Raw genomic sequence first — 115343 nt, forward strand, 5'->3', positions numbered from 1 at the left:
TCCTGCTTGAACCAGTGTAATGAACTGTTCCCACTGCTCCGTAGTATCCCACTCACCATCCACCTTGCCTTCATTCCATAACATGCCTGGAGTAATCTCATTACCGATCTGCACCATGTCGGGCATAGTGCCTTGAGATTGCAAAAGCTCAAGAACCTCACGAGTATACTCATACACGGCTGATGTTAAACCCGTAAAATCAAGGTTCTCCCAAGCTTTTGGCTTCGATTGATTAGCAGGATCTGCCCATTTATCCGAATAATGAAAATCCAGCAGAAAGTTAAGTCCTGCTTCTTTAATTCGCTTAGCCATAATCAGCGTACGTTCTAGATTGCAGAAGCCGCCCGGAGGATCATTCCAAATCCGCAGCCGGATGGCATTCACGCCATTGTCTTTCAGAATGTAGAGCAAATCCTCAGCGTTCTCAACGGACTCTTCAGCACCGCTGTAATACGCTCCTCCACCCTGCTCAATTTCATCCAGAAACGAGATATCCATTCCATTGATAAATGTGGTTGTCATCATTGCTACTCCTTTACAGAACCAAGTGTCATCCCTTTAACAAAATATTTTTGCAGGAAAGGATATACGATCAAAATTGGAGCGGCTCCGATAAATATTTGCGCGGCTCTCACCGTCGTCTGCGAGATCAGCTCCATTTCCTTTGGATTGATGCTCATGGAGCTCATATCCCGTTGAATGATAACCGTCTGCAGGAATGTCGCCAGTGGAAATTGCTTGGAATTATTCAAATACAATAGTCCATCGAACCAGGAGTTCCAATGGAATACCATGCTGAACAAGGCAATCGTAGCGATCGACGGCAGAGAAATCGGCAAGTAAATACTGAACAACGTACGGAAATGTCCGGCTCCGTCTATTAGCGAGGCCTCCTCCAGATCTTTTGGAATACCACGGAAGAAGTTCAGCATCAGAATCACCAAGAACGTATTTACCGCACCTGGCAGAACAAGTACCCAGAAGGAATCCATCAAACCAATCTTTTGAATCACAATGTAAAATGGAATCAATCCACCGTTGAACACCATACTGAAAACGAACAACCAAGAGTAAACATTACGGCCCTTGAAGGCTGAGTTTTCTTTGGATAACGGATAGGCTGCCAAAAAAGTAATTAAAAGTGTAAGTCCAGTCCCGAGTATGGTTCTTTGAACAGATACCCAGATGGAGTGTAGAAAGATTGGATTGTTTATTGTCTTTTTATAAGCTTCCAGAGAGAACTGCTTTGGCCATAATCCTACCAAATTGGCATCCGCTGCCGACTTCGCGCTAAAGGATACAGCCAGCACGTGAATCAAAGGTACAATACACATCAGTGCGAGCAGGATTAGAAAGCAAGTATTAAACACGTTGAATATACGATAACCTCTTGTTTTGTAATACATAAGTTGTCTCCCTCTTCCTTTGGTAGATTAGAAAATGCGATATCCTGCCCACTTCTTAGCCAAACTGTACGAGACGAGAATTAGGATCATACTAATGGCCGACTTAAACAGTCCGATTGCCGTACCAAAGCCCATCTCACCATTCAGAATAGCCGTGCGGTACACGAAGGTATCAATAATATCGCCTTTCTGATAGACCAGTGGATTGTAGAGGTTAAAAATCTGGTCAAACCCTGCGTTCAATACATTTCCGAGAGCCAAGGTACCTACCACTACAACCATTGGCAATAGAGATGGCATTGTGATAAAACGTGTCTGCTTCCAGCGGTTAGCGCCGTCTATTTCAGCAGCTTCATATAATGATGGATTGATTCCTGCTAGAGCAGCTAAGAAAACGATCGTATTATAACCAAATTCCTTCCACACATCTGTGAGAATAACTGTGAACCGGAACCAGTTGTTATCGCCTAAGAAAAAGATTGGTTTGAAGCCCATGCTGCCTAAGATCTGATTGACAAAACCATCTGTAGCAAGCAAATCCAGCAAGATCCCGCCGAGAATAACCCAAGATAAAAAGTGAGGCAAGTATACCAGTGTCTGAATAGTACGCTGTATGTATACCTTGCGAATCTCATTTAACAAAATGGCGAATACAAACGGTACAGCCAGATTGAAAATCATTTTTAGAACAGCAATAATCAATGTATTCCAAATGACCTGCATACTGTCATTACGTTCAAATAGATAACGGAAATTGTCCAATCCAACCCATGCCGAGCCTGAAATTTTAAGCCATGGCTTATAATCCTGAAATGCCATCACAATTCCGCCCATTGGAATAAAGCTGAAGATGATCAGGAATATCATCGCCGGCAATAACATCAAGTGAAAAGGCCATGTTTTTTTTAGTGTTCTCATCCTTGGTCCCCCATATCGTGTCAAGTTCTTCTGTAACCATACTCAAATTATAGCAACGCCCGAATTCCTCAAATAGCGGGCAAAACCAATATATATGGTACAAAAGCAATCTCTTTATCACATTGAAAAAAGAAGACTTCAAACGCAAACAGGGACCCTCCCTAAAGCCTAATGCTACGGCTGAAGAGACGGTCCCGTTTACTGCTTTTTACCTAGTCAAACTAAATCCAAACCTTATTTTACGCTGTCATACCATTCGTTAACTTCTTTAGTGATTTGATCGCCACCACCTGATTTCCAGGTTGCTACAAAGGAATCAAATGCATCCAGCGGTTTGTTGCCATAGATAATTTCATTAAACGTTTGGTTCTCAATTTTGTTCAGATAGTCCATCTTCGATTTCATAGTTTCGGTCGTAGGACCTGTGAACATATTCTTAAAGGATTTATCCTCTTGCGCCAGCAGAACTTTGGCAGCCGCAGGGGTATCTTTACCATAATTCACAGCTACGTCCTTCTCCAGACGGGTTGTTGGCTCTGCGCCATCTGCCAGGTTAAGGAGTGCTTTCATTTGGGCATCCGGGATCCGGGCACCGTCACGAACCAGCATATAACGAACACTATTCACATAACCGCCAGCAATTTTATCATTTTCGATCATCTTGCCGTTCGCGTCTAGCTCATAGTCATATCCTGCAAAAAGACCGTTATCCAGTTCACTGCCTGGCGTTGGATTAGCAAAGTTATCGAACAGATAGTTTTGATAAGTAAAGAAGGCTTCTGGATTTTTCATTTTCGTGCTGATCAAAGTTACACCGTTAGTGAATTGTGTGCCATGACGCATAACCTTTCCATCTGGACCCGCTGGAATTTCAATTGGAGCCCATACTGCATCTGGAGAGTTCTTCACGGTATCCTGAAGCGGCCAGCCGCTCATCCAGTAAGGACCCGGGAGAATCCCTGCTGTACCTGCAACTGCTGGTTCGGCAGTTTTGTTCTCATCCCAAAGAGCTGCTTCCTGAGGAATATAACCTTTCGCCAACCATTCCTTCAGTTTTTCAAGCCCTTGCTTCATGCCAGCATTTACTGAGCCGTATTCTAGTTTACCATCAGCATCTAGATTCCATTGCTGTGGCAAGGTTCCGTAAGCACCAAAGATCCAAGATGGATCGCCCATCCAAGTGTTCATCGTTGTTTTGAAGCCGATACTAAGTGGAGTTACCTTGTCTGGTGCCAAACCATCAGGGTTCTGATTCTTGAACGCATCCATCACTTTTTCCAGCTCATCGATCGTCTTAGGGGCTTGCATATTCAGCTTATCCAGCCAATCTTGGCGGATCCACAGAATGTAATCATGGTTATATGCATAATCGAGAACAGGCAGGCCCATTCTTTTGCCATCACGGCTGTATTGGTTCCAAACGTTAGGATCCTGTGCCATCGCTTCTTTCCAAGTATCTGAAGCATATTTATCAAACAAAGTTCCTACATCTGCATACATGCCGGAATCGATCAAATCCTGTGCAATCGTGTTGTCGGCTGTACCGATGGTTACCACATCAGGCATGTCCTGACCTGAAGACATGGATAAACGCAGCTTCGTACCAAATGCGCCGTTCGTATCTGTGATGGACCAAAGGGACTTAATGTTGATGCCGAATTTTTCTTTAGCCCATTTTGTAGCCACGTTATTCTCAATGCTTTCACCGTTTTTGAATTTAAGCTCAGGGTCCACGCCCCATGCGGTTGTAAATGTCACCTCAGGATCGTATTTATCCTTGTAGGCGTTTTCAGAATTGGAAGCTGTATTTGCAGTCGCTTCACCAGCTGCTTTATCTCCAGCAGTGTCTTTACTGTTAGCAGCGTTATTGCCTGAACAGCCCGCAAGGCTACCCGCCAAAAGCATGCTCATGCACAGGAGCGGCAGCCATCTTTTTCTCTTCATCGCGCTCATTTTGTTCCCCCTTGGATTCCATAAGTGTTGGTTACATTTTAATTATAGGGAACGACGCTGAGCCCGAATACGTCATTTAAACAAGGTTTCTGCACCTTTCTCAACCTCTATCCGTCCCGGAATTCATTTGGTGTCATATTGTAGTGTTTTTTGAACATCTTACTGAAATATTGCGGATTCTGATATCCAAGCTCAGAGGTAATTTCATAGATTTTTTTATTCGTATTTTTAAGCAGATAAAGTGCCCGTTCCATCCGCATCCGAATAATATAGTCCCCTAGTCCTTCCCCAGTCTCAGCTTTATAAATCTTGGACAAGTAGACTGGATGCAAATATACATGATCGGCAATGGTTTTGACGGACAGCTCATGCCCCGAATGGTTTCCTACCAGCTCATGCACCTGCTTGATAATATAACTTTTCGTATTCTGATCGCTTTCGGATAGCTCCTTCTGAAGCTTATCGAGCATATCAAACGCCCAATCTTTAAGCTTATCAAAAGAAACAATAATACTCTGCGTCAACAACGGATCTAAAGCGTATTGGTCGATCTTGGAGATGAACTGACCACTCTTATGCGCTATATACATAAATGCATTCGTTATCGATAGAAAGACCTCGTACAGATGTTCACTGGAAAACCGTGCATTCTCCATATCCCGGAACACGTCAGCAATTTTTTGCCTTGCTGTATCCCATTGTTTGGATTCCAGCAGATGAATGAGTGTAGGTGGACGATAAAGACATTCGAGCGATTTGATGCTGATCGTCTCCTGATGCTGGCGGTCATCCAAAAACAGCACGGAGCTGGATTCATCATGTGCTGCCAAATACATCGAGCTAAGGCCGCTTCGATAGGCAGCCGTCATCCCCTCTGGAAAGGTGAACCACTCCGTTACAATCAGTGAAATCTCACCCTTGAGGTAATTGCTTACACTAATTCGGAAATTCGCGATCACCGCTTTTAGGATTTGCTGCCTTGCAGCTTCATAGTTAGCCATTTGCTCCAATTCCTGCTGTACTGCCGGCTTTAATTCAACAAGCAGAATCAAGCAATCATGCGGCGCTTTGCAGAACCAGACATGGAACTGTTCCTTAAAAAGCTCCTCGGCAATGTTGCCGATCGCATATTCCATGAGAGAGACCGAATGGTGATCCATTGCGGCATAATGTTTACCCAGCTGAATCAGCAGCATCGCCGCTTCAGCATCCGGCTGGAAGGAGATTTCATATTCCTTCAGCTTAATGGCTAGCGTCCGCTCAGACAGCACCCTGCCAAGAAGCAATTCGTGCATCAGATTAGCCCGCAAAACACTGTAATCGGCTTTGCGATTATACAGCAGCAAATGATATCTATCATGAGCTTCCCATTCGTCTTTCAAAGATTCAATCGCACTGGATACGCTTTTGATAAACTCATCATCACTTACCGGCTTCAAAATATAATCAAATGCCTGCAGTTGAATAGCTTTTTTCGCATATTGAAAATCGGAATAACCTGTCAATAAAATGGACCGAATATTTGGCCATTTCTCGCTCACGGCTTCAATTAATTGCAGGCCAGTCATTCCTGGCATTGAAATATCCGTAACCATAATATCTATAGCCTGCTGTTCCATAATTTGCAGAGCTTCAGCACCCGATGCCGCTTGATGCACCTGCTTTACCCCGATTTCAGCCCATGGAATAGTACGGGCTAAACTTTCCGTAACATAGGGCTCATCATCAACTAACAACAGCTCTATCATTCTTTCCCCTCCTAGATGTCATTCCATTTCATTGTCTGTGTAGGGCAGCAACCACTGCAGTGTCACCTGTAATCCTCCAAGCGGAGAAGGCGAGATGCGCAAGCCAGACGTCTCCCCAAAACGCAGCCGCATTCTCTGATGCACATTCCATAAACCGCAGCCCATTTCTTCATCCATCGCCCTGCTTAGTTTATTTTCCAGTTCTATAATTTCCTCTGGCGTCATGCCCTGACCATCATCTTCAACCGTAAGCGTCATTTCTCTGCCTGCACAGGAACCCGTAATCCGCACCAGTCCCTCTTTGGCGACGGGCTCAATTCCATGTATAACCGCATTCTCCACCAAAGGCTGCAGCACGAGCGGCGGAAGCTCTCTTTTGCGCATTTGCGGTGGGATATTGATCTCATAACGAAGTCTGCTCATCCTCATCTTCTGGATCTCCAGATAATGATTCACAAATTCCACCTCTTCAGACAGCGCAACCAAATCACGTTCCTGACGAGTGGTGTATCTGTAATATCGGGACAAATTATGCGACATCCCAACGACTGCCCCCATATTATCGAGCTTCGCCATACTTGTAATAAAGGAGAAGCAATTATAGAAAAAATGTGGATTTATCTGTGATTGAAGCTGCTTTAAGCGGGCTTCGCGAACATGGATTTTCTCCATCAGCACATTCTCGATCAGCATCTGAATCTGTTCTACCATACTGTTAAACCGGCCGGACAGGAAGCTGAATTCATTCTTCCCTTTAATCTCCACTCGCGCAGAATAATCCCCTTGCTTCAACCGTTGAAAGCCTCCAACCAATAACCTTATAGGCACCTGCACTTGAACATATAATAGATAGGCTACGAGACAGCTCATTAACAACAAAGCACTGATCGCAAAATAAAATAAACGATTAGAGGTCAGGATCGGATGTAGGATTTCAGTCAGCGGCATATAGTCGATCAAATACCAGCCCATTTTGTCCGAATAGACGATATTTACACTGTAGGATTCACCTTCTATTTTGACCGTGCGATTCTCACTAGGCTTCAGCTGGGTCTCTTCCAGCCTGTCTACCAATTCTTTAGCTAACACCTTGTCGGCACTGCGGTTAAAAATAAGTCCTGTTCCCTGCTTATAATAAAAAGGATCTCTTCTGCCATCACTTTTGAATTTATCCAGCATATCCTCTATGTTCCGGCTGTCGAACTCTACCTTCATAACCGTTTTGACTTTTTCCGGAGCGAATTCTGACATAAAAGGTGTAAAAGAAAACCATGAGAATACGAAGCGGTCACCCTCCTGCCCTTCAATCTTATCCACATGCCAGCCCGACTTCACTTCCCGCTTCAGATCCTCATCTTCGTATAACTTCGCATCATTTTCAGACACCATACGATGAATGGACGGGGAGTATAAATATAGCTTACTCTTCCAATTGGAGGAGCTTTCTTGAATGCTGATTTTGGTCTGAATCCGTTTGATCAGGTTTATCGTATCCAGATTCAAACGCCCTTTTTCCAGATAAGTATCCTTAAGGCTGAGGATATCAGGATCATGGATCAGCAGAATCGGCCACGAGGACAATAACTCCATATTACTTTCTACCTGATTCTGAAAAAAACTAAGCTGATTATTATTCGAAGTATTTAACTCCGTACGCAGCACATCCGTGGTCGTTTTATTGGAATAGAAGTAAAGGATGGTTATCGGGATCAGCATAATGACCATGATACTCACGATTTTGGTAAATAAATTATATCTATACACGTTCCTTCACTCTCCGGCTCAAATGTCATAGCCCCTATTGTACAAACAATCCCTACTTGCGAAAAGATAAATATCTAAAAAATGTGGTAAAGACAGGCCCTAACTGCCTTTTCGAGCACAGTTATTGCCTGTCTGCCTATTATTGCTGCAAAAGATTGAGTATGATGTAAGCCGCTTCAGCGCGTGTTGTATGGGCTTGCGGGCGGAAATTGCCATCTTCGAATCCATTGATAATCCCAGCCTGCGCAAGCGCTGTTATCCCTTCACTGGCATACAACGAGATCAGGTCTTTATCTTTAAAAGAAATAACGTTCACATCTTTCTGACCGTTCACTTTCTCCGCCAACTTAAGTGCACGGTATGAAATAGCTGCCATTTCTTCACGGGACAATTTATCATTCGGGCCAAAAGTGCCATCCGCATGTCCTTGTACAACACCCAATCTCCCAGCAGTATTCACAGCAGAGCTATACCACGCATCAAGGTTCACATCTTTAAAACTACCTGTCCCTCTTTCTGCATTTAGCTCCAGCGCGGGCAGCAGCATGCTGACAAATTCAGCACGTGTAACCTCCCCTTGCGGATTAAAGATCCCGTTTCCTATTCCTTGCACGATCCCTTTAGCCGTCAAGGATTCAATCGCTAACGTGGCCCAATCTGCTGCTTTTAAATCTGTGTACCCCACCTCTGCGTACCCCGCAGCATAAATGCTGAAATGACTTGGATTAAACACAATCTGTTCCGCGGTTGGGTTGTACCGCACAGCTTTGATAACTTCGAGTTTTCCATCAGCAAGTATCGAATAAACAGCAATCCGCTGGCTCTGCTCCCCGAGCTTCAGCTTGTAGTGGAAGGCTACCGATATTGCTCCTTTTTTGAAAACATCGATAGAAGTCCCGTCTACTGACACATGGATGTTATAGGCCGGGTAGTCTTTTGCTCCAGTTGCCAATGGTGAAGGCAAGGTTGGCGTAGCTACCTGAACCAGTGAGAGCGTTAGTTCCTTAGCTCCCGTCTTTATAATTCCTGCACTTGCTTCCGTAGAAACCGTAACAGAGGCCGTCCCATATACAATTACTATTTGAGGATGTTTGCCCTGCTCTAGTATAGAACTCAACGGAAGATGAACGACTGCTCCCTTAAGCTCTCCCGTCGATGGCAGAACAGAAATAACCAGTTTTCCATCCGCCGGAAGCGTCGACAACGCCTTATTGATATCCTCTATACTTAGCGTGATATCAGCTATGCCGGAAATTCCTGCTTGTGCCTTCACCTGAAGTTGTCCTGCCGTTGTATGTTCGACCACTGCTTTATTTGCTGAATTTACAACGCTTGAATCTCTGACGGTGATGATAGGATCAGGATTAACCCCTGTTCCGGGTTCCTCACCAGTGCCGGGATTCCCTCCCGTTCCGGGTTCCTCACCAGTGCCGGGATTTCCTCCCGTTCCGGGTTCTTCACCAGTGCCAGGATTTCCTCCCGTTCCGGGTTCCTCGCCAGTGCCGGGATTCCCTCCCGTTCCGGGTTCCTCGCCAGTGCCAGGATTTCCTCCCGTTCCGGGTTCCCCGCCAGTGCCAGGATTTCCTCCCGTTCCGGGTTCCTCTTCGCCCCCCTCACCGGCCACCGGGGTTTTGAAGACATTTAATGAAGAGAGTGCATTCCCTGCAAAATCGAACATTGCCTGATTCTCCCAAGCATTTCCTTCGCCTACCTTCCAGCCTACACCTTGCACTGGAATCCAAGCTGGTTCCCAATAGAACAAGCCTGTTCCTTTACCATCGGGTACTTTGGACAATACATTCATTACTGTTTTGACCTCAGCCATTTGACCTGCAACCGTAGCTGGGAAGCCACTGCCGTCTAGCTGATCTTGGCGAGCGATGTTATTCTCAAAATTGTCGCCGTCCTCCAGCGTGTAAGGATACGCGGTTTCCGTCACAATCACTTCTTTACCATATCGTTTAGAGATATCGTCCAAGTTAAACTGCAGGCTATCCATCGTTCCGCTCCAATACGGATAAAAGGACGCGCCGATCACATCATAATCAAGATTCCGCTTCGTTAATTCGTCAAAGAACCAACGAAACATATCATTTTTGCCACCTTCAGCAAGATGAATCATAATTTTGATATCCTGACCTGCACCCTCGCTGTCTCTAACTCCCTTCACTCCGCTCTCCAGAAGCGGAACAACCTTCTCAAAAGCATTCTCTTGATCATAGGATTTGCCATCAGGCCATAACAAGCCCCCATTAATCTCATTTCCGATTTGGACCATATCGGGTGAAGCTCCTTTTTCTTTTAGCTCATCCATAACATCTTTGGTATAGTCATATACCGCTTGCTTCAATTCATCATAGGAGTAATCCGCCCATGCTCCCGGCTTGTTTTGCTTTCCGGGATCAGCCCAGAAATCAGAGTAGTGGAAATCAAGCAACAGCTTAAAGCCTTTGGCTTTGACACGCTGCGCCATTTCCACAACATGCTCACGGTCATTATAGCCACCAGCTTCCTGAGGATCATTCCATAAACGTAGCCGAATGTAATTTACACCCCGGCTTTTAAGAATATCCAGCAAATCCTTTTCTACTCCATTGTCGTAATACTTTCCACCGGCATCCTCAATCGCTTCCAGTGTGGAAATGTCCGCACCTTTTATGAACCCGGATTGCAGCACAAGCGGAGTAACCTGAATATCAGCTGTGGGTTGTAGGTCTGTCCCTGCAACTTTCCCCATTACGCTGTAAGTTCCTTCAACCGCGTACTCCGCTTCAGTAAGGTCATCCCAGGTTACAGGCAGCTGTTTGCTTGACCCATCTTCGTATATAGCCGTTACCGCTGATGGCAATAAAGCAGGCACATCCGTAATTGTGCTGACATTTATACTCTCAAATCCAACAATAGGCGTGCTGCTGTCACCTACTACTGTTACCTTCGCCACTGCCTTCTGCACAGTACCTGAGATAGAACCGCTTACTGTAAAGGTTCCGGGACGGGAATACTCTGCTGGTGGGATCACATCCCAAGCAACCTGAGCATCCTCCGTGTCAGAATTGCTATATACCACAGTTACAACACTTGGAAGCTCAGGGGCTTGCCCAATTTCCGTGTCCAACCGTACTGGCAGAACAGTTTGTATTTCACCCTGTGCCGGCTCATGCGGCGCGCTGGCTGCGGGAACACCCCAGACCTTCAGATCATTAATGGCTGCCCATTTTCCGCCGTTGATGCCGGTCAGGTTGACCCTTACATAAGAAACATTCCGCAGCTTAAAAGCATTGTACTGAGTTTGCTCTACACTGCTGCTCTGACTTTTGTCCACAACTGTTGTCCATACCTTATGATCACGTGATACTTCAATCGTATATTGATTAATGTAACTCCATGCATTCCAGATGACGGTTGCACCTGACAAATCATATGCACCTTGCAGATCTACTTCCAGCCAATGAGGAAAGCTCCCGTCATTCGCCGTCCAATGTGTGTTCCATTCATCGGAATCTACTGCGTTACCCGCTTCATATCCTGCAAGCTCACTATCGGATATAGCAGGCTTTCCTAGGGCAATATTCTCATCTCCTGCCGCTTGAGCAGACTGCCCAAACGTAAAAGGGGAAATAAGAAAGGTCAGAATCATAAATAATACAAATGATTTCTTCAATGTCTGCTTCCTCCTAAATAATTTAATCATGGATTATGTACTCAGCAGCACAGTCATTTTGTGCACTTCCTAATTGTAAACGCTTTATTAACTCTGCTATATGTTACGTTAGAAACATTTCAGCAGTTTTTGCAGTCGATTTGATCTAAGCAAGGAGTAAAATCACATACAAAAAAAAGATGATCCGAAAGCCATACGGCTTCGAATCATCTTTATATAGGTAGAACCATTCCACTTCAATCTGCTCAGAGCGTTTGTGGTTTGGACTGTTGATTAGATAAAAAGAATAAAGCGACCCAGATCAAGGCAAATCCGAGAATCTGCGGGATAGTGACCAGCTGTTGGAACACAATCCAGTTGATGATTACTCCCGTCATAGGAAAGCTGAGTTCAGCCAATGTGGCGAAGGAAGCTTTGGTCGTGCTAAGTCCTTTGTAATACAACAACATACTAAGAAGTCCTGGCAGCAAAGCTTGCAGCAATAGATTAACCGCAATAGCTGCCGATGCACCAAACCCGCCATGAATCTGCCACGGGGCACCTTCTAGCGTAGTGATAACGAAAAGTAAAGGAAGCGCAAGGATAAACCGCAGCGAAGTCACTGTCTCATATTTCATAGAACCGAGCAGATAACGTCCCATGACTGTCGATCCCCCCCACAGTGCAGCTGCTCCCAAGGCCATCAGACTGCTAACCCCAATAAAGTTATTCACATGTCCGAAAGGGATACTCCAGCCAAAGGTCAGCAGATAGGTTCCTACCAGCGCCAACACAATGAGTGGTCCGAAATTTTTTGGCAAACGTTCTTTAAGAATTAAAGCAGCGAGACCGATAGCGAATATTGGCTGAAGCTTTTGCAGTAACAGCACCGCATTCAAATCCCCACTGGAAAGTGCCATCGTAAATAGGATCGTCGCCCCGGCAGAGCCTCCCCATGAAACAATCAATAAAGCACCAATCTGGCGAAATCCAATTCCTTTAAGCTCCGCCCGGTGACGCCAAAGAACAGGTGAAGCAGCCAAGAAAAGCACCACATGCTCCAGAAGAACAATTTGCGAGGAGGTTAAGGATTTTAACAGGATGATACGAAAGAGCGGATCAACGCCCCATAATGCTGCACCAATCACAACGAGCCAAAATCCACTGCGTAGCGCTGATGTACTGCCAACCTTAGTTGATGATGAAGCTGTAACATTACTCATAATTTCCTTCTCCTTGTCGATACAAACCCTCGATAAGAGACCAAAAACCCCCGAATTACCAAATAGGTAAACTCGGGGGCATTATCAATAAAGACGTACAAGGATAGACTCCTAGCGTCTTTATCTTATGATCCTCTCCCATCCGGACTTTACCGTCGGCTCTGGATTTACACCAGATCAGTCACTTCTCTGCAAGCAGAACAAGTGAGTCGCGGGCTCAGTTCGCTTTGAACATTACCGCCGGTCGGGAATTTCACCCTACCCCGAGAATCTTGTATTCCGTTGTTTTTTTCACAATCTCAGAATAAACCTCTTCTTGCCATTCGTCCAGTACTTTATGAAAATGTACACATTACTTTCATGTTTCGCAGCATTTTATTACATGTTTGTTCGTAATTGTTCTACTGCTTCATCCAAAAAACTTCTGTATAATGAAATTATGTTGATTTTTCCATAGTTTAGTAATCATGTCGAGGAGGTTGTTATGAAAGAAGCATTCTGGACGAAATTATTGTTCTCCATTTTTGCCGTTGGAGGAATAGCTTTTTTAGGATTCATAGGTGCTATAATTACTGCGCTTTACGGAGGACTGCTGTTTTATACCCCACTTGTGGCGATCTTAGCGATCGTATTAGCCATCTATGTTGTACTCATCATATTTAATGTATTATCCCGAAGAACAAGCAATATTGTATTGTTATCTATCCTCGGACTTAGTCTGCTCGCGACCGCAGGATATGAGATCAAGCAAGCGTACGTCAACAGAATTGCCATGGTCGATGATCGGGAGGTTAATCTGCTACAGTATGAACCCTTTGCTGAGAAGACCAAAGCAGTGAATCTGGACGAACCTTCTTCCTATCATATCGATAGCGATCTCCCAAGATTGGACGGCGCAACCGCACTTTATCCACTCTATTCAGCTTTCGTTCAATCTACTTATCCTGAGGGTTATTATAATCCGTATGATTTTCAAACAAGTCAAGTAATTTGCAGCAGCACGCCTGAAGCTTACAAGAGATTAATTGAAGGAGAAACCGATATTATATTTGTAGCGGCTCCGTCAATTGCACAACAAAAAGAAGCTAAAAGAAAAGGTGTCGAACTGAAGCTTACGCCGATCGGCCGCGAGGCCTTCGTATTTTTTGTAAACAAACGAAACGACGTAACCGGACTTTCCACCGCTCAACTTAAAGATATTTACGCAGGCAAGATCACAAATTGGAAAGATGTAGGCGGAGCTAATAACCGAATCCGTGCTTTTCAACGACCTGAAGATAGCGGAAGCCAGACGATGTTGCAAAAGTTTATGAAGGACACTCCACTCATGAAGCCGCCTCAAGAAGACGTAGCGGATATTATGAGCGGTATCATTCAACAAACCTCCAGCTATCGCAACTATAAAAATGCACTGGGCTACAGCTTCTTATTTTATGCCTCAGAAATGAATCAAAACGGGGAAATAGCCCTGCTGGCCATCGATGGTATCCAACCAGACAAGGAAAGTATTCGTAGTGGACAGTACCCTTTGGCAACAGAATTTTATGCAGTGACCGCGGGAAGCGACAACCCTAATATTCAGTCCTTTCTGGATTGGATTCAATCTGCTCAAGGTCAGAAATTGGTAGAGAAAACAGGTTATACATCGTTAAAATAAAATCTCTCTAGCAAATGAGAGCTATCCCAAATGTTTGGGAAGGCTCTTTTTCTATTTTTATACCGAAAATTTTCCTTTTTATCTGTTGTAGAGCGCAACTTTTGGAAACTATTGTCGTTTATACTTTATACGAGCCTTAAACGGCATCAAAGGAAGAAAAAGTAAGAATTGCTAGAGACCAATAAACGGGGATGGTAGGGATTGCAGATGAAAAAGTTTGGTTTTTTGGCGTTACTGCTGCTTTTGTTGGTGCTGGTTCATCCAGGAACTGGTTATGCCGGCTCTGCGGAAACACACATCAACCTAGACGGCAACGATCTTAAGATTTCAAAAGAAGCACAGGTACAAATTGTAAATGGCAGTGTAATGGTTCCTCTTCGTGTTGTTGCGGAACAGCTTGGTTATACCGTGAAATGGGATAATGTGACCAAGACGGCGATCATTGAGCAAAAGGGAACTACTTTAAAGCTGATCGTGGATAATACGATGGCAGAAGCTTCAGGGAAACAAGTCAAACTGGACAATCCTCCGTTTCTCAGTGGCAGCACAACCCTTGTTCCTTTAAGATTTGTTGGGGAACAGACAGGAACTACTGTCGGTTGGGACAATGTAACCAAAACCGTATATTTAACCTCTCCAGTACCTGAGATTGGGGGAAGCGATCCGGAAATTACGGTTCCACAACCCACTCCAACAGCACCTTCAGACAACGGATCAAACGGGAATACAGCAAATGAAGGGAATAGCTCAGTAGCTACAGTCACCAATCTAAGCTTCATCGATAACCAGCTGGTTATTGCAGTGAACGGCAGTATAAAACCTACCGTGTTCACTATGACAGACAAAGACCGAATTGTCGTGGATTTACCGAATACTGGCTTTGGAACCGACTTCCATCAGAATCTGTCCGTAGGAAAGAACCAAAGCGGACAGTTAACGGTTACTGACTATCCTAATGTCTCTGCCGTTCGCTATTCATTATTCAGCAGTTCCCCATCTACCATTCGGATCGTAATTGATCTAAACAGCGCTAATAGCTACAGTCTGATAAATGCTAATGATGGACTTATTATTGTGGATCTTAATGGGACTAGCGTTACGCTTCCTGAAACCACCTTACCAGAAGTACCGGTTATAACTCCTCCACCTTCTACCGGCAACACAGACAAGAAGATAATCGTCATCGATGCAGGACATGGTGGGAAAGATCCAGGGAGTTCAAGTGTTAACAAGCTTAAAGAGAAAGATTTCACCTTACCGACAGCACTGAAAATTGCAGAATTACTAAAGAAAGAACCAAATATCGAGGTTATACTCACGCGCAGTGGCGATACATACCCAACTCTACAGGACAGATCTAACCTCGCCAACAATGTAAAAGCCGATCTATTTATCTCTGTTCATGCCAATAGTATTCCGGCGGGCAGTAAAAGTAACCCTAGTGGCACAGAGACCTATTACACACGTAATGATAGCTTATTATTCGCTCAAACCGTTCACAAATATCTCGCAGTTGCTACAGGACTACAGGACCGAGGGGTTCGTCAAGCAAACTATCATGTAACAAGAGAAACCAAAATGCCCGCAATATTATTAGAATGTGGTTACTTAAGCAATACCAAGGATGAAGCATTGCTGTTTACCCCGGACATCCAAAATAAAATAGCCGAAGCAGTAGTTTTAGGAATCAAAGAATATTTAGGTCGTTAAAAAAATGGGTGTCCCATTAGCCGTTTAGGCTGATAGGACACCCATCTTTATTCGGTAGCAGTGTTCCAAACACTCATTCGTTCCCGCAGATTCGAGGTATGCAGCTCTAGCTGTATACCATCTGGATCTAGAAAATTGACCGTCCAGCCTATTCCCCGTTTGATTGGCCCTCTAATTATGGGCACATTCTGGGTTTGCAATCCTTGGACGGCTTCCTCAAAATGTTCCTCTGCAATACTAAAAGCGATGTGATCTACCCCGACCCCTTTATCTGCAATCGCCATATAATCAGGCTTTTCAAGAAGACATATCCAGGCACTTCCCCATTCCAGATAAGCATCAGTTTTACCTCTATGAACTAGCTGAAGGCCCAGAATTCCTGTGTAGAAATTCAGGGAATTTGCTAAATTACTGACATTTACGGTCACATGGTTAAAACCTTCTACCTGCATCTTTATTCAGCCTCTCAAACTTCTTAAGCCAGCATAGTGACAATTCTTTTGCGTTTCTCTGACTCAGGATCATAAGCTACATGCGTATCTTCATCAAAGATCAAGGTAGCCCGTTCCTCCAGATTGTATTTCGGCCATACCCTCTCTGCTGTAGCCGGATTTCCTTGATGAGCGAAAGCAATCCAAGCGTCATGCATAACTTCAGCCAACTTCTGCATCGTTGGATTAATTTCTGCCCTAAGATGGGTTAGATGAGATAGATTATTAAAGGCATAAACGATTTCTGCACTATGCACAGCTTTATTTAACAAAGGATGACCTGGGATCGTGCCGTCAAAACGGTACATCCAGACTGGTGCATAATTCAATTGGTTTTCCGCCAGAGACACCGAGGTTGCCCAGAAGTAAAGATCCGTTAGAATTTCAGCTTGTCCCTCCCAGGTGGAAGAATAATGGTTAGCAATTTCCTTCAGACTCCCAGTACCCATCATCTGCTCCAGCGCCTTGAGTGATTCGTCAAAGTCTGCCTCAGGTGATTCTTCTCTGAAGAACAAGTTGCCCTCATCACGATTGGTTCCGATCAATAGCGGAATACCATGTGCCGATCCTTCTGCCACAGCCTGTGCAGGTTCTACAGGAAGTATATCCCCATCAATGACAGGCTGAAATAACATGCCAATTGAGCCACCCGTTAACTTTTTAGTCATTCTTGCGGCTGCATCGATAATTTGTTCAGAAGAAAATGTTTGCAGAAGACTGGCATCTCCATCTGGGGCAATCCCTAATTCAGCTAGCAGTGCAGCTGCAATGTACTTTCCTTGCTCGTTAGGCAGCGTCTGAGCAGCCCCACTTTGCATAATCGCGCCAGCGAACAACCCCTTCGCTGCTGGCATAGCCAAAAGGGCTGCGATACTCATACTCCCTGCTGACTCTCCGAATACAGTTACCCGCTGCGGGTCCCCGCCAAAAGCAGCAATATTCAGTTTTACCCATTCCAGCGCAGCAATTTGATCCAATAATCCTTGATTAGAAGCAAGCCCATGGCCAAATGGAGACAAATTTAGGAATCCAAATGGACCCAGCCGATAGTTAATGGTCACTAAAATTACTTTGCCGCGCTCAGCGAAGCTTGTGCCGTCAAACTGCGGCTGACTTCCAGCCCCGGTCACAAACGTCCCCCCGTGAATCCAGAACATAACAGGCAGGGGCTCATCATGAACTGCTGGCGCCCAAATATTTAAATACAGACAATCCTCGGAATGAAGCGGCGTCTTGCCACCGAACCGAGTACCTCTCGTATCCGCTGGCTGATGACTAACTGGACCAAATTCAGAAGCATCTCTAATCCCATCCCAGGCCTCTGGTGGCTGTGGTGCACGAAACCGAAGTTCTCCAACAGGTGGGGCTGCAAAAGGGATCCCGCGCCAAATGTTCACGTCCCCCTCCTGTATTCCTTGAAGCTTACCGTAAGAGGTTACTGCTATTGGTCCTCCCATTACATTTCACCCTTTCACATTATTCCTTATTCTCTTCAATCTGTTTATATAAGCCGGATCGAAACCGGAACCATTCAAAAAGATGTGTAAATACCACCTTAAGTACCGCATAACCCGGAACTGCAAGGATAATCCCCAGAATCCCAAACATTTTACCTGCGAATATAATTACAAAAATAATGGTTATCGGATGAATCTTCAACGTCTTGCCCATGATCTGTGGTGAGATGAATTTTCCTTCAATCAGCTGAACAGCCGTCCACACGATAATCATCTTCAGCAGCATAAATGGAGAAGTGACCATCGCCACAATTAGGGCAGGTGTAATCGCGATTGCCGGGCCCAGATAAGGAACAACTGCTGTACAAGCAGCAGCAATAGCCAGAACGAGAGAGTACTCCAAACCAATGATTAAATAGCCAATATAGAGCAGCAGACCAATACAGCAGCTGACAATAATTTGCCCGCGTATGTAAGAGGATACCTGACTGTTCATCTCCGACATGACCATACGAGTCTGCGGCTGCAGAGAAGTAGGTACAAACTTCAGAATATAATCCGGCAATTTTTTCCCATCGCGAAGCAAGTAGAACAAAATAAATGGCGTCGTTACAACCGCCAAGACAATCTCTGTAAGGGCTCCTACAAAGCTGCCAACACCCGTCAAGGCATTATTCAGAAAAGAACTGCCCCACGCTGTTATCTTAGATGTTATCTCACTAAGGTTCGTTCCGATACTGTCTTGAACTTGCCCAAAGAACTCCGTTCCGGTCAGATCCATAAACCGTTCTTGAATTAATTCACTATACCTTGGAAAATTGTCGATCAATCCTGATAGCTGAGTCCGTATAATTGGAATGACCATAAACAAAACCAGCGTGATGATACCAGCAATCAACAAATATAGGATGATTATTGCATATACACGTTTTATTCGGGATCTTTTCTCCATCCGATCTACCAACGGATTCAGCAAATAATAAGCTATACCTGCCAGTAATAATGGTGCGGCCACGGTGTGCAGCAATACTGATATCGGCTTAAAAATAAACGGTATTTTGGAGAATACCAGAATATTAATTCCAACCAGCAGCATAATGAGCAGCACTACTACAAATTTATTATTCAGAAAAAATTTTTTGAACTTCTCTGGCCACACCTGCAGCCTCTCCATCGTACCCTCTCCCCTATAAACCATCATATATACTGTGTTATTTCATTCACTTTTTAATAGCATAGTCAACGTTAGCCCTGCAAGTCAAATTTGATGTCCTTAATTAAGCACACAGTCCTATTACGAGTCTGGTCATGATCCGATTCAATCATAATCCTCCCCTGTTTATAAATAAATAACCCTGCACGAGATATTCCTCTGTACAGGGTTAGAACCGCAACTAAAAGGTACTCCCAAGCCTTGCTATTTTTTCTTTTTCCCTTTAGCGTCCTTTTCATTTGAAGCAATCAATTGTCCATCATAGGTGTATAACACGTGATCTTCAAGCTTCTCCCCCTGCAAATGTTTCCGCACTAATGATTTCGCCAGCTTAGGTGTAATCTCTTTGTACCACACACCTTCGGGATAAGCGATCACCACACAAGCATCTGAACATCTTCCATTACAACGGGTCACAGTCGTATGTATAAGACTTTGTGCGCCCTGCTTCTCAATCTCATCTTCTATCGCTTCAGCTACCTCTTCACCTTTGTGTTTCTTGCAGCTGCTACCGGTACATATTAATAAGTGACTTACAGTTCCTTGTAAATTCCAGGTCGTCATGGATGACTTCAACCCCTTCTTATCAGCTAACCCTATTCCGTTCGTGGATTATTTTAAACACTATCATAAGCATCATTATAGTCAATAGTAAGAAAGACTGTTATACTATAAATGAGAATGATTATCAATGAAAAGAAGGGGATTACTACATGCAGATCCAATCCGACGGGATGCCTTATTCATCCCATCCTTTTTATATGCCCCTTCGGGTCATCAGCTTATCGGGAATAACCAACTACACAGCCTCAAACATTTCTTCTACTAATTCCAGCCTTATGATGATCTGGGATGGGAAAGGTTTTCTTGAAATAGACGGTAAGCTACACAAGGTCATGGCCGGAAGCTTAATAGCCCTTAGTAGTTCTTCTTTATTGAAGATGGAACCTGAATTACAGTTAAAGGGGATATGGATGGAGTATTCCTGTATACCCCAGAGTAAAGATGAGGACATTTTTATAAATGACAACTCCCCTGTCCACCATGCCTCTACACGTTTGACAGCCTTGGCAGGTGAGCTTTACAGTGCTTGGATAGACGCTGATAAGCAAAAGCCGTTTAGGGTCCAGCAGCTATTCACCCAGTTCCTAGTGGAGCTTCATAGTGAACTGACATCCCGTAAAGAAAGATCAAGCAGTTGGATGGAGCAAGTGACGGAGTATATAGAAGCTCATTACAATGAAGATATCACACGGGATCAAATGGCTGCTTTAGCTGAAGTGAGCCCTGAGCACTTTTCGCGAGCCTTTCGCAAATCAATAGGTCTATCCTTCAGTGCTTATATTACACTATTAAGAATCCGAAAAGCCCAGCAACGAATTCTCACCAGTTCCCCCAATCTGACTACTTTGGCACATGAGGTTGGTTACGAAGAGGGAACTTATTTGAGCCGAAAATTCAAGCAGCTTGTTGGCGTTTCACCTAAAGCCTACCAGAATAAGAATAAACGGGTCGTTGCCTTGAACTATAATCACACCGCTAGCCTGCGAGTACTGGAAATCATGCCTCAACTCGGGGTTTATTCCGAATGGCAGCATAGCTTGGAACAAGTTCCCGCTTCCAAGCAGCTTCAAATGAGCGAAGGTAAATTTTCATTACTCTATGACTCAGTAGCTGCGGTAAAACCAGACGTCATTATCGGCTACAGTCTACCCGACAATAAGATTCTGACTCCTGTTGCTCCGGTTATTGAGCTGCCCTTTATGCAAATGAGTTGGCGAGAGCAATTTGCTCTGATTGCCGAGGTTGTGAATCGACGACAGCGTGCTGAACAATGGTTAAGTCATTATGACAGACTTTGTCTTACCGCCAACGGGTTATTAAACCATGCAATAGGAATGGAGAGAGGTACGGCTATCGTGTGGGAGGTTAGCTCCCGATCCGCCTACTGTTTCAGTAGCAGCTTCGGCAGAGGTTGCCAAATTCTATACGGTGATCTTGGCTTCAAGCCCCCCTCCGTAATTATTGAAAAAGGGATCACAGATTCCGGGTACTTAGAGGCATCCATTGAGGATATCGTATCGTTCCCTGCTGACCATATTATTATCACCAGCATCCCTTCATCATCTGAGGGAAGACAACGTTTTACTCGCCTACTACATTCTAAAGCCTGGAAGCAATTAGATGCAGTACGTAACGGACGGGTATATATTCTGAACCAAGGTGATATGTTCTACGGATTTGACCCACTGTCCTCACAGGCACAGCTTCAAGAATTGCTACGGGTAATGACATCATAAATTTGCATAAGCTGAGATCATATCCGTCCATAGTAAATACCCGGTGAAGCTTGTAAAGTTCTTATTGAGAATGATAATCAATATACATAGGAGGAACAACAAATTGCATAATCCAGGAAAAAATAGCACCAAACAATCCCATTGGCTTCTTTTTCCCCTCATGCTGGCATTAATTCTAGTCGTATCAGCTTGCGGGAATTCCAATAATTCTGTGGGGAATACTGGCAGTAACACCAGCAACACATCATCGGCTACTACAGCACCTACCGAAACTAGTCAACCAACAGAAACTACGGAAACAGCTGCTCTAAAAAAGGTCACTACTATAAATGGTGATATTGAAATTCCTGTTCAACCTAAAAGGATTGTCGCTGAGGAATATCTGGGCAGTCTGATTGCGCTAGATACCATCCCTGTTGGTGCTCCCGGATTAACACTGGAGAATATGTATTTTAAGGAGGCACTTACTGGAGTTGCAGACACTGGAACTTACGGCAAAATGTCACCTGAAAAAATCATCGCACTTAATCCTGATTTGATTATTTCTGGACAAGCTGAAAGCTATGAAGCACTAAGCAAAATTGCTCCAACCATCGTTGTGCCATATGGTGATCTGAAAGATGCTCATGCCGAATTAACCTATTTCGGAGAACTCCTTGGTAAAGAAGAGGAAGCCAAAAGCTGGCTTGCAGATTACGACAAACGGATAGCTGAAGCTAAAGCCAAAGTAGACAAAGTACTCCCTGCAGATGCAACGTTTTCCATCATGGAAGACGGCGGCAAATCCATTTGGGCCTATGGCGATAACTTTGGCCGAGGCGGACAGCCTGTCTATCAGGCGCTGGGTCGCAAGCCCCCTACAGCTGTGGCCGCAGAAATTATGGAGAAGCAATGGGCGGAAATCTCTACAGAGGCACTCGCTAAATACGCAGGAGATTATATTATCTTAACTTCCAATAACCGTACAGAAGCTGATTACAAAGCTGATCCAATCTGGAGTAGCCTACCCGCTGTCAAAAATGGCCATCTCTATGTATGGAAAGAAGAACGGTCCTGGTACTATGATCCAATTGCCGTGTTATCCCAGACCGAAGAGCTGGCTGCTTGGCTTACACAATAAAATGCGCTTAAATTAGAATCCCCTACTGCTTCCAACAACGTTGGAGCTGTAGGGGATTTGTTATTTCTTTTGACTACAAAAACACTCAAGAGGTAATAATACATTTAGCCTAAGATTAATCTAGCAAATGGAGTTGATCATTATGAAATTACTATCACTATATTTCATGCTTGCTTTTATGGGGTTGCTGATGGCAGTAATCATCGACCTTTTATCAGGAGAAACCCTCACCACTTCAATGCGGACGATCTATGACTCCTTTGCAGCTACAAGCATACAGGAATCAATAACTATGCTCGTTTTTATCTCCTTACCTTTTGTTAATACAATTACATCCTCTATCCGAAATAGGAGCAATAAATCCATCAAATAAAATAAACTAACCTATGCTTCCTAATTTTCTGCGGATGTAATGAACGATACACAAGAGAATAGGTACAGCGGCACAGAAATACGGCAAAATATATTTCAGAAATATCCTTCCTTCGTCCATATGTATCGGATAATTCGCTGAACTAATAAAAGCCCCGAACAAAACAACAATACCAACGGGAACAGCGAGCTTCCTGCTGTCTTGCACCTTGAATAGATCTGCAGTGACTACCATTGCAGCATAGCAATATACTGACATTTTAAAAAATACTCCAATGATTAAGGTTAAGAGCACAAGCGCGTCCAAACGTTGAATGAAATTGGCCAGGTTTACTAACGTTATCGTAGTGAACATCGGAAAATTGGCTCTACTGTAGATTTCTGTTCCTAGAACGGATATTTCGATGGCATGGGTAAAACTGAGTAATAATCCGCATAAAGTCATTGCGATGATTCCGGTTCTTTTTGCTACCTTGGTTTTTTTGATATGAGGTAAAATCGTAGTGAAACATACCATCTCCCCGAACGGAAATAGCCATATATTCAGATAGGCTGATTTTAATGCATTCTTCCAATCCGAGGCCTGTAACGGAAACAAGTTATCTAGTTTTACAAGTCCGGCGGCAATAACCAAAAAGCAACTGGTCAAGCCCAACAATATTATAATCAGCATATAAATCTCAGCCGCCCGCGCAAACACCTCAATCCCCTTATTTAAGATGTAAATTACCGCAACAACCATCATTGCATAAATGATGAACACGGGTGTTCTGTCGTAAGAAGCAGCTATTAACAACTCACCTGATTCATGCAGATTTCGGGAGCCATTGAAGAGAAGGATTGGAATGTATGTTAAGCTTAACGGCCAGCCTATAACATTGCCCAGTATCTTTCTTGTATACCCGCTAATAATCATGCCCGGATATTGCCGGTATAAATAAACATAAATTAAATACAAAAGAAGTCCACCGGGCAAAGCTAACAGAATAGCAATCCAGACAGCATGGCCACTTTCAAGTCCAATCGGTACCACAAGGGCCGTTCCCAATTCAAACAAAAAAATCAAAGCAAATAATTGACTCGCGCTGATGGTTTCTTTTTTCATAAAGTGGCCTTCTCCCACCTTTCTCACTGAACCCTGTCATTTTTCCTTTAACAATTTTGGCTCTAACCTCATTCCTACACTGCGAATATATGCTTCCACAGAAACGTCTACTTCCGCTTCGGCGAACACTGACTCCCAATTGTCCTTAACGGTCTCCCACGCTTTTGGGTTTATACGCTTCAGTTCATTCCCGAAATTGAAAATATCGCATTTCATAGTTTGAGCAGCCTGTAAGGCTTGGGTTATTTCCTGTTTAGTTTTAAGAGCCACTTGTTGTTCCAATTGAACGATTACCTCTCTATTACTTAGCTCAATATAACTCTGAGCCTCACTAAGTGTCCCCTCTTCCACAACATTTACATGAATGACGGGTACTTTATTGCGGAGTTCAATCTTAATTTTTGTTTTTGAATGATTAATATTCACGGCTATCGAATCCTTAACCTCATCTGAATCTACATTAATACTGGTTTCATTAATCTCGTTCTGTACCCACAGTGCCCCCCGGGCAAGAGGTCCATCCAGCCATCCCTGAAGAACCCCTTTTTTCAATACGCTAAGCCCGCTCATTGTGACAAGTGCTTTTACTTTAGTTTGCTCCATCCCGGATTTTTTAGCTCCTTCTTCAGCGTCTCCAAGAATTCTGGCTCCGGATATCACTACTGACCCTTCTCCACTGAGACCATTAATTAGCTCAAAAACATTGATATCCCGGCTTTCTCCATATATTCTAGCGGTATTTTTACTCTTTTTAATAATCCCTATTGCAGGCAGGCTTTCTACTGGAAGTAATAGTTTCAGAATAGAGGATGCTTCCGTATCTCTGGCTACAATAACATTCGTGTTGAGCCGCAGCTCATGGGACCTTTCAAAGATGTCAAAAATCCCATCAATACCGCTCTTCACTGTAGATTCGCCTAAAACTAATAGCTGCGTGTGTGCAAAAAACATCTGTCTTGCCGCCTTTTTTGAAGTCTTGCGAAAAGCGCCAAAGATCGTACGGTCCGTAGAAGAATAAATAGTGACCGTGGGTTGTCCGGTGCTAGCTCCTGCACTTGTAGCTGTTGAGGATGGATTCACAATCTGAAAAGTAACATGATATTCCTCTTTATTCGGTACTTTATCCACGCCTATACCAGTCACAATGCCTAAATTGTTTAATTCCCTACTGTTCCAGCAGCTTGTCAGCAACATTAAGCAGCATATACAAATAAATGAACGCATCATCCATCCGATCTTCATTTGCCACTACCCGGCTTTCCATCATTCACCTTAAGTCGAGTATTATTCTTTTGGCTAACAAGACGCGGCCGAGTTCTCATATATTTCAAAGGCACGCGCAGGATGGAATCCTTCTGATTCTCAGCGATAAAAGGGCCAAACGGAGACATATAGGGAAATCCCAACGATTTCAAGCTACACATATGAGCAACCATAATAAAAGTAAAGATCGTTATTCCATAAAGCCCCATAAAGGCTGCAATAAACATAATGATGAAACGCAAGATGCGTATGGAAAGAGCCATATTAAAAGCAGGAGTAGCAAAGCTGGATATTCCTGTAAGTGAAACTACAATAACCATTGCAGGTGAGACAATACCCGCTTGCACCGCTGCCTGACCCAACACTAAGCCGCCGATAATCGATACAGTTTGACCTATAGGGGATGGCATACGAATTCCTGCTTCACGTATAATCTCAAAGGTAAATTCCATCAGCATAGCCTCAATAAAGGCCGGAAATGGAACCCCCTCCCTTTGCGAAGCGAAATTAATAAGTAGGGCTGTTGGGATCATTTCTTGATGAAAATTCAGAATCGCAATAAAGAGTGCTGGGCCAAATAACGAAATAATAAGGCAAATAAATCTCAATACTCGAATCAAAGTCGTAATATCATAACGCTGGTAGTAATCTTCAACTGCATGTAAAAACATAAAAAAGGTAGTGGGTGCAATCAGCACAAACGGGGTTCCATCCACAAAAATAGCAACTCGTCCTTCTAAAAGATTTCCAGCCACACTGTCAGGACGTTCAGTATTGTATAGTGTTGGGAATGGGGAAAAGGGAGTGTCTTCTAAAAATTGCTCAATGTATCCAGATTCCAGAATCCCGTCTATATCAATACTTTGCAGCTTAGTTCTAAGCTCATGTAAGGTATTATCATTGACGATCCCATGGATATACATAATAGATACATTCGTTTGGGTTACGTCACCTATCTTCATCGACTCCACCCAGAGATTAGGGCTTTTTATTTTCCTGCGTACCAGAGAGATATTCGTCCCAATAGATTCCGTGAAGCCTTCCTTGGAGCCACGAATGGCTACTTGAGTTGTAGCGTCCGATACCGTTCTAACCTCACCGCCGCTTGTATTCCCTCTGATTGCTTCCCTTATCCCGTCTATCCAAAGAATGGTATCTCCAGAGAATAAAGCCTCAAAAAGCACATCCCAATCTCTAACTGTCTGTTCTTCTCCGATTCCTCTCGCCACTTCTTTCATATACAAAAAGATGTCCTCAGCCGATGTGATCACTGGGTTTTCTTCACTTAGCTTATCGAACGACATCGCATGCTCCACGAACTCATTGACCATCAATTTTTCGATTAATCCCTCAATATATACGGCAGCTACCTCAACCTGTGTGGTGGTGGATTTAATTCTACGAATAACAATATCAGGGCTATGGCCAAGTCTTTCTTGAAGCCCTTTAAGATTATCGTCCAAAATAGTAGAGTTCAAGGGTTCCATAATCAACACCTCCTGCCCATACTATTTGTTCTTGATTGCTTTTTTATGCAACTAATGGAATTTGTAATCTGCCTTAGCTTGGAAAATGAATACGCAAAAGGGATGTCCTTGAGCTACTATAGCTCCGCGAACATCCCCTTATACTCTTTTGAAATTAACTTATTGAAGAGACTTCAGCAACGTAACTATCTCATCCAGCTGCTTATCCAGCGCATAAGCATCGGAGAGATAATACGTTTTAAGATCGTAGGTGAATACATGACCCGCCTTAACAGCAGGTAGGCTTTGCCAGAAGACACTGTCCAGAATGTCCAGCTTATCCTGCTCCACACCACGGCTGAAGCCTTGGAAGATATAATCAGCTTCTCCTAAGTACTCGGGCAACGCTTCGAGTGAGAGGGAAGCCCAGCCTTCTTTAAAGGCTGCCTCTTGGACAAGATCAGGTGCATGCAGCCCCAATCCGTTATATATAATCTCTCCACCACGCCCATATGACGAACCATATAAATACAGCTCTTTACCGGCAATTTCAAAGATCGCCACCTTTTTGTCAGCTGCGATCAGATCAGACAATTCCGCTTTCTTCGCTTCCAGCTTCTGATTGAAATCCGCCACCCACTTTACAGCCTGCTGCTCCTTGTTCAAGATTTTCCCGATCTCGATCAATCGTTCCTTATAGTCGTATTTGCCCCAAGGAATAAAGACCGTTGGAGCAATCTTGGAGATTTGCTCATAGGTATCTTCCTGATAAGTGATAATCAAGTCCGGTTCGAGGCTCGTTATTTTCTCCAGGGACACCGTCATGTCATCGCCTACTACTTCAACACCGGTCAGTGCCTCTTTGAAATATGGATGGTTCAAGATGTCATTCCCGGCAACGGCAATGGGCGTCACGCCAAGCGTCAGAAGATCGCCAATAAAGTCTTGTACCGGGATCACAACTCTTTGTGGATTGCGTGGAATCTGCACCGGGCCTTTATCGCTTTCGTATGTCCAGTACTCTGCATCAGCAGCCGGCTCCGAGCTGGCAACTACAGAATCATTAGTGCTTTTAGCCACTTCGGCCGACGTGCTAGCTGGAGCATTCCCCTGATTAGCTGCTTGTCCGCATGCGCTCAACAGCAGCACCAGCGTAAGCATAACGGCTATCATGCTTGTTTTTCCTAACGATATTATTTTGTACAATGTAAATCCCCCTTGAGACTTTATATTATTATGATATTGATAATCAATATCATTTAGATCTTTGTTTAATATACCGTCTCCGCAGGAAAACATATATACACGCTAATACATCAATTTTGCTATGGACGATTGTCAGCTTAAATTATGGCCGGTTAACAAATCTGTCTGTATCTCCAATTGGCGTTCGAGCGCAAGCCCTTCGCTGCCCCAAAATTCCTCAAGCTTCAGGTAATATATGCGTTCATTCCTGAATGCTGGAAGATTGCGCCAAACCGCACTTTTACTAATCCGTTTACGTGTCCTCGACATCCAGTCCTCTTGTCCTGATACAACCACAAACATATGGTCAGCCGCGTATATTGGCAATTCCGACAGTGAGATGCATAAATGATCATTCCGCTCCAGAACATCTGACCTTACCTTGTCCGGTGGAGTTAACCCCAGCATTGGGTACAGATTGTACACCCCGCGGGCTGTATGATTCCAGATATAAATACTGTTATCTTGCCTGATCTCATACACCGCTACCGTTTCACCAGATTCAATTAGTGAGGACAAGCGCTGCTTGGCCAAATCTATTTTCAAATGATAGTGCCTTATCCATGCCTCTGCCCGCTCCTCTTCTCCCAGCAGTCTGCCGAATAAACGAATCTGTTCCAGGCGGTCCATTTTATCACACTCTACCGTAACTAGTGGACCCAACTTCTCCATGCATTTAAGCTGACGGGGGCTCAGATAGGTTGGCGCAATAACTAAATCGGCTTCCAGCCCAGACCATTCTGCTTCCTCCGGACATCCCTGCAACTCAAATGATCGTACACCCGCCAGTTCCGGCAGCAAAAGCAAGGAGTAATTCATCACATCTTCTTCAACCGCGACAGGCTTCACACCCAGCGCAAGTAAATCCCCTAAAAATTGCAACGCTACTATCTGCTTTGGTTTGGGACGCAAACGGAACTCTGTTGGGGTCATCCCGGTGACTTGCTTGAATTTGCGGCTCAGATATAGTCCATCTGTATAGCCTACTTTTTGCGAAATTTCCTGTATGGTTGCTTTGCTGGACATCAAGTGTTTTTTCGCTTTATTTACTCTTAAATGCGCTACATATTCGGTGAAGCTCCAACCCGTCTGCTTGCGGAACCATACTGAGAAATAACGAGGATTGAAGCCCATCATTCGAGACATCATCTCCCGCGTAATCTCCCTTTGCAAATTCTGGTGGATAAAAGAGAGCATTCTGAAATATGAACTATCCGTAATGTCTGCTTCAGCATCAGCCTCTACGACCAATTGATGTAGCTGATGCAGCAAGGATTGAATTCTATCTGCCTGTGTTTCTAAATTATTGGCAGCAACGTCTTCCAATTCGCTGAATAAGCGGGTTATTTTATTCGTCGTACGTATAGGTAAAATCCCATTGACCGGAAAAATTTCACGGCAAAGTCCATAGACCAATTCTTGCTCCGTGCTATTACTTAGCCCATATACCTCATAGGAGATTGCTAGAACAGAGATAACGGTCTCTAATGGAGCATTAATTTGATAAGTCGCACCTGCGCTTAGAAAAAGAATTTCACCATTTTTAAGAGCTACTGTCTCTCCTTCTATGGTTATTTGAACGATAGCTTCTATTGGTGTCAGGAAGAGTGGGGACTGGGCAATCTGGGGTTTACTAATGTGACCGCCGCCGCATTGGCGTTTTCCTGCCTCTTTTAACAGATAAATTCTATGAACCGGGTTATTATTAGATAGCTTCATTCCTGCTCCCTTCCAGACTTCTAGACTTAATAACTCATAAAATATAAAGCAAGCGTATAAGGTTCCTCTCCGCTCGAAATGGATAAGATCCCCTATACGCCTTATATAAAACTTCAGATTTTATGGTTTGAAAAGCCTCTATCCTTAGTGGTCGTCAACGACTCCAAGCGCTTTATTCTTCTCTTTGAACCGTTCATTGTGAGAAGATACGTAAGCGACTTTGGCCGCGGTTGGGTCTATGTACAGCTTAGCGCTATTAAGCGCCAGAGCCGCATCAGTGAAAGTACCTGCGATCAAACGAACCTTGCTTGCATAATCCACAAAGTCACCTGCTGCGAATATACCCGGAAGATTAGTCTCTAGCTTATCAGTTACATTCGCACACCATTCGCCCATATCAAGGCCCCATTCTTTTAACGGACCAAAATCGCTTTTCAGACCATGATTCACAATGACAGCATCCACTTCAAACTGCTCTGTTTCACCTGTCTCTATATGACTGATCGTAACCTGATCTATCGTTTCACCATTACTGCTGTGTAATTGGCTTACTGCATATGGCGCACGGACATTGACTGAGGATTCCTTCATCCGTACAATGTTTTTCTCATGCCCGCCAAACTGTTCACGGCGATGTGCAATCGTCACACTTGCAGCGATAGGCTCCAATTCATTCGCCCAATCTACTGCGGAGTTGCCTCCACCGGAGATTAGCACTCTTTTACCGCGGAACGGCTCCAGCTCTTGAACGGTATAATGAAGATTTGTCACCTCATAACGATCTGCACCTTCAATTTCAAGCTTTGCCATCTGCAGAATTCCGTAACCAATGGCCAAAATGACTGTGCGGGTCCAATGTTGTTCCCCAGTAGAAGAGGTCAGGATGTACGTTCCATCCTCTTGTCTCTCTTGATTCATAATTTGCTGACCCAGCACAATAGTCGGATCGAAGGTTTGAGCCTGCTCCTTGAGCTGACCGATTAGTTGATGACAAAGAGTTGGGGTTACGCCTCCTACATCCCAGATCATTTTTTCGGGATAGATAAGCATTCTTCCTCCGAGCTCATCCTTCGCTTCAATTAGCTTTGTCTTCAAGTCTCTCATTCCGCTATAAAAAGCTGTATACATCCCAGCAGGTCCGCCACCAATAATGGTTACATCGTATAATTCCAGTTGTTTATTCATTGTGTCCCTCCAAAATTATATTCTAGTGATCCCTTCAGCTACTTAAGCTCCAAACTGCGCTTCATGCAATCGGCTGTAAATTCCGGCAGTCTGCAGCAGTTCCTCATGCTTACCTTGTTCTGCGATGCCACCTTCCGCAACGACAACAATCCGGTCCGCATTTCTGATCGTTGCAAGGCGATGAGCAATAACAAGTGTTGTGCGTCCCTCAGACAACTCTGCGAGCGCCTCTTGTATAGCGGACTCCGTTTCAGTATCCAGTGCAGATGTAGCTTCGTCCAGAATGAGAATCGTCGGATTCTTCAAGAACATCCGGGCGATGGACAACCTCTGCTTCTGGCCGCCAGAAAGCTTGACGCCTCTCTCTCCGATCATTGTATCCAGCCCGGCGGGCTGAGATTTAATCAGTTCTTCCAGCTGAGCGCGCCCAGCAGCCTCCCAGATTTCTTCATCGGAAGCTCCCAATCTGCCGTAAGCAATGTTCTCACGGATAGTTCCGTCAAACAGGAATACATCTTGTTGTACAATCCCGATATGGGAACGAAGTGATTCTAACGTCATGGAGCGAATATCTATTCCATCAATAGAGATGTTGCCTTCGCTTACATCGTAAAAGCGTGGCAGCAAGCTGCAAAGTGTTGTCTTACCAGCACCGGATGGACCCACAAGCGCAACGGTCTCTCCTGCTGAAATCGATAAGTTCACATTGGTTAGCACCTTTTCCTTATCACTATAAGCAAAAGCTACATCCTGGAAGGTTATATTCCCTGACAGATGAGACACTGGCTTAGCGTCTTTTGCGTCATCAACATCTGGCTCCGTCTCCAGCAGTTCAAGATAACGTTTGAAACCAGCGATCCCTTTAGGATAGGTCTCAATGACCGAATTAATCTGTTGCAAAGGTCCTAAGAAGACATTAGACAACATCACAAAGGCAATAAATTCACCGTAGGTCATCTGCTTCTGGATTACAAAATAGGTTCCGCACACAAGAACGAATAACGAGACCAGCTTCATGAGCACAAAGCTAAAGGATGAATTCCAAGCCATAATTCGGTAGGTCATTAGCTTCGTAATACGGAAGCGTTCGTTATTAACCGCAAAGCGGGAAATTTCATGATTCTCATTAGCAAAAGCTTGCACAACACGGATCCCGCTTACATTGTTCTCTACGCGTGCGTTATAGTCAGCAATGTCCGCGAACATAATGTGGAACGCTTTGGACATTTTGCGACTGAAGTACATGGATAAATAAATCATCAGCGGGACAATTACAAAGGTCAGAATCGCTAATTTCCAATTAATGCTAAGCATGATACCGAATACACCCAGCAGCGTCATCACTGCTATGAATAAATCTTCAGGACCATGGTGGGCAATCTCACCGATGTCCATCAGATCATTTGTCATCCGTGAGACCAAATGGCCTGTTTTATTATTATCGAAGAAGTTGAAAGAGAGCTTCTGTACACGATCAAACAGCTTTTTTCTCATATCCGACTCGATATTAATCCCCAGCTTATGCCCCCAATAAGTGACGACAAAATGCATAAAGGCGCTGACGATATAGATCCCCAGCAAACCGAGGCAAGAATAGAGAATCCATTTCCAATTCCCACTTGGCAGCATATCATCCACTACCCGGTTAACGGCCAACGGGAAGACTAGTTCCAGCAGTGCAGCAGCAATAGCACAGGAGAAGTCAAGAATAAACAATCCCTTATAGGGTCTATAGTAAGCAAAAAAACGACGCAACATTGTAAAAATTCGCTCCTTCCGGTGAGTGACCATCTTCTTTCATCAAGATTTAGTACGGGCTAGCAAATACAAAAAGTATGGCGCTCCAATTACAGCAACAACGATTCCAGTGGGGATCTCAGATGGCTGTAAGATCCAGCGTCCAATGGTATCCGCTATAATGACTAGCAGTGAGCCGAGCAGCGCTGAGGTTGGCAGCATGAGCTGATGTTTGGGTCCAACTAGCCGTCGCGCCAAATGGGGGCCGACAAGGCCGACAAAGCCAATCCCGCCACTCACAGCAACACTTGCCGCAGCTAGACCAACCGCAGCCGCAAGAAGCCGGAATTGTTCTTTGGTTACAGCAGCCCCAAGTCCTACGGCTGTCTGTTCACCCAAATTAAGGACGTTCATTACCCTTGCTTTATAGATGACATACGGCACGAGAATTACGATCCACGGAAGTAAAGAAAGTACAAACTTCCAGCTTGTGCCCCAAATACTCCCGGCAAGCCAAGTAGCCACAAACTGATACTTCTCCGGATCCAGCCGAAGAGTCAGCACGATCATCGCTGCACTCATTCCAGCTGCAACCGCTACACCAGTCAGCAACAGGCGCATGGGTTTTATTCCTTCATGCCGTTTATAAGCTAAGACATAAATCAAGGCAGCAGTAATTGCCGCACCAACAAACGCTACCATAGGCAGCAGATACACCGGAGCCGCGGTTGCCGTTGGGTAAAAAGAAATTAACAGCATAACCATAATTCCTGCGCCAGCGTTAATCCCTAAGATGCCGGGGTCGGCCAAAGCATTACGAAAGACGCCCTGCATCACAGCTCCGGATACAGCCAAACCTGCGCCTATCAGAACGGAGATCACAATACGCGGTAACCGAAATTGAAACAAGATTAACTCTTGCTTATCCGTCCCTTTACCGAATAACGTATTAAGCAGCTCCATAGGTGTCAAACGTATGTATCCTGTATTCATACTAATAATAAAAGCAATAACAATCAGTACAGCTAAAATAATCATTATAACTAAGCCACGTTTATTTTTGGCGGCTTGGAAGGAATCGAATGAAGTTTTCTCTATCATTACAGTTCCCTCCTTTCTTTACGTGCAAGATAAAGGAAGAACGGTACACCGATCAGTGCAATAATGGCTCCCAGCGGCGTTTCATTAGGGGGATTAATCATCCGCGCTGTTAAATCTGCAAATACTGCAAGCAGACTGCCTAGAATAGCTGAACATGGAATGATCCATCTGTAATCCACACCTACAAAAAAACGGGTCAAATGGGGAATAATTAGTCCAATGAACCCAACGGCTCCTACTACGGCAACTGATGATCCAGCCAGAATCAATACAATTAAAGTCCCTGCCAGCTTAACAAGCCCTGTGCGCTGGCCAAGCCCTTTAGCAACATCGTCACCTAGGCTGAGCATTGTGATCGACCGGGATAATACCATAGCCCCAATTAACGCCGCTCCTATCCAAGGGAACATGACTTTAAGCTGAATCCATTTCGTCCCAGCCACGCCTCCCGCATACCAGAAAGCCAAATCTTGCCCAATATGAAAATATAAAGCTACCCCTTCACTCAGCGCTGACAGCAGTGCACTAAAAGCAGCACCCGCCAGCACCAGACGAGCAGGAGTCAGCCCTCCCTTGGCCAATGATCCGACCCCATACACAACCCCAGCCCCTACTCCGGCACCAACGAAGGAATATAGGATCAAATACATAAACGATAAATTCGGGAAAAATGCAAAACAAAGCGCCAGCGCAAATCCTGCGCCTGAGTTAATGCCCATCAAACCTGAATCTGCGAGTGGATTTCGGGTCATCCCCTGCATAATGGCACCCGCAACTGCAAAGCTTGCCCCTATCATGGCCCCGCCAAGTACACGGGGTAATCGTAATTCTCTAATAATCTGATGATCCATGATCTCCGGATTAAAGTGAAACACGGCTGCCCACACCACAGAAAGCTTAATATCAGCCGCTCCGAAGGAGACTGAAACAGCGATACCTAGTGCTAATAGTACCAGACCGCCAACCAAGATTAACGTGGCAGCCCAAGGACGTGAACGGAACTCTTGTATGGCTGACCCTTTATTAGGTCTAATCTTGGAAGATATCTGTTGATTCATGAATGCCACCCTATTTCTATGAAATTGATTCTCATTATCACTATGCTATTGTAAATGAGCCTTCCTAGGTTTGGCAATAGATAGATTTAATAGGAGGCATTTATTTTATTGCATTGACAGGAATTCTAGGATTTGATAAAGTTCAAATTGAAAATAATAGTGATAATGATTCTCATTATTATTTGTTGGTACATATATATAGGGAGGTTTATCATGCTAAAAAGAAAGACCCTCTTCCCCATCCTGGCACTCATAATGTTATTGTCTGTATTTGTGACAGCTTGCGGGGGAACGAACAACGCTTCATCTAATAAGACAACAGAAGCAACTAAAGCACCAAGCACTGAGCCAACGGCTGCTCCTGAGGCTTCAGCAGCTGAAATGCGTAGCTATGAAACCACTAAAGGTACTGTACAGATACCTGTAAAACCACAGCGGATTATTACAGATTATTATGGTGGGGAGTTGCTCTCCGTAGGAGCAAATGTTGTAGGTGTCGAACCTAGTACCTTTGATAATCCCTTCTTGAAAGACCTGCTCACAAACACACAAGATGTCGGTGCTCCGGTTAACGCCGAGAAAGCTCTGGAACTTACACCTGACCTGATCGTCGTTATGTACGATGATAACTACGATGCTTTATCCAAAATTGCTCCAACCATTCATATTCCATACGGAACCGCTACAAATATCTATGAAACTGTTAAACTGTTCGGTGACATTGTAGGTGTGCCTGACAAAGCTGAACAATTTATTGCTGACTTTGAGAAAAAGGCTGCTGAAGGCCGCGAGAAGCTTAAAGGTGTCGTAAATGAAAATGATACTTTTGGAATCTATGAGCTGACTGATAAAGGGGAGCTATGGACCTTCGGAAATAATGCTGGCCGGGGTGGACAAGCCCTTTATAACGCACTTAAGCTAAAAATGCCTACTAAGAACAGCAACGACAACCAAACGTTGCAGCTGTCCATGGAGCTATTGCCCGAATATGCTGCTGACTACATGTTCCTCACCACTTATGATCCTGACAAAAAAGGGGATAAGCTGAAAGAACTGAAGGAATCTCCAGTTTGGAACGGACTTGATGCTGCGAAGAACGATCATCTATTTTACAATGATTTTGATACCTACTACCGCTATGATCCGATTGCGATTACCGCACAGATTGATCTGTTCGTAGATATGATTCTTGAACGCAACGGTAAGAAATAAACATAGGCACATACAAAAACACCCCTCTTTAGGCACTGTCTAAAGTGGGGTGTTTGGCTATACATAAGAAGTTTCTGTTAAATTTATATCATCTAGTATATTCATTATACTCATCGGTGTTATTTAGTTTTTTGTACATATACTCATCATTTTTAAGCTTATAGAGCTGCCCCATCCCCGCAAATACGAAAAACAGCACCAAAATTAATCCATACGCATAGGTGAATTCACCAATATAAAAGCAAGTGACTATCGCAACAAGGGTCAAGATCATTAATGCGACTGCAATTCTGGAAAAAATCTTTTTCAAATGGAATCCCCCCACGTTTTGTGCACCAATATTATCATATTTGGGATTAAATTGAAATCTCTTTTTGGTCTATTAAGGGAATATCGAGTAGCTGAATATGTGCCAGCATATTGCGAGTGTATATTTTGGTGTATATACGATAAAAGAGGACTTGAAATAAAAGATACGCTCCGCCTACTAACAAACAAAACCACATCGGCTCCAGAGCTGCAGACATTTCAACCCTGGAAGAACTAACAACATAAAAAGAAGACAATGCAATACCTAATGCATACGGGAGAAAAAACAGCACTTTTAAAGGGCCGCCTATAATGCGGGCCACGTCCTTAGAAGTAATTCCAATCTTGTTCAGCTTCCTGAATTTGATCCGCTCACGCTCTAAATCGGTCTGAATACTGAAATGCAGCACTATCCCGGAGGCGCCGAAAAATATTAAACCAACAAATGAAATTACGAAGATTCCAAATCGGCCAGACTCCTGTAACTGTAGATAGTCACTTATTCTAGACTTCGTAGAGAATACGAGGGCCTCTTGCCGTTCATTGCCATACCAGGACTCTGTATTGTCTTTGTTATATTTGGCTAAAGCGGCATTTAACTTAGCATCTATATCCGCAGTTTTTTTCCAATCCTTAAAATTCAGGAGCTGAAGATTACCGATCGCTTTTTTATTTTCCGCTTTCAGCGCCATATAATCCTCTTCGTTTACAATGATATGAAGACCATTCATTAGATTCGGCACAGGGTTAAATACCATGTCAAATAGGATACCTTGTGAATACAGCGTATGCTTCCCGGAAGCAAGCATCAGATCAAAGGTGGGCATTTCCGGTCTTTGATTCTTCCACTCTTCTCCTTGTGCAACTATGGCCAGATTTAGAAAGTGATCTTTCTCCACATGATAATCAGTGCCGATTAATGCGTTTATATTCTGGTCCAGAAATATTTTGAAATTAAACAAGTCGATATACTCCAGCTTTTGGTGTGAAAGCAGCGGCGTGGCGCCATGATCCGTGATCTCGCTTAGTATTTTTGGTGAGATGCTATTTTTTCCGAATACTTCTGAATAGGCAATATCATATGGATTGTTTGCAACCGGAATATCCTCAGCATTCCAGGTCAAATAAAAAATAATTCCGCTTAGAGAAATCGTGATGAAGACGAGGAAGGTGATAAGAGAAAGCACTATTTTGGAGCGACCAAGGGTATAGATCAAATTGGAACTAAACAGCAGGTGCTTGTGATATGCTCTGCTTGATCGCGATATAAAAAGTTTCAACCAGTCCCCAAGTCCTGACAGCAGCAAATAAACGCCTAACATACTAATTCCCAGATTTATTAACATCATGCGAGCATCGGAAGGGTTGTAATGAGTGAGCATATTATAAACGGAGATTCCCAAGAGCAAAACTCCGATGACCCCGGTGATTTTCCCATGAATCAGGTTGCGTTCTGCGGTTCTGGACTCTTTTAAAAGACGTAAAATACTGTATCGCAAAGTTAGTAGCAAATTGACTGCAATCACAACTATGTAAATCACCGCGAAGAATTTAATGGTATACAGATAACTATCGGGCGTCAGTATAAAAGCACTGTCCCCAATATTTACAAACAGCGAAACAATCAAGAAAAAAATACCGGAGAAAACTGTCCCTGTACCTAAACCAGTGAGAATCGAGGCTAAAGCGATCATGCTATTCTCGAACAAAATGATTTTGCGGATATTGTGGCTTGTCATTCCAAGTACCATTAATAGCCCAAAGTCGCTTTTTCTGAATTTTAAAAAGGCCATTTGAGCATATACAATAAACAGAACAGCAAACACCCTTATCACCAAAAAAGGAGCATATAAATTACCTGACACCATCCCATTCACTTGATAAGGGTCATTAAAATCAGGATTACTGTACAGCGAATAAAATGTAAAAAAGATCATGACCGTAAAGCTGCTGCATAGGAAAAATAACAAATATCTTCTAAGATTCGCCTTAAATATCTGAAATGCCATTCTCCTAAAGGTCATCTTCTCCCCCTCCAATAAAGGCCAGGTTCTCCAGAATCAGATCCAAAAATGCTCTGCGCTCTTTATTCTCTCTAGCAATCTCTAGTAGAGCCTTCCCATCTTTGATAAAAAGCACCCGATTACAATAGCTGGCCGCAAAAGGATCATGTGTGACCATCACTATCGTTGCTCCTTTTAGAGTGTTGAGCTTGGCGAAGGTCTTCATCACCGTACTCGAAGATTTGGAATCCAAATTCCCCGTCGGCTCGTCCGCAAAAATCACATCTGGATGATTTATAATCGCCCTGCTGATCGCCGCCCGCTGCTGTTGCCCCCCTGAAACCATATAAGGATATTTGTCCTTCACCTCATCCAGATCGAATAGCGATAACGTCTCATCTGTCTTGGCATTGATATCTTCTACCTCTTGATCATCCAGCACCATGGGCACCATGATATTTTCCCGTAGGGTCAGACTATCCAGCAGATTGTAATCCTGAAAAACGAATCCCATACGCTGCCGGCGAAAAATCGCAAGCTCGTTCTTGGACATCTCACTTATACTAGTATCTGCAATTCTTACAACCCCACTATACTCCGTGTCGATTCCGCTTAGTATATTTAAAAGTGTTGTTTTCCCGCTCCCCGAGGGTCCCATAATCGCCACAAACTCGCCGCTATCCACACTAAGACTAATCCCGTTCAGCGCTCGAAACCGATTCGTTTTGCCTTTGCCTTTATATTCTTTCGAGAGATTCTCTACTTGCAGTATGGACATCCTGGCACCTTCTCATTGATAGGTTTGGAGTGAGTTACATTAAATGGAATTCAATCACTCGGTATTACTATAAAGCTAAGAAGGGCGTTCGTTTGTTAGATTGCTCACAGCGCAAAAAAAGCAGGATACCTCCTCTACAATTTCCGCTCCCGCAAAAAACAAAGGCAAAGAAAACCAGTAAAAGCAAGTCCTCCGATTGCTGCTAATGAGAAGGAAAACGCCCTTACATAATCCGCTAGATCTGCTTCCAAAAGAGAATGCTTTAGCGAAGCGGAGAATAAAATACCGATTAACGCCACTCCTAACGAATTCGCAAAATACATAAAGGTAGTGATCAAGCCTGAACCCGTGCCCGTGATCTTTGTGGGTACTGAACTAAGCGTGACGTTAACTAGGGGCGTAGTAGCCATTCCAAGACCGAAACCATATATCAATAATAGTAGGATATTACGAGGGTCTAGCAGCTGCGTAACGTCCACATTTAGCTCTAACATAAGCAGCAGACTACAGCTCCCCATCATCAGCGCTCCTATCTTAAGTACACTCATCCCCCATCTTTTGACCATTCGAGAAGAGATTAGGGAAGTCATAAAAAAGCCTATCCCTATAGGCAAGAAAACCATACTCGTATCTTGAACACTATAGTGCAAACCAAATTGCATATAATAGCTCAAAATAAAAAAGAAAGAGAACATACTTAGATAAAGGACAAGAACGGTTGCCAGACCAGCGCTAAATGTTCGATCTCTGAAAATAGACAGATCGACTAACGGTAACGTCCCCTGCTTTCCCTTTCGATTTTCAACCCAGATAAAAGTAAACAACACGAAAAGAGCTAACATTAGACAGCCAAAAATCCACAACGGCCACCCTTGTTTTTGTCCCTCTGACAACGGATAGATCAACAGGAACAAACCGATCAGCAGAAGGAAGCTTCCAGTCCAATCAATACTGTGCGCCTGCTCAGCCCGTGTTGCAGGTACAATCGGCATTAACAGCAGGACGAGAAGTCCAAATGGCACATTGAAAAAAAATACTGTCCGCCAACCGAGATCGAACGGATTCCAATTCACAATAGTACCTCCGAGGATGAATCCGAATGCAAATCCAATGCCAATCATTGCGCCGTAAATGCCGAAAACAAGCCCTTTTTCCTTTGGCAGAAAGCTGACCTGCAGCGTAGATAGAACCTGAGGTTGAATAAGCGCCGCAGCCAATCCCTGCACAATCCGAATAACAATCAGAAGTGCCGGATCTGAGGTCAGTCCGCCTAACACTGCCATGACCGTAAACCCGCTCACCCCGATCATCAACATCCGTTTTCTGCCGTATATATCCCCAAGCTTTCCGCTAATAATCAACGCCACAGCTAATCCTAGCGAAAATCCGGTAACGATAAGCTGTGCTTCCGAAAAGCTTGCGTTCAAGCTATATTGCATAGATGGAAGCGCAACTTGAATCATATAAGTATTTAATGAAATAAGTAATGTTGGCAGTAAAATAACCCCCAGCGCATACCACCTGCGTGAATCTACTTGTTGTTGTCCCATTGTATGACCACCTTTTTATCTGCAATCTATGAAATTATTATCATTTAGAGTGGTCTTTTTCTCTACCTGTTAAGGGAGGTTCACTCCTTGATAAGGGAGCAAACACAAAAAAACCTCAAGCATGCAGAAGATAACGTTCGATTCCGAACCCTATGTTCTAACACTTGAAGCTTTAAGCTGTCTGCATTTACAAATCTTCCTACAGCCTGTTTCGTTCCAAACTCTGTTGTTCGATACGTTTTAAGTATTCGCTTGGATTGCAGCCATAATGCTTACGGAAGGTCGTCGTGAAATTGCTGACATTGCTATATCCGACCGAAACAGCTGTTTTCCCTATATTCAAACCTTCAACCTCCATATACCAGAGCGCTTTCTCCATCCTTTTTATACGTACAAGCTCGAAGATCGTCATGCCAAATAATTCGCGGAAGCCTTTTTTCAGCTTGAATTCGTTGATACCTACCCGCTTAGCCAACTCACGTATAGATAACGGTTGTTCGAAATGGATTTGCACCAATTCATGTACCCGCTTCAGATTAGTAATATCATCATGCCGCAGCGTCATACTATCGCTAATAGAACCGTAACCATCAGACTCACCAAACAAAGCAATAAATTCAAGGGCTTTGCTCTCCATATATAAACGTCTCAATGTTCCATGATAGGTACAGTGGATCATTTCGGAGACACATTTTCGGATTGCCGCAGTATCTGGATAACGATCAATATTTCCACGATGATGTCTAAGCCAGGTTTCCATTTGCTGTGTCTCCGATAAATCTCCGGCGTAATTCAGCAGTTCACTAGGAGCAAACCGTATTTCCAGCAATTGATTGGGGACACCTGCTTTTTTCTCTTCATACACCTGAACATCCTCTAGAAAAAGGACATTGCCCATTTGTTTATCCGTGTAACTTTCCTTGCCGTTCCATTCGCAATAGATTTCTCCGCTTAGATTATAGCTTAGTTCAAACAACGGACAAGCTTCTTGAATGTGGAGCTTCATATCCTGTTCGTAAGTTATGTCCGTATACATAATCTCCATACCTGGACGAATCCGTGTACGGGTGACGCTTCCCTTACCAATATGTGAAGGAATAGTAAGCCGTTGTTCCCATTGGTTATGTTCAACATGCCCCTCTATCCGTTCTGTAAATTGATCAAAAAGATCATGAATTTCCATATTCAATATATTTAAAGTCATCGCAAAACTCTCCTTCTTCGCTCCTTGTATACGATGAGTTACATAATCTCTACTCTTGCTCCGTAAATGATAATTGTTATCACTTGAAAGTGTCAACATGAAACACAAAAAAGCATTGGCGGATTTTATCCTGCCAACGCTTTTTTAGTAGTAAAATAAGACCGTTCAAACCGATGGAAATGCATCCCTCCGGTATCTCAGCTCCCCCGTAATCTCCATAATCTTCGAGGCTAACAAATGCGAGGGCAGCTCGTAATCCACACAACCCAGCTTAGCGGCTGCTTCAGGCATTTCACTTTCAATAGAAGTTTCTTGCGATTCTACTAGCGTTGATTGGGCGCCAGCGTGTTTGGCAGCCAGCATCCCTTTAGCGCCATCATTTCCCATTCCGGTCATTAGGATTAAATGCTGCTGTAGACCAGTTAGTGCAGATATAGACTCAAACAAGATATCTACCGAAGGACAGTGTCCATTCACTGCAGGCTTTTTCATAAGTTTTATTCTGAGATCCTGCCCCTCCTGAATAATGGTCATATGAGAATTACCTGGAGCGATATAGACGGTTCCCCCGAGCACCGATTGCTTGTCCTTGGCTTCCACCACCCGTACACTTGAGAACCGATTCAGTCGTTCCGCCAATGCTTTTGTGTACTTAGGTGGCATATGTTGAACAACCAGCAGGGGATACGGGAAGCTCGCCGGGAGCGAGGAAATTAAGATTTCTAATGCCTTCGGCCCCCCTACTCCGCATCCAATTCCCACGATCTGCTCAATAACTTCTGTACATCCACTCTTAACGTTGTTTTGTTTCTCTTGTCGAGCTTTCACTTTAGAGATGTTTATATTGTTAAGAATAAGAGTTCTTAAAGGAATTTCAGCGGCTTTCTTAATTTTGAATAATAACTCATCTTTTATGCTGTATAGACCAGGTCCATAAGATTGAGCCGGCTTAGATATGAAATCCACTGCACCATTTTGTAGAGCAGTAATGGTTGCTGTTATTCCATCCTTTGTAGCGGAGCTCAAGATAAGTATAGGTGTTGGCCGCTGAGACATTATGCTTGTGAGTGCTACCAAACCGTTCAATTCCGGCATTTCTATATCTATAGCCACGACATCGGGCCTGAGTTTTTGAACCATGCTGATCGCTTCGGATGCATTTCGAGCTACTCCAATGACCTCGAGGCTTGAATCCTCCGAAATTAGGTTCGAGATCTGTTTACGCATGGTTACTGAAGCAGCTACAACGAGCACCTTTATTTTTTGCACTACTTCTCCTCTCCTATCAATGATAATACCCCTGACACTGTTTATTTAACTTTAAAAATAGATACCAGACTATTTAACTCTTCTGCTAGCTGAGCCAAAGCATTGGCGGTCGTTGCCGTTTCACTGCTGCTTGCCGCCATTTCTTCAGTTGCGGCGGATATGCTCTCAATTGAGAACATCACCTCAGACGATTGTGCGGCTTGTTCTTCACTGGCAGCTGCAATTTCTGTTACTTTATGAGCGGTATCGTTCACCATCGTAAGGATATGTTCAAAGGCTTCTCCATTTTTTTGTGAAAAAGCTACTCCTTCTACTACGGCATTTACACTGTGCTGCGTATTCTTCTGCATTTCTTTGATAATGCCCGTGATTTGTTTCGTAGCCCCACTGCTCCGCTCAGCTAACTTTCTTACTTCATTCGCAACAACGGCAAAACCTCGACCTTGTTCACCTGCGCGGGCCGCTTCTATCGCTGCGTTTAGGGCAAGCAGATTTGTTTGTTGGGCAATATCTTCAATCACCGCGATAATCTCACCAATCTTATCGGAGTCTTCCGCAAGTCTAGACATTTGTGTATCCAGTACTGACATTCCTTGTACGGAGTTCTTAACCACGATCCCTCCATCTTGAGCGATACGCATCGTTTGATCTGAAAGCTCAGAAGCCTGTTCAGCACTCTGGGCTACTGAATTAATCGCCGCAGATAATTCTCGGAACAACTCATTCATCGTTTGTGCTGCACTAGCTTGACTCATACTTCCACTAGCTACTTCCTCTGTACTAGCTGAGATTTGCTGTGCAGCAGCTGAGACACTTTCCGCAGAAGACGAAATGCCGCTCACAGTGCGTCTTAGGTTCAGAACCATTTCATTAACAGAATAAGCTAGCATTCCAATCTCATCCTTAGATTCCAGATTCGACGTTTCGCTTAAATCACCATTAGCCACTTTACCTAGCAGGCGCATTACTTGATTTAGAGGCCGTGCTATGATCTGCGATATTAGTAGACCCAGACCAATACTGATGAGCAGCGCAACAATAGTAACGCTAAACGTAATCAAACGAGAGGACTGATAAAGGTCATTGGCATTAACAATCGAACCTTGAGCCTGCTTCATATTGATGTCTATTAATTTTTTCAGAAAGTTAGTCAGCTCTGTTGTGGCTGTTTGCAAATCACTTTCGCGCAAATAATTTGTATATTTCTCATTACTAATATTTGTTTTATCAATTTCAATAGTATCATCAAGACTTGTGATATAACGTTGCCAGATCTCAGGATAATCTTTCATTATCGCCAATTCTTCTTCCCTCAACGCAGTCTTGCTATATTTACCCATGATCTCTTCAATACTTTGAACGTTTTTATGTATTTTATCTTCGTATTCTTTCTTTTCTGCCGCTGTTTTAGCCATCGTGTTTATATCACGGATATTGATTCTATTTGTTAAAAATAGTTCATTCGCTTCTCCCAGATAAGCTATAGGTGTTAAGCGATTTTCGTACATGTCCACGATAGAGCGGTCCATCTTACTCAAATTCGTAATTCCATAGAATCCTACAAAGCACAATATTGCGGATACTAACAGAAATGCGGAGATTAACTTCACTGCTGTCCTTAAATTATAAAACCACTTCATTTTCCTCAGCCCCTCATTGGCGTTAGTCATTTTTTAGTAATTCTTAGGAACTATTTCATCATATACGGTAAGCAGATTAAGGTAACCGAAAAAAAATAGCGCGACCACGCAAAAATATTGCGTCGTCCCGCAAAAAAAGCGCAGACCAAAAAATCCCGCCTCACAGCACCGTGAACGGGATTTTGATCTATTTGTTTGTTACGAATTTTCATAGTGAATTGTTGAAATCGGACTCCTTCAATATGCCCAGTCGTTTAGCTTTTATTGCCGCTTCAATTCTTGATTTCACATTTAGTTTTTGGAACAGACTCGTTAAACTGTATTCCAGCGATCGTTGACTCATAAGTACAATCTCTGCTATTTCCTTGTTGCTTTTTCCTTTTGCAATCTCTGTCAGCATTTCATGCTCTTTTTTGCTTATCTTCGGGTTTGCTTGGTCAATATTAATCTCCATTCCTTTAGGTGATACTTTTCTTAACTGTTTAACTAGGGTATGAGGCAAAATGACATCTCCCCTTAAAGCACAACGCACTGCTGCAACCAACTGCTCTCTATTGGTCGTTTTTGAAATAAATCCAAACAAACCCGATTCGATCATCAAGTTGAATTTGTTTGTAATTTCGTATCCGGTGTAGATTAAGATAATCGCGTCTGCGTTTATTTTTAAGACTTCCTTCGCCAAATCAATCCCATTCCCATCAGCGATATGAAGATCAAACAGCATCACGTCAAACGTATGGCTACCCACCATGTTAAGCGCCTCATGGGCTGAATTGGCTAGGGTAACCTCCATATCTCCCTCTTGTTCCAGTATCATCTTAGTCCCTTCCATGACAGAGGGATGGTCGTCCACTAACAAAATTCGAATCATGCCTAATACACCCCTATCCCCTTATTATGCCCCATGATTAATCTGCAGGTATGGATATAAAGACAGCTAATCCCTTATTCTCTGGCGAAAGAAATCGTATGGTCCCATCCATACTGCGAACCCTTTCTTTCATCCCATAAATCCCCATGCTCTTAAGAGAATCCTCTCCTAAAAGGCTCGTTCCAATTCCGTTATCTTCATAATCCAAAAGCACCTGTTGCCCTTCGCTAGCTAAGGAGATACGTACTTCTGTGGCACAAGAATGTTTAGCTGCGTTAGCCAAAAGTTCCTGCACAATACGGTACAGACCTATTAGAATCTCGTCTTTTAACTTATGCTTGAAAGCTGTTGACTCAAAATAAATCTGATAGTCGTTCCGCAGCTGAGCAAATTCAAACAACGTCTCAAGTGAGGAAGCAAGCCCCTCATTGATTAATGCTGGTGGCCTAAGCTCATTGCAGATCATCCGCAGTTCATAGATAACATCGAGTAAACCTTCTGTGATCTGTTCTAGCTGCTCCTTTAGTTCCCCCGTAACGGATTTATCACTTAAAAAATTATCAAGCTTACGATACCAGATGATCTGTTCTTGAAGGGCTGAATCATGTAGATCTTGAGCAAGCCGTTTGCGTTCATTCTCGGATAAATTAAACATAAAGCGCAGCAACCATGTCGGAGCTTGCTCGGAAGCCGCTAACTCAAGGTCCTTAGTTAGATCTTCTATGAGCAAAAAATTATCAAATAACACACTAACATAACGGGTAATCGTCTTCAGCCACACTCGAACAGAACTTATTTCTAATAAAATAGACTTCTCATTAATGGATAGAATATAGCTTTTTCTTCGGAACTCTCCGATCTTAAGTGAATAGCCCCGCTCGGTCTCAATAATCTCGCATATTTTATCATGGTTATCTTCAACTTCAACCATACAAATATTGGTAACCCGCAAGACCTCTCTAACTTCTTTCAGTAATCGTTGTTCCATGTGACTGATCTTCATCGCACCAAACAAATCTTGCGAGAATTGATCAAGACTCATCTGTAAGTTGAAATACCTTTCCTCGCTGTTCCGAATGATCTGCTCTGTAAGCTGTCTTTCCACCTCAATTTTTTTTCGATCACTGATATCCCTAAAGATAGAGATACATGCAACCTTACCCTTGTATAGAATTGAGCTAGCTGTTACTTCTACATCGATAATAGATCCATCTGACCGCACGACCTTTTGTTCAACAGGAGCTAATATCCGATTGGGTCCATAATAGATTTCACGCATCCGATCTCTAGCCAGCGTTATATAGTCCGGGTGGGCCCAATTAAAAATAGAGGTGCCAATCAATTGATCCTCACTACAAACTCCAAACAATCCTAAACAGGAAAAATTCACATAAAGGAATTTATATTCACTATGGAGTACTACCGCTTCAGGTGACATATCAATAAGCAGCCGATTGAGTTCCTCGCTTTCTCTAAGTTCACTCTCCATCTGGACCCTTTTTGTAATGTCTCTCGCTACGATCACAATACTAACTACTTCTCCATCCTCACCAAGAACAGGTGTACCCAAGCATTCCAGGTCTATAATGTGACCTTTGATGTGAATAAACCGATTGTAAAACATCTTACATACTTTTGTCCGAAAAATATCCAAGATCTGTTCCCGCAACACTTCTTGTTCATCAGGATGAATATACTCCAAAATAGTTGTGTTCTTTATTGAACCTACAGGAAGCCCAATAATTTTCTCACAAGAGGACGAAGCAATAATGAAGTTCCCTTGCTGATCCAGAACCCCAATCATATCCTCCATATTCTCTGTAATAAGCCTGTACTCCGCCTCCCGCTGAGCCAGCCGCTTTTCCACCTCCACAGATGCAGTGATATCTCTTGCGATAACAAAGGTACCTACAATTTGATTGTTTTCATGTACAGGGATGTTTTTCATCGACCAATGGTTAACTAATCCATTCTCGCGGACAGAAGTAACCGTGTAATGCTGCAGAACTCCGCCAACCGTTTTCTCAAAATAATCAGACATCATATGCGAATTCTCTGCGCCAAATAAATTCACAATGGATAAGTTCTCTCCGAATCTATTAAAAGCTTCTCCAGTAATTTGCTCTGCCGCTGGATTGATAGCCACAATGCTGCCCTGCAGATCCAATTCACACACGATATCTGGATTATGGTCAAACAGGGATTTGTAGCGCTGCTCACTTTTTAATAGAACCTCTTGCATCTGCTTTTTTTCCGTATGATCGATTAAGATCCCATTGAGCCGTACCACTGCCCCTGTCTCATCCATACTGGGAATGATCCTGACTTGGACCCATCGGAGTTCACCGCTGGCATGGATGATCCGATATTCACTGAGATTGCTTATTCCTTGCCCCACTGTAGTTATAATCTCTTGAATTAAAGGCCGCTCTTCTTTAGGAGCAATTCTTAGCCAAAAGTCATCTTCCTTCGCCTGTTCTGCTGAATATCCCGTGATATTGAGAATGGCATCCGATATGAATAACATTTTCCGTGATACGTAGTCGTATGACCAAATCGCCACATCGATCGTAGCAAACATCTGCTGATACAGAGAAAAGCTACTCTCTAACTGGGCTTGAGCATTTTTTTGTTCCGTGATATCTATGATGACGCCATCTATTCGACAAACCTTATGCTCTTGATTAAAAACGGGCGTGCCTATACTTTGAACCCACTTCAGCGCTTTTGCAGGTAACTGCATACGATACTCAAGATTACATAGGTGACCAGAGTATAATTTATCTATATACGCATCAAAGCGTTCAAGATCCTCACCGTACACATATTCACGTAAAAAATTGGGGTTATGCGTTAAAGCATGATCTGAACAGTCCACCCATTTCTCCAAAACATTCGACATTGTCAGCAAATTCGCTTCCATGTCAATAGACCATGAGGTCATATCCTTGTCGCCAAGTGAATGCATATTGAGATTCCCTCCACATAAAAAGCCCCCCCTTTTCGGGGCGGCTTTTTCTTCCTATTCGCTATTTCGCAAGCGTCTTTACATTTTAGCCATTATCTACTGAGCAATCTGCTCGCGGATATTCTGCAATATTTTCTTCTCCAGCCGGGATACCTGGACTTGAGAAATCCCAAGGCGACTGGCAACCTCTGACTGCGTTTGGTCACGGTAATATCGAAGATAAACAATCAGCCGTTCACGCTCGCTGAGACCTCCGATAGCCTCATTCAGTGCCAGCTTATCAAACCAGCGTTCCTGTGATTCATCAGCGATTTGATCAATCAGTGTGATCGGGTCGCCATCATTCTCGAACACCGTCTCATGAATCGAGGTCGGTGGCTTGTTAGCTTCCTGAGCAAATACCACTTCTTCAGGGGTAACCCCCAGTGCCTCAGCAACTTCACCGATGGTAGGCAGACGGTCCAGCGTCTTAGACATTTCATCCTTCATCTTGCGGACCTTATTAGCCATCTCCTTAAGAGAACGGCTAACTTTCAAGGTTCCATCGTCGCGAAGGAAACGCTGAATCTCGCCAATGATCATCGGCACGGCATAAGTGGAGAATTTGACCTCATAGCTGAGGTCGAACTTATCAACGGACTTCAAGAGCCCGATGCAACCGATCTGGAACAAATCGTCAGGTTCATACCCGCGGTTCATAAACCGCTGCACTACCGACCAGACCAACCGGATATTGCAGCTAACTAGTGTGTCTCGGGCAAGATTATCTCCGGCCTGACTGAGCGCGATAAGACGTTTGACCTCCGCATCGTCCAAATAGGTCGGCGGAGCTTTTTTTGACTCTGCATCCATGGCTCCAACCCCTAATTGTATAAAGCTTTTTTCGAAACGATGGTTTTCTTCATTGAGATCGAAGTGCCGTGTCCCGGTTCACTAGTGACTTCAAATTCATCCATGAAATTCTCCATAATGGTAAAGCCCATGCCCGACCGCTCCAGCTCTGGCTTTGAGGTATATAGCGGCTGTTGTGCCAACTCCAAATCCTCAATGCCCCGTCCCTGATCCTCAATGGTTAAATGTACCGTTTCGTTGTCCAGCGAAGCTGAAATAGTCACAATACCTTCCGGATCACTATCATACCCATGAATAATACAATTGGTGACCGCCTCCGACACGACTGTCTTCAGATCATTCAGCTCGTCCATTGTAGGATCAAGCCTAGAAACGAACGCCGCTACAACTACACGCGCGAATGATTCGTTCTCCGAGAGTGCAGCGAACTGCACGTTCATGAAGTTACCAGCCTTACCATTTGTCATAACGCAACCTCCAAATCCGAGAGTGCAGTGCTCTCGTCGTCATATAGGGGCATGATCTTGAACAGGCCTGACATTTCCAGAAGTCGCTTCACAGGTGCCGTTGCATCACACACCACCATTTTGCCGCCTTTACTATGGATCAGTTTATACCTTCCCAGAATTACGCCGAGACCCGAACTGTCCATAAACTGCAGATGCTTAAGGCTAAGGATCAAATGCGATACCTGACCCCGCATAATCGCTTCATCCATATCCATTCTTACAAAATCGGCGGCATGATGATCGAGTTCCCCAGATAAACGGACAATCAGCACACCCCTGTGATGCTCCATTTCCACATTAGAATTCATGCTTGCCACTCTCCTCTTCGTTGCTTTGAAAACTTGGCCTTAAGAGACAGTACCCATTCTCTTCAAGGACAAGGTTTCTACGTGGCAAATCAGGAATCCTGCCTCACGACAAAACTAGAAGAAAACCCCTATGAATCTACAAAGCACATGGGCGCAATCTACAAAAAAGCTCTTTTTAATCCATGCCGAACATCGAGCCTGTTGTACGTTTAAAGAGCTTCCACCAGCCTGCTTTTGCCACAGCTTCCCCTGCTTTAAGTTCATACTCTTTAATCACTTGGGTTCCTTGGTAGACAACCAGCTTGCCTATGGACTGGCCTTCAGCCACTGGTGCCTTCACGCTTTCTGGAAGTACTAGTTCGTGACGAATGCCTTCTTGCGTCACACCTTTTTTCAAAAGAACACTATACGTCTCTTTCGCCGTAATCGGCAGCTCGGACTTCACACCCTTCTCAATCTTAAGGGTACCGATAGCGTCCCCTTCTTTGTGAATAGTGTGGATCTTATATTGCGAAAAGAGATAGTCAAACATGCCCGACACTTCACTGTTCCGTGTCTTCGTGTTCGGCTCACCCAGCACAACAGCAACAGCACGCAGACCGTCTCTTGCAGCCGTAGCGGATAAGCAGAATTTTGCTTCAGCGGTATATCCTGTTTTCAGTCCATCAGCGCCTGTATAGAAACGTACAAGCTTGTTCGTGTTTACCAACCAGAATGGTTTGGTGGAATCCTTACGCAGATAATCCTGATAGGAACCGGTATATTTGATAATTCTATCATGCTTTAAAAGCTCCCGGCTAATTACCGCAATATCGTAGGCTGAGGAATAGTGATTAGCAGCTGGAAGACCGTTGCAATTGGCAAAGTGGGTATCTTTCAGACCCAGCTCTTCCGCTCTTTTATTCATCAGATCGACAAAAGCGCTCTCCGAACCCGCTATTTTCTCTGCCATTGCCACAGATGCATCATTACCGGAGGCCATAGCGATGCCTTTGAGCATCTCATCCACCGACATTTCTTCACCAGGCTCCAGGAAAATTTGCGATCCGCCCATCGATGCGGCATATTCACTCGTGCGCACCTTATCCGTCAGTTGCAGTCTTCCTTCATCCAGTGCTTCCACCGTAAGCAGCATCGTCATAATCTTCGTAATACTTGCGGGAGGCAGCTTATCATGGCTGTTCTTTTCATAAATAATAGTGCCAGTGCCTGCATCCATCAAAATCGCTGAACGCGCACCAGGCGCAAGATCTACAGCGGCAGCATTACTGCCAGAATTCTTGCTTTTTTCCTCAGCATAAGCACCTGACATCGGTCCTAGAACCGACACAACGATACAGAGCACAAGCACAGCAAAACGCATTTTTCTCACAATGGTTCCCCTCCTGAACGTTAACCTTCATATCACAGGTACTGTGTTCCAGTTTCGTCAGAAAGGGTGGAAATTATTCCATTTCCAAGTAAATAACTATAATAATTTATCGCAAGAAGTAATGATGTTGTCAATAAAAAAAAGCCCAGCAGCAGTTGCAGAGCATTTTTATTATAGGGGAGATCAAAAGTTAATTCAATTTTTAAGTATTTCCAATTTTTCCGTACTCATTTAACCCCCCTTTAAAGGAAAATGTAATATTTTAACGAATGGTATTTAAGAACTTAACTGCTTATAGAGGAGTGAATATACAGATGAACCACCTTGCAGATTGTATTGAAGCAGAAGCTAAACAGAACAATTTCTCTGGTGTAGTGCTGGTACAACAACCTGATAAAAAAGTCATCAGCAGTTGTTACGGTTATGCCAATAAGTCGGATAAGCGCGAAAACAATATTCATACTCGGTTCGGCATTGCTTCCGGGTGTAAAATATTTACCGCGATCGCTGTCTGCCAGCTGGTCGATCAGGGATTGATTTCTTTTGAAAGTAGACTATTAGATTATCTGAAAAAGGTAGAGTTCCCTCTCTTTAGTCCCGACATCACCATACATCAGCTGCTTACGCATAGCTCTGGTATTCCGGATTATTTTGATGAAACAATTATGGATGATTTCGAGGATCTGTGGAAGGCACGGCCTATGTACACCTTGCGACAGCTTGAGGATTTTGTGCCGATGTTCCGAACCCTTCCCATGATGTGGACTCCTGGCGAACGTTTCCACTACAACAATGCCGGCTATATCGTGCTAGGCCTTCTGGTGGAGGAATTGAGTGGAATGACTTTTTCCGAGTATGTAGAGCAGCACATCTTTAAGCCTTGCGGAATGGAGCAATCCGGTTACTTTACGTTAGATGCCTTACCTGCCAACTGTGCACTAGGATACATAGAGGAAGAGAACGGTAACTGGAGAACCAACATCTACTCAATCCCGGTAAAGGGAGGCGCTGACGGTGGTGCTTTCGTCACTGCCCCCGACATGCAGCTATTCTGGAGCGGGTTAATGAACCATACATTATTGAGTCCAGTACTCACTTCATTATTGCTTACTCCCCATGTACATGTGGATGGCGAAGGCTATTATGGTTATGGTGTATGGATTACCCTCCGCGAAGAAAAAGTGTTCAAATTTCACATTATGGGCTATGATCCCGGTGTTTCCTTCCGGTCGGCTATCTATCCAGCTAGTGGCGAGACTGTAGTCGTATTATGTAATATAAGCAGCGGGGCTTCGCAGATTTTCAATAAGATCAATAATCAGTTATAAATATTGCACCATTGAACAAAACGCAAAGCAGCGACCTTCCCGATATGGGAGGATCGCTGCTTTGTTGTCTGTTTACGGCCATAGCCATGACAATATTTATGTTGCCTTGACTAGTACCGTGTTACCCCATCTTTAGTAACAAGTGCAAATACCAGAGGTTGGGCAGGAACAGGTTCAGAAGTGATACGGTAGGCTTCTAACACCTTACCTTCAGCTTCCTCTACTTTCTTCTCACTGGCATCATTGATATGCAAGACTGCAAGCGTCTCGCCGATCTCTACAGCATCTCCAACCTTTTTAGAAAGTTGAATCCCCACAGCCAGATCGATTACGGATTCCTTAGTTTCACGTCCAGCTCCAAGCAGCATAGCTGCAACGCCAATTTCCTCGGCCTGAATACCTTCTATGAATCCTTTGCTTTTTGCTTTCACTTCAATGAATCGCTTAGCCGTAGGGAGCTTCTCCGGAGAATCAATTTGCGATACATCTCCACCTTGTGCCTTTACGATTTGTTTGAACTTCTCTAGCGCACTGCCATCTTCAATATGCGTCATAAGAATCGAACGTGCCTCCGTTTCATCCTTGGCTTTGCCGCCAAGAACAAGCATCTGGCTGCCCAGAATAAGACAGACCTCCTGCAGATCCTTCGGACCGTGACCCTTCAAGGTCTCGATTCCTTCCTTAATTTCCAACGCATTTCCGATCCCGTAACCAAGCGGCTGGTCCATATCACTGATAATCGCAACGGTATTCCGACCCAGATGCGTTCCAATGTCAACCATCGCCTGAGCGAGTGCTATAGAATCATCCAGCGTCTTCATAAAAGCACCGCTGCCTGTTTTGACATCCAACACGATCGCATCTGCACCTGCTGCAATCTTCTTGCTCATCACAGAGCTTGCAATAAGGGGGATGGATTCAACTGTTGCAGTTACATCCCGAAGGGCGTACAGCTTTTTGTCTGCGGGTGTAATGTTGCCCGACTGGCCGATCACGGCAGCCCCGATCTCCCCTACTTGGTCAAAGAAACGCTCACGAGCCATCTCGATAGAGAAACCACTGATGGACTCCAGCTTATCGAGCGTGCCTCCAGTGTGCCCAAGTCCGCGGCCGGACATCTTCGCTACCGGTACTCCAGCAGAAGCTACCAAGGGTGCCAGTACTACAGTTGTTTTATCGCCCACTCCGCCTGTGGAGTGTTTATCAACCTTAATGCCTGCAATTGGGCTAAGATCTACTTGATCGCCGGACATCGCCATTTCCATCGTTAGATCGCCGGTTTCCCGCGCGTTCATGCCTTGGAAATAAACAGCCATTGCCCATGCAGAGAGCTGATAATCAGGCACTTCACCTTTACTGTAGCCCTGTATTAAAAAGGAAATTTCCTCACGACTCAGCTCTCCACCATCTCTTTTTTTCTGAATAATATCGACAGCTCTCATATTACACCTGCACTTCACGGACAATTGCGCGAGCAAGTCCGATAAATTTTGGTCTAGTCAAATTAGTTACCTTCATTATCTGTTCAAACGTCAATGGCTCAAGCTCATTCACTTGTGTCATATATTGGACCTCCCAAAAATTCATAATGCAGTACCCGAAATTACATTTTCGGAATAAAGCCCAACACCAGCTTCAGGAAACGCTCACGCACACGATCTGCAGTTTCCATAACCTCTTCATGGTTGAGCGGTTGATCCAGAATTCCCGCAGCCATGTTAGTAATACAGGAGATACCCAATACCTCGATACCTGCATGCCGGGCAACAATGGTTTCCGACACAGTAGACATGCCCACAGCGTCAGCCCCTAGATGACGAAGCATTACGATTTCAGCAGGTGTTTCGTAGCAAGGTCCCAGCAGACCTGCATATACGCCTTCTTTGAATTCGAAATTCTGCTGCGCTGCCGTTTCCTTCGCTACCTTGATCAGGCGGCGGCTATAAGCGGTTGACATATCCGGGAAGCGCACGCCCAGTGCAGGATCATTAGGTCCTATTAACGGGTTCCGTCCCGTCATATTCAGATGATCCGTAAGGAGCATAAGATCGCCCGGCGTGAAATCTGTGTTCACTCCACCAGCAGCATTAGTTACTAATAGGCTGGCTATACCAAGTTCTTTCATAACCCGAACAGGGAATGCCGTAACCTCCGGTCCATAACCCTCATACATATGAAAGCGGCCCTTCATCATCACGACACGGCGTCCTTCAATCATACCGATCAGCAGTTCTCCCTCATGCCCTTCTACAGTGGACACAGGGAAGTGAGGAATCTCATCATATGGAATGCTGATTCCATCGGTGATCAGATCTGCAAGCACACCGAGTCCTGAACCAAGGATCAATCCAATTTCCGGAGCCACCGGACATTTGTCTTTTATATAAATGGCTGCTTCTTGAATTTCTTTTTGAGTTAACATGCTATGGATGATCCTCCTTAATGAATGTTGTGGCGCAACCCACATTCTTTTATTGCAGTTTCGCTAAAAAGCTTGTCCCATACTGCGGCGCCTTCGCACCGAAATTATCAGCAATGGTTGCAGCAACATCCGAGAAGGTCTCACGAATACCCAAGCTATCTGGATGCTTAAGGCGTGGGCTGTAAATAAGCAGCGGCACATATTCACGAGTATGATCTGTTCCACTATGGATTGGATCATTCCCATGATCTGCTGAAATAATCAACAGGTCATCTTCACCAAGCGTGGATAGAATTTCAGGCAACGCCTGATCGAATACTTCCAGTGCATGACCGTATCCTTCCGGATCGCGACGGTGTCCATATAAAGAGTCAAAATCCACCAGATTCGTGAACAGCAACCCGTTGAACGGTTGGCGAAGCTGCTCAATGGTAACTTCGATACCATGTTCATTGCTCTTCGTAGGGTAAGAAGCTGTAACCCCTTCACCTGTGAAAATATCGTTGATCTTTCCTACCGCGATAACATCTTTTCCGATATCAGCCAGCGAATTCATTACCGTTGGTTCCGGTGGTTTCACGGCATAATCATGGCGATTCGAGGTCCGTACGAACTTTCCTGGTTCGCCAACATATGGACGAGCAATAACGCGCCCTACGGAGAATTCAGGAGCCATAGTTAGCTCACGGGCGATTTTACACGCGCTGTATAGCTCTTCCAGTGGAATGATATCTTCATGTGCCGCAAGCTGGAATACACTGTCCGCAGAGGTGTACACAATCCAAGCTCCGGTCTTCATCTGCTCTTCGCCATATTCAACTAAAATTTCCGTACCGGAAGCCGGTTTATTACCGATCACTTTCCGGCCAGTTGCTGCTTCGAATTTCTCAATCAATTCTGCCGGAAATCCATCCGGATACGTATTGAATGGAACCTCAATTTTCAGCCCCATCAGCTCCCAGTGCCCGGTCATCGTATCCTTACCTACAGATACTTCCTGCATCTTGCCATAATATCCAGTTGGTGAAGCTACAGGTTCAAGCGGCGGCAGCGGAGCAATATTAGCTAATCCTAACTGCTGAAGGTTAGGCAGTTTTAATCCGGGAACACGGTTCAAAATATGGCCAAGCGTATGCGACCCTGCATCACCAAAATTCGCAGCATCTGGAGCTTCTCCGATACCTACACTATCCAAAACAATAAAACCAATTCGTTTAAATGAGGACATATTGTCTTCACTCCTTTTTTAATATAGATCGTTCGTTCATTCGTTTGCACCAACAAGAAGAAACGGCTGTACCTTCTCCCGGAAGTCAGACGCTTCCGTAGCTAGCGATACAATGTATCGCCTGTCAGGTATCCGTTTCTGCCAAAGGATAACCTGTGGAAAATTACCCATTCCCCAGTCTATCCTATAAGTATGATTCCATCATAACTATCTTACTCACAAAAAGCATCTTTGAAGCATGATCAGCGAGCTCTGGGATGATGGCTCTCATATACTTCCTTCATATTCTTACGCGCGATACCGTTATAAATCTGAGTCGTCGAAATATCAGCATGACCCAGCATTTGTTGTACGGAACGCAAATCCGCTCCACCTTCCAGTAAATGGGCGGCAAAGGAATGCCTAAGCGTATGCGGTGTAATATCCTGCTCAATGTTTGCTTCCCGAGCGTATTTTTTTATGATTTTCCAGAACCCCTGGCGGGTTAAACGCCCACCTAGGCTATTCAGGAACATGGCCGGCTCCTCCTGATGATCACGAAGCAGCTTGTCCCGCATAAGAGAAGTGTAAGCTGCTACACTCTCTGCAGCAATGGTTCCGATGGGAACCACTCGTTCCTTGCCCGAAGTCCCTGTACAGCGCGCAAACTTCATGTCTGTATGCACATCGTCTACGTTAAGAGAAATTAATTCAGAAACCTTTATCCCCGTTGCGTAGAGCAATTCCAGCATAGCCTTATCGCGCATCCCTTGTGCTGTACTCACATCTGGAGCAGCTAGCAGCCGCTCAACCTCCGAAACCGCAAGCACCATAGGTGGCTTCTTATCGGGCTTCATAGTTTCCATGTCCAGTGTTGGATCCTGCTCAATTAAACGTTCCTTCAGCAAATAATGAAAAAAGGCCCGCAGGGACACCGCGTTTCTGTTGAGCGTTGCAGTGGCTCTTCCCGCTCCGCGTAAGGAGCCAAGATATAACATCACATGAGATCTTCGGATTTCTTCAGGCTGCTCAACCCCCCGCTCTTCAGCAAACTCTAGAAACTGCGATACATCCCTACCGTAAGATTCCAGTGTATTCGGCGACAAGCCTTTATCTCCGGACAAATAATGTAAAAAAGGCTGCAAGTGTGACTTCATTATTTCACGCTCCTGTCCTGGCGCAGCTACTCTTAGTGTCTTCCTGCAGCACATTCAGCATGAGGCTTTAGCAGATGTGTACACAACGCTTACTCTGCATAAATCCACCCTAGCTTTCTTCGACATTCTTCTCGCTTGTTCCTGCTTCCTGCGTAGCTTTCATTCTCCGAACCAGTAATAGAAACGCAAGCGCTGCCGTGCATCCAGACCATCATCACCAACCTCGGCGTGATCAAATGCCCGAACAGCGGTGCCTTCAGGAATTCCATAATTCTCTATCGGACTGAGCCATTCCCCTAGCCAGCTCATAGCATAGTAGAGTAAATAGCTTAGAGCCACAAACATGATCATAAAATACAGCTTACGCACTGTTTTGGGCACAGAAACAATCATAAGGACGCCTCCTATTACATATAAATGAATTCTGCTCGTCCTTCATTTTATGCTCCAAAAAAGGCTGATATGTATGGCTCTAATAGACTAATCATTTAAAAAGCCCCCTCCGGTATAGGAACCGGGGAGGACTTGTGAAGTTAATTCTTAATATAAGATAACTTTAGGATGGATTTCCGTCTGTATTGTTCTTATCAGTACAGCGGTAGCAAATCCCATGGAAATCAAGTCTATGATCAAGCACTGTGAAATTAAACTCTTTCTCCAGTCGCTCTTCCAGCGGACCGAGCCAATCCTCGCGAATCTCATCCATACTGCCGCATTGCACACAAATTAAGTGATGATGATGATGCTTCGCAGTATCTGTTCGCAAATCATACCGGGCTACACCGTCGCCGAAATTGATCTTTTCTACGACATGAAGCTCACTGAGAAGTTCGAGGGTACGATACACAGTCGCAAGACCGATCTCGGGAGCTTTCTCCTTCACGAGCATAAATACGTCTTCCGCGCTAAGATGATCTTCCTCATTCTCCAGCAGCACTCTTAAGGTCGCTTCCCGTTGGGGTGTAAGCTTGTATCCTTGGGATTGTAACTGTTGCTTAATCTTGTCTATCCGTGCTTCCACCTGTCTCCCTCCCCCTTGGATAATTACCGCACCGGTCTTCAAACCACTTCTTCCATTATAGGGGGTGTCGCTTTCAGAAGTCAAACGCTTTTACTGCACAGTCAAGGTCGTCACCGCTTGTACAAGTGAAGGCGTGACCCAACGCATCATGGTTGGTGTAACCCAGGTCTCAAAACATGAAATACCCAGGATCAAAAGCGCCATCACAAATGACAATATAGTGTACATGGTAAAAGGACGAGTCACTGGCGTCCGGCGCTGTCCCATCACCCGGCTGCGGATCATCTGCAAGGAAAAAGCTATCGCAGCTGCACTGCTAACCAGCAACACAGGGATCAGCACCAGATTATGTGGAGCCACAGAGACTAACGCGAACAACATCCCATGCCAAGAATATTGACTGACCAGACAGCCAACCGTAAAACCGATCAGTACCCCTTTTAAAAAATCAAGAATCAAAATTCCCGGCAGCCCAATGACCGACAACCCAAGAATCCAGATCAGTCCGATCCATTTCAGATTCAAGGCCGCTATACTCCAGTACGAATCAGGTGCGGCTGGCAGACCTTGCTGATCAACCGTAACAAAGAAATTCCCCAGATAATCCCCCAGCTCCTGCTGCTGATCCATCGTAAGCGCACTAACGATAAGAGCTCCAAACACAACACCTACCAGAAATAATACGCCGACAAAAATATACAGAGGCGTCTGTTCCTTCATCATCAGCCGTAAATTACGCATTTGGGACGTTCCCCTTTCCGGTTACATGTTACACCATATGAGAAAACGTCCCGCGATATGACTTGTCCTTCAGGTAATGCCTCTACTTTCTGGGCTGTACCACTTTACCGTACGTCCCGCCACCGCCTGCTGATAGCTCCAAAATTCCTGAGCGGGCCTGGACGATCATCGACGCCAAATCCGCACCTACAACGCTGGCAATCTCCGCTTCACCACAACCATGTAAAATGTTCATCTCAGTTCCAAACGCTTGCAGTAACGCGTTCATCTTCGCCTTCCCTAACCCCGGGATAAATTCAAGCGGAACCTGATAATGATAGGATGGGCGGTCAGCAGGTACCAGCGGCGTCTTGCGGTCTGCAATATCTAGGATCCGGTCAAATACACCTCTAACCAGCTTAAGACTGCCGCAATACTGGCAACGATCCGAGTTGACATAAGCCTCATCAATAATACTTCCACAGCCCCCGCAATAGCTCCGGTGGTATTTGCCAAGCCGCGGATTAAGTCCGAAATTAGCACTTACCTTCCGCCCATCTTTACGTTCCAGTGCAAGCCGTAGTTCAGCGAACGAAGGCTGTGCCAGCTCCATCACATTATACTCACGCCCTAACTTACCCAGTGAATGCGCATCTGAGTTGGTTAGAAACGTGAAATCATCCAGTTCAGAGAGATATCCAGCCATTTCGGAATCTGCACTCAGCCCAAGTTCAACCGCAGCTATGCGTTCCAGATCAAAGATGTCCGCCATACGCTCGGCAGCACAGCCGTACAAGCCCTTGTGAGGCGTGAAAATATGTGCAGGGATAAGAATGCCTCCCCGCCCGTAAATCTCATCCTGAAGCTCCCTAGCCGGAGCATACAGGCGCTGGGAACTTAGATTCACGTTCCGCATATAGCGGCTCATCCACGCACTAAAGTCAGTCATGCGTTCCACGTCCGGCATGTAAGCGAGCACATGGCACTCTTTTCGCCCAGGCTCGCGGATTTCAATCTCTGTTCCCAGAATGATCGTAGTCCCTCGGTAAGCAATGCCTCCACCTTCAGCTAATGTCATCTCTCCAGATTCCAAAGACCGCTGAATATCCCGCAGGACGCCAGGTGAATGACTATCTATAATACCGATCATTTCTAGTCCTTTGCGCTCTGCAGCTTCTTTGGCAATGCCCGCAAAGGTAAGCTCGCGGCTGCCGCTAATTTTGACAGCCTGACCTTCCGACGTTCGCCCAATATGAACATGCAAATCGCAATAGAAACTCTTCAGTTCAGTTGTTAATTCCATTGGCCTGTCAGCGTGTATAGATGCCAAGCGTACACTGCCATCATCGTTTTTGCATCCGCGATGCGCCCGTCAGCCATATATTGATACGCTTCCTCCAGGGTAAGCTCCGAAACCTCTAGAAATTCATCCTCGTCCAGTGACATGTCCCCTGGTTGAGCGTTAGTAGTCACATACAAATGAATAATCTCATCGGCGAAGCCGGGAGAAGTATAGAAAGATTTAAGCAATTTCAGATCTCCACTGTGAAATCCAGTCTCTTCCTGAAGTTCACGACCAGCCGCAACTAATGGATCTTCACCTTTATCCAGCTTCCCAGCAGGAATTTCCACCTCAGTGCGTTGCATGGGCTGACGGTATTGCTCTACAACAAGCATTTTATTGTTATTTAAAGCAAGCACCGCTACAGCGCCGGGATGCTTCACAACTTCACGTGTCGCAGTATTTCCATCAGGCAGTCTCACTGTGTCCACCTGCAAAGATATAATCTTCCCATCAAAAACAGGCTGTGTAGACAATGTCACTTCATCAAGCTCGGGTTTGCTGTGCAAATGTTGTTCTCCCATAAAGTTTCTGGTCTCCTTTTTCTCTATTGTGCATACGGTGTATTATAGCAAACTTAAAGGGAAAGAAGGAATTTCAGATGAATGAAATCTTCAGCCGTACAAGCTCATCCGCAGTTATGATGGTAGGTAAGCCGGAGGAAATAAAGGCCATCTTGGCTGGATGGATCCAGCAGTATGGGCGCGATATGCCCTTGGCATACATTCTTTCCCTGCACGATCAATCCGCAATCCTTCCGTCCAAGGCAGGATGAATTCATCCTCTCCTTTGGGACTTAGCCATACATGTTCACACAACTATAGGGGTGTCTCAAAAGCCATGAAATGGCTGCTGGGGCACCCCAGTCTTTTTGCGTCGCCCCGATTAGGGGGAATTGCGCTTAGGCCGCTGGTATTGGGCACAGGTTGATTGATTAAGCAACTAATGGGCTTACGATGCTGGCATGTGACACAACTTGTTGGTCGCTCACGATGCTGGCGTCAGACACAACTTGTTGGTCGCTCACGATGCTGGCGTCAGACACAACTTGTTGATCGCTCACGATGCTGGCGTCAGACACAACTTGTTGATCGCTCACGATGCTGGCGTCAGACACAACTTGTTGATCGCTCACGATGCTGATATCTAGCACAAGTTGTTTGATTAGGTTGCTATTGCGCCTACCTTTGTACGCTATCGGACTCAGTTGCCCTTAAACACACCTTTTCCCCACTTTTACGATGCTATCGGACCCCAGTGACGCTATCGGCACGAAAAACACACTTTATGCTCCTCTTCTTATGGAATAGCTGCGCTCGTGTCCGATACTCTGCTCAAATGGCGATAATTTGGCTTTTAGCGTCATCTGGGTCCTTTCGCCTCAACAGAGGGGGCGGACTTGGCGCTGTCGCTCTCTGCCCATTGGAAGTGACTCGCGCTTTTGGACTCAGTTGCCCTTAAACACACCTTTTCCCCACTTTTACGATGCTATCGGACCCCAGTGATGCTATCAGCAAGAAAAACACACTATATGCTACTCTTCTTATGGAATAACTGCGCTCGTGTCCGAAACTCCTCTCAATGGCGATTATTTTGCTTTTAGCGTCATCTGGGTCCTTTCGCCTCAAGAGAGGGGGCGGACTTGGTGCTGTCGCTCTCTGCCCATTGGAAGTGACTCGCGCTTTCGGACTCAGTTGACCTTAAACACACCTTTTCCCCACTTTTGCTATGCTATCGGACCCCAGTGACGCTATCAGCACGAAAAACACACTATATGCTCCTCTTATTAAGGAATAGCTGCGCTCGTGTCCGAAACTCTGCTCAATTGGCGATAATTTTGCTTTTAGCGTCATCTGGGTCCTTTCGCCTCAAGAGAGGGGGCGGACTTGGCGCTATCGGTTGTGTCTCTGTGCTATGTGATGTGTCTCAGTACTATCGAATGTGACTCGTTGCTGACTCTGCGCTGTGTAATGTGTCTCTGTGTTATCGAATGTGACTCTTTGCTGTGTGTGACTCGCGCTATCGGACACAGCTGCACTTAAACACACCTTTTCCCCACTTTTGCTATGCTATCGGACCCCAGTGACGCTATCGGCACGAAAAACACACTATATGCTCCTCTTATTAAGGAATAGCTGCGCTCGTGTCCGAAACTCTGCTCAATTGGCGATAATTTTGCTTTTAGCGTCATCTGGGTCCTTTCGCCTCAAAAGAGGGGGCGGACTTGGCGCTATCGGACACAGTTGCACTTAAACCCACCTTTTCCGCACTTTTGCTTTGCTATCGGACCCCATTGCAGCTATCAGCACAAAAAACACACTATATGCTCCTCTTCTTATGGAATAGCTGCGCTGGTGTCCGAAACTCTGCTCAAATGGCGATAATTTTGCTTATAGCGTCATCTGGGTCCTTTCGCCTCAAGAGAGGGGTGGCATCCGGGAATTCTGAAAATCTCTACTTCGAGACTCGCCAAAAGCGGCATTAGAGGTCGCATGACTTTTTTGGGATTACCCTAAATATAGCTGCACTAAACTCCCCATAAAAAAAATACAGAGCAGCAATCCTCCGTTACGGTAGAATCGCTGCTCTGCTGTTTTATAAGGTGGTTAGCCCTTTACGCTCTCTTTTACAATATTCACAACGAGTTCAGCCACTTTAACGATATCTTCGGCTTTAATCCGTTCCTTGGTAGTATGGATATGTTCATAACCCACTGCAAGGTTAACAGTCGGAACATCTAGACCGTTGAACACGTTAGCGTCACTACCTCCGCCAGAGTGGAACAGACGTGGAGTAAGCCCCATAGAAGTAATGGCCCGCTGTGCAAGCTGCACTACCGGATCATGTTCATTAAAGCTAAAAGCAGGGTAGATGATTTCACTGCGGAATTCGCATTCTGCGCCGTATTCCCGCACAGTTGTCTCGAGTGCTTCGCGCATCGAAGCGATTTGATCGCCAACCTTCTCCTGCACAATACTGCGTGCTTCTGCATCCAGCTGGACGTGATCGCACACTACATTCGTTGGGCCGCCGCCAGCGAACTTTCCAATATTCGCTGTGGTTTCGTTATCAATACGACCCAGCTTCATGGCTGCAATCGCTTTGCTAGCGACTTGAATTGCGCTGATGCCGTCCTCTGGGTTCACGCCAGCATGAGCCGATTTCCCAAAGATTTGCATCGTGATTTTAGCCTGTGTCGGTGCTGCCACCGCAATCGCTCCAACTTCACCATTGGAATCAAGCGCAAAGCCGAAGTCTGCATCCAAGTTGCTTGGATCCATCGAACGTGCGCCCAGCAATCCAGATTCTTCACCCGCTGTAATCACGAATTGAATCTGACCATGCGGAAGCTTTTGCTCTTGGATCACGCGAATGGCTTCGAACAATGCCGCAAGCCCTGCTTTGTCATCAGCTCCAAGAATCGTAGTGCCATCACTTGTAATCCATCCATCTGAACCAAGTGTAGGCTTGATATTTTGTCCGGGAACAACCGTATCCATATGGCAAGTGAACAGAAGCTTTGGAGCAGCTCCTCCATTCTCAGCTGGCCAGGTAATGAATAGATTACCTGCTCCATGTCCGGTTCTTTCCTGGGAATCGTCTTCGAGCACTTCTAAACCCAGTTCGTTAAACTTACTCTTAAGAACATCAGCAATCTGCCGTTCATTTCTTGTTTCACTATCAACTTGGACAAGTTCCATAAACTCCTGAATCAATCGGTCTTGTGAAATCACTGGACTTCCCTCTCTTTCGTGAATACGGTACAATGGTTGTACGGCATTACCATCTTCATGTTAATAACTTAAACTAAATCTAAAGGAGTTACCCATGCAACGTAATAAATGGTTCAAGATCTTCATCTACGTCATGTTGTTTGCCATGATTGCCTCTACGCTCTTTATGGTTATCGAGCCGTTCCTTGCAGGTTAAACATTGCTCAGGAAGCATTAATAATAGCGGCTAGGAACACCTTGCCGCTATTTGGCCTGCACGTTTGTTCTTAATCAGCCTTTGCCATATCACAGAAAGTATCCATCAACTCTTTATATGGAAAATGTTTCAAGAAATATGGAACCAGCTCTCTAGCCACCTCTTGAAGCTCAAATCGACGACCTGCACATTCCTCTAGAGAAGTTATCCCAAAATCGGTGATCCCGCATGGAATAATCCCTTGAAACCCGCGCGCCGCAATCCCCTCAGAAATGTTAAAAGCAAAACCATGACTGGTAATAAAACCTCTTCTAAATTTACTCTTATTAAACTTCACACCAATAGCACAGATCTTCTCATCGCCAACCCATACTCCGGTGTACTCCGGTTTACGATCTCCGGCAATACCGTAGGATGCCAAATAATCAATAATAACAGCCTCCAGACTGCGCAAGTACCCATGCAAATCCACTTTGCCATCTTCTCCGAGCTTAAGGATCGGATAACCTACAAGCTGACCGGGTCCGTGATATGTAATATCTCCTCCGCGATCGATTTCAAACAGCGCGATTCCTTTTTCTTCGAGCTGCTTTTGATCCAAGAGAAGATGTTCAGGATGATTTTGTGAACCAATAGTATAGGTAGGCGGATGCTGCAAAAGAATAAGTCTCTCCGGCTGCTCGCCAGAATCAATGGCATGCACACTTTCTTTTTGCAGCTCCCAGGCCGTCCCATACTCCATAATAGGGTCATATGAAATCTGCAGCTTACGAATATCCGAATTATTCATACCGTCAGGTCCCCTTTTTCAGTCTCATGCCTGCACAGTTTGGCTCGTTATTATTTTAGTAAAGTTTCGTATCCGGGGTATATCCTTCAATATTATCCTTGACGCGTTGCAAGAAACGACCACAAATGACTCCGTCCAGAATCCGATGATCGAGCGACAGACAAATATTAGCCATTGATCGCACACCTATCATATCGTTAATGACCACAGGTCTTTTTACAATCGATTCAAATGTTAAAATCGCTGCCTGTGGATAGTTAATGATTGGATAAGAAAGAATGGAGCCAAACGAGCCTGTATTATTTACAGTGAAAGTCCCTCCCTGCAAATCTTCCAGGCTCAGTTTGCCTTCGCGTGTTTTTTGTGCCAATTCATCAATCTCACGAGCCAACCCAGCGACATTTTTCTGATCAGCCTTCTTAATCACTGGAGTGATAACCGAATCTTCTGTACCTACCGCTAACGAGATATTGATATCACGTTTGACAATAATTTTGTCTACAGCCCAGACAGAGTTCATAATCGGGTAATCCTTAATCGCACTCACAACAGCCTTCATCATGAAAGCCAGATAGGTTAGATTGATACCTTCTTTACGCTTGAACTCATCCTTATGTTTATTGCGCAGTGCGACCAGATTAGTCACGTCTACCTCAATCATTGTCCAAGCATGCGGAATCTCAGAGACACTTTGACGCATTCTTGTAGCAATTGTATTCCGGATTGGCGTTACATCAATCAGGTATTCAGAACTGCTGCCTCTGCCACCCTCAACTTCAATTGTTGGAATACGAGGAGATTCGCTCAAGTGTAGACCCGAATGGCGAAGTGGCTCTTCTGCCTTCTTCTCTTGGGCTTGAACGAACTGTGGAGCAGGCGGTTGTGACGCCATTGGGGCAGGCTGGCTAGCAGAAATCGAAGCAGCAGATCTAGCTCCGCCGCTTTCGAGGAAGGTCAGCACATCCTTACGGGTAATCCGACCACCCATACCAGTACCAGCAACTAAAGTCAGATCGATGTTATGTTCAGCAGCCAAAGTCTGTACCGCAGGAGAATAGCGTGCACGCATCATATCGCCAGCAGTTGAAGTCGCACTTTGTCCTGCAGCATTATTAGAGGAATTAGCTGCAACTGTGTTAGTGTTAGTCACGTTTGCAGCAGCAGATGCAGTCACAGGCACGGCTATACGACAAATGACTTCGCCGACATTGACAACCTGGCCTTCTTCCGCCAATAGTTCACCCATAACTCCATCTATCGTTGAAGGTAATTCAGCATTTACTTTATCTGTAATAAGCTCACATATTGGTTCGTATTGCTCTACCGGATCGCCCGGTTTCTTCAGCCATTTGCCGATCGTCGCCGATACTAGCGATTCCGCCAGCTGCGGCATGATCACGTCAGTCAACTTTTGGTTGTCAGACATCTTTTCACTCCTTAAAAGTTTTACGAAGCATTGACTCTTAGAAAGACTACATAGTAAAACTTGCTTCGTAAGCATATTCTTAAAGTTTTACGAAGCTTCGTCAGCATCACCTGAGTTTTAGGAAGCTTCGCATCTACTCAACAAATTAATATTGTGCCAGCCGGAGCATTTCCGCCTTCACTTTTTCTTTACTTAGCATGAAAAACTTCTCCATTGGCGGGCTGATTGGCATCGCCGGAACATCGGGACCACAAAGACGGAAGATTGGTGCATCCAGCTCGAACAGACAATGCTCAGCGATAATGGCCGCCACTTCGCCGCCAATTCCGCCTGTTTTATTATCTTCATGCACAATCAATACCTTACCGGTCTGACGGGCAGCAGCAATAATCGCATCACGATCCAGCGGTTGCAAGGTACGCAGATCAAGAATATGTGCTGTAATTCCTTCCTCGCGTTCCAATTCTTCCGCAGCCTGCATAGCAAAATGCAGCGGGAGACTGTAGCCAATCACCGTAATATCCGTTCCCTCACGCAGCAGATTAGCTTCGCCAATTGGAACGGTGTAATCCCCTTCCGGTACTTCTTCCTTGATCAGCTTGTAACACTTTTTGTTCTCAAAGAAAAGCACCGGATCAGGATCACGTACGGCTGCTTTCAACAATCCTTTAGCATCATAAGCGGAGTAAGGCGCTACAATCTTCAATCCAGGTGTTCCAAAGAAAATCGATTCTGGACACTGTGAATGATACAAACCGCCGAACACCCCGCCACCAATAGGGGCACGAATGACAACCGGGCAACTCCAATCGTTATTTGAACGATAGCGGATTTTAGCCGCTTCACTGATAATTTGATTCGTCGCCGGAAGCATAAAGTCGGAGTATTGCATTTCAGCAATTGGTTTCATTCCGTACATAGCTGCTCCGATGGCTACGCCAGCAATCGCTGATTCAGCGAGGGGTGTATCCATAACCCGCTCTTCGCCAAACTGTTCCTGTAGACCTTTAGTTGTGGTAAATACGCCGCCTTTGAGACCAACGTCCTCACCAAGCACGAACACGGAATCATCGCGCTCCATTTCTTCCTTCATCGCGAGCCTGATGGCATCGATATATTCCATTATAGCCATGGTTTATGCCCCTCCTTTGAGGTCGGAATCACTGTATACATGCAGCAGTGTGTCTTCCGGTTTCGGGAACGGAGCATTATCGGCATACTCGATAGCCGCTTTAAGCTCAAGATTGCATTCAGCAGCAAGATCTTGTTCTTGCTCGTCACTCCACAATCCCAGACCGATCAAGTAATTACGGAATCCTGCTACACCGTCCTTCTTCCAGTTCTCATCAACCTCTTCTTTGGTCCGGTAAGCCAGATCATTATCTGAGGTGGAGTGTGGAGACAAACGGTACATCATCGCTTCAATCAGCGTAGGACCTTCACCCGCGAGGGCTCTTTCCCGCGCTTCCTTAACGACACGATAAACCTCAAGCGGATCGTTTCCGTCTACACGCACACCAGGAAATCCATAACCCAGTGCACGGTCGCTAACCTTGCCGCCTAACTGTTTATGAACAGGAACAGAGATTGCGTACTGATTGTTCTGGCACATGATAATAACCGGCAGCTTATTCACTCCGGCAAAGTTACAAGCTTCATGAAAATCCCCCTGATTGCTGGAACCTTCACCGAAGGTTACAAAGGAGACGAATTTCTTCTTCTGCATTTTGGCCGCCAGAGCAAAGCCAACCGCATGAGGGACCTGCGTGGTTACAGGGCTTGACCCTGTCACAATACGCAGACGTTTACTGCCAAAGTGACCCGGCATTTGCCGCCCACCACTGTTTGGATCTTCTGCCTTAGCGAATACGGACAACATAAGTTCGCGTGTAGTCATACCCACTGAGAGCACGAAAGCATAATCGCGGTAATAAGGTAAAAAATAATCATTTTGCCGGTCCAGCGCGAACGCCGCCGCCACCTGACCCGCCTCCTGGCCTATACCGGAGACATGAAAGTTGATCTTGCCAGCGCGCTGTAGCAGCAGACTGCGCTCATCGTATTTACGAGCGAGCGACATATATCTGTACATATCGATGACCTGGCCGTCACTAAGTCCAAGCTGCTTATGTCTGTTAATCGTTTCTACAGTACCTTGGGATTCCATAAAGAGATACCTCCTTATTCATAAAGCCTGAAGTCTTACAGGAATTAAGACCAATTGTGCCCTGATCTTAAAACCTGGTACTAAGACTTGACTTGAGTATATTATAATCCCTTTCTACCCAAAAAGAAAAGCTAAGAAAAACTAAAATCCAATAGATCTTCCATCCACAGCTAACATTGCTTCTCCGATAATCTCCGAAAGGGTAGGGTGAGCATGTATAGCTTCACCAATCTCCCAAGGTGTTGCATCCAGAAGCTGTGCCAAGGCCGCTTCTCCAATTAGATCCGTCACATGAGGACCAATCATCTGCACACCAAGAATATCTCCACTGCTACGATCCGCTACAACTTTGACAAATCCGTCCTTCTGGCCATATACAATTGCCTTACCAATGGCCGAGAATGGGAACTTGCCAATCACTACATCATGTCCAAGCTCTTTAGCTTCCTTCTCGGTGTAACCCACACTTGCTACCTCAGGCCGAGTATAGACACAACGTGGTACTAAATGTGTATGATAAGGATGTAGCTTCTCACCAGATAGATGGTTAACCGCCATTATCCCTTCATGACTGGCTGCATGAGCCAATTGAAGCCCACCGATGCAGTCGCCAATGGCATAAATATGCGGCTCTGCCGTCTGCATACTAGCGTTTACAGCAATAATCCCTTTGTCAAAGCGAATGTCTGTGTTTTCCAGACCAATATTCTCGATGTTGGCCACTCTGCCTACGGATACAAGCAATTTTTCTGCCGTTAGGCTTTGACTTTGCTCTCCCTTACGGGCCTCGATCGAAATTCCGTCCTCCGTTACCTGGCAGGTTGCAGCATCCACTGTAGTTTCAGTCAGTACCTTAACCCCACGCTTTTTCAACAAACGTTGCAGTTCCTTAGCTATCTCTTCATCCTCTTGAGGCAGTAGCTGACCTGCCGCTTCAACCACAGTCACCTGCACTCCAAAATCAGCCAGCATTGAAGCCCATTCGACCCCAATTACACCACCGCCCACAATGATGATAGAGGATGGCAGCTCTTCGAGCATGAGCGCTTCATCACTGCTAAGAATCACTTTCCCGTCTGGTTCGAGACCAGGCAATACTCGTGGGCGTGAGCCCGTAGCGATAATAAGATGGCTGGAAACTACTGTTTCCATCTCCCCATCTTCCAGTTCCACAGCTACAGCACCGCTGCGCGGAGAAAAAATAGAAGGACCCGTTACGCGCCCTTTACCTTTGACAACTTGTATTTTATTTTTGCGCATCAAATATTGTACGCCTTGATGAAGTTGCTCAACTACAGCTTCTTTGCGTTTCTGTACCTTTGGGAATACCAGCTGTACACCGCTTGTCTCAATGCCATAGCTCTCGCTCTCATTGATTTCAGCATATACCTCTGCACTACGGAGCAGCGATTTACTAGGAATGCAGCCCCGATGCAGACAGGTTCCTCCCAGTTTGTCCATTTCGATGACGACAACGGACTTTCCAAGCTGTGCAGCGCGAATAGCCGCCACATACCCTCCAGTACCTCCGCCAAGTATGGCCACGTCACATGAAATTGTCATGATATGTATCCTCCAGTCATTACACGTAAGTTCATTTTACTTAGTATATTGTACTCTCTTTTTGCTCTATTACAAAACTTATAAACGTCATATGCAAATGGACTTTTTCTTGCTAAAGCGTTATCATATGGGTGAATCTAAAGGGCTAAGAGGGGTAGGAGACACTTATGAAACTGTTAATTTCACGCTTCATCGCCATCCTTATTCTTGTGTTTCCGGGCTTAATAGCAATGAAGGGCTTCCTCATGATGAAGGATGATATTTTTGATTACATATCCATGCATGGTGATGATTCTGTAGTGCCCCACTTTGCTTGGCTGCATTTCGGTGGTGGATTGCTGCTCTTCGCAGCTGGCATGACTTTCCTTGGTGGCTGGATTCTGGCTAGGGACCGTAAGAAGAATTACGTAGGTCCAAGGTTCAAGGAGAAGCAAAAGGCGAAACAAGCCGGAACGCAGGAAACGATCTCTTAAGAGGCTATGCTAAACTTAGGATCAGCTTTTTCATCTCATCATTTATTCACCTGATCATCTGAATCTCGAATCGCACACAATCAAGCCTTATTACCCTGCTGATTGTAATTTGTACAATAGATTCCCCCATATTTCAAACCCTCCCAGCTCACCCGATCTGGTGCTCGTTATCTATCATAAATAACATAAAGGCGAGAACTTCATGGACGCAATCTGCGCTCCCTGAAAATTCCCGCCTTTTTCTTAAATACCCGCCTTATCAAGCGCCTCTTTCCGCCGCCCCTGTACCAACTCGCTGTACAGTCCGCCTTGCTTCAGCAGCTCTTCATGAGAGCCTTGCTGCAATAATCTGCCGCCCTGAAGCACAAGAATTCGATCAGCTGCACGTATCGTGCCAAGTCTATGAGCAATGACGAAGCTCGTTCGCCCTTTCATCAGCGCCTGCAGCCCTTCCTGAATCTTGATCTCGGTCACTGTATCAATACTGCTGGTTGCTTCATCAAGCACAAGCATAGAGGGGTTAGCAAGAATCGCTCTCGCAATGGAGAGCAGCTGCTTCTGCCCTTGGCTTATACCGCTGCCATCCGCCGAGAGCATCCGTTCATAACCTTCGGGCATTCGCATAATAAAAGAATGGGCATTGGCCAGCTTAGCCGCCTCTTCAACCTCTTCATCGGACGCATCCAGCCTCCCGTATCGGATGTTATCGCGGATACTCCCTTTGAACAAAAAGGAATCCTGCAATACAAAGGCCATATGACTTCTCAAGCTTTCCCGCCGAATCGAAGTGATATCTAAGCCATCCAGCGTGATTTTCCCCTGATTAGGATCATAGAAACGGGATAACAGCCCAATTAGCGTTGTTTTGCCTGCACCGGTAGGTCCAACTAAAGCGATCATCTCGCCAGGCTTCGCTACAAAGCTGATATCCTGCAGCGTGTTAGAACCTCCATCATAAGAAAAAGCTACATTTTCAAACTTCACCGCACCCTGTACAGTTTCAAGTGATTTGGCTGCACCTTCATCTTTAGCCTCGGTCTCTTCGTCCAGCACTTCAAACACCCGCTCGGCCCCTGCCACCGCTGAGAGCAAGGTATTCCACTGATTCGCTAAATCATTAAGCGGACGAGTAAACTGGCGGGTATATTCCACGAATACGATGATCACACCCACTGTAATCGACCCACGGATCGCAAGCAGACCACCAATTCCTGCAACTATGGCGAAGCTGAGATTATTAAGACCATTCATAAGCTTGGGGATGAAACCAGAAATGGACTGCGCCCAGTAGCCTGACAGCATAATTCGCTTGTTGCGTTCATGAAAACCAGAGATGACGCGTTCCTCTTGTGAAAAAGCCTTGATAATCCGTTGTCCGGATAAGGTCTCCTCAATATAACCGTTAAGCTCCCCTACATTGCGCTGACGTTCTTTAAATAGTGGGCCTGTACGGCGTGTAATCCAGCGCATGCCTAACAACATCAAAGGCACTACGAGGAATGTGAGCAGCGTCAACAAGGGACTAAGCCACAGCATAACCCCTACGGTTCCTAGCAAGGTTAAGACACTTGAAAATATCTGAATAGCCGAGCTATTCAACGTAGAGCTGACGTTCTCGATATCATTGGTAAGACGGCTCATAATTTCCCCCTGCTGTCTCCGATTAAAAAAGGAAATAGGCAGACGGTGTAAATGGGAGAATAGCTCCGTACGCATCCGTAATACAGTTTCTTGAGCAATTTCGATCATCCATATGTTTTGCAGCCAAGAAGTCAGAGAATAAAAAATGTACACACAAGCAAGGCTTGTCAGAAAAACAACCCATGATCGCCCGCCGGTACCTTCCAGATAATTATCCACCGCTCTGCCAATCATGTATGGCCCCAGCAGCGCTAGCGCTGAGCTGAAGACAACCATGATCAGTACAAGAATAAGCTTGGCTTTACGCTCAGCTAGATAACTCCAGATCCGGATCAGCGTCCCTGACCAATCCTTCGCCTTTGCTTTGGGTTTGCCGCCAGATGCTGTCCCTAGACTTCGTCCCACGCCAAGTTCAAAATTCGGTTTAGGATGACGAAAAGGTTCAATTAATGCTTTGAACATGCTGCTTCGCCTCCTCTACCTGTGATTCATAAATCTTGCGGTACAGCTCGGAGCTTGCCATAAGCTCCTTATGCGAGCCTTTGCCAATTAATCGTCCCTCATCCAGCAACAGGATCAAATCGGCTGATGCCGTTGAACTGATTTTCTGAGTAATCAAAAAGGTTGTACAGGAGATATCCTTTAACGCCTCCAGCAAAAGCCCTTCCGTAACCGCATCAAGAGCACTGGTGCTGTCATCAAGGATCAACATAGCCGGTTTTCTAACAAGTGCACGGGCAATCGTTAACCGCTGCTTTTGTCCGCCGGAGAGATTAACCCCTCGTTGACCAAGCATCGTGTCATAACCATCTGGCAAGCCTTTTACCGTCTCGTGAATTTGTGCAGCTCCCGCTGCTTGTTGGATTTGTTCCAGTGTGGCGTGTTCATTGCCCCATGCAATATTATCGCGAATTGATCCGCTGAAAAGCTGCAATTCCTGAGGCACATAACCTATCGATTTCCGCAGTCTGGAAATATCGATATCAGCACTTTTTTCACCGTCAATCCAAATGGTGCCGTCTGTCTCTTCATACAAGCGCGGAATCAAACTCACGAGTGAGGATTTTCCTGATCCGGTCGCCCCCATAATCGCTACTCGCTCACCAGCAGCTACTTCAAAATGAATGTCCTCCAGGACAGAGATATCACTATTAGGATACTTAAAGCAAACGCCTTCAAATTTAACGTGGCCCTGAATCGGCTCGCCTTGCAAAGTCCCGCCTTCACGAACTCCAGCTCCCGCTTCCATAACTTCTGAAACACGCTGAGAGGAGGCACGAGCGCGGGAAAACGTTACAACAAGACCAGAGATAGCTGATAACGCCCCAATTGTTCGCAAGGAGTAATTAATAACAGCAACAGTCTGACCCAAAGTAGCATCCCCGTTGGAAATGGCTATCCGTCCAAACCATAAAATCGCCAAAATCGCCGCATTCACAATAAGCATAACAAAAGGCATCGTCGTCTCAGTCAAACGCAAGGCAGACACTGTTGATCTCATCAAATTCCCGCTAAATACCGTGAAACGTTCAATCTCATACCCCATACGCACAAATACGCGGATCAAGCGAATACCCGTAAGATTCTCCTGAATCACGCCATTAACTCCGTCTAAACGCTGCTGGACCGTACGAAATAACAAGGAAGCTTTTCTCATAATCCAGTAGAGGAAAAAAATCAACAAAGGTAACGCCACCGTCAGCAGTAATCCCAGCTTCACATGAACAACTAACGCCATAATCACACTGCCTACCACAACAAGTGGCACCCGTGTCATAAAGCGCAAGCTCATAAAAATAGTATCCTGCAGCTGTGATACATCGCCAGTCAGACGGGTAATCAGTGACGAAGTAGCAAAACGATTAAATACTTCATACGTAAAAGACTGTACCTTTTCGTACAATTTGTCCCTAAGATCGAACGCAAAGCTCTGACTTGCATGGGCAGCAAAAAAAGAACTGAGTACCCCGGCTGTAAACGCAACTACCGCGCTGCCGATCAATACACTGCCCCACAGCCATACTACAGAGGTATCTTTTTCTCGGATCCCCAAGTCAATGATTTTGGAAATGATCAAAGGCTGTGATAATTCTACCGTCAATTCAATGAGCATCATTACAAGGGCAGCTATTGCAGCTACCTTATATTTTTTGAGAAAAGAGAAAATCAAAGCCATTCGCATACCCTCTTTTTCTATTCGTACAGTGCATCCCTTAACCGAGTTGACATCGTGGAAGCCTGTCCAGTTTTCAGTATTGCTCGACGCAGTGCTTTATTACTCCGATTCAATTCCACCAAATCCGCCATCATTTCTTCCAGCAAGCTTTCAGTGTCACTGGATAAATCTCCATTCTGCTGCAAAAGAGCTAACCGTTCCTTATATTCGTCTAATCTTTCAGTCACACTTATTACTTCCTTTCCCATCTCTTATTACCTCTTATCATACCACATCCAATCAATCGCAATGTTTTCACTGGATACATCTGATCCGAATATGATACTCTAATATGGTCGCATTTTTAAGATATAATCAATGTTTTTTACGAAAGGATAGATGGAAGTGGCACAATTGTTTTTCAAATACGGAGCAATGAACAGTGGTAAATCTATTGAGATACTCAAGGTTGCACATAATTATGAAGAGCAGGGGAAATCGGTGCTCATTTTCACTCCATCCATAGACGACCGGGACGAGGTTGGTTTTATTTCTTCTCGTATTGGGCTTCGGAAACAAGCAATCCCCATCGATGAGAACACAGATATTTATAATATCGTCAGCAGTAACCAACCTAAACCACACTGTGTACTTATTGATGAATGTCAATTTCTAAGCAAGGAATGTATTCTCCAGCTAGTGCGTATCGTTGATGAGCTGGGCATTCCGGTAATGGCCTTCGGACTTAAAAATGATTTTCAGAATCAGTTATTTGAAGGCAGCAAATATATGCTGATCTACGCTGATAAAATTGAGGAAATGAAGACGATCTGCTGGTTCTGCGAGCGCAAAGCTACTATGGCTCTACGAGTAGAAAACGGCAAGCCCGTATATAGCGGCAAGCAAATCCAGATTGGTGGCAATGAAGCTTACTATCCGGTATGCCGCAAATGTCACAAGAATCCACCGCTATAGCCGTGTATAAAAAGCATCCCAAAGCCATAAAGGCTATTGGAATGCTTTTTTGATTAAGAAGATATTACCCTAAATATCTTTCTTTAAGAATATTCAAATGATGATGGTCATGTCCAATCATAATGCAGGCCTGAGCTCTCGCAGAAAGAGTAGCCTCGTTAACTATTCCCTTCCGGATCCATGCTTCCTCCGGCAGAGTTTCCATTAGGAGTAATGTCGATTCTCGAACAAGCTTGTAGTGGGCCAGCAATGCTTTTAAAGTGTGCGCTTCGAAATTGGCGGTAAGTACATAGTCTTTCTCTTCAAAACCCGGCAGTGGAGTCGTATCCCCTCTGGCGATGCACAATAAACGGTAGGACATGATTCTTCCGGTATCAGCCAGATGTCCGACCATTTCCTTGATACTCCATTTCTCCGGAGCGTAACGATAGTCCCCTTGTTCTTCCGTAAGATTCGAAATAAAAGTGCAAATCTCATCCGTCTGCTCTCTAAAAATAGTAATCATGTCTCCTTCAGCTGGCACTAAATCGACATATTTTGATAATTCTTTGAGATACTCACTGCTTTCTGGACGTCGATCCATGTCTAAACCCCTCTCATTTTGAATTTTTTTGAAAAAATAGGAGGAAAATTATACTGTAGTTGTTGTATTTTAGCTCATTTTATACGATACTTGCAATAATAGGGTTAGTTAAACTAGAAGTCATCGGGAGTGTCGGCATGCTAGATTTTATTCTTTTTATGATATTTTCAATACTAGAGACTTATGCAATGTTTTTTCTGGCTTTCAAAATCTTCAAAATTGATCTATATCATAAAGAGATGGTGTTTGCTAGTTTTATTATGGGCTTTTGTTCTTATACAATTAGGATCAACTATGGGATTTTTCCATTAGATATTTTCTCACAATTTGCACTAATGTTTTGTTTTATGTGGATGTTATTCCGGATTCATCCCTTCTACGCTTCAATATTAACCGGGATGGCCTATCAAGCTTACTCGGTGATTCAAGCCAGTATTGTGTATCTATTAAACTCTGTAATGTCCATGCCTCTAAATACTTCGGACCCGATTACAAATAACATAATGACAATGCAGATTTTATCAGCATTAGCCGCGATTCTCATTGGTATGTATGTGGGCTATAAACGTATTGGATTTGACTTTGTACCTGATAAACCCGATGTAAAAGTCAAACCAACAACTAGTGAAAAAATATTATTCGCTCTTAATCTTCCTACAGTAATTGTCGTTACTTTATTCACCTACTTTATTGAATCTAATTTCTTTTTCTTGATCCCAATTTTCTATGGGGTAATACTATGGGGATATCTATATTTCTCATACAAAAAGGACAGAAATAACTATGAGTCATTTAGCACTTAAAATTGTTGAGGTCATTAAGAAAAGTAATCCAGAGCAATCGCATTCAATTGAAATCATGCATTATGCCCTTAGCATTATTCTGAATACTTTATTCATTATTATGACTTCTTTATGCATTGGCGGGCTCACTGGACAGCTAAAGGAAACATTCTTAGCCTTATTCAGCTTCATGCTCCTAAGAATGTCATCTGGTGGTGTGCATTTAAAATCCGCAAGAGCCTGCAATATTGTATCTATCTTTATCTGTTCACTGATCCCTCATATAACTTATCTAATACATAACCATTTGATTTGGATTAATCTTTTTTCTTTACTTGTAATGATCTTATGTGCTCCGAATCCTGATGCTAATGCCCAAATCCCCAAAGAATGGTATTTGGGTTTAAAGCTACTTTCCATAATTCTGGTTTTTTTAAATTTTCGGCTCCATTCGCCTGTCATTGGATTGGCATTTTTAGTTCAATCCTTTACAGTCATAATCCCATTACAAAGGAGGACAATCAGATGAAAAAAAACTTAGCTCGTTATGCTTCTAACATTTTAGGTACTTCTGCTACTGTTTTTGCAACAATTCTGAAACCATTTGCTCACAGCCCTGAGATTCCAAAAGAACTGCGCAAGTAATTAAACAAGGATGGGGAAACGATGCGTGTCTTACAGAAAGACGGTTCCTCTAGTGATATTCTAGAGGAAGATATATTGTATTTCTCGAATTATAAGAATACAATATTCGTCCATACGAAAGAAGGCGAATTTATTCTCCCCACCACGCTTTCCGATCTTTCCGTAGCGTATGAGGGTAAGGGATTCGAACGCCTTGACCGCAGCAATGTCGTCAATATCAACAACATAGAAGGCTATGATCCCGGGCGGAAGATTGTATGCTTTAATCAAGGTACGCAGTTCACTACTGTTTCGGAATCCAATGAACCTCGCCTTAAGAAGTATCTTGCTTCACAAAAGAAAAAACCGTCAGAATAAAATTCAGTTTTTTAATAATCCCGGCATGTTCACGCATGCCGGGATTATTTTATTAAAATTTGAAACTTTTTAGCAATTTCCTCAAAATCGCACATTATGCCATAATAATCCTCAAATGTAAAGATAAATTCGTAGGATGAATGACAGGAGACGGATCCTATTCCAAATGATACCATATAGATAAACCTATAATAAAAACAATTAATGATGGAGGATCATAATGAATTACTATTTTCATCCCTCTCCACGGCCCTCATCTCTGGAATCTATATCTGACGAGGATTTACTAAGAATCTATGAGCTAGCGATTGATGCCCATGCGTTACCGGATTTCATTGAAATTATTAAAGAGATCATGAGAAGTAGAAATCTCATAGATTCTGAAAATATATAACATCCCCTTCCCCATTAAATTCACACTGACGCATGGTACACATTTTTCTTCAGCTTCAACCAACAATAAGCTCCTTAGGTCGCCTTAAGTCAACTACATTAACATAAAAAAGGTAGAGCCTCCGCGGCCCTACCTTTTTTATATGCACATATGATGGTTAATCTCAGATAAAAATAATGCTCTATTCTGTAATTTCTGTTTTGAAAACATTTTCCAATTTGCCGCCGAGTCTTTTCTTCAAGGGAACTTTAATATCTCTGCCCAATTCTTTAAAGAAAGTTTCAACATCACATTTCACATTTTTTGCAGTTGCGATTACCGCACCATCACCAACAATGTTTTGATTCGCTTCAAGAGGAACATCAACTTCGATGTCATACTTTTTGGATAATGTCTTGATGTAACGTGCGAAGATCTCCAGCAATTCCTCGTTATTAAAATTCTCTATAGCGACTTTGCCCTTGCTGGTAAACTTCATGTTAATTTTCATTATTAATATCCCCTTTTCTGTCAAACCATTTTTAGTTGTTAGTTTATGGATCAAGATGAATAGATGGCTGCAAGAAAGGGCAACATTCATTCATTTTTGAGATCATTAGCAAAAGGCATACATTATTTATAAGCACCCTTTATTTGTTGTACTTTAAACTGAGTAAATTCTTTAAGTGCTTGTATGACCTGATCCTGTTCCTCTTCCTTCAGTTCATAAACGCACTCCCGTAGCCACTCGCCAAATAGAAAGGCTTGACGCCCTTTACGGGGGCTCTTTCTTAAGGAGTCGAGGTTACCCTCAAACTTATCGTTCAGGACATCGGTCAGATTGTATTTCTCAATCTTCTCTATTACCATTCCTGCCCCATATTCCGTTTCGTAAACTATAACTTCATTCGAATCAAAGGAAACGTACGATGTTTCTTTCCCTTCCTTCGCTCTGAATTCCTTAAGCTTGTTAAAGGCTGTCTCGTAGATGTAATCTTGAGACTGTTTGAGCTGTGGCAGCTCATATCCTTGCTTCAAGGTCTTGATATATTCAATATCTGGCATATAATCTGCCAAATGGTACATCCGATTCTTCAGATCCGTTCCAAGCGCTTCAATGATCTTGTCCAGATTGTCTTTAAGCGGAATGCTCTCTCCACGTTCGATTTTGCTAAGCTGTGAGTAACTTATACCGCTCTTTTCTTCCAGTCCTCTTAAGGTTAACCCTCTCGTCTTTCTGATGTGCCGAATGAAATTACCCAGCTCATCGGGATAGTTCTCAAAATCATTCATGGGAGTCACCTCCCTACTATCATAACACAACATAACAATTTGTGTTGGCTAATAACAATTATTCCTTGTTTTTACTTGCCTCTGAAGAGTAATTCCCAGTATTCCACGCCCAATATAACCCTATCTTTACAAAATACCGGAAAAAGACTCGGCGCCCGTCTGTAAGGATTTGGAATATGCTCGTTACTCGCCTCAGTTTTACTTTCTGCTTAAGCCCCATCCATCTTCTTGGTCTTACCTTCCACTTTCTGCTCACTTTACTCACTTTACTCACCTGGCTCACTTGGCTCAACTAGCTCACCTGACTCACCTGACTCACCTGACTCACCTAACTCAACTAGCTCAACTAGCTCACCTTGCTTACCTAGCTCAACTAGCTCAACTAGCTCACCTGACTCACCTAGCTCCACTTGGCTCACCTGACTCAACTAACTCACCTAGCTCACTCAATTCTACCTCATCGGACCGAGGAGACCTTATTAAGCTGATTTCAGCCATTCTGCTCATCTATCGGACTCAGATGCAGCTATTCATTAAAATATATTACGATTCCGGGCAAAAGTATGACAATAAGAGCTATGGAGTCCGAAAATTTGGAAAAATGGACCAAAAAGTTAAAATAGCGGCAATACAGTCCGTTACGATCCCAAACCATCGAGGCTATCTGTTAAAACAAACTTTCTTGATAAAAGTAGCTCGTCCGAGCCGAACTTACCAAGTGTGCATCGCTGTTGGCGTACTTTAGCTTTAGCGTTCCTCAGCGAGCGTGTCTTAGGTTTAGCCGTACCTCAGCGAGCGTACTTTAGCTTTAGCGTACCTCAGCAAGCGTACTTTAGCCTGCCTCAGCGAGCGTGCCTTAACTTTCCGTTCTCCATTTTCCCTTCTCCAATCCTTTGTGTCTCACCACCTGTTTTACTTTTAATTCGCTTTCCCCCTCTGTGTACATGCGTGCGTACCCTGCACATATCCAACTAATCCAATTATCAAAAAAACAGACAGTCCCCATCAACCTGAGACTGGCCACAATCATTACTCCATAACACTCAGCAGGTTGAGGATCATCTGTGCACTTTCAGCACGTGTTCCGTTTTGGTTCGGTGCAAATTGTCCTTCAGCCCGTCCTTGCATCAAACCAAGTCTGTACACTTCGCTGATTGCCTCTTGAGCCCACTGTGGAGCATAACCAATATCGTTGAATGCCGAAATGTTACGGCTAGCTACAGATACATTACTCTTCGCGTAAGCATATGCACGAGCCAGCATTGCAGCCATCTCCTGGCGGGAGATCTTCGCCTCCGGTTCAAACTGTGAAGCAGTCTGGCCGTTAATCACTCCAGCTTGTTTGGCTAACCCTACTGCTTCTGCATACCATTTATCTGCAGGTACATCAGCGAAAGCAGGTTCCGCTTGACCTTTCAAGCCAAGCGCACGAACTAACATCGCTGTGAACTCCGCCCGTGTAACCGCACGGTTCGGATCAAATTGGTCCGCAGCAACACCTTGTACAAGTTGTTTTGCCGCAAGCTGCTTCACAGCAAGGTAAGCCCAGTGATCGGACTTCAAATCTTTGAATGTTTTATCAACTTCTAAAACAATGTATTTACTAAAATGACTGATGGCAGCAGATAGATAACCATTCGTCCATGTACTGCTCATATACTCTAATTTACCCACGTCTTCGATAAAATAAATACCTAATAAGCTTCGATCTACATCTGCACCGACCTTATATGAAATCATAATCGGCTCTGCAAACTGTCTTAACGAGAAGGACTGATCATTTTGTGTGAATATGCTAAGCGACCATTCCCGCAGATCACTTTTCGCCCGCAATTGTGCACCCGCAAGTGCACTTGCACGAGTCAACAGGTCCACTGCTGTATTATCAGCTACAGGTTTCAGCCGTAGCGAAATCGTACTCTTGGCAAGAGCCTCAGCTGAGATTAGCTTACTTAGTTCTGCCAGAACTGTAGCAGGAATCGTAACGGATAAATCCTGCATAACCACTCTAAGCGGTGCGTGTCCAAGCAGCTCTGCTGCATTGCCTGGCAGAAGTAATTCCGTAATCGCCCCATTAACAGAAACCACAACTTCACCTTGAGCATTCTTGCTCTCTGACAGTTGAGAAGCCGTTATGGTGACTACGCCCGTTTGTGCTGATGCCGACGGAGTTGGTGTAGCGGTTGGCGTTAGTGTCACCGCAGGTCCCGGCACCCAAGCACCCGGCGTTGATGTTGGCTCTGGACTTGGTGTTGGTGTCGGTGTCGGCGTTGGTGTTGGCTCTGGGCTTGGTGTCGTACCCGGCGAGCCCTCAGTCACTATCAGAATATATTCAGTGCTCAAACCGTTATAAACAGCGCTGACTTTTGTTGTACCAGCACTCAAAGCATGAAGTTCTCCAGCCTCACTAATCATTGCAATGGAATGATCAGATGTATCAAAGATTACTCCCTCGAACAATTCTTGCTTGCTGCCGTCACTGTATACCGCCTGAACAACAACGGAGCCTTTACTTCCTTGTTCCAGCGAATCCGGCCCATTCATCGTTATTTCTGTAAGAATAGGTGTCTCATCATTTGTTACGACAAGGTTATACTCCGAGGCGAACTCCCTATAGGTTACTGAAATCACAGTGGAGCCTTCCTGATGAGCCTGAACTAAACCCTGATCATTGATCGTAGCAATATGTTCATTCAAGCTGGAATAATGAAGTCCATCTGATATTGCGGTACGTTTCCCAGATGCGTAGACAGCTTCTGTTACAGATTGGTCGGCTTCTTCCGGTTTAAGCTGTCTCTTTCCCTGAAGCTTAATTGCTTGCAGCGCATCTACAGTTATCGTACTTTCGGCAAAAATATTCGGGTAACCTGCCACTGTGACTCTTATCTTAGCTGTCCCTGGCTTCAATGCTGTAACCAAGCCATATTCATTTACAGTAACAACTGATTCTGCCGTATCAGGAACGATGGTCCAAAGCTTTGTCAGATGATTAGCCTCATCCGGCCCCACCTTAGCTTGCAATTGCAGGCTAGCCCCAGGCTCAAGCTCTACAGCAGTTTGATCCAGCGCAATGGATTCCGGAACCAATTTGCCGATTACTAAACGGTCAATCTCAACCCCGTCTACTGTTCTTGCGGTAACCGTAATCTCGTTCTTCTCAATCTCAACAGCCGTATAGATTTGCTCATCTTCGTCATATATTTTTTCCTGCCAAAAACGTGGTGTCAGCGCATAGAACTTAGGACCCGAGGAACCGCCGATAACATACCGAGTGCCTTCGCCTTCTGCAACCTGTTTACCCTCCTTCATCGGAAAAGTTCGCAAATAGATATGATCATGACCGTTCATGACCAAATCTACGTTGTGCTTATCAAAGACCGGAACCCACTTCGCTTGTACCTGCTCATTCGAATAGATGCTGCCGTACGGTCCTTGATGGAAAAAAATCACCTTCCACTTTTTATCTGTAGCGGAAAGATCCTGATCCAACCACTCGGCCTGTTCAGTAAACGGACTACCTGAATGCTCTGTATTCATAACCACAAAGTGCGTATCCTTAATATCAAAAGAATAATTCGTACCTTTTACGCTCGCCGCACCGTTTTGCGGGTTATTGAATTGCGCTAGATAATCCCCATCTCCATTGGTTCCCATCACTTCATGGTTCCCGATAATCGGAACAAGTGTGGTATTCATCAGCTGCTTTTGAGCTGCATCAAACCACCAGTTCCACTGCTCTTGTTCAAAGCCCTTATCCACCATATCTCCAGCATGAACCAGCATTTCCGCATCCGGCATATACGCGTAAGCCGCTTCAATCGTATCTCCCCAAAGACCAAAACCAGCCTTAGAATCTGCTTGGGAATCTCCGATAAACAGGAATTTTGTAGAAGTGTCCTCACCACCACTTGTAACAAAAGCTCCTTGCTCACTTACATTTGACTCGCCATCACCCACACGATATACATATTCCGTTCCGGGGGTAAGCGCAGTGGCCTCCGCTTTATGAACTCGCATCGTTCCGTCATTGTTGGTGTTGTAAATTGAACTGCTGCCGGTAATTTTTATTACATTCGCAGCTTGAAAGCTTGTAAACTCCGCTTTTTTCACAAGTTCTACTACAGTATCCATGGTCAACGGTTCTGTCTGCCAAGTGAACTGGCGAGAAGTTGCTGCATCTTGGCCCATCGTAACATTAACATTACGCGGAGCTGCAGTAGCGTCATATGGAGCAACCTTGAATGTCATTACAGGACTATAGGTATTTCCTTTTACCGCCTGCAATTTAAAAGTTCCTTCTGCTGAAGTGACAAAGTCAGTAGTTAGTGTTCCACTTGCCCCTGAAGCAACACCTTGTACCTCCACTCCATCGAACAGCAGCTTTGCTCCTTCAACGACACTTCCATTCAGATCTTTTACCGCAAAAGATGCATCAAAGCCCTTCGCAAGATCATAATGGTTCCAAGTGAGCATCAACTGTGTCTTCACAACAGATTCAACAGCTGCTCCAATAAAAGAAATAGGAACCCCAGTACCCTCTGTAGAAGTTACCGATCCGGATGTATTTTCAATTACAAAAGCTTTGCTAATATCTCCAGCCAACTGCTCCTGAGTGTAGAGACCCACAAAATCATTTCGAACTGTATATTGAATTTGCCCGATGAGATCCGTATCTCCCAGATTGGAGGAATTGATATTCGTTAAGTTAAGACGCACAGTGCCCAATGCCGGATCAATGATGGACTCCACTTGCGTTTCTGATACCTTATTCCCCCGAATTACCTGCAAATCTTTAACTGCAGCCGGATTAAAAGCAAACGTAAGATGTCCTTCCTTCAGCTTGCTCGCTTTCTCTGCCGTTACGTCCAAAGTGTAGGTGTTGCCGGCATATACTACTTCTGGTGTTTTGTACACATAGAACGGAGAGCCCAAATTTACTGTAAAATACCATTCTTTTATCGTCTGGTTACCGCTCAAATCGCGAATGGCAACTTTTACTTTATGACGGCCTTCTGTCAGTGGAACCTTTGGTTTATAAGTGATCTGACCTTTTGGAGGATAAAAGCCATGCTCCACTAATTGATCGTCCACATATACTCGTGTTTTGTCAGGATCGATTAAGGTCGTTCCCGGATGCACCACTGGATCATAACCATCATCCTCACCATTGACGGAAAGGGTCGGTGTAGCTGTTTTGACAATTTCGTTCACGCCAGGATATGCATCTTTAAGAATAGGAGGTATTCTGTCCTCCTCTAGCGGGCCATAAATGGCACGAATATCATCAACGTAAATAGCTCCCGCACTCTTATTAAGATTGCTTGTCTCCATATAGCGGACAGGCATATCCATCGTTAACGGGGTGGTTTTCCCCTTAGGAACGGATACTTCGACGTATTTCCACCCCGTCCAGTTCACACCATTTACCTGATCAGTAAAATCCACAGGCACTGCCGCATTATTGCCATCCCGAATCTGTCCCCGCAGCCAGTGCTTTTTGCCATCTCCGTAGATCCACATACTGATCTTTTCAGGATACCCCGGAATCTGAATCCGATTGGCGGTTGAGCTTGCGGCTAAATAAGCACCGGATGTGCCTGTTTTATTAACAAAATCATATTCCAGCTTCAAGGCTTTGTCCCCGTTGCGGACAAAATCCAGATCCGACACTTCCTGAATCGCCACGCTGTTAGCTGCTGCACTAGAGGCTATATATTTATCAATGCCATTCTCAAAATCCTCCAGCATTACAGGCGGTAACCCCACATTTACTTCAAAAGAGGTCTCAACGTCCCTGTATTTAGCATAAATCTTTCCGTTTTTCCCGTTCTCACTCGTCGCCTGAAACAGACCCTTCTCGTCCACGGTTCCGATCTCGCCCTCAACCCGCCATTCGAAGCTAGGGTTGTCAGCTTGAATCACTTGTCCATTACGTAGCGCCTTCACAGTTAATTGTGCAGCAGCACCTGAAGAATAAGTTTTGATCTCATCAGGAAACCTAAGCTCTGTAAGCTTATCTACAACCTCAATTTCAGCACTGCCTTTGACTGCCCCAGCCTCTACAATTACAGTTCCTGTGCCGGCAGTGATTCCTCCGGTGAAGACTCCGTTCGCATCGACAGTACCAAGGTTAGCGTCCACCTGCCAATTCAGCGTACCCGAATAAGGCGCCGGATGGCCGTTCTCGTCCACTCCTGCCGCTTTGAATATAAAGCTGGAGCCTTGCAAAATACGTTCCGTATTCGGCTGCACAACCAGCTTAGAAGCCGAAGGTTGCTCAGGGGCTGTATTGACAAGCAATAAACCGTTACCGGTTTTACGCTCGTAACCATCTGAGCCCTGATTCATCATTCGGACACCAGATGTACCCGGCATTCTGGCCACAAAAGTAGAAGAACCGCCACCATCCAGATTCATGGCGTTCACTACGCCCATATCCTTCAGAATGTTGCCAAGCTCATCGGTATCTACGCCCTCACTAAAACCTGGCGATCTTCCATCCACTTCGAATAAAACGAGACTTCCATCCGCTTTTGTCCCAATGGCTGTCCGCGGATGAATTCCTAAAGGCCCTACACCTTGTTGAACTACTCCGTCTTTTACCAGCGGCCCTTCGCCGCCAATAGCTACCTTCACATCATTCCATTCTCCGCTGAGCGCAAAGCTGGCAGTAACGTTATCGCCAACCGATAACCCTTGCAGAACAGCACGGGACGTACCCTGGGCAGATAAAACCACTTTTCCTTGGGAAAGCGGCGTATTGCCTTGATTGTTGCGGATTTCAGATACCTTCAGCTTCAAGGTCTGGCCGCTTTTCACTTCACCCTCGACAATATCTAGAACAACCTCGTCACCCTCATTGGTTGACTTTGTAGTTGTATTATAATCTTCCGTATAAAGAACCAGCTCATTTGTATTTCGGTATCGGTTGATGCTGGTCAGATTGGTTGTTTTTCCATTAATCGTTACGTTTTTGGTCAGCTTCGGCACCCCATAAATCGAGCTGCCATCTTCTTTTAAACCGAAAGTAAAAGCTGAAATCGAACTGTTCAGGATTACACCCTCATCCATAAATAACCCATTAGGAACACCCGTAGCAAAACCGGAGATTTCATAAAAATCACCGTTAATCCCTGCGATCACTCGGTTTCCAGGTGAATCCGCATACGTGGCCATTTCTGTAACGCCTTTCATACCGTATACCTTTCCATCCTTCGTACCTGCCCGCAGCTCCAAATTTCCTTGTTGCGGGTAGAACTCCACTGCATGTATCTTTTGTAAACCACGATCATTCTGGAGATCTATCCAGGTATACATCGCCCCAGGTGCAAGCTCCGTTTGGCGAACATCAATAACGGTTCCGTAGTCTGTTGCTGGTAATTCAGAGATGGAAGCGCGAACAATTGCCCCCGGTTGTAACAACGAAATCAACAAAACAAAGATAACAACAACATTAATTTGCCTTAGATACCTTCTCACTGTGTTGACATCCTCCCCACTTGGCTGTCCTAATATCGATCTGAGCTTGGACAACATCATAGGGTTAATATTAACTAGGAAGCGTAAAGGTTAGATAAAATTTACCAAGGCATACTGTTAACTTCGTCTAATCATTTCATCAAATTCATGCTTTAGCCTGTTGATAAATCTTCGGGCGGTCTGGGAGGTCTGTTTGGAAGCAGAGACAATAGCTCCTGAATATTTCGCACGGGTATCTGGTGATCGTAACTCGATGGTTTTCATGAAGGCAGAAGTCATCTCTGATATTTTTAGAAACGAATAATCCAGACCAATTGTGATGGCCAGTCCTTCTGCAACTGCATTCTCAATCGCCCGTGTGTTGTTACTTACAAAAAGCAAATTGATCGGCCCATAGCCAGATAAATATCGCTCTACATAGTCCTTAATGTAAGGATCATCGTATAAAACTAACGTCTGCCCCACTAACTGATCCGGTGTAAGGATTGAATTCAGGGCTAGCGGTGACTGTGGATGTACACCAACTACAATTTTTCCTTCCATTAACCGTTCAAACTTAACCCCCTTATATGTGTCAGGCATTCCCTCCGGTGAGACCATAAGTCCAATGTCCATTTCATCCTGAAGTACATTATCCAGAATTTCTTTGGGTCCTTTTTCAAAAATCTCTATTTTCACATTTGGAAAATCTGCCTTAAAACTAGAGATTACCTTCACCATCAGATGCATGGGTCCAGGTATCGTAGCAATTTTCAAATGACCACTTAACGTATCGCTGTAAATCTGTGCCTCTTCTTTTAATTCATTTACTTTCATCAGGACTTCATTTGCTTTGCTAATAATGGTATTTCCTTCTGCTGTGGGAACCGCCTTTTGCCCGCGCGAACGGATGAACAAAGTAACTCCCAGCTCAGCCTCCAGCATGGTAATGGACTGACTCATTGCGGATAGAGTGATATGACGATTCTGAGCTGCTTTGGTTAAAGAACCAATCTTTGCGACTTCTACAATATTCTCGCATTGCTCTAAATTCATTTGAATCACCCCTTAAGTTAATCTTTACTTAATAACTATTAAATTTACTTAAATTTTAATTAATTTAGACAAGTGTTACAATGTAAATAAGTTAGTAAGTAACCATTTTTACTATATCAACTTTCATTTCTAGTATAACTATATTTCTTGAGGAGGAAACTCAAATGACAGACAAAAGAGTAGCCGTAATAACAGGTGGAGCCAGTGGAATCGGGAAACAAACCGCCATTAAATTTGCAAGTAAAGGTGATCAAGTTGTCGTTGCCGATTTCAATCAACAATTAGGTGAAGAAACGGTAGCACAAATTATTAAAGAGGGTGGCGAAGCAATTTTCGTCAAAACAGATGTTTCCAAATATGAAGATGTCGAAGCGCTGGTTCAAAAAACTGTAGATACTTATGGAAGAATTGACGTTATGTTCAACAATGCCGGGATCGGCCGCGTCACTCCTGTACTAGACCAAGACCTTAAGGATTATCACAGTGTCATTAATGTCAATCAGCATGGTGTAGCCCATGGGATTATCGCTGCTGGTAAAAAAATGCGTGAGCTCGGCATCAAAGGTGTGATCATCAATACAGCTTCTGTATTTGGATTCCTAGCTTCCCCAGGTACATTCGCATATCACGCTTCCAAAGGTGCGGTCATTATGATGACTAAATCCGCAGCACTTGAACTTTCGGTTCATGGCATCCGCGTGCTTGCCGTTGCTCCAGGCGCTGTAGATACGCCAATTATCCAAGGATATAAAGATCAAGGAATGGTTGACCAAATGAAGAGCAAAGTAATGGGTAACAAACTAACATTACCTGAACAAGTTGCAGACACTGTATACTTGCTCTCCTTACCAGAAGCTAGTGCAATTAACGGTAGTGTTGTAATGGCTGATGAAGGTTATGCTTCATTTAAATAAAGTATAGGGTGAAAAAAATCCAAGGCTTCCCTCGAGGGAGGTCCTTGGATTTTTTTAAAAGTATTCAATAGATACACCCTACTCCCAAGTCCTCTGTTCATTAATCTCCAGCTTACGTTTAAACGCCTGCTCCAGATCAATACCAAGTTTATTGGCCAGATCAAAAATATTCCACACCACATCGTACATCTCGTATCCCAAGTTTTCTTTCCGCTCCGCATCTGGATGAAAAGATACCGACAAAACCTCTTTGGACAACTCCCCAACCTCAGTCATTAAGTACAGCATTCTCTGCTCAATGGTGCTGGTATCAAACCCTTTGATTTCACTGAACTCCTTAACATACTGTTGAAACTCTGCTGCATTCATTTCCTTACGCCTCGCTTTTTGGTATAAAGTTATGTAAAGATTAACACATCTCTTAGTCCCATCAATCTCCACTATACTTATTGACTGTTATGGGATAATAGTAAATTTCTATATCCTTCTTTATAAAACCTCTGCGTTGAGCTGCCAATAAGGTCTCGTACATATTCCTTCTGCCTACAGGATTATCCGTATGATGATAAATCTTATTCGCCCTTAAACCATGCTCACAAAAGTATTTCACAAAATCATACCCGTTCTTTAGTTCAATTCCCTCGGCGTCTTCACCTAAATCATGATCAAGCGTAAGGATGTTCACTTCATTATTTTCGAAAAGTTTAACAGCGTCTTCAAATGTTCTTGCCAAGGTAAACCCTTCTGGACAGTCTCGTAAGTCATCAAGATAAACATTTATCATATCGAACCTCATTTCTTCATGACGTCCTTATCTAGTGAACAGTATCCTCCAGCTTTATGGTACAAAAAAACACTTCGTTGAAGAAGTGTTCTTCAAAAAATTATGTATAATTTACCAAAATCCATCCCCTGAATCGAGGAATTCCATTAATTTTTTCTTAACGTTCTTTAAATCGATTGGGTTTAGTTGACCGATGTAATCAGATGAATTAAAGGAGGAGGCCTCCGCTTGGGCTACGCAATTCACTTTTGCAAATGAACTTTCCCCTAATCCGCAGTCTCTTCCTTTAAATAATGGAATTTTCCACTTATCATACTTTCCTTCAAAATTTTTTATTTTAGAGTGGGTCAATGCAACGAAAACAACAAAAATTGGTAATCCATCAATAATTTCCACTATTGCGACTGGTCTTATTTCGGTTTCTCCTGTTTTTGGATAATCTACTTCATACCAAAAAACTTGCCCGGCTTTTAGATTCATCTATTACTTCTTAAATTCCTCAAACCATTTTTGTTGGAGACGGTTATCAGAGTCAATTTTAGCCTTTCCATCAACTACATTCAAACGCGGTACTTTCGATTTGAAGTTAGGATGTTCAGACAATGAGTTAGGGATATTTTTTTTCTTTTGTACAAGACTCATACCATTTTCCTCCTCCTTCTCACACATTTTAGAATGACACCTCCCAAGCATTTTATTGCTTGGTTTAAGCATATCCGTCTTTGGTATGGTTTAGACCAGTATACCAATGCAGCTGCAAACACTGTAGTTGTGCTCTAATACTATTTAAGTCTATCACAATATTTACCATATATAAACCTTATTGTAGGGCGGTAAACATTTAAAATGTGGCATTTATAGAATGATTTTTTACAATTCAGATTATTCTATTATAACAAAAACACTCCTCTATTGGTTCTTCAAAAACCGATAAAGGAGTGAATCCAACCTTATTTACCAGCCCCTACTTCAGCCACTCTACGATTCTGGAAATGATGGATATCCGGACGCTCCAATCCTAGATGTTCACGAAGGGTACTCCCCGTATACTCAGTGCGGAACAAGCCGCGTGCTTGCAAGATGGGCACAACATGATCCACGAATTCATCCAAGTTGCCCGGCAGTACTGGTGGCATAATATTAAATCCATCGCAGCCGTACTCTTCGAACCACAATTGCATTAAATCTGCCAATTGTTCATAGGTTCCAACAAACTGCATATGTCCTCGTGCACCAAGCAAACGGCGGCCTAATTCTAATATCGATAATTTGTCCTTACGAGCCATATCCATAATCAGCTGAACCCGGCTTTTCATTCCATTTGATGCTTCTACTGGATCAGGAATCTCAGGCAGCTGTCCATCTACTGGGTATTCGGACAGGTCAAACCTCAACATGCCAGACAACATACCAACAACAGCGGCAGGAGGAATCAACTCCTGCAGTTCTTTATATTTACTTTGGGCTTCCTCTTCGGTCGCTCCAATGATCGGAGATAAGCCCGGCATAATTTTTAAGCTACCACGTTCACGGCCATAATCTGCTAATTTGGAATTGACGCTTTCATAGAAGGCCTTAGCCGCTTCAAGCGACTGCTGTGCCGTAAAGATCACCTCTCCAAAACTAGCTGCAAAATCTTGTCCTGGACCAGAAGATCCGGCTTGAATAAGTACAGGATACCCTTGAGGTGAGCGAGGAACATTGAGGGTTCCTTTTGTAGAATACCACTCCCCTTTGTATTCCACTTCTTTGATCTTCTTCGCGTCAGCAAATTGTCCCTCTTCGCGGTTGACGATTAAAGAGTCATCCTCCCAGCTGTCCCAGAGAAGCGTTGCCACCTCAACAAATTCACGTGCCATTTTATACCGAAGTCCGTGCTCTGGATGCTCCGGCTTCCCATAGTTATAAGCTTCCACATCAAGCTGGGAGGTAACAATATTCCAACCCGCTCGGCCTTCACTAATATGATCTAAAGAAGCAAATTTGCGAGCCACATTATAAGGTTCGTTATACGTGGTCGATACGGTAGCCGTTAATCCGAGTTTTTCTGTTTCTGTCGAAAGGGCTGACAACAGCGTCAATGGGTCCAGCATACCCGAAGCTGCTTGATCCGCACCCATCACATACAACAAATCCGCCAAAAACATCATATCGAACTTCCCACGCTCGGCGGTTTTTGCCAATTCGCGATAAAATTTATAATTGAAGATCTTATCCGCTCCCGATTCCGGATGACGCCAGCCATAATGATGATGTCCTGAATAATAAATAAATGCACCTAAATGTAGCTGATCTTTTCTGGTTCCCATAATGACCCTGCCTTTCGAATTCTAGAGTTCGTTAACCTTTGAATGTATCACGCCAATGCAGCCATCTTCTCTCCAGCAATCGAATTGCGGAATCCGAAAGTTTTCCTATCACTGCAAAGATTGAAATTCCAACGAATACTATATCTGTTTGCGAATAAGCTCTGGCATCCTGAATCATATAGCCTATCCCCGCACTTGTTCCCATCATCTCCGCTACGACGAGTACAAGCCACGATGCACCAAGTGATAAGCGAATACCAAGTAGAATATTAGGCATTGCAGCCGGAATAATCATTTTGCTAAGCAGCTGCCATCTTGTATATTGGAAAATACGGGATACTTCAACAAGCTTGATATCAACATTACGAATTCCTAGGAAAGTGTTCAGATAAACTGGAAAAAAAGCACCTAATGAAATCATTAGTATTTTAGAAAATTCACCTACACCAAACCACAAAATGAATAACGGAATAAGGGCAAGTAATGGAATCGTTCGAAGCATCTGTAAAGATGGATCCAGTGTACGCTCTACCAACTTCCCAAGTCCTGTAGATAAGCCAAGCAGCAGTCCAGTAGCAGATCCCAATAAAAAGCCAAGCCCTGCCCGATAGGCGCTAATCCCCAGATGTCGAAACAGCTCACCGCTAGCTATTAAAGAAAAGAACTGCGCAATAATCGTAGATGGAGCAGGCAATGTCGTCGCAGAGACTAGATGGAGCGCAGCTGCCACTTCCCAAATCACCACTAGAGCTAGAGGTACAATCCAACCATGCAGTTTTTTTGGAATCCAGCTTAAACCATCGTCGTGACGCTCTATTTTATTACTGGATAGGTGATTGCTCATGATCCTTTATCTCCTCTATAACTGTCCTGCCATCTTAGCAATCTCGATTCCAACAGCTTCACTAATGAATCTGACAGTTTACCTACTACAGCAAACACGATGATCCCAACAAATACCACTGTGGTCAAAGAAAACGATCGCGCGTCATTGATTAGATAGCCAACACCTGAGCTAGAGCCCATCATCTCCGCTACGACAAGTCCAAGCCAAGCTATGCCCACAGACAAACGGATACCTAAAAAGATGTTGGGCAGTGAGGCTGGAATAATTAACTTACTCACCATCTGCCATTTACTGAATTGCAGTACTCTCCCAACATCAAACAACTTGTTGTCCACCGAACGGATCCCTAGAAATGTGTTCACGTATAATGGGAAAAATGAACCTTTGGCAATCAACAATATTTTTGAGGTTTCACCGAATCCGAACCACAAAATAAATAGTGGAGCGATTGCTAAATGGGGTAGCGTGCGCAGCATTTGCAGCGACGGATCCAGCAAACGTTCTGTTTTGTATGAAAAGCCTACCCACAAACCAGCCGCTAAGCCAAGCCCTCCCCCAATTAAGAAACCAAGCAGTGCCCGCCAAGCAGATATGCCTAAATGTTTCGCCAGCTCACCGGACGCGGTCAAGCTAACCAGTTCCCGCCATATTTCACTTGGCCTTGGCAGCAATATAGGATTTAACTTTCCCATCGCTCCGGCTATCTCCCAAATCAGGAGTAAAGCAATTGGTAAGATAAGTCCAAGCAATACATTCGTCGTTTGGATGGAAAATCCGCGCTTCTTTACTGGATTCTTCTTATGAATTAGTGGCGAGATCACAGCTTTTTCAGCACTGAATTGCATGTAAACAACCTCTTTTCTACATCTGTGGTTTCATCCGTTACTTCAAAGGTTCCTTCAGTGCTGCTTCAATATATTGATTGTCTGTTATTTTAGAAACTTCAATCTCTTTACGGATGTTCTTAATATTAAATTGAAAATCGGCTGTCTTCTGCAATTCTTCAACAACAGCATCGCTAATTGGAATGTTGATCATCTGGGAACGTTCAAACGTACCTTCGATTACCGCTGCCGGAATGTTCCGCTCAGCTGCATATCTTTCAGTCGCTTCAGCGCGATTATCTGTCTCCCAAGCTATAGCTTTGTTGGTTACTTTTAAATAAAGCGTAACTAGTTCTGGATATTTCTCTGCGAACGCTGAACGGGAGATCACAAAAGAAGGAGATAAGACACCCAATTGCTCACCATCCGTCAAAACCTTCCCTTTACCGGTCAATGCATTTAGAGTAATATATGGATCCCATGTAGCCCATGCATCAACGCCACCGGTTTCAAATGCAGGTTGTGCTTCATCAGGCTGTAGCTGGATAATCTCAAAATCTGCTTCTTTAAGACCTGATTCCTCAATACCGCGATAAAGGAAGTTGTAAGCATTGCTGCCTTTTGTAACAGCTATCTTCTTGCCTTTCAGATCCTCCAGTTTCTGAGCAGTACTACTACCAGGTACAAGAAGAGCAACGTTATTCGTACCTTCTAATACTTGTGAGATAATCTTAATAGGAATGCCCGCAGCTTGGGCTGCAATCACCGGCATGTTACCAAGAGTCGCTATGTCCAACTTATTAGAAGCGATCGCTTCTGTCATTGGGGGCCCACTTTGAAATTCCGTCCATTCTACTTTTACGCCCAGCTTATCAAATTCTTGCTCATACCATTTTTCCTCACGGGCCTTACCAAACATCCCACCGCTGCCCTGCACGCCAATCTTAATGGTCACACCTTCATATTTGTTGGCGTCGTTCTTTCCCGCACTCTTTTCATTCGATGCACAACCTGTTGCAAATACAGTCAAAACAAGCATAAGAAGTAGTGAATTACGAAATAATTTCATGGATCATCTCTCCCCTTTTTATAAAAAAATGGACTCTCTTTATCTAGATACCAGCTCCAACATCGATTGCCGGTTCTTCTACTTTCTCAAACTCACTCAGAACCAGTCGACGTAATTCTTGGAAAGAAGTACTGGATCTTTTTCGCGGAAACGGTAAATCGATGGGAAGAATATTGCGAATATGCCCAGGTCGGGGATTCATAATGACTACCCGCTCACCCAGGAATACAGCTTCATCCAGATCATGAGTCACAAATAACATAGTCGTCTTATTGCTCTGCCAAATATCAAGAAGTACCTCTTGCAGATGTGATCTAGTAAAAGCGTCTAGTGCGCCAAAAGGTTCATCGAGCAATAATACATCCGGATTACGGAGCAACGCCCTAGCAATAGATACTCGTTGGGCCATCCCGCCTGACAGCTCACGTGGATAGGATTTCTCAAAACCCTTTAATCGTACAAGTTCAATCAATTCATCTACTTTTTTGCGAACCTCTGGATTTTTAAGCGATAAATTTGCTGCAATATTATGCTCCACCGTCAACCACGGAAAAAGTCTTGGTTCTTGAAAAATAAATCCCTTCTCAATACTCGGACCGTCGATCTGTTTGCCATTCAGTAGAACCGTGCCGCTATAGCCCGTATCCAGTCCTGCCACAATTTTTAGCAAGGTACTTTTTCCGCAGCCGCTGGGACCTATAATCGTAATCAACTCGCCTTTTTTCACCTTCAGCTGAATATTACTTAATGCGATAACATCACCTGCAGGCGCGGCGAATACTTTATTCAAATGTTCGATAACCAGTGTTTCCTTCGACACTCCATTCACCCTTTCCGATAAATTTAAACTAAACTATACTTATGTATTTAATAGGTATTCAGAGTAAAAAAATAATGAAATCCTCTAAAGAACCTTATCCGATTATTCAACTAGGTTTAATTTACATCATCTTATCAGTGACATTCCTCACATGTCAAACATTATTTGCCAAATGGGTGTATGTTTTGTGAAGTGGGGAGGTTTTGCGAATGGCAAGAACATGGTATTAGTTATAGTCGATAGGGATTTATCTAATTGGAGTTCAAAACTGCACAAAAAAATACCGCATATTTATTGGTTTTGGACCAATGAATAAGCAGTATTTTGGGGGCTGTTCACAAACCCCATTGCTTAGGGAACCTCATGCTAAATTCTGAAAGTATCAGCATTGATAATAATTCCAACTATTACTTTCTAAACGTTCTTTCATAATCTTCAAACCGTATTTTTCTAATTTGTTTACGATCCGTTGTTCTAACAATGATTCCTTCTGATTTGCCTGATGCGTCGATGCCTACTTGCGTGTTTTCGAATCTTTTTAAATAAGAATAAGTACTCTCAAGAGAAATTGGAAACTCGGAACCCTTTGTGGTTTCAAGAAGTGGTGCAGACTGCAAATCAATACTTTCAATAAATCTCTTCTTCTCAATTTCATCATAAAATGGTTGATTTCCGTGATCACGCCACACCGCAATTTTCTCCTGCGATAACTCAAGAAGTCTATATAATTCATCCTTATTCAAGGAGAACACATCAAATACACGATACCCTTGAGTTTTTCTGTCAGAATAGTTCTTGGATGCTTTAGTTTTCCCTCCATAAGATTCCTGATAAATTACGGTTAATGCCCAGTCACCCTCAGGAAGGATATCTGCAATTACTTTTTCTGCTAACGGCTTAAGAAATTCCGCAATGTTCCCATAAGGATTACCGATTCTATCTCCTTTTGCATATAACAATTCTTCTCTGGAACCAATTAGATAATCAACTTCGTTATCATCATTTTTTAATAAAATGATCCTTGAATTTTCACCATCTACTTTTTCGTAAACAAAAACATCATCTAATTCTGCGAAGCCTCTTGACTCCGTTAAAACATCATTTAACCGACCTCGTTCACCTAATTGATGATATGTAAGAATGCTTGGGTACTTTGTTAAAGAATTAATTTTCTTTAAATCCATAAACTATTCTCCCACTTTCAAATTCACTTTATATGACTCTTGTTCTTATAAACATAAACAAAGATAGCCAAGGAATATTTTACCACTGATTACGTGTTCACGTGTTATTCCTGATGGGATTGTCATAAAGAGTTCTCCTTATTTGTTTACCAATTTAACTTTGAAGATAAGTATCATCATAATCTACGTAAACATTGTTGATTACGCATGAAGGCTATACGCAAAGAAGGTTCTTATATGTATTTTCAAGTGATACTCATGTAATAGAAAATCAGCAAAATAAGAATATGTAAATAGTAGTAAACACCAATAAATCTTCTTTAATAATCTGATTCAAATATTGTTTCGTTTTTATCATTTGAGAAAATAATTTTTAATTGAGCAGTCGGATTCCAAATCCTACTATCTTTTATAATTAGATATTTCCCACCTGTATATTCATACTCACGAGTCTTACTGTCAATCACCACTGAAAATGTTTTAGCATCTTTTAAAACTTGCGTATTATTAATTACAAGGCCAATTGAACCTTTCTCTAAACCACCAATAGCTATCTCATCTCGTATCATAGCCGTAGATTTAGTATAGTCAGAAGCACTACGATAAATATAAATATAGGGCAAGCCTTAATAAATTCAAGCATGTACGTATCTAAAATAACAAAGGATTTACCCTACTAACTCCACTATAACATTAAATGGAATATGCTTATCTTCTACCAAGGCAATCAATTCCGAGTTGTAGCCATTAGGTATTTATAGGTTTTATGACCATAATTTATTAGTCTGTAAGATTGTATTATCAGATGATTTTGATACCTTTAATGCGAAATGATTGAAGTTGCTTGTAAACAGTGTTACTCTATCAACGGTAAACTCAAAATCTGTACTCTTCAATACATCTTATAATAGTCACTATTTTTAGTTAAGAAAGGTAACACTATGATAAAAGTTGATAACTTATCCTTCGCATTCCCGCAAAAAGAACTATATAAAAACATTTCATTTACGCTTGAAGAAGCACAACATTGCGCTTTTATAGGAACAAGCGGCAGTGGTAAAAGTACACTGATCGATATACTGATGGATCCAGAAAAATATTTGTTCGAAGGCAAGCTAGAGATGGACCCCACCTGCAAAATTGGATATGTAAGTCAGTTTTCGCAACTAGACAAATCTAAAGAAACAACCGTTTTTGAATATATAGGAGAAGAATTTATTAAGATACAAAATGAAATAACAGCGATTCTCACTGAAATGGAAACATCATCAGATATTGATTCATTACTCGAAAAGTATCAATTAGCTCTAGATGCCTTTGATTTAATGGATGGAAATGATTTTGAAAGCAATATTAATAAGAAACTAAATTTAGCCAACCTCTTGAAGCTAAAAGATGTTAGGGTATCCGACCTAAGTGGTGGGGAATTCAAACTTATTCAAGTGATGAAGGAAATGCTGACTAGTCCAGACTTAATGATTATGGATGAGCCCGATGTATTTTTAGATTTTGAAAACCTAAATGCACTTAAAAATCTGATTAATGCTCACAAAGGAATATTGCTAGTTGTTACGCATAACCGTTATCTATTGAATCATTGTTTTAACAAAATTATACACCTTGAAAACATGGAGATCCAAGAGTTCGATGGGCGATATATTGAGTATAACTTCTCATTACTTCAGACGAAAATTGAGTTACAAGAAATCGCAGTCGCTGAACAAGAAGAAATAGAGAGATACGATAACATTATTGATAATCTTAGAGCGATCGCAACCTATAATTCAGAAGCATCTAGAGGGAGAGCGTTAAAAGCTAGGGTTAAGTTTCAAGAAAGATTGGAAGCGCGAAAAATTAAAGCGCCATTCGTTGATATTAAGCAACCAAAAATCAGTTTTGGTGTGGACAATGAATTTGAAGAAGACATCACTGTTTTAAATGTGAATAATTATAGTGTTTCCTTTGATGAGTTGATTTTAGAAAATGTTAACTTTGAGATGAAACCTACAGATAAAGTAGCCCTTATCGGTCCAAACGGTACCGGGAAAACGACTTTACTCCGAGATATCTTTAAAAATAATCATGATTCAATTGAAATAAATGCTGATATTAAAGTGGCTTATCTTTCTCAGCTTCAAGACGAAGTGCTAAAGGATTCTAATACCATACTAGAAGACTTCATCGATGCTGGGTTTGCAACTTATGACGAGATTAGAGCACATCTTTCAAACTATGGCTTTGAAGGAGAAATTCTTACTCAAAAGATAGAATCTTTATCTGGTGGCGAAAAAAATATACTGCAATTGGCAAAAGTTTCTGCTAGCAAAGCAAACTTATTGCTTCTTGATGAACCAACAAGCCATTTAGACACCTATACACAAATCGCACTGGAGAAAGCCATTGAAGATTATAAAGGTGCGATTCTCATGATTTCTCATGATTTCTATTCTGTAGTAAATGGGATGGATTATGTACTAATCATTGACGAGAAGACGATTAGAAAAATGAGTATGCGAAAATTCAGAAAGATGATTTATGCCAGTCATTTTGATAAAGATTATTTAGAAAATGAACAAAATAAAAAAGCAGTTGAAATGAAAATAGAATTAGCTTTAAAAGACAATAATTTTGAACTTGCGAAAGGTATGGTTGACGAGCTAGAAGAGCTGATTAAGTTACTTTAAATTCCAACCTTCTGAATGAAATGATTACAAGAACGATGAAATAAAATGTTGGTGGAAAAGTATCCACATTAAAGACACTGATGAATAGATCTCAGTGTCTTTTTACTGCATTGATTTTATTGATAGCTCTTGCCACGGACAGTGGTCACTTATCAATAAAAATCTTTTTCAACACATTTTTTGCCAAACCTCTCTTCATCTCTCTGGTTGATATAACTATAATGAAGTATCATGAGAAATTTTTATCAAAACAGTCTTTGGTCTCGCATATAATTTTATACCATTGATAACCATAATCCGATAAGTTTGGTAGGATCAATAATTTGTTACCACAGCGGATACAATTATTTTCTGATAAATTTCCGTTCTTGTAGTCCGCTAAGTAACCTTCTGCTAGTTCTACTTCCTTAATTATATTTTCTAGAGCAACATCGCTTATATCAAAAGGGGTCATATCTCCTCTATTTGCATAAATAGAGCGTGAAAAAGCTCCAAATCCACCAACCAGTTCGTGGTGATGGGTATTAATCCGTCCCCCACCTCTCTCAAATAATTTGATCATCGGTTCATATATATCCGGAAACTGTAATGCGATATTGTCGCGCGCATCAAGCAAAGAGCACCAGCGTAAATAATGTATACTTATTAATTTCATAAGCATAATATCAATTTTATTAAAATTCGGACACGTTTCTAAGAAAATGTCCCACTCATTTTCCTCCATCTTAAAACCTAATAACATATCCATACCTATGTATATACTTGCTGCTTCCTTAGAGATAAACTGTAAAAACACGCCGACTCTACGGTAATACTCTGCAATCAAATTAGCATCTGCTTCATATTCACCTCTAGATCTTACTTCTTCGTATCTTTTTTTTGAAATTCCAATGTATAAATTCGCATCAATATTCTTAATTCTTTCAACACCTGATTCGTAATAATTCATGAAAATTCCTCCGACTTAACTCACAAATGTAGTTCTATATCTTGATAGAAGAATTGGTTTATCTAACTATTTTGCCCGATTGTTCTAAGCCCCTGCTTGAGTTTCACCATTTATAAGATGGCTAATCTTTAAATAAAAACAAAACCCAATAAACCATTTAGGTTTATCGGGCGAGATTTAAAAAAGTTTATCGGTTCAAAACAAGTTTATCGATTTTATACTGACTGTACCCCGCACTGCCCCTAACCCTTTCAACTAACCTTATGCTCAATCCGCAGCTTGTCTGCTACCATGGCAATAAATTCCGAGTTAGTAGGCTTAGATTTGGAGATATTAATGGTGTAGCCGAATAAATGACTGATGGAATCGATGTTGCCATCTAGAGCCGTAAGGGTTTCCAAGGTATTTCAAACCATATACTTTTCCCATCTCACTAGGTATTTATAGGTTTAATGACCATGATTTATTGGTCTGTGAATATTGTATTATGAGTTATATATGAACACAAGTTCAAAGCCTATAAACCAAAAAAGAAATTCTTGTGAATTACTCGTTCTATACACACTTCTCTCTAACCGTAAGTTGGAGGATGTTGAACTGATAGTATAATAGCAAGAGACATTAAAGCGACATAATATTCACTTATACAAGAATAACTAAAAAGTCGTATCAATTTTATAATAAATACTAGTTTGCATTCCTTTTTATACTATTTAATATTCAGATCATATTTATCAAGCTCGTAAATATTCTCTAGTGTCTTTTCAATTATTTCAATTCCTAAACGAATTGTCTTACGTTTAGGAAATTCAATTTCATGAACTGCATAATTCCCCAACAATCTTATTTGATGCAAGATATTTCGTTGTGGAAGAGTGATGATTCCCATTTCATGCAAACCATTGATCTTACCTTGAAGATTATCTGATCGTAAAGGATTTCCTTCTTTATTTACTACTTGTGTTCCGTCTTCCTTATATACAAAACCATCTATAACTTTTACCTCCTTACAGATTGCTTCAACTATTGTTCTCAAACCCACTGCTGGTAACAAGTTAGCCTCGGTATTAAAAGACGAGACAACTTCATGATAGACTTGATTAATGAAACTAGGTACATTAGTAAAATTAGAAACTTGATAGAATATTCTCTTAATAGCTACTGGTTTCGGTTCTTCAGGGTACACTGTATAGACAGTGTCATAGAATAAGTATCCATCTTCATCAACTTCTTGACAATCATCACCTGAATATACGTTTGCAAAACAAACATTATCGCAACCCATACATTGAACAATGTGGTACTCGTCATGAAAGTTATAATCATCAAAGCCTGAAGCACTGATAGTGTAAGATAAAGGAATGTTGTCATTGCTTAGAACTTTATGATTAGTGTGTCTTTTGCATCGTTTGCAATATAATTTTTCCGAAAGTATCTCCATCGAGGTCTCCTTTAAATTCTGAGTCTGCGCCTTATAACACTTTGTTCAGTTTTATTTACGAATATCTATTAATTGTTTTAACCTTTTAACACTAAGTAGAGGCTTACGATGTATCATACTGTGACAATTACTACAAAGCATTGCTATATCTTCGATTTTACTCTTGTAATTCCCATTCATTTCAGACACTAATTTCGTATGATGACCTTCAATAAATTTTGAACCTCTATTACCATAAAAATGTTCAAAATCGAATCCACATGCTTCGCAGTACAAACGTCCATGATTTTCGAGAAATTTTTCTTTTGCATCTTTTATTAATCTGTAATCCCTCTCGATCGTTCTATGTATTGCAAATGCGACCTCACCCTCAGGATATTCATTTCCTGCATCGATTCCTTCTACAAGCTCACTGTTGCCTTCATTTATTTGATCTTGTGTGACCACTTGATTATTAATGTCTTTTTGTGATTGTAAATGTTGTCCACTAGTGAAATTCAACAAACCTTCTTTAGCAAGCTCTCGAATCCATTTAAAAAAGGTAGAGTTTTTTGCACTTTTTGTTTTATAAAGATATTCATACTTCAACTTCATATTAGAGGCTATAACTGGATATTGTATGTCATTTATACGGATAAATAATATTGTATAGATAATTGTACCATTGCTTGGTTCATTGACTATATATGTCACACCGTTACCTTGAAACATTTTTGAATCTAATTCACCTTTACCTAAATATCCTATATACCCTTCTTTTTGGGTTTGGTTAAGTGAATAGACATTAGATTTTTCCATTCCCAACTCCTTGTACTTTGAATATTCTTTATCACTTAATATTAATGTTATTTCAATGATATTTTCTCTTACTAACTTTTGTGGAATCTTCATTTAACCTCACCCTTTTCCAGCTATACTAATATCAATCTTACTTTCCCATAACTTGCTTAACGAACCTCTCAGTTTTATAATCCTTGCGCACCTCATGAAGCACACCGTTATTCGCTTCACTCCATGACTCCAGTATCATTCTTGGCTCTCCTTCAATGATATCTCTAGCTACTTTAATATCATCTCCTTTAAACGCCTCAATCACGTTTATCAAGTCAGTTCGATCAAGCAGCTTCACATAGTTTATACCAGCAAGCGTCTCACATGGTTCCGTAAACTTTGCTGTAGCGACAACGATGGCTTTTTTAGCTTTGTAGTACCGCATGCAAGAGAAGACCTCCTGTACAGCACTGATGCCAACTGGATTGTCAATGCGATACCGCTTTGCTTGGACGACATTCCTGACCCCTTCACTATCAGTAAATACCACATCAGCTCCGAAATCGCGGCTCCCTACAGTTTTGTAGACTCCTGAATAGCCAAGTTCCATGAACAGCCTATATAGGTATATTTCAAAGCCTGAACCATCTTCCATTCTGTCGATATCCGCTATTGTGATAGCTTTTAAATCGTAATTCTCTTCAGTAAAAACTGCTAATTTCTTTTGTTTACGTTGGAAACTCAAGATCAACAAACTTAACACAACAATCACTACAACTATTGATGCAGTTAAAACATAGATCATTAGGGCTACCTCCAATATAGACTAGTAAAATCATACCATATCTTCCTTGGAAATAAATCAAATTATTGGATTTTTCGACATATCAAAAGAGACAGTCAAAGACTGCCTCTTTTCTAAAGAAATATGTAAGTCTAATACAGGACTCGCCTACTGACTCATCGAAAAATTTTCTTCTTTGCTATATTGCTTATACAACTCCCAACTAGCTTATGTTTCTTTGCACTTAGTAATGACTGTAACACATCTAAATATATAGATTATTAATAAAAAACTGTGAAAAATATTTCCTTAAAGTCAATCCAGTTCGCCTTCAACATATTTTCCATATTCTTGATATACTTTATCGTAGTTATCTGTTAGAAGCCCTCTAACTTCATTAAGTTTAATAGTGTTAATTTCCTCGAAATTTATTGATTGCTTAGTCTGTTCGTTATCAGTTATAAAAACGAAAGCTTGATGAGAATTTTCAATTAAGGTATCAAAAATATATTTAGTTGTTATATCAGCGTCATGCTCACTAAAATGGTCTTTAAGATAGGAATCAATAATCATAGGTATTTTAATAATACCTTTATTTTTTTTCATTAATTTATAAATTGTTAGGTATTGAACAATAAAAGCCTGCACTTTTGTTGTTCCTGAAAGCGATATTTTCACTGATTCAAAGTTATTATCATAAAATGACTTATATGAAAATTCAATAGATAATAAATCGAAGCTCTCCTTCATTAATTCTTTATACTTTTGTGAAAGATCTATATCCTTTTGCTTTCGTACTTTACTATCAATTATTTTCTTACTTTCTTTTAATTCATCTAACTGATTTTTTAATACATCTATTTCTTTTTCAAGATTCATATTAATTCTATTAAGAGCATAACTATCTGCTCTTTCACTTAATTGTAATAATGAACCATCCGCATCCAATTTACTTCTTATATTAACATCTTCTTTTTTCAGTTCTCTTAACTCTTTTTTTTCTTTTTCTAACTCTTTATTAATTTCCTCCAAAAACATCCTTACTTTATCACGTTCATTAATAAGGTTTTCTCGAGCAACAAACAACTCATAATCATTTTGAAATCCTCTTACTATATGCTGGTGACAGTTTGGGCATTCATCATCTATTTCAGGTTCTATATAGTCATTAATATTAGTTGTAAGCACTTCATATGTCTCGATATATTTATTTTTCTGATAGAGTCTCTTATTAATATTCTTTTTAAGTTCATGTTCAGTATTGATTATGTTTTGATGTATTCTCAATACTAATTCATACTGTTTAATAAACTCATCTTCATTAACATTCTCAATAATTTTAATATTATTTTGATTTTCCTTGAAAATTAATTTCTTACTATCCAATAATGCTTTAATTTGATTTATTTCCACTTCCTTTTTTTGCTGATTTAATCTCAAGTCGTAATATTCATTAGTTCTACTACCAGTAAAATATTCCAATATTATCTTTCTGTATTGCTTAATGAAAGCCAAATTCGAGAATGTTGATGATAAGTAATTTTGCCAACTATTATCTTGGTCAGTATAAAAAAGCGAGAAGATGTGATTAGGGTATAATTTGGTTTCGTTTGATTCATTGTCCATAGTCACAACAGAAATATTAAAAATTTGATTAAGATAATTAGTAAATTCTTTTGTACTATAAAATGAACCAATATAGTCTTCGTTCTTATAAATTTTAAAAAAGTTTTTGCCTTTACCGCTCTTTAATTTCTTTCTAAGTAAGATATATACATCCTCCTGTATAGTGAATCTAAGTATGTATATATTATTAGGATGACTTTCATTTAATGAAAAATTCTTCACATCACAACCAAAGGTATACATCATAGCCCTTGATATAGTTGACTTTCCTGAATCCTTTTGTCCATATACAAGATTCACTCCACTAGTAAAATTAATTTCAAATGCTTTTTTATCGTGTGGCGAAAGAATTGCAAAGTCCTTATATATCAACTCCACAAGTCATACCTCCTTTTCAAGAAATGCAAGAACTATCATTGCTTTTACATTTTCTTCAGAATTTATAAGAAATATCTCTGAATATCTTTCCATTACAGAAATCTCATCAAATATCTCATGAGGATACTTGATGTTGGAATAGTTAATATCAACATACTCATAAATCAAATCATAGGCTTCTTTTTTAGGGTATCCAGATAAATTTTTCATAGAATTCAACTCATTAACTGCAATATGCAATAAGTTGTTTCTATAGTCATCCTCACTTATCAAATGTCTATAATCTTCTTTTGCTATTTTGTTTGATTTTAGCGTACTGATAGTTTGTATTTGTTGTAGTAGAAAATCACTAGTGAGTTCCTCTTTATTAACTCTTATTTCTTTAATTTTATTAAACAAACTATTATAAAATGCTTTACTGTATGAATTATTATCTCCAATTAGGGAATGAATAACTTCTTCTATATGTTGACAAGTTAATTTAAAATGATGCGTTTTTGACAACAATCTATTAACCTCTATCATTTCCCAATCAAAATTAGATTTGCTTGTCTTAGCTACCAAATTACTTTTAACCTTGCTAGATAAATTGTCTAAAATAAAAGCGTCAGACTTAATTGTAACACTACTATCTTTAACCAAATTTGCACCAAAATCATAATCACTGTTCCAAAGTAAGTGTCCTCTAACCTCACATTCACTCATATGTTTTTTAACAGTATCTAAATTATTTTGAATCTTCTCTATTATGGATAATCCTGTTAAATTTTGATCTGTTGTATCGGTATTATCTGTTGTTTTAATTTTACTTTTCTTAACTTTAGCTTTCTTAGTTTTAACTGGTTCTCTTTTTACCAATTCGTTTTCCGTTAATGAACGAGAAGTGCTTTTTGACTGATATAAGTTAACTAGCTTTAGTTTATCACTTACAAAAACATAGTCATCTACCTTTTCATACATAAACGCGAAGTCTTTTTTATCTTTTAGATGACTTAACATCAAATGTATCGCTGTAGAGAATTGATAGTCAAAACCATCTTGTGCGTGGTCACCGCTTCTGTCATCAGGAATTAGCCTTATTCTTTCAATGAGTTTTCTTTCACTCATAAAACCCCTCATTTATAGTAGAGATATTTATCTTAATTATGTATACCATATTTTGTCGTGAATAGAAATAATTAAGCGCGCTTTCTTATTATCGGATCATACAATAATCAATATCCCAAGTTCGTTTTCTCAATTTTCATATATGTGTACATCCAAGAAAGTACTACTTTCTTTCTGGATAATACATTTAAATTTAACTATCCCCTCCTAATTTATCATTCGTAGAATTAAATAGTCTGTGTTAAATGACTAGGTTTTAGAGGGTTTATTGTTTGTAGAACTCCGAATAAATTGAAGTATCTATCATCTATGACTTCACTATGAAGGAAAAGTGAAAAGACGCTTTCTGAATGCAAAACCACAGTACCCTCCAGACTATCGAAATTATTCTTGAATGCTATAACTAACCCACCATAAAATTAAAGAAGCATCACAAGAATGCCTCTAACTTTCATTTTTTTTTGCAATAGCCCTATATAAAGTCGCTCTCTTCACTCCCGTTAGTTCCTCAATCTCTTTCAATGATAGTCAAGAAATCATCATAACAACAAATACAAATCACAAGCAGTCATTGGTCTATTCAATTTTGGTATAGATTATCTAATGGTGTTCCTCAGACAGGTAATAGTTTCTGGGGATGATATGATTTAGGAAATCTGAAAGCATCGGTTATGAAATAGTCCAAGGAAGCATCCTTGGGCTCTTCTTATGCCCAATTTAAGACGCTGAAACGCATGTATAAGGCATTAACATTGTCACTGAGGACTCATTGTTAAAAGGTCAAACAGCCCTAAGATTGACTCCTAGGGCTTCTGGTTGGGATTAAGTTTTATTGAGTTAATCAAAAATAAAATAAGCAGAATCATCTAATGATATTTGCTTATTTTAATAGTTGTAAAACATTTTGTGGTTGTTGGTTTGTTTGAGCCAACATTGCTTGTGAAGCTTGAAATAATATTTGATTCTTAGTTAATTCCATCATTTCTTTAGCCATATCCACATCACGAATACGAGATTCAGAAGCAGTTAGATTTATTTCATAGTTGGAAGCATTATTTAATGCGTGTTCTAACCTGTTTTGAGAAGAAGCAAATTTACCACGCTCAGATGAAACTTTTTCAATTGCCTTATCTATCTTTGATATTGCAGATTCCGCACCTTGTCTTGTTGAAAGGTCAATATTATCAATTCCAAGTGCATTTATTCTAGCATCAGTAAGTTGAAGTGAGTATGATTCTCCAGAGTTAGCACCGATTTGTAATATTATACTCTCTGGAGTTGTCGTCGTCGTCGTATTAGTAATGGTTGTAGTAACTTCGGAATTGTAATTAATATGCGCAGTAGTTCCCGTCCCGAAATAATGTCCTCCATTATTTGTTCCTCCTGCACCTCCACCAATTGTAGATTCCATATTTGCGTCCGCAATGAGGACCAAATGATTTTCATATATTTGAAGCTTCATATTCTTTGAGAGTATCGTATTCTGTTGTGCCGATGTACCGCTAGAACCAAGCTTAATAGACTCGAAAGTAATCTTAATATTATTTAAAGTCTCTTTTAAATCTGCACCAATAGGAGTGTATATATCATCTGGATTGGATGGTGGATTTGTAAAGGTAAAAACAATTCTTCCATCTCCAGTTGTTTGTGGGAAATATCCAAGACCAAAAACTTCAGTTCCAGTTGGATTTTGTAGAAATTCAGTGTAATAAACAGCCCCTGTGGATAATATACTTACAGTTTGAGGTACCAAGTTAGTTACAGTTGTTGTAGTTGTTGTAGTTATGGTTGTGCCTTCTGTATTCAATAAATTATTTTCATTAAATTTAGTATTATTAGCAATCTCATCAATACCCTCTTTAATTTGTTGAACCTCTTCTTGTATTTGTTGTCTATCCTCATTGGTCAAAGTATCATTAGCAGATTGAATAGCCAACTCCCGTAGTCTTAGTAGGTTAGGGTCTTGAATTTCAGAAAGACCACCCTCAGCAGTTTGAATTAGAGATATCCCGTCTTGTATATTACGTTCAGCTTGTTGCAGTCCTCTTATTTGGGCTCTCATCTTTTCACTTATGGCTAATCCTGCTGAATCATCACTGGCTTTGTTAATTCGTAATCCAGAAGCTAACTTTTCCATAGATGATGCCGTTTTTTTGTTGTTTTTATTTAATTTATTTAATGTATTTAATGATGAAATATTATGGTTGATAATCACAAGAAATCTCCTTGAAATGATGTTTTATAAATTATACCATTTAAAGAAGTATACAACAATTAGTTTGGCTGAAGCAGAAGGTTATAAAGAAATGTGGGGTTCGAACTATTTGATAAAGTTAGAAAATATGAGAATTAATTTATATAACAGAATGTCAGAATGACCACTTCATAATTGAAGTGGTCATTTTAATTAAATTGAAATGTAAATTTTCTATTCAAATAATACTTTGTGTTAGATACTGTACGGTGAACCTTATCATAGATGACAGGTAAGATATTACGCTAGCGGAAGAACGATAGTTCAATTAGCCCCTTTATCATGAGGCGGTTTTTCTTTTAGTTGAAAACCAACAATCTTACATAGTCGTCTAGAAGTTTCGACTTTTGTCATAGGGTGAAAACAGTTTAGAAGTCTGAAACATTTGTACTTGTAACAGTCCAGAAGATAGTCTGGAATAGAGGGTGCAGAAGTTATTTAACATTTAGACGAATGGAGTAATTACAATGACAATGTACGGATACGCTAGAACATCGACAGTTGGGCAGGACAATGGACTAGAGACTCAGAAGCAACTTCTTAAAGAAGCAGGATGTGCTAACATCTATCATGAGCAAGTAACTGGAACATCCACAAATAAACGTTTTAGACTAAGCAACTATAAGAACAATGTCAAAAGTGCTTCGCTTGTCGTATCCAAGATAGAACGCCTATCACGTTCCATCCTCGACCTGCACAACACTGTCAATAACTTGCGTGCAGAAGGTTCATTGTGAGATTCTTGAAGGACAATTTACATTTTGAAGCAAATGAAAAAGCTAGATCAATTTAACATTGATGATTATATTTTTATAGAGCCTATTCTAACGACCTATATCATTATCGAAGCGATCATTTCAAAATGAAAATGGGTAATACGTCAGATTGTCTTTACTGATCACTCCAACTCATCATCAAATTATTGGCTGTATGTGTATCTGCCATTTTCCCATATACAAGTCTAGTTTCAACTGTAAACCATCCCCCTCCCGATTTTCCATAACAAAAAAGCCACTTATATAGAGTGGCTAATCATTGTATATATGTTCAACTACTTACTGCTTATCTTCTTCAATTGGATCGAATACCTTAATACATATCTGCACTTGAATTATCTCCAGTCTTCCTCTCTCGAACGCCGAACATCTTCTCTGAGTGCATCAGCCTCTTCTTTCGTCAATGAACCTATTGCTTTTCTGATTTTCTCATAGGATGCAGGTTTTACAACTTGGCGTTTATACTTCAGAAACTCTTCATCTAAAGATTCAAACTTTTTGGGCTTCATAATTTCACTCCTCGGAGATCCATATAAAATTTCTATTTCAAATATACTATATCCGATATGGAGAAAACAAAAAAGTAATCGCCTAACTCCCCACCAAGGAAACGGCAACTACTTTTTTTTTATTGCTCGACAAAGTTCGGTTAACAACTAAAAGATGAAGTTTTAATCCACTTTAATTATATTATCAGCATTTTAAAATTACAAAATTCCCTTTCGCTCAACCGTAGACACACTCTAAGTCAGTTTTAGCGTCATGTTGTCCACGGCAAATATGAATAATACATACCCACAAATGAAATGTGTCAATTAACCTTTATGTAATTTGATACAAATACAAAAAAACACTCATATTGAGTGGCAGATCCTTATATATTGCTTTTACAGCCTTATGCTTATCTTCTTCACTTGGCACACTGTAACGTAGAATCATATCCGCTGAACATGGCTCCAGAATAAACAGCATGTATATCTATTCACCTAGCAGCTAATACGAACAGAAGCCTTCCTCGCAAGGATTGCCTTTCGCATAACATTCATGATCCTTATCTTTCGAGTGATACATTAACATGTTATATTCCTATTCAAATCACTGCTTCTTGTAGTCCACGTTCCTGTAACTCTCGATAAAGTGTACTGCGTCCTATTTTGGTAATTTCGCATATCTGCTTTACGGTGTATTTATTAGTATCTCTATTCACAAATAAATCTACAGCATGGTTTAAACCGCTATGTTTCCCTGTGTATTTCTTAGGACGACCCTTATAGACACCTCTCAATTTCGCTTCAGCAATACCTTCAGTTTGTCGTTCCTTGGTCATATCAGCCTCAAACTCTGCAATACCGCTGAGTACTGTTATAAGAAGCTTTCCAATAGCAGTTGACGTATTCACAACGTCTCCACCCATATTTAATATGACTAGGGCAATCTCTCGGTTATTAAGATCATCTATGATTGTGAGTGCGTCTCTTGTACTTCGTGCCAGACGATCAAGCTTTGGAACTACAATTGTGTCTCCTTTAGTTGCTAATTTCAACATCGCTTGTAGCTCCTTACGCTCCTTAGTCCTACCACTAACTTTCTCTTTAAATATTTTTCCACAACCATAGTCTTGTAATTGCTTAAACTGAACATCCAAATTCTGACCAACGCTGCTTACTCTCGCATATCCATATTTCATCTGTATCTACCTCGTCCCAATATGTATTAATTAACCATATTGTAGCATCATTTTTGAAACATGTATATGGGACATTGTAAACCGTTGATAACACTGAGAGTCCATTATGTCCCAAGAGAGTCTACTTATTTGGGATAACGCTCTCGATTCCATTATGAGCTATTATATGTCTAAATGATCCTATTCTTAATCAGGTGCAAAGGGATGAAATGAAGCCTAATACATTCTATCGTCAAATTAAAGAGTACGATCGTCAATTACATTAATCCTCACTAGAAACCGTTATTTCAACTACACCAAGCATAGTAGCTGTAGTTGAACACTATTTATCCTTTTCGTAGATGTATTGATACTCTATCGGTAATTTTCAAGCATATAAAATTACACATTATATTCACAGGCATTCACTAACATCGTTATCTCCACTTACGAACCCCCAATTAATGGGTAATTGACAACTAATATATTACATTATGATGTTCTAAGCCGTATCGTATCGCTTATAATTAGTATGCTCTTGCTGGGTGGAACTATTATCATTGAGTATCATCCACGTAACTCTGTTATTGTTCATTAAGCTAACGGGCAGTTTAGTTGAACAAAATAAGTGGAGGTTTTATGTCACATTTGACGCATACTGCACAGTAAGGGAGGGATAGTACGGTGAGAAAACTCGCTTATCGCGGCAGCTCTGAACTAAAAACCAAAGTCAAGACTGCCGCTGTTTTTTTAACTAACGTTCCCCTTAACGGAATGAGGATCTGTCATCTATGGTATGGCTTTACTAAGTGGGGCGGTGTAGCCACGTCTGAATTTACGATACGAGTTCAACAGCCTGTGGTAATTTCCTTTCGTATTCCTTATGTAACACATAATGCTGAACGCCTCTCGAAGAGTTAAGGGCTTCCCTAGCGTGCTTGACCGCAGTTTCGATGCAGCCAGTTTTGAGTTCAATTTCCGCGAGTAGTGCTGATCTCATCCAAGGCTTCTTGATGGATTCAAGATGTTTTCGCGCCTGAGCATTCTCCCCGTCCTCCGACAGTAGAATCGTTTCGTAATATGCTCGGTAATCAGAATAGCGGATATACGGTACGGCTTCTTGAACTGCAGTCATATCTTTGCGATAAAGGCCGTATGCCGCCTTGTACGATGCCTGTGCTGCTGCCTTCTTATATTTGTTCATAAGCTGCTCCATAATCGTTTTTGCTTCATCCTCAAGTCTGTTAGCAAAAACATAATTAATATAGAGTCCAGGCATGTTTTTTTGGCTGCGTAAAAAGGATTCCACTCGATCCACACGTTTTTCCAAAGTTAACGGATAAATGAATTGGATTATGAAAAAAATCAGGGTAGCCATCACAGCAGTTCCTACTATCAAGACTCGTGAATAGTCATTGATTGTCATGAATAAGACCACCACGAACAAGACGAAATAAAATGAAATTTTCCACCAAAGATGTTTCATTATAGATCTCCTTTTTAAATCGTAATTAGAAAGTTTGAGGAAAATAAAAGGTGGTGTTCCAATTTTTACTAAATTCGTAAATTCGCCCTGTCTAAGGTATTCGGCAAATGATTAAACTATCCTTTCAGTTATCTTAATTAATCTTTTTCGTAGAGAGACATAGTGATTGTTGCACAGTACGAAGATATTGTGTAATAAAAGAAAGCGTGCTCGTTCAACTAACGGGACACGATAGCTCAATAAATACGATTTGGCAGCTGCGTGATCGATTGCCTTTATTTAACTAGCGGGCAGAATAATATAACAAATAAAACTATATATATAATTCAAATTGATATAGTAGTATGAGATAAAAGGGTTTTGATTGATGAAAATGGAGGAAGTTTATGAAAATTATTCTCTTAGGAATCGCAATTATCCTTTTTGGTATTGCAATGATATTGGTATCAAGTGGATCAGCATCAGTAATTGGTCTTGGAATGTCATTTGTTGGTTTAATCATTTCAATAGTAGGTAGTTTTGTAAATGATAGAAAATAAACTTATTACGTTAAACAAGATAGTTCAACCATGATAATGCTGCTAGCACGATTGGCAGCCTTGCTGCGCTAAAGGGCAGGATACTGACAAAATATACCGAATGTTAAAATAAGAAAAACAAGACGTGGAGGGATAAGTTTGACTGAGGATTTTTATTGCGATGAGGTATTAAGTGGTCGTACATCTGTACAAAAAGTATTTGAAACTGATAACGTTCTTGCATATCATCACACTCGTCCTTTTTATCCCGTTCACATTGTTACGATTCCGAAGAAGCATATCTCATCTCTTCTGACACTGGAACAAAGCGACAATGAGCTCTTAATTGAGTTGATGGACGTTGTTAAAAAAGTTGCATCGCAAGTGCAGTCTGAGTATGGAGCTTGCAGGGTGTCGACTAATTTGGGAAAGTACCAAGACTCAAAACATCTTCATTTTCATGTAATCTACGGCGAACCATTACGCTAATCGTATTTGTCTTGCTCGCTAAACTAACGAGACACTATAGTTCAACACTGAGAAGGGCTGTCGCTAGGCAGTCTATCGTTACGCTAACGGGCAGGATATCGTAATCACTTCACGAATACCTTAGGCAAGGCGATTCTTCGAAGTTCGCGAAAAAGAGGAGAAGAAAAATGGAAACATTCATCTTAAACCAGTATGAATTGAATATAACAAATCAGAGCGATAGAACAACAATTATAAAGATTAATCATTTTCTAACGAATGAATCTGGAGGAAGAAATATTACCCCAATTGGTTATTTGATAATCTCATATGAAAAAGCAGATGGAACTTTTCTAAATCATTACTCAATACAAATGTTCTGTAGAAATGATGTGCGTTATGATATTGATTCAAAGGAAACGATTGTTGTCTCTAATTCTGAAGGACAAGCAGGACCAAATAAACCATTGTTACCAAAACTTATGAAAATAAAAAATTCAGAACTACCTTATTATCATCCAAAGCTACCAGATGAAATAATTGATTTTTTACTCAAAATTAATATTTGCAAAGAACCGCTTGGAATGAATATTTGTCATTACAACTATGCTGGATATCGTGAAAGAGGACATTTATGGGATGATTATTAATAACTTGCAGGTTAATTTCGATGAATAGGGTAGTTCATCTAAAAGCGAATCCATGCTTCGGGGCATTCGCTCCTCGGTCCACATGAGGCATTTCTGATTAAGCTAACGGGACACGATAACTCAATAACGACACACGGGCAGATCAGCGTGGGATTTATGTTGTTTATTCAGGAGGGTTTTTTATTGTGGGTTATGAACTGGATTTTAAAAAAAGGGTACATGAAGTTATTACACAGAAACAATTATGTTCAGTTATGAATGACACTAAGTGGGGAAACTTACAAAGTGATGTAATAAATAAACTCCCTTTTACCCCGCCATATCAAGCTAAGTATGTATTAGATGATGTACTTTATCCAGAGAACTTTGAAACCGACGTCTGGTATTTAGGGGATTGGATAGAAGGACTTTCACCTTTTTTTCTGTAGAATGGATACGGGTTAGACCAAGGTATCAGAAGCACAAGGGGAATCT

At 42.5% G+C, this 115343-nt stretch carries 102 protein-coding genes, 1 pseudogene and 1 riboswitch (1 of these 104 cut by a window edge); of the genes and pseudogenes, 21 read left to right on the forward strand and 82 right to left on the reverse strand.

The window, feature by feature from the left end; translation table 11 throughout:
* The 8 genes from MHI32_RS21180 to MHI32_RS21215 form a co-directional block, all read right to left on the reverse strand.
* Positions 1-525, reverse strand: the 5' portion of a protein-coding gene (locus MHI32_RS21180; RefSeq protein ID WP_312148607.1) for an arabinogalactan endo-1,4-beta-galactosidase. It extends 522 nt beyond the left edge of the window; the window shows 525 of its 1047 coding nt (coding positions 1-525); its start codon is at positions 523-525; its stop codon lies off the left edge, out of view.
* Positions 526-527: 2 nt separating this feature from the next.
* Positions 528-1406 carry a carbohydrate ABC transporter permease gene (locus MHI32_RS21185; RefSeq protein WP_036676128.1) on the reverse strand — a complete coding sequence of 293 codons (879 nt, stop codon included), beginning with the start codon at positions 1404-1406 and terminating at the stop codon, positions 528-530.
* 27 nt (positions 1407-1433) lie between these two features.
* Complete coding sequence (locus MHI32_RS21190; RefSeq protein WP_036676126.1) at positions 1434-2324, reverse strand: ABC transporter permease subunit; 891 nt, start codon at positions 2322-2324, stop codon at positions 1434-1436.
* A 234-nt stretch (positions 2325-2558) separates the two neighbouring features.
* Complete coding sequence (locus MHI32_RS21195) at positions 2559-4277, reverse strand: extracellular solute-binding protein (protein ID WP_076127426.1); 1719 nt, start codon at positions 4275-4277, stop codon at positions 2559-2561.
* A gap of 107 nt (positions 4278-4384) precedes the next feature.
* Complete coding sequence (locus MHI32_RS21200; protein ID WP_076127424.1) at positions 4385-6025, reverse strand: response regulator; 1641 nt, start codon at positions 6023-6025, stop codon at positions 4385-4387.
* Positions 6026-6043: 18 nt separating this feature from the next.
* Entirely contained in the window at positions 6044-7789 is a 1746-nt protein-coding gene (locus MHI32_RS21205) for a histidine kinase (RefSeq protein ID WP_340010764.1), read from the reverse strand.
* Positions 7790-7928: 139 nt separating this feature from the next.
* On the reverse strand, positions 7929-11450 hold the full coding sequence (locus tag MHI32_RS21210) for a glycosyl hydrolase 53 family protein (protein ID WP_340010765.1): 3522 nt from the start codon (positions 11448-11450) through the stop codon (positions 7929-7931).
* A gap of 245 nt (positions 11451-11695) precedes the next feature.
* A complete protein-coding gene (locus MHI32_RS21215; protein WP_076104422.1) occupies positions 11696-12652 on the reverse strand; it encodes a DMT family transporter in 957 nt (318 codons plus the stop codon).
* Positions 12653-12778: 126 nt separating this feature from the next.
* A riboswitch (FMN riboswitch) is annotated at positions 12779-12927 on the reverse strand.
* 209 nt (positions 12928-13136) lie between these two features.
* On the opposite strand from MHI32_RS21215, the gene MHI32_RS21220 reads away from it, so the two are divergent.
* Both MHI32_RS21220 and MHI32_RS21225 read left to right on the forward strand, forming a co-directional pair.
* The gene (locus MHI32_RS21220) at positions 13137-14309 is read left to right on the forward strand and encodes a substrate-binding domain-containing protein (RefSeq protein WP_076306176.1); all 1173 of its coding nucleotides are present in this window, start codon (positions 13137-13139) and stop codon (positions 14307-14309) included.
* Positions 14310-14516: 207 nt separating this feature from the next.
* Positions 14517-16019 carry an N-acetylmuramoyl-L-alanine amidase family protein gene (locus tag MHI32_RS21225; RefSeq protein WP_076192328.1) on the forward strand — a complete coding sequence of 501 codons (1503 nt, stop codon included), beginning with the start codon at positions 14517-14519 and terminating at the stop codon, positions 16017-16019.
* Between the two features lie 47 nt (positions 16020-16066).
* On the opposite strand, the gene MHI32_RS21230 is transcribed toward MHI32_RS21225, so the two are convergent.
* From MHI32_RS21230 to MHI32_RS21245, 4 genes are all read right to left on the reverse strand, one after another.
* On the reverse strand, positions 16067-16471 hold the full coding sequence (locus MHI32_RS21230) for a VOC family protein (RefSeq protein WP_076192264.1): 405 nt from the start codon (positions 16469-16471) through the stop codon (positions 16067-16069).
* 23 nt (positions 16472-16494) lie between these two features.
* Positions 16495-17967 carry a carboxylesterase/lipase family protein gene (locus MHI32_RS21235; RefSeq protein ID WP_312150563.1) on the reverse strand — a complete coding sequence of 491 codons (1473 nt, stop codon included), beginning with the start codon at positions 17965-17967 and terminating at the stop codon, positions 16495-16497.
* A 19-nt stretch (positions 17968-17986) separates the two neighbouring features.
* Positions 17987-19141 (reverse strand): AI-2E family transporter, encoded by a 1155-nt coding sequence (locus MHI32_RS21240; RefSeq protein WP_076127413.1) that lies wholly within the window; start codon positions 19139-19141, stop codon positions 17987-17989.
* 243 nt (positions 19142-19384) lie between these two features.
* Positions 19385-19744 (reverse strand): (2Fe-2S) ferredoxin domain-containing protein, encoded by a 360-nt coding sequence (locus MHI32_RS21245; RefSeq protein ID WP_340010768.1) that lies wholly within the window; start codon positions 19742-19744, stop codon positions 19385-19387.
* A 149-nt stretch (positions 19745-19893) separates the two neighbouring features.
* On the opposite strand from MHI32_RS21245, the gene MHI32_RS21250 reads away from it, so the two are divergent.
* The 3 genes from MHI32_RS21250 to MHI32_RS21260 all read left to right on the forward strand — a co-directional run bounded on the left by MHI32_RS21250 (position 19894) and on the right by MHI32_RS21260 (position 22973).
* A complete protein-coding gene (locus tag MHI32_RS21250; protein ID WP_339168915.1) occupies positions 19894-21480 on the forward strand; it encodes an AraC family transcriptional regulator in 1587 nt (528 codons plus the stop codon).
* A gap of 103 nt (positions 21481-21583) precedes the next feature.
* Entirely contained in the window at positions 21584-22600 is a 1017-nt protein-coding gene (locus MHI32_RS21255) for an ABC transporter substrate-binding protein (RefSeq protein ID WP_339168917.1), read from the forward strand.
* A gap of 142 nt (positions 22601-22742) precedes the next feature.
* Positions 22743-22973, forward strand: coding sequence for a hypothetical protein (locus MHI32_RS21260; protein ID WP_076220622.1), 231 nt, complete (start codon positions 22743-22745; stop codon positions 22971-22973).
* Positions 22974-22979: 6 nt separating this feature from the next.
* On the opposite strand, the gene MHI32_RS21265 is transcribed toward MHI32_RS21260, so the two are convergent.
* From MHI32_RS21265 to MHI32_RS21305, 9 genes are all read right to left on the reverse strand, one after another.
* The gene (locus tag MHI32_RS21265; RefSeq protein ID WP_339244258.1) at positions 22980-24077 is read right to left on the reverse strand and encodes a GerAB/ArcD/ProY family transporter; all 1098 of its coding nucleotides are present in this window, start codon (positions 24075-24077) and stop codon (positions 22980-22982) included.
* Positions 24078-24113: 36 nt separating this feature from the next.
* Positions 24114-25319, reverse strand: a complete 1206-nt coding sequence (locus MHI32_RS21270; protein ID WP_076127402.1) for a Ger(x)C family spore germination protein — start codon at positions 25317-25319, stop codon at positions 24114-24116.
* The gene (locus MHI32_RS21275) at positions 25316-26827 is read right to left on the reverse strand and encodes a spore germination protein (protein ID WP_076308413.1); all 1512 of its coding nucleotides are present in this window, start codon (positions 26825-26827) and stop codon (positions 25316-25318) included. The genes MHI32_RS21270 and MHI32_RS21275 overlap by 4 nt, the downstream gene beginning before the upstream one ends.
* A gap of 159 nt (positions 26828-26986) precedes the next feature.
* Positions 26987-28012 (reverse strand): iron-hydroxamate ABC transporter substrate-binding protein, encoded by a 1026-nt coding sequence (locus MHI32_RS21280; protein ID WP_254847660.1) that lies wholly within the window; start codon positions 28010-28012, stop codon positions 26987-26989.
* Positions 28013-28144: 132 nt separating this feature from the next.
* The gene (locus MHI32_RS21285; RefSeq protein ID WP_340010772.1) at positions 28145-29770 is read right to left on the reverse strand and encodes an AraC family transcriptional regulator; all 1626 of its coding nucleotides are present in this window, start codon (positions 29768-29770) and stop codon (positions 28145-28147) included.
* A 144-nt stretch (positions 29771-29914) separates the two neighbouring features.
* Positions 29915-30955 (reverse strand): NAD(P)/FAD-dependent oxidoreductase, encoded by a 1041-nt coding sequence (locus MHI32_RS21290; protein ID WP_076129508.1) that lies wholly within the window; start codon positions 30953-30955, stop codon positions 29915-29917.
* Between the two features lie 42 nt (positions 30956-30997).
* A complete protein-coding gene (locus MHI32_RS21295; protein WP_076179717.1) occupies positions 30998-32713 on the reverse strand; it encodes an ABC transporter ATP-binding protein in 1716 nt (571 codons plus the stop codon).
* 42 nt (positions 32714-32755) lie between these two features.
* Positions 32756-33793 (reverse strand): iron ABC transporter permease, encoded by a 1038-nt coding sequence (locus MHI32_RS21300; protein WP_076129507.1) that lies wholly within the window; start codon positions 33791-33793, stop codon positions 32756-32758.
* On the reverse strand, positions 33793-34851 hold the full coding sequence (locus MHI32_RS21305; RefSeq protein ID WP_076129506.1) for an iron ABC transporter permease: 1059 nt from the start codon (positions 34849-34851) through the stop codon (positions 33793-33795). The genes MHI32_RS21300 and MHI32_RS21305 overlap by 1 nt, the downstream gene beginning before the upstream one ends.
* A 213-nt stretch (positions 34852-35064) precedes the next feature.
* Here MHI32_RS21305 and MHI32_RS21310 point away from each other — a divergent pair, with 213 nt between their 5' ends.
* Positions 35065-36063, forward strand: coding sequence for an ABC transporter substrate-binding protein (locus MHI32_RS21310; RefSeq protein WP_076281412.1), 999 nt, complete (start codon positions 35065-35067; stop codon positions 36061-36063).
* Positions 36064-36151: 88 nt separating this feature from the next.
* Here MHI32_RS21310 and MHI32_RS21315 read toward each other — a convergent pair whose 3' ends face one another.
* The 13 genes from MHI32_RS21315 to MHI32_RS21375 all read right to left on the reverse strand — a co-directional run bounded on the left by MHI32_RS21315 (position 36152) and on the right by MHI32_RS21375 (position 51636).
* On the reverse strand, positions 36152-36373 hold the full coding sequence (locus MHI32_RS21315; RefSeq protein ID WP_042190339.1) for a hypothetical protein: 222 nt from the start codon (positions 36371-36373) through the stop codon (positions 36152-36154).
* A 46-nt stretch (positions 36374-36419) separates the two neighbouring features.
* Entirely contained in the window at positions 36420-38396 is a 1977-nt protein-coding gene (locus tag MHI32_RS21320; RefSeq protein ID WP_340010775.1) for an ABC transporter permease, read from the reverse strand.
* On the reverse strand, positions 38386-39153 hold the full coding sequence (locus MHI32_RS21325) for an ABC transporter ATP-binding protein (RefSeq protein ID WP_076184103.1): 768 nt from the start codon (positions 39151-39153) through the stop codon (positions 38386-38388). The genes MHI32_RS21320 and MHI32_RS21325 overlap by 11 nt, the downstream gene beginning before the upstream one ends.
* A gap of 134 nt (positions 39154-39287) precedes the next feature.
* Positions 39288-40703: an MFS transporter gene (locus MHI32_RS21330; protein ID WP_340010778.1), complete on the reverse strand. Its 1416-nt coding sequence runs from the start codon at positions 40701-40703 to the stop codon at positions 39288-39290.
* Between the two features lie 199 nt (positions 40704-40902).
* Entirely contained in the window at positions 40903-41907 is a 1005-nt protein-coding gene (locus MHI32_RS21335) for a helix-turn-helix domain-containing protein (RefSeq protein WP_076129500.1), read from the reverse strand.
* 165 nt (positions 41908-42072) lie between these two features.
* Positions 42073-43176, reverse strand: a complete 1104-nt coding sequence (gene cheB, locus MHI32_RS21340) for a chemotaxis-specific protein-glutamate methyltransferase CheB (protein ID WP_340010780.1) — start codon at positions 43174-43176, stop codon at positions 42073-42075.
* A gap of 41 nt (positions 43177-43217) precedes the next feature.
* Positions 43218-44816, reverse strand: a complete 1599-nt coding sequence (locus tag MHI32_RS21345) for a methyl-accepting chemotaxis protein (RefSeq protein WP_340010781.1) — start codon at positions 44814-44816, stop codon at positions 43218-43220.
* A gap of 208 nt (positions 44817-45024) precedes the next feature.
* Positions 45025-45687: a response regulator transcription factor gene (locus MHI32_RS21350; protein ID WP_076219667.1), complete on the reverse strand. Its 663-nt coding sequence runs from the start codon at positions 45685-45687 to the stop codon at positions 45025-45027.
* A gap of 37 nt (positions 45688-45724) precedes the next feature.
* Positions 45725-48655 (reverse strand): PAS domain S-box protein, encoded by a 2931-nt coding sequence (locus tag MHI32_RS21355; protein WP_340010783.1) that lies wholly within the window; start codon positions 48653-48655, stop codon positions 45725-45727.
* A gap of 96 nt (positions 48656-48751) precedes the next feature.
* Complete coding sequence (sigF, locus tag MHI32_RS21360; RefSeq protein ID WP_036676059.1) at positions 48752-49507, reverse strand: RNA polymerase sporulation sigma factor SigF; 756 nt, start codon at positions 49505-49507, stop codon at positions 48752-48754.
* An 11-nt stretch (positions 49508-49518) separates the two neighbouring features.
* Positions 49519-49974 carry an anti-sigma F factor gene (spoIIAB, locus tag MHI32_RS21365; protein ID WP_036676058.1) on the reverse strand — a complete coding sequence of 152 codons (456 nt, stop codon included), beginning with the start codon at positions 49972-49974 and terminating at the stop codon, positions 49519-49521.
* Positions 49971-50324: an anti-sigma F factor antagonist gene (spoIIAA, locus tag MHI32_RS21370; protein WP_036676057.1), complete on the reverse strand. Its 354-nt coding sequence runs from the start codon at positions 50322-50324 to the stop codon at positions 49971-49973. Before spoIIAA ends, spoIIAB begins: the two co-directional genes overlap by 4 nt.
* Positions 50325-50499: 175 nt before the next feature.
* Positions 50500-51636, reverse strand: a complete 1137-nt coding sequence (locus tag MHI32_RS21375; protein WP_256715834.1) for a D-alanyl-D-alanine carboxypeptidase family protein — start codon at positions 51634-51636, stop codon at positions 50500-50502.
* Positions 51637-52010: 374 nt separating this feature from the next.
* On the opposite strand from MHI32_RS21375, the gene MHI32_RS21380 reads away from it, so the two are divergent.
* Positions 52011-53024: a serine hydrolase gene (locus tag MHI32_RS21380; RefSeq protein WP_340010784.1), complete on the forward strand. Its 1014-nt coding sequence runs from the start codon at positions 52011-52013 to the stop codon at positions 53022-53024.
* Between the two features lie 110 nt (positions 53025-53134).
* On the opposite strand, the gene MHI32_RS21385 is transcribed toward MHI32_RS21380, so the two are convergent.
* The 9 genes from MHI32_RS21385 to MHI32_RS21425 all read right to left on the reverse strand — a co-directional run bounded on the left by MHI32_RS21385 (position 53135) and on the right by MHI32_RS21425 (position 61417).
* On the reverse strand, positions 53135-54466 hold the full coding sequence (locus MHI32_RS21385) for a pyrimidine-nucleoside phosphorylase (RefSeq protein WP_340010786.1): 1332 nt from the start codon (positions 54464-54466) through the stop codon (positions 53135-53137).
* A 161-nt stretch (positions 54467-54627) separates the two neighbouring features.
* Positions 54628-55446 (reverse strand): purine-nucleoside phosphorylase, encoded by an 819-nt coding sequence (locus MHI32_RS21390; RefSeq protein ID WP_036676055.1) that lies wholly within the window; start codon positions 55444-55446, stop codon positions 54628-54630.
* Positions 55447-55495: 49 nt separating this feature from the next.
* The gene (gene deoB, locus MHI32_RS21395; protein WP_076129494.1) at positions 55496-56674 is read right to left on the reverse strand and encodes a phosphopentomutase; all 1179 of its coding nucleotides are present in this window, start codon (positions 56672-56674) and stop codon (positions 55496-55498) included.
* Positions 56675-56916: 242 nt separating this feature from the next.
* Positions 56917-57810, reverse strand: a complete 894-nt coding sequence (xerD, locus tag MHI32_RS21400; RefSeq protein WP_076184121.1) for a site-specific tyrosine recombinase XerD — start codon at positions 57808-57810, stop codon at positions 56917-56919.
* Between the two features lie 159 nt (positions 57811-57969).
* Positions 57970-58203, reverse strand: coding sequence for a DUF4227 family protein (locus MHI32_RS21405; protein WP_036676052.1), 234 nt, complete (start codon positions 58201-58203; stop codon positions 57970-57972).
* Between the two features lie 163 nt (positions 58204-58366).
* Positions 58367-58831 carry a Fur family transcriptional regulator gene (locus MHI32_RS21410; protein WP_036676051.1) on the reverse strand — a complete coding sequence of 155 codons (465 nt, stop codon included), beginning with the start codon at positions 58829-58831 and terminating at the stop codon, positions 58367-58369.
* A gap of 90 nt (positions 58832-58921) precedes the next feature.
* Positions 58922-59572 (reverse strand): stage II sporulation protein M, encoded by a 651-nt coding sequence (gene spoIIM / locus MHI32_RS21415; protein WP_036676050.1) that lies wholly within the window; start codon positions 59570-59572, stop codon positions 58922-58924.
* 82 nt (positions 59573-59654) lie between these two features.
* Positions 59655-60854 carry an endonuclease Q family protein gene (locus tag MHI32_RS21420; RefSeq protein ID WP_340010787.1) on the reverse strand — a complete coding sequence of 400 codons (1200 nt, stop codon included), beginning with the start codon at positions 60852-60854 and terminating at the stop codon, positions 59655-59657.
* Positions 60845-61417: an NUDIX hydrolase gene (locus tag MHI32_RS21425; RefSeq protein WP_036676048.1), complete on the reverse strand. Its 573-nt coding sequence runs from the start codon at positions 61415-61417 to the stop codon at positions 60845-60847. Before MHI32_RS21425 ends, MHI32_RS21420 begins: the two co-directional genes overlap by 10 nt.
* 77 nt (positions 61418-61494) lie before the next feature.
* Between MHI32_RS21425 and MHI32_RS21430 the strand changes: the two genes are divergently transcribed.
* Positions 61495-61668 carry a hypothetical protein gene (locus MHI32_RS21430; RefSeq protein WP_162636775.1) on the forward strand — a complete coding sequence of 58 codons (174 nt, stop codon included), beginning with the start codon at positions 61495-61497 and terminating at the stop codon, positions 61666-61668.
* A 159-nt stretch (positions 61669-61827) separates the two neighbouring features.
* On the opposite strand, the gene MHI32_RS21435 is transcribed toward MHI32_RS21430, so the two are convergent.
* Entirely contained in the window at positions 61828-62028 is a 201-nt protein-coding gene (locus MHI32_RS21435; protein WP_340010789.1) for a hypothetical protein, read from the reverse strand.
* A 1471-nt stretch (positions 62029-63499) separates the two neighbouring features.
* The gene (locus MHI32_RS21440; RefSeq protein ID WP_076129490.1) at positions 63500-64627 is read right to left on the reverse strand and encodes a tripeptidase T; all 1128 of its coding nucleotides are present in this window, start codon (positions 64625-64627) and stop codon (positions 63500-63502) included.
* Positions 64628-64721: 94 nt separating this feature from the next.
* Here MHI32_RS21440 and prli42 point away from each other — a divergent pair, with 94 nt between their 5' ends.
* The gene (prli42, locus tag MHI32_RS21445; protein ID WP_094872112.1) at positions 64722-64823 is read left to right on the forward strand and encodes a stressosome-associated protein Prli42; all 102 of its coding nucleotides are present in this window, start codon (positions 64722-64724) and stop codon (positions 64821-64823) included.
* A gap of 70 nt (positions 64824-64893) precedes the next feature.
* Here prli42 and lipB read toward each other — a convergent pair whose 3' ends face one another.
* The 5 genes from lipB to lpdA all read right to left on the reverse strand — a co-directional run bounded on the left by lipB (position 64894) and on the right by lpdA (position 70769).
* Positions 64894-65613 (reverse strand): lipoyl(octanoyl) transferase LipB, encoded by a 720-nt coding sequence (gene lipB / locus MHI32_RS21450; RefSeq protein ID WP_312149838.1) that lies wholly within the window; start codon positions 65611-65613, stop codon positions 64894-64896.
* 55 nt (positions 65614-65668) lie between these two features.
* On the reverse strand, positions 65669-67039 hold the full coding sequence (locus MHI32_RS21455; protein ID WP_076184130.1) for a dihydrolipoamide acetyltransferase family protein: 1371 nt from the start codon (positions 67037-67039) through the stop codon (positions 65669-65671).
* 145 nt (positions 67040-67184) lie between these two features.
* A complete protein-coding gene (locus tag MHI32_RS21460; RefSeq protein ID WP_036676034.1) occupies positions 67185-68171 on the reverse strand; it encodes an alpha-ketoacid dehydrogenase subunit beta in 987 nt (328 codons plus the stop codon).
* A 3-nt stretch (positions 68172-68174) separates the two neighbouring features.
* Complete coding sequence (locus MHI32_RS21465) at positions 68175-69206, reverse strand: thiamine pyrophosphate-dependent dehydrogenase E1 component subunit alpha (protein ID WP_036676031.1); 1032 nt, start codon at positions 69204-69206, stop codon at positions 68175-68177.
* Positions 69207-69347: 141 nt separating this feature from the next.
* Complete coding sequence (gene lpdA, locus MHI32_RS21470) at positions 69348-70769, reverse strand: dihydrolipoyl dehydrogenase (protein WP_076219293.1); 1422 nt, start codon at positions 70767-70769, stop codon at positions 69348-69350.
* Between the two features lie 167 nt (positions 70770-70936).
* On the opposite strand from lpdA, the gene MHI32_RS21475 reads away from it, so the two are divergent.
* Positions 70937-71242 carry a DUF2627 domain-containing protein gene (locus tag MHI32_RS21475; protein WP_076129486.1) on the forward strand — a complete coding sequence of 102 codons (306 nt, stop codon included), beginning with the start codon at positions 70937-70939 and terminating at the stop codon, positions 71240-71242.
* Positions 71243-71485: 243 nt separating this feature from the next.
* Here the strand turns inward: MHI32_RS21475 and MHI32_RS21480 are convergent, their stop codons facing one another.
* The 3 genes from MHI32_RS21480 to MHI32_RS21490 are packed head-to-tail and all read right to left on the reverse strand — an operon-like array spanning position 71486 to position 75307.
* Positions 71486-73345, reverse strand: a complete 1860-nt coding sequence (locus tag MHI32_RS21480; protein WP_076184140.1) for an ABC transporter ATP-binding protein — start codon at positions 73343-73345, stop codon at positions 71486-71488.
* Positions 73326-75059, reverse strand: coding sequence for an ABC transporter ATP-binding protein (locus MHI32_RS21485; RefSeq protein ID WP_312149845.1), 1734 nt, complete (start codon positions 75057-75059; stop codon positions 73326-73328). The genes MHI32_RS21480 and MHI32_RS21485 overlap by 20 nt, the downstream gene beginning before the upstream one ends.
* Before the next feature lie 17 nt (positions 75060-75076).
* Entirely contained in the window at positions 75077-75307 is a 231-nt protein-coding gene (locus tag MHI32_RS21490; RefSeq protein WP_036676022.1) for a hypothetical protein, read from the reverse strand.
* Positions 75308-75443: 136 nt separating this feature from the next.
* Between MHI32_RS21490 and MHI32_RS21495 the strand changes: the two genes are divergently transcribed.
* The gene (locus tag MHI32_RS21495; RefSeq protein WP_036676019.1) at positions 75444-76013 is read left to right on the forward strand and encodes a thymidine kinase; all 570 of its coding nucleotides are present in this window, start codon (positions 75444-75446) and stop codon (positions 76011-76013) included.
* Between the two features lie 64 nt (positions 76014-76077).
* On the opposite strand, the gene MHI32_RS21500 is transcribed toward MHI32_RS21495, so the two are convergent.
* Positions 76078-76596, reverse strand: a complete 519-nt coding sequence (locus MHI32_RS21500) for a DinB family protein (protein ID WP_076184145.1) — start codon at positions 76594-76596, stop codon at positions 76078-76080.
* 137 nt (positions 76597-76733) lie between these two features.
* Between MHI32_RS21500 and MHI32_RS21505 the strand changes: the two genes are divergently transcribed.
* From MHI32_RS21505 to MHI32_RS21515, 3 genes are all read left to right on the forward strand, one after another.
* Complete coding sequence (locus tag MHI32_RS21505) at positions 76734-77399, forward strand: hypothetical protein (RefSeq protein WP_340010791.1); 666 nt, start codon at positions 76734-76736, stop codon at positions 77397-77399.
* A gap of 504 nt (positions 77400-77903) precedes the next feature.
* Complete coding sequence (locus MHI32_RS21510; RefSeq protein ID WP_139330034.1) at positions 77904-78023, forward strand: cyclic lactone autoinducer peptide; 120 nt, start codon at positions 77904-77906, stop codon at positions 78021-78023.
* A gap of 21 nt (positions 78024-78044) precedes the next feature.
* Positions 78045-78380: a LytTR family DNA-binding domain-containing protein gene (locus MHI32_RS21515; RefSeq protein ID WP_036676016.1), complete on the forward strand. Its 336-nt coding sequence runs from the start codon at positions 78045-78047 to the stop codon at positions 78378-78380.
* Positions 78381-78955: 575 nt separating this feature from the next.
* On the opposite strand, the gene MHI32_RS21520 is transcribed toward MHI32_RS21515, so the two are convergent.
* The 5 genes from MHI32_RS21520 to MHI32_RS21540 all read right to left on the reverse strand — a co-directional run bounded on the left by MHI32_RS21520 (position 78956) and on the right by MHI32_RS21540 (position 88560).
* On the reverse strand, positions 78956-79264 hold the full coding sequence (locus MHI32_RS21520; protein ID WP_036676014.1) for a hypothetical protein: 309 nt from the start codon (positions 79262-79264) through the stop codon (positions 78956-78958).
* Between the two features lie 122 nt (positions 79265-79386).
* Complete coding sequence (locus MHI32_RS21525) at positions 79387-80046, reverse strand: helix-turn-helix transcriptional regulator (protein WP_036676012.1); 660 nt, start codon at positions 80044-80046, stop codon at positions 79387-79389.
* 266 nt (positions 80047-80312) lie between these two features.
* The gene (locus MHI32_RS21530) at positions 80313-80474 is read right to left on the reverse strand and encodes a hypothetical protein (protein WP_340010794.1); all 162 of its coding nucleotides are present in this window, start codon (positions 80472-80474) and stop codon (positions 80313-80315) included.
* Positions 80475-81075: 601 nt separating this feature from the next.
* Positions 81076-87525: a phosphodiester glycosidase family protein gene (locus MHI32_RS21535; RefSeq protein ID WP_340010795.1), complete on the reverse strand. Its 6450-nt coding sequence runs from the start codon at positions 87523-87525 to the stop codon at positions 81076-81078.
* 117 nt (positions 87526-87642) lie between these two features.
* Positions 87643-88560: a LysR family transcriptional regulator gene (locus tag MHI32_RS21540; protein ID WP_076281398.1), complete on the reverse strand. Its 918-nt coding sequence runs from the start codon at positions 88558-88560 to the stop codon at positions 87643-87645.
* A gap of 164 nt (positions 88561-88724) precedes the next feature.
* On the opposite strand from MHI32_RS21540, the gene MHI32_RS21545 reads away from it, so the two are divergent.
* Positions 88725-89474, forward strand: coding sequence for an SDR family oxidoreductase (locus MHI32_RS21545; RefSeq protein WP_076129478.1), 750 nt, complete (start codon positions 88725-88727; stop codon positions 89472-89474).
* A 78-nt stretch (positions 89475-89552) separates the two neighbouring features.
* On the opposite strand, the gene MHI32_RS21550 is transcribed toward MHI32_RS21545, so the two are convergent.
* The 11 genes from MHI32_RS21550 to MHI32_RS21600 all read right to left on the reverse strand — a co-directional run bounded on the left by MHI32_RS21550 (position 89553) and on the right by MHI32_RS21600 (position 97934).
* The gene (locus tag MHI32_RS21550) at positions 89553-89843 is read right to left on the reverse strand and encodes a MazG nucleotide pyrophosphohydrolase domain-containing protein (protein ID WP_036676004.1); all 291 of its coding nucleotides are present in this window, start codon (positions 89841-89843) and stop codon (positions 89553-89555) included.
* A 61-nt stretch (positions 89844-89904) separates the two neighbouring features.
* Positions 89905-90258 (reverse strand): cyclic-phosphate processing receiver domain-containing protein, encoded by a 354-nt coding sequence (locus tag MHI32_RS21555; protein WP_175618934.1) that lies wholly within the window; start codon positions 90256-90258, stop codon positions 89905-89907.
* Between the two features lie 111 nt (positions 90259-90369).
* Positions 90370-90738 carry a type II toxin-antitoxin system PemK/MazF family toxin gene (locus MHI32_RS21560; protein ID WP_076221035.1) on the reverse strand — a complete coding sequence of 123 codons (369 nt, stop codon included), beginning with the start codon at positions 90736-90738 and terminating at the stop codon, positions 90370-90372.
* A 3-nt stretch (positions 90739-90741) separates the two neighbouring features.
* Positions 90742-90900, reverse strand: coding sequence for a hypothetical protein (locus MHI32_RS21565; protein WP_175618933.1), 159 nt, complete (start codon positions 90898-90900; stop codon positions 90742-90744).
* Positions 90901-91208: 308 nt separating this feature from the next.
* Positions 91209-92567, reverse strand: a complete 1359-nt coding sequence (locus tag MHI32_RS21570; RefSeq protein WP_076302722.1) for an LLM class flavin-dependent oxidoreductase — start codon at positions 92565-92567, stop codon at positions 91209-91211.
* Between the two features lie 31 nt (positions 92568-92598).
* A complete protein-coding gene (locus tag MHI32_RS21575; RefSeq protein WP_076129474.1) occupies positions 92599-93411 on the reverse strand; it encodes an ABC transporter permease in 813 nt (270 codons plus the stop codon).
* Positions 93408-94259 (reverse strand): ABC transporter permease, encoded by an 852-nt coding sequence (locus tag MHI32_RS21580; RefSeq protein ID WP_340010797.1) that lies wholly within the window; start codon positions 94257-94259, stop codon positions 93408-93410. Before MHI32_RS21580 ends, MHI32_RS21575 begins: the two co-directional genes overlap by 4 nt.
* Before the next feature lie 37 nt (positions 94260-94296).
* Positions 94297-95307 (reverse strand): aliphatic sulfonate ABC transporter substrate-binding protein, encoded by a 1011-nt coding sequence (locus MHI32_RS21585; protein WP_076278390.1) that lies wholly within the window; start codon positions 95305-95307, stop codon positions 94297-94299.
* Between the two features lie 43 nt (positions 95308-95350).
* Complete coding sequence (locus tag MHI32_RS21590; protein WP_076303990.1) at positions 95351-96127, reverse strand: ABC transporter ATP-binding protein; 777 nt, start codon at positions 96125-96127, stop codon at positions 95351-95353.
* Positions 96128-96534: 407 nt separating this feature from the next.
* Complete coding sequence (locus MHI32_RS21595) at positions 96535-97311, reverse strand: RNA ligase family protein (RefSeq protein ID WP_340010799.1); 777 nt, start codon at positions 97309-97311, stop codon at positions 96535-96537.
* 320 nt (positions 97312-97631) lie between these two features.
* Positions 97632-97934 (reverse strand): hypothetical protein, encoded by a 303-nt coding sequence (locus tag MHI32_RS21600; RefSeq protein WP_076308888.1) that lies wholly within the window; start codon positions 97932-97934, stop codon positions 97632-97634.
* A gap of 318 nt (positions 97935-98252) precedes the next feature.
* Between MHI32_RS21600 and MHI32_RS21605 the strand changes: the two genes are divergently transcribed.
* Positions 98253-99995, forward strand: a complete 1743-nt coding sequence (locus MHI32_RS21605) for an ATP-binding cassette domain-containing protein (protein WP_076129468.1) — start codon at positions 98253-98255, stop codon at positions 99993-99995.
* A gap of 229 nt (positions 99996-100224) precedes the next feature.
* Here MHI32_RS21605 and MHI32_RS21610 read toward each other — a convergent pair whose 3' ends face one another.
* From MHI32_RS21610 to MHI32_RS21645, 8 genes and pseudogenes are all read right to left on the reverse strand, one after another.
* A complete protein-coding gene (locus tag MHI32_RS21610) occupies positions 100225-100944 on the reverse strand; it encodes a hypothetical protein (protein WP_340010802.1) in 720 nt (239 codons plus the stop codon).
* Between the two features lie 251 nt (positions 100945-101195).
* Positions 101196-101321, reverse strand: a pseudogene (locus MHI32_RS21615) (sporulation initiation factor Spo0A C-terminal domain-containing protein); the annotation flags it as partial.
* Positions 101322-101653: 332 nt separating this feature from the next.
* Positions 101654-102385: a DUF4145 domain-containing protein gene (locus MHI32_RS21620; protein ID WP_340010804.1), complete on the reverse strand. Its 732-nt coding sequence runs from the start codon at positions 102383-102385 to the stop codon at positions 101654-101656.
* Positions 102386-102436: 51 nt separating this feature from the next.
* Positions 102437-103276, reverse strand: a complete 840-nt coding sequence (locus MHI32_RS21625; protein WP_340010806.1) for an HNH endonuclease — start codon at positions 103274-103276, stop codon at positions 102437-102439.
* Positions 103277-103313: 37 nt separating this feature from the next.
* Positions 103314-103961 (reverse strand): restriction endonuclease, encoded by a 648-nt coding sequence (locus MHI32_RS21630; RefSeq protein WP_340010808.1) that lies wholly within the window; start codon positions 103959-103961, stop codon positions 103314-103316.
* A gap of 294 nt (positions 103962-104255) precedes the next feature.
* The gene (locus MHI32_RS21635) at positions 104256-105944 is read right to left on the reverse strand and encodes an ATP-binding protein (RefSeq protein WP_340010810.1); all 1689 of its coding nucleotides are present in this window, start codon (positions 105942-105944) and stop codon (positions 104256-104258) included.
* A gap of 3 nt (positions 105945-105947) precedes the next feature.
* Positions 105948-107051, reverse strand: coding sequence for a dsDNA nuclease domain-containing protein (locus MHI32_RS21640; protein WP_340010811.1), 1104 nt, complete (start codon positions 107049-107051; stop codon positions 105948-105950).
* Between the two features lie 880 nt (positions 107052-107931).
* On the reverse strand, positions 107932-109266 hold the full coding sequence (locus MHI32_RS21645) for a flagellin (RefSeq protein ID WP_340010812.1): 1335 nt from the start codon (positions 109264-109266) through the stop codon (positions 107932-107934).
* A 506-nt stretch (positions 109267-109772) separates the two neighbouring features.
* Here MHI32_RS21645 and MHI32_RS21650 point away from each other — a divergent pair.
* Entirely contained in the window at positions 109773-110042 is a 270-nt protein-coding gene (locus tag MHI32_RS21650; protein WP_340010814.1) for a recombinase family protein, read from the forward strand.
* 374 nt (positions 110043-110416) lie between these two features.
* On the opposite strand, the gene MHI32_RS21655 is transcribed toward MHI32_RS21650, so the two are convergent.
* The 4 genes from MHI32_RS21655 to MHI32_RS21670 all read right to left on the reverse strand — a co-directional run bounded on the left by MHI32_RS21655 (position 110417) and on the right by MHI32_RS21670 (position 113233).
* The gene (locus MHI32_RS21655) at positions 110417-110590 is read right to left on the reverse strand and encodes a hypothetical protein (protein WP_340010816.1); all 174 of its coding nucleotides are present in this window, start codon (positions 110588-110590) and stop codon (positions 110417-110419) included.
* Between the two features lie 313 nt (positions 110591-110903).
* Entirely contained in the window at positions 110904-111053 is a 150-nt protein-coding gene (locus tag MHI32_RS21660; RefSeq protein ID WP_340010817.1) for a hypothetical protein, read from the reverse strand.
* A 118-nt stretch (positions 111054-111171) separates the two neighbouring features.
* Positions 111172-111768 carry a recombinase family protein gene (locus MHI32_RS21665; RefSeq protein ID WP_340010818.1) on the reverse strand — a complete coding sequence of 199 codons (597 nt, stop codon included), beginning with the start codon at positions 111766-111768 and terminating at the stop codon, positions 111172-111174.
* 814 nt (positions 111769-112582) lie between these two features.
* Positions 112583-113233, reverse strand: a complete 651-nt coding sequence (locus MHI32_RS21670; RefSeq protein WP_340010819.1) for a hypothetical protein — start codon at positions 113231-113233, stop codon at positions 112583-112585.
* A gap of 386 nt (positions 113234-113619) precedes the next feature.
* Here MHI32_RS21670 and MHI32_RS21675 point away from each other — a divergent pair, with 386 nt between their 5' ends.
* The 4 genes from MHI32_RS21675 (at position 113620) to MHI32_RS21690 (ending at position 115297) form a co-directional block, all read left to right on the forward strand.
* Entirely contained in the window at positions 113620-113772 is a 153-nt protein-coding gene (locus MHI32_RS21675) for a hypothetical protein (RefSeq protein WP_340010821.1), read from the forward strand.
* 138 nt (positions 113773-113910) lie between these two features.
* Entirely contained in the window at positions 113911-114240 is a 330-nt protein-coding gene (locus MHI32_RS21680; RefSeq protein WP_340010823.1) for an HIT domain-containing protein, read from the forward strand.
* A gap of 167 nt (positions 114241-114407) precedes the next feature.
* Positions 114408-114869, forward strand: a complete 462-nt coding sequence (locus tag MHI32_RS21685) for a hypothetical protein (protein WP_340010824.1) — start codon at positions 114408-114410, stop codon at positions 114867-114869.
* A gap of 185 nt (positions 114870-115054) precedes the next feature.
* Complete coding sequence (locus MHI32_RS21690) at positions 115055-115297, forward strand: DUF6678 family protein (RefSeq protein WP_340010826.1); 243 nt, start codon at positions 115055-115057, stop codon at positions 115295-115297.
* Positions 115298-115343: the final 46 nt, after the last annotated feature.

This window comes from Paenibacillus sp. FSL H7-0690 (genome assembly GCF_037980415.1).
Lineage (GTDB): Bacteria > Bacillota > Bacilli > Paenibacillales > Paenibacillaceae > Paenibacillus_AQ > Paenibacillus_AQ odorifer.

Bases quoted from the DNA above. Each gene is read 5' to 3' on its own strand.
- MHI32_RS21505 (WP_340010791.1), top strand. From the start codon at position 76,734: ATGCTAGATTTTATTCTTTTTATGATATTTTCAATACTAGAGACTTAT.
- MHI32_RS21300 (WP_076129507.1), bottom strand. From the start codon at position 33,793: ATGATAGAGAAAACTTCATTCGATTCCTTCCAAGCCGCCAAAAATAAA.
- MHI32_RS21420 (WP_340010787.1), bottom strand. From the start codon at position 60,854: ATGGAATTAACAACTGAACTGAAGAGTTTCTATTGCGATTTGCATGTT.
- MHI32_RS21385 (WP_340010786.1), bottom strand. From the start codon at position 54,466: ATGAGAGCTGTCGATATTATTCAGAAAAAAAGAGATGGTGGAGAGCTG.
- MHI32_RS21605 (WP_076129468.1), top strand. From the start codon at position 98,253: ATGATAAAAGTTGATAACTTATCCTTCGCATTCCCGCAAAAAGAACTA.
- MHI32_RS21250 (WP_339168915.1), top strand. From the start codon at position 19,894: ATGCAGATCCAATCCGACGGGATGCCTTATTCATCCCATCCTTTTTAT.
- MHI32_RS21465 (WP_036676031.1), bottom strand. From the start codon at position 69,206: ATGGAATCCCAAGGTACTGTAGAAACGATTAACAGACATAAGCAGCTT.
- MHI32_RS21475 (WP_076129486.1), top strand. From the start codon at position 70,937: ATGAAACTGTTAATTTCACGCTTCATCGCCATCCTTATTCTTGTGTTT.
- spoIIM (WP_036676050.1), bottom strand. From the start codon at position 59,572: ATGCGTAATTTACGGCTGATGATGAAGGAACAGACGCCTCTGTATATT.
- MHI32_RS21295 (WP_076179717.1), bottom strand. From the start codon at position 32,713: ATGTTGCGTCGTTTTTTTGCTTACTATAGACCCTATAAGGGATTGTTT.
- MHI32_RS21325 (WP_076184103.1), bottom strand. From the start codon at position 39,153: ATGTCCATACTGCAAGTAGAGAATCTCTCGAAAGAATATAAAGGCAAA.
- MHI32_RS21630 (WP_340010808.1), bottom strand. From the start codon at position 103,961: ATGATCTATGTTTTAACTGCATCAATAGTTGTAGTGATTGTTGTGTTA.
- MHI32_RS21225 (WP_076192328.1), top strand. From the start codon at position 14,517: ATGAAAAAGTTTGGTTTTTTGGCGTTACTGCTGCTTTTGTTGGTGCTG.
- MHI32_RS21195 (WP_076127426.1), bottom strand. From the start codon at position 4,277: ATGAGCGCGATGAAGAGAAAAAGATGGCTGCCGCTCCTGTGCATGAGC.
- MHI32_RS21545 (WP_076129478.1), top strand. From the start codon at position 88,725: ATGACAGACAAAAGAGTAGCCGTAATAACAGGTGGAGCCAGTGGAATC.
- MHI32_RS21525 (WP_036676012.1), bottom strand. From the start codon at position 80,046: ATGAATGATTTTGAGAACTATCCCGATGAGCTGGGTAATTTCATTCGG.
- MHI32_RS21595 (WP_340010799.1), bottom strand. From the start codon at position 97,311: ATGGATTTAAAGAAAATTAATTCTTTAACAAAGTACCCAAGCATTCTT.
- MHI32_RS21490 (WP_036676022.1), bottom strand. From the start codon at position 75,307: ATGGGAAAGGAAGTAATAAGTGTGACTGAAAGATTAGACGAATATAAG.
- MHI32_RS21185 (WP_036676128.1), bottom strand. From the start codon at position 1,406: ATGTATTACAAAACAAGAGGTTATCGTATATTCAACGTGTTTAATACT.
- spoIIAB (WP_036676058.1), bottom strand. From the start codon at position 49,974: ATGACAAATGGTAAGGCTGGTAACTTCATGAACGTGCAGTTCGCTGCA.
- MHI32_RS21580 (WP_340010797.1), bottom strand. From the start codon at position 94,259: ATGCAATTCAGTGCTGAAAAAGCTGTGATCTCGCCACTAATTCATAAG.
- MHI32_RS21675 (WP_340010821.1), top strand. From the start codon at position 113,620: ATGAAAATTATTCTCTTAGGAATCGCAATTATCCTTTTTGGTATTGCA.
- MHI32_RS21500 (WP_076184145.1), bottom strand. From the start codon at position 76,596: ATGGATCGACGTCCAGAAAGCAGTGAGTATCTCAAAGAATTATCAAAA.
- MHI32_RS21320 (WP_340010775.1), bottom strand. From the start codon at position 38,396: ATGACCTTTAGGAGAATGGCATTTCAGATATTTAAGGCGAATCTTAGA.
- MHI32_RS21685 (WP_340010824.1), top strand. From the start codon at position 114,408: ATGGAAACATTCATCTTAAACCAGTATGAATTGAATATAACAAATCAG.
- MHI32_RS21215 (WP_076104422.1), bottom strand. From the start codon at position 12,652: ATGAGTAATGTTACAGCTTCATCATCAACTAAGGTTGGCAGTACATCA.
- MHI32_RS21650 (WP_340010814.1), top strand. From the start codon at position 109,773: ATGACAATGTACGGATACGCTAGAACATCGACAGTTGGGCAGGACAAT.
- MHI32_RS21480 (WP_076184140.1), bottom strand. From the start codon at position 73,345: ATGTTCAAAGCATTAATTGAACCTTTTCGTCATCCTAAACCGAATTTT.
- MHI32_RS21240 (WP_076127413.1), bottom strand. From the start codon at position 19,141: ATGGAGAGGCTGCAGGTGTGGCCAGAGAAGTTCAAAAAATTTTTTCTG.
- MHI32_RS21670 (WP_340010819.1), bottom strand. From the start codon at position 113,233: ATGAAACATCTTTGGTGGAAAATTTCATTTTATTTCGTCTTGTTCGTG.
- MHI32_RS21235 (WP_312150563.1), bottom strand. From the start codon at position 17,967: ATGGGAGGACCAATAGCAGTAACCTCTTACGGTAAGCTTCAAGGAATA.
- MHI32_RS21550 (WP_036676004.1), bottom strand. From the start codon at position 89,843: ATGAATGCAGCAGAGTTTCAACAGTATGTTAAGGAGTTCAGTGAAATC.
- MHI32_RS21190 (WP_036676126.1), bottom strand. From the start codon at position 2,324: ATGAGAACACTAAAAAAAACATGGCCTTTTCACTTGATGTTATTGCCG.
- MHI32_RS21335 (WP_076129500.1), bottom strand. From the start codon at position 41,907: ATGACTTTAAATATATTGAATATGGAAATTCATGATCTTTTTGATCAA.
- MHI32_RS21620 (WP_340010804.1), bottom strand. From the start codon at position 102,385: ATGGAGATACTTTCGGAAAAATTATATTGCAAACGATGCAAAAGACAC.
- MHI32_RS21405 (WP_036676052.1), bottom strand. From the start codon at position 58,203: ATGATTGTTTCTGTGCCCAAAACAGTGCGTAAGCTGTATTTTATGATC.
- MHI32_RS21430 (WP_162636775.1), top strand. From the start codon at position 61,495: ATGAATGAAATCTTCAGCCGTACAAGCTCATCCGCAGTTATGATGGTA.
- MHI32_RS21350 (WP_076219667.1), bottom strand. From the start codon at position 45,687: ATGATTCGAATTTTGTTAGTGGACGACCATCCCTCTGTCATGGAAGGG.
- prli42 (WP_094872112.1), top strand. From the start codon at position 64,722: ATGCAACGTAATAAATGGTTCAAGATCTTCATCTACGTCATGTTGTTT.
- deoB (WP_076129494.1), bottom strand. From the start codon at position 56,674: ATGTCCTCATTTAAACGAATTGGTTTTATTGTTTTGGATAGTGTAGGT.
- MHI32_RS21245 (WP_340010768.1), bottom strand. From the start codon at position 19,744: ATGACGACCTGGAATTTACAAGGAACTGTAAGTCACTTATTAATATGT.
- MHI32_RS21275 (WP_076308413.1), bottom strand. From the start codon at position 26,827: ATGGAACCCTTGAACTCTACTATTTTGGACGATAATCTTAAAGGGCTT.
- MHI32_RS21390 (WP_036676055.1), bottom strand. From the start codon at position 55,446: ATGTTAACTCAAAAAGAAATTCAAGAAGCAGCCATTTATATAAAAGAC.
- MHI32_RS21310 (WP_076281412.1), top strand. From the start codon at position 35,065: ATGCTAAAAAGAAAGACCCTCTTCCCCATCCTGGCACTCATAATGTTA.
- MHI32_RS21655 (WP_340010816.1), bottom strand. From the start codon at position 110,590: ATGAAGCCCAAAAAGTTTGAATCTTTAGATGAAGAGTTTCTGAAGTAT.
- MHI32_RS21345 (WP_340010781.1), bottom strand. From the start codon at position 44,816: ATGAAGTGGTTTTATAATTTAAGGACAGCAGTGAAGTTAATCTCCGCA.
- MHI32_RS21485 (WP_312149845.1), bottom strand. From the start codon at position 75,059: ATGGCTTTGATTTTCTCTTTTCTCAAAAAATATAAGGTAGCTGCAATA.
- MHI32_RS21270 (WP_076127402.1), bottom strand. From the start codon at position 25,319: ATGAAGATCGGATGGATGATGCGTTCATTTATTTGTATATGCTGCTTA.
- lpdA (WP_076219293.1), bottom strand. From the start codon at position 70,769: ATGACAATTTCATGTGACGTGGCCATACTTGGCGGAGGTACTGGAGGG.
- MHI32_RS21290 (WP_076129508.1), bottom strand. From the start codon at position 30,955: ATGAATAAACAACTGGAATTATACGATGTAACCATTATTGGTGGCGGA.
- MHI32_RS21540 (WP_076281398.1), bottom strand. From the start codon at position 88,560: ATGAATTTAGAGCAATGCGAGAATATTGTAGAAGTCGCAAAGATTGGT.
- MHI32_RS21355 (WP_340010783.1), bottom strand. From the start codon at position 48,655: ATGCATTCACTTGGCGACAAGGATATGACCTCATGGTCTATTGACATG.
- MHI32_RS21285 (WP_340010772.1), bottom strand. From the start codon at position 29,770: ATGAAGCTATCTAATAATAACCCGGTTCATAGAATTTATCTGTTAAAA.
- MHI32_RS21330 (WP_340010778.1), bottom strand. From the start codon at position 40,703: ATGGGACAACAACAAGTAGATTCACGCAGGTGGTATGCGCTGGGGGTT.
- MHI32_RS21220 (WP_076306176.1), top strand. From the start codon at position 13,137: ATGAAAGAAGCATTCTGGACGAAATTATTGTTCTCCATTTTTGCCGTT.
- spoIIAA (WP_036676057.1), bottom strand. From the start codon at position 50,324: ATGAATTCTAATGTGGAAATGGAGCATCACAGGGGTGTGCTGATTGTC.
- MHI32_RS21565 (WP_175618933.1), bottom strand. From the start codon at position 90,900: ATGAGTCTTGTACAAAAGAAAAAAAATATCCCTAACTCATTGTCTGAA.
- MHI32_RS21585 (WP_076278390.1), bottom strand. From the start codon at position 95,307: ATGAAATTATTTCGTAATTCACTACTTCTTATGCTTGTTTTGACTGTA.
- MHI32_RS21625 (WP_340010806.1), bottom strand. From the start codon at position 103,276: ATGAAGATTCCACAAAAGTTAGTAAGAGAAAATATCATTGAAATAACA.
- MHI32_RS21610 (WP_340010802.1), bottom strand. From the start codon at position 100,944: ATGAATTATTACGAATCAGGTGTTGAAAGAATTAAGAATATTGATGCG.
- lipB (WP_312149838.1), bottom strand. From the start codon at position 65,613: ATGAATAATTCGGATATTCGTAAGCTGCAGATTTCATATGACCCTATT.
- MHI32_RS21515 (WP_036676016.1), top strand. From the start codon at position 78,045: ATGCGTGTCTTACAGAAAGACGGTTCCTCTAGTGATATTCTAGAGGAA.
- MHI32_RS21640 (WP_340010811.1), bottom strand. From the start codon at position 107,051: ATGAGTGAAAGAAAACTCATTGAAAGAATAAGGCTAATTCCTGATGAC.
- MHI32_RS21425 (WP_036676048.1), bottom strand. From the start codon at position 61,417: ATGGGAGAACAACATTTGCACAGCAAACCCGAGCTTGATGAAGTGACA.
- MHI32_RS21510 (WP_139330034.1), top strand. From the start codon at position 77,904: ATGAAAAAAAACTTAGCTCGTTATGCTTCTAACATTTTAGGTACTTCT.
- MHI32_RS21560 (WP_076221035.1), bottom strand. From the start codon at position 90,738: ATGAATCTAAAAGCCGGGCAAGTTTTTTGGTATGAAGTAGATTATCCA.
- MHI32_RS21575 (WP_076129474.1), bottom strand. From the start codon at position 93,411: ATGAGCAATCACCTATCCAGTAATAAAATAGAGCGTCACGACGATGGT.
- MHI32_RS21230 (WP_076192264.1), bottom strand. From the start codon at position 16,471: ATGCAGGTAGAAGGTTTTAACCATGTGACCGTAAATGTCAGTAATTTA.
- MHI32_RS21460 (WP_036676034.1), bottom strand. From the start codon at position 68,171: ATGGCTATAATGGAATATATCGATGCCATCAGGCTCGCGATGAAGGAA.
- MHI32_RS21665 (WP_340010818.1), bottom strand. From the start codon at position 111,768: ATGAAATATGGATATGCGAGAGTAAGCAGCGTTGGTCAGAATTTGGAT.
- MHI32_RS21570 (WP_076302722.1), bottom strand. From the start codon at position 92,567: ATGGGAACCAGAAAAGATCAGCTACATTTAGGTGCATTTATTTATTAT.
- MHI32_RS21660 (WP_340010817.1), bottom strand. From the start codon at position 111,053: ATGCTGTTTATTCTGGAGCCATGTTCAGCGGATATGATTCTACGTTAC.
- MHI32_RS21265 (WP_339244258.1), bottom strand. From the start codon at position 24,077: ATGAAAAAAGAAACCATCAGCGCGAGTCAATTATTTGCTTTGATTTTT.
- sigF (WP_036676059.1), bottom strand. From the start codon at position 49,507: ATGGATGCAGAGTCAAAAAAAGCTCCGCCGACCTATTTGGACGATGCG.
- MHI32_RS21200 (WP_076127424.1), bottom strand. From the start codon at position 6,025: ATGATAGAGCTGTTGTTAGTTGATGATGAGCCCTATGTTACGGAAAGT.
- MHI32_RS21555 (WP_175618934.1), bottom strand. From the start codon at position 90,258: ATGATAAATGTTTATCTTGATGACTTACGAGACTGTCCAGAAGGGTTT.
- MHI32_RS21305 (WP_076129506.1), bottom strand. From the start codon at position 34,851: ATGAATCAACAGATATCTTCCAAGATTAGACCTAATAAAGGGTCAGCC.
- MHI32_RS21455 (WP_076184130.1), bottom strand. From the start codon at position 67,039: ATGTCTGACAACCAAAAGTTGACTGACGTGATCATGCCGCAGCTGGCG.
- MHI32_RS21375 (WP_256715834.1), bottom strand. From the start codon at position 51,636: ATGTCAGGTGCTTATGCTGAGGAAAAAAGCAAGAATTCTGGCAGTAAT.
- MHI32_RS21260 (WP_076220622.1), top strand. From the start codon at position 22,743: ATGAAATTACTATCACTATATTTCATGCTTGCTTTTATGGGGTTGCTG.
- MHI32_RS21380 (WP_340010784.1), top strand. From the start codon at position 52,011: ATGAACCACCTTGCAGATTGTATTGAAGCAGAAGCTAAACAGAACAAT.
- MHI32_RS21520 (WP_036676014.1), bottom strand. From the start codon at position 79,264: ATGAAAATTAACATGAAGTTTACCAGCAAGGGCAAAGTCGCTATAGAG.
- xerD (WP_076184121.1), bottom strand. From the start codon at position 57,810: ATGAAGTCACACTTGCAGCCTTTTTTACATTATTTGTCCGGAGATAAA.